This window comes from Rheinheimera sp. (genome assembly GCF_037442345.1).
GTDB lineage: Bacteria > Pseudomonadota > Gammaproteobacteria > Enterobacterales > Alteromonadaceae > Pararheinheimera.
The window spans coordinates 1-114344 of sequence record NZ_JBBIQL010000001.1; the positions used below are offsets into that span (position 1 = coordinate 1).

At 52.9% G+C, this 114344-nt stretch carries 109 protein-coding genes and 1 pseudogene (1 of these 110 running past the window's edge); 65 read left to right on the plus strand and 45 right to left on the minus strand.

From position 1 onward, the window contains the following. Positions 1 to 78: pseudogene (gene rpsB, locus WKJ04_RS00005) on the minus strand (30S ribosomal protein S2); the annotation flags it as partial. A gap of 239 nt (positions 79 to 317) precedes the next feature. On the opposite strand from rpsB, the gene map reads away from it, so the two are divergent. From map to dapD, 3 genes are read left to right on the plus strand one after another with little or no spacing between them, the layout of a single operon-like run. Further along, positions 318 to 1109, plus strand: coding sequence for a type I methionyl aminopeptidase (gene map / locus WKJ04_RS00010; RefSeq protein WP_337878540.1), 792 nt, complete (start codon positions 318 to 320; stop codon positions 1107 to 1109). Positions 1110 to 1138: 29 nt separating this feature from the next. Then, a complete protein-coding gene (glnD, locus tag WKJ04_RS00015; protein WP_337878541.1) occupies positions 1139 to 3763 on the plus strand; it encodes a [protein-PII] uridylyltransferase in 2625 nt (874 codons plus the stop codon). A 4-nt stretch (positions 3764 to 3767) separates the two neighbouring features. After that, positions 3768 to 4592 carry a 2,3,4,5-tetrahydropyridine-2,6-dicarboxylate N-succinyltransferase gene (gene dapD, locus WKJ04_RS00020; RefSeq protein WP_337840672.1) on the plus strand — a complete coding sequence of 275 codons (825 nt, stop codon included), beginning with the start codon at positions 3768 to 3770 and terminating at the stop codon, positions 4590 to 4592. A 66-nt stretch (positions 4593 to 4658) separates the two neighbouring features. Here the strand turns inward: dapD and WKJ04_RS00025 are convergent, their stop codons facing one another. Beyond that, on the minus strand, positions 4659 to 6422 hold the full coding sequence (locus tag WKJ04_RS00025) for a M61 family peptidase (protein ID WP_337878542.1): 1764 nt from the start codon (positions 6420 to 6422) through the stop codon (positions 4659 to 4661). Positions 6423 to 6839: 417 nt separating this feature from the next. Between WKJ04_RS00025 and WKJ04_RS00030 the strand changes: the two genes are divergently transcribed. The 7 genes from WKJ04_RS00030 to WKJ04_RS00060 all read left to right on the plus strand — a co-directional run bounded on the left by WKJ04_RS00030 (position 6840) and on the right by WKJ04_RS00060 (position 14620). Further along, positions 6840 to 8390 carry a diguanylate cyclase gene (locus WKJ04_RS00030; RefSeq protein WP_337878543.1) on the plus strand — a complete coding sequence of 517 codons (1551 nt, stop codon included), beginning with the start codon at positions 6840 to 6842 and terminating at the stop codon, positions 8388 to 8390. Between the two features lie 72 nt (positions 8391 to 8462). After that, the gene (gene ppnN, locus WKJ04_RS00035; protein ID WP_337878544.1) at positions 8463 to 9818 is read left to right on the plus strand and encodes a nucleotide 5'-monophosphate nucleosidase PpnN; all 1356 of its coding nucleotides are present in this window, start codon (positions 8463 to 8465) and stop codon (positions 9816 to 9818) included. Between the two features lies 1 nt (position 9819). Next, positions 9820 to 10632 (plus strand): flap endonuclease Xni, encoded by an 813-nt coding sequence (xni, locus tag WKJ04_RS00040; RefSeq protein WP_337878545.1) that lies wholly within the window; start codon positions 9820 to 9822, stop codon positions 10630 to 10632. After that, complete coding sequence (locus WKJ04_RS00045) at positions 10632 to 11015, plus strand: DUF3192 domain-containing protein (protein ID WP_337878546.1); 384 nt, start codon at positions 10632 to 10634, stop codon at positions 11013 to 11015. Before xni ends, WKJ04_RS00045 begins: the two co-directional genes overlap by 1 nt. Beyond that, on the plus strand, positions 10984 to 12705 hold the full coding sequence (locus tag WKJ04_RS00050) for a hypothetical protein (protein WP_337878547.1): 1722 nt from the start codon (positions 10984 to 10986) through the stop codon (positions 12703 to 12705). The genes WKJ04_RS00045 and WKJ04_RS00050 overlap by 32 nt, the downstream gene beginning before the upstream one ends. Positions 12706 to 12826: 121 nt before the next feature. Then, entirely contained in the window at positions 12827 to 13834 is a 1008-nt protein-coding gene (locus tag WKJ04_RS00055) for an isocitrate dehydrogenase (RefSeq protein WP_337840679.1), read from the plus strand. 141 nt (positions 13835 to 13975) lie between these two features. Then, on the plus strand, positions 13976 to 14620 hold the full coding sequence (locus WKJ04_RS00060) for a glutathione S-transferase family protein (RefSeq protein WP_337878548.1): 645 nt from the start codon (positions 13976 to 13978) through the stop codon (positions 14618 to 14620). Here the strand turns inward: WKJ04_RS00060 and WKJ04_RS00065 are convergent. Then, positions 14612 to 15184, minus strand: coding sequence for a HutD family protein (locus WKJ04_RS00065; protein WP_337878549.1), 573 nt, complete (start codon positions 15182 to 15184; stop codon positions 14612 to 14614). The genes WKJ04_RS00060 and WKJ04_RS00065 overlap by 9 nt on opposite strands. A 99-nt stretch (positions 15185 to 15283) precedes the next feature. Then, a complete protein-coding gene (wrbA, locus tag WKJ04_RS00070; protein ID WP_337878550.1) occupies positions 15284 to 15883 on the minus strand; it encodes an NAD(P)H:quinone oxidoreductase in 600 nt (199 codons plus the stop codon). 238 nt (positions 15884 to 16121) lie between these two features. On the opposite strand from wrbA, the gene WKJ04_RS00075 reads away from it, so the two are divergent. The 6 genes from WKJ04_RS00075 (at position 16122) to WKJ04_RS00100 (ending at position 21779) form a co-directional block, all read left to right on the plus strand. Further along, positions 16122 to 16733 carry a response regulator transcription factor gene (locus WKJ04_RS00075; protein ID WP_337878551.1) on the plus strand — a complete coding sequence of 204 codons (612 nt, stop codon included), beginning with the start codon at positions 16122 to 16124 and terminating at the stop codon, positions 16731 to 16733. 141 nt (positions 16734 to 16874) lie between these two features. Next, positions 16875 to 17594 (plus strand): hydrolase, encoded by a 720-nt coding sequence (locus WKJ04_RS00080; protein ID WP_337878552.1) that lies wholly within the window; start codon positions 16875 to 16877, stop codon positions 17592 to 17594. Between the two features lie 54 nt (positions 17595 to 17648). Beyond that, complete coding sequence (locus WKJ04_RS00085) at positions 17649 to 17990, plus strand: c-type cytochrome (RefSeq protein ID WP_337878553.1); 342 nt, start codon at positions 17649 to 17651, stop codon at positions 17988 to 17990. After that, positions 17987 to 19738: an amidohydrolase gene (locus WKJ04_RS00090; protein ID WP_337878554.1), complete on the plus strand. Its 1752-nt coding sequence runs from the start codon at positions 17987 to 17989 to the stop codon at positions 19736 to 19738. Before WKJ04_RS00085 ends, WKJ04_RS00090 begins: the two co-directional genes overlap by 4 nt. Positions 19739 to 19830: 92 nt before the next feature. After that, positions 19831 to 20961: an alginate export family protein gene (locus tag WKJ04_RS00095; RefSeq protein ID WP_337878555.1), complete on the plus strand. Its 1131-nt coding sequence runs from the start codon at positions 19831 to 19833 to the stop codon at positions 20959 to 20961. Positions 20962 to 21101: 140 nt separating this feature from the next. Beyond that, on the plus strand, positions 21102 to 21779 hold the full coding sequence (locus WKJ04_RS00100; protein WP_337878556.1) for a type 1 glutamine amidotransferase domain-containing protein: 678 nt from the start codon (positions 21102 to 21104) through the stop codon (positions 21777 to 21779). Here WKJ04_RS00100 and WKJ04_RS00105 read toward each other — a convergent pair. The 8 genes from WKJ04_RS00105 to mutY form a co-directional block, all read right to left on the minus strand. Continuing rightward, positions 21776 to 24556, minus strand: a complete 2781-nt coding sequence (locus tag WKJ04_RS00105) for a winged helix-turn-helix domain-containing protein (protein WP_337878557.1) — start codon at positions 24554 to 24556, stop codon at positions 21776 to 21778. The two genes, WKJ04_RS00100 and WKJ04_RS00105, sit on opposite strands and share 4 nt — an antisense overlap. Positions 24557 to 24715: 159 nt before the next feature. Continuing rightward, positions 24716 to 25666: a GlxA family transcriptional regulator gene (locus WKJ04_RS00110; RefSeq protein WP_337878558.1), complete on the minus strand. Its 951-nt coding sequence runs from the start codon at positions 25664 to 25666 to the stop codon at positions 24716 to 24718. Positions 25667 to 25838: 172 nt separating this feature from the next. Continuing rightward, positions 25839 to 26909, minus strand: a complete 1071-nt coding sequence (rlmM, locus tag WKJ04_RS00115) for a 23S rRNA (cytidine(2498)-2'-O)-methyltransferase RlmM (RefSeq protein ID WP_337878559.1) — start codon at positions 26907 to 26909, stop codon at positions 25839 to 25841. Position 26910: 1 nt separating this feature from the next. Continuing rightward, positions 26911 to 27297, minus strand: a complete 387-nt coding sequence (locus WKJ04_RS00120) for a hypothetical protein (RefSeq protein WP_337878560.1) — start codon at positions 27295 to 27297, stop codon at positions 26911 to 26913. Next, complete coding sequence (locus WKJ04_RS00125; RefSeq protein WP_337878561.1) at positions 27275 to 27910, minus strand: alpha/beta family hydrolase; 636 nt, start codon at positions 27908 to 27910, stop codon at positions 27275 to 27277. The genes WKJ04_RS00120 and WKJ04_RS00125 overlap by 23 nt, the downstream gene beginning before the upstream one ends. Positions 27911 to 27917: 7 nt before the next feature. Then, positions 27918 to 28850, minus strand: coding sequence for a transcriptional regulator GcvA (locus WKJ04_RS00130; RefSeq protein WP_337878562.1), 933 nt, complete (start codon positions 28848 to 28850; stop codon positions 27918 to 27920). Positions 28851 to 28949: 99 nt separating this feature from the next. After that, complete coding sequence (locus tag WKJ04_RS00135) at positions 28950 to 29219, minus strand: oxidative damage protection protein (protein WP_337878563.1); 270 nt, start codon at positions 29217 to 29219, stop codon at positions 28950 to 28952. A gap of 60 nt (positions 29220 to 29279) precedes the next feature. Further along, the gene (gene mutY, locus WKJ04_RS00140; protein WP_337878564.1) at positions 29280 to 30284 is read right to left on the minus strand and encodes an A/G-specific adenine glycosylase; all 1005 of its coding nucleotides are present in this window, start codon (positions 30282 to 30284) and stop codon (positions 29280 to 29282) included. A gap of 129 nt (positions 30285 to 30413) precedes the next feature. On the opposite strand from mutY, the gene trmB reads away from it, so the two are divergent. The 3 genes from trmB to WKJ04_RS00155 are packed head-to-tail and all read left to right on the plus strand — an operon-like array spanning position 30414 to position 32463. After that, positions 30414 to 31142 carry a tRNA (guanosine(46)-N7)-methyltransferase TrmB gene (gene trmB, locus WKJ04_RS00145; RefSeq protein ID WP_337878565.1) on the plus strand — a complete coding sequence of 243 codons (729 nt, stop codon included), beginning with the start codon at positions 30414 to 30416 and terminating at the stop codon, positions 31140 to 31142. Between the two features lies 1 nt (position 31143). Then, on the plus strand, positions 31144 to 32148 hold the full coding sequence (locus tag WKJ04_RS00150; RefSeq protein ID WP_337878566.1) for a class I SAM-dependent methyltransferase: 1005 nt from the start codon (positions 31144 to 31146) through the stop codon (positions 32146 to 32148). A gap of 21 nt (positions 32149 to 32169) precedes the next feature. After that, positions 32170 to 32463: a hypothetical protein gene (locus WKJ04_RS00155; protein WP_337840700.1), complete on the plus strand. Its 294-nt coding sequence runs from the start codon at positions 32170 to 32172 to the stop codon at positions 32461 to 32463. Here the strand turns inward: WKJ04_RS00155 and WKJ04_RS00160 are convergent, their stop codons facing one another. Next, positions 32464 to 32862: a DUF3293 domain-containing protein gene (locus WKJ04_RS00160; protein WP_337840701.1), complete on the minus strand. Its 399-nt coding sequence runs from the start codon at positions 32860 to 32862 to the stop codon at positions 32464 to 32466. It lies immediately after the preceding gene. 137 nt (positions 32863 to 32999) lie between these two features. Here WKJ04_RS00160 and WKJ04_RS00165 point away from each other — a divergent pair, with 137 nt between their 5' ends. Both WKJ04_RS00165 and arcA read left to right on the plus strand, forming a co-directional pair. Continuing rightward, a complete protein-coding gene (locus WKJ04_RS00165) occupies positions 33000 to 34613 on the plus strand; it encodes an ATP-binding protein (protein WP_337878567.1) in 1614 nt (537 codons plus the stop codon). Between the two features lie 171 nt (positions 34614 to 34784). After that, positions 34785 to 35492, plus strand: coding sequence for a two-component system response regulator ArcA (gene arcA, locus WKJ04_RS00170; protein ID WP_337840703.1), 708 nt, complete (start codon positions 34785 to 34787; stop codon positions 35490 to 35492). Position 35493: 1 nt separating this feature from the next. Here arcA and WKJ04_RS00175 read toward each other — a convergent pair whose 3' ends face one another. Next, positions 35494 to 37782 carry an ATP-binding protein gene (locus WKJ04_RS00175; protein ID WP_337878568.1) on the minus strand — a complete coding sequence of 763 codons (2289 nt, stop codon included), beginning with the start codon at positions 37780 to 37782 and terminating at the stop codon, positions 35494 to 35496. A 311-nt stretch (positions 37783 to 38093) separates the two neighbouring features. Between WKJ04_RS00175 and folE2 the strand changes: the two genes are divergently transcribed. From folE2 to WKJ04_RS00210, 7 genes are all read left to right on the plus strand, one after another. Beyond that, positions 38094 to 39020, plus strand: a complete 927-nt coding sequence (folE2, locus tag WKJ04_RS00180; protein ID WP_337878569.1) for a GTP cyclohydrolase FolE2 — start codon at positions 38094 to 38096, stop codon at positions 39018 to 39020. Between the two features lie 377 nt (positions 39021 to 39397). Then, positions 39398 to 43864: a glutamate synthase large subunit gene (gene gltB, locus WKJ04_RS00185; RefSeq protein WP_337878570.1), complete on the plus strand. Its 4467-nt coding sequence runs from the start codon at positions 39398 to 39400 to the stop codon at positions 43862 to 43864. Positions 43865 to 43876: 12 nt separating this feature from the next. After that, the gene (locus WKJ04_RS00190; protein WP_337878571.1) at positions 43877 to 45289 is read left to right on the plus strand and encodes an FAD-dependent oxidoreductase; all 1413 of its coding nucleotides are present in this window, start codon (positions 43877 to 43879) and stop codon (positions 45287 to 45289) included. Between the two features lie 176 nt (positions 45290 to 45465). After that, a complete protein-coding gene (locus WKJ04_RS00195; RefSeq protein WP_337878572.1) occupies positions 45466 to 46053 on the plus strand; it encodes a hypothetical protein in 588 nt (195 codons plus the stop codon). Between the two features lie 121 nt (positions 46054 to 46174). After that, positions 46175 to 46558: a hypothetical protein gene (locus WKJ04_RS00200; RefSeq protein ID WP_337878573.1), complete on the plus strand. Its 384-nt coding sequence runs from the start codon at positions 46175 to 46177 to the stop codon at positions 46556 to 46558. 218 nt (positions 46559 to 46776) lie between these two features. Next, positions 46777 to 47652 carry a transporter substrate-binding domain-containing protein gene (locus WKJ04_RS00205; protein ID WP_337878574.1) on the plus strand — a complete coding sequence of 292 codons (876 nt, stop codon included), beginning with the start codon at positions 46777 to 46779 and terminating at the stop codon, positions 47650 to 47652. A 141-nt stretch (positions 47653 to 47793) separates the two neighbouring features. Next, positions 47794 to 48126, plus strand: coding sequence for a hypothetical protein (locus tag WKJ04_RS00210; RefSeq protein WP_337878575.1), 333 nt, complete (start codon positions 47794 to 47796; stop codon positions 48124 to 48126). A 15-nt stretch (positions 48127 to 48141) separates the two neighbouring features. On the opposite strand, the gene WKJ04_RS00215 is transcribed toward WKJ04_RS00210, so the two are convergent. The 5 genes from WKJ04_RS00215 to WKJ04_RS00235 all read right to left on the minus strand — a co-directional run bounded on the left by WKJ04_RS00215 (position 48142) and on the right by WKJ04_RS00235 (position 54206). Next, the gene (locus WKJ04_RS00215) at positions 48142 to 50199 is read right to left on the minus strand and encodes a diguanylate cyclase (protein ID WP_337878576.1); all 2058 of its coding nucleotides are present in this window, start codon (positions 50197 to 50199) and stop codon (positions 48142 to 48144) included. Positions 50200 to 50381: 182 nt separating this feature from the next. Continuing rightward, entirely contained in the window at positions 50382 to 51443 is a 1062-nt protein-coding gene (locus WKJ04_RS00220; RefSeq protein ID WP_337878577.1) for an acetylhydrolase, read from the minus strand. 209 nt (positions 51444 to 51652) lie between these two features. Beyond that, the gene (locus WKJ04_RS00225; protein ID WP_337878578.1) at positions 51653 to 52120 is read right to left on the minus strand and encodes a hypothetical protein; all 468 of its coding nucleotides are present in this window, start codon (positions 52118 to 52120) and stop codon (positions 51653 to 51655) included. Positions 52121 to 52132: 12 nt separating this feature from the next. Then, entirely contained in the window at positions 52133 to 53089 is a 957-nt protein-coding gene (locus WKJ04_RS00230; protein WP_337878579.1) for a stomatin-like protein, read from the minus strand. A 181-nt stretch (positions 53090 to 53270) separates the two neighbouring features. Continuing rightward, the gene (locus tag WKJ04_RS00235; protein ID WP_337878580.1) at positions 53271 to 54206 is read right to left on the minus strand and encodes an alpha/beta hydrolase-fold protein; all 936 of its coding nucleotides are present in this window, start codon (positions 54204 to 54206) and stop codon (positions 53271 to 53273) included. A 147-nt stretch (positions 54207 to 54353) separates the two neighbouring features. Here WKJ04_RS00235 and WKJ04_RS00240 point away from each other — a divergent pair, with 147 nt between their 5' ends. Genes WKJ04_RS00240 through WKJ04_RS00250 form a run of 3 tightly spaced genes read left to right on the plus strand, consistent with a single transcriptional unit; the run spans position 54354 to position 57708 of the window. After that, a complete protein-coding gene (locus WKJ04_RS00240; RefSeq protein WP_337878581.1) occupies positions 54354 to 55244 on the plus strand; it encodes a hypothetical protein in 891 nt (296 codons plus the stop codon). Then, a complete protein-coding gene (aceK, locus tag WKJ04_RS00245; RefSeq protein ID WP_337878582.1) occupies positions 55244 to 56983 on the plus strand; it encodes a bifunctional isocitrate dehydrogenase kinase/phosphatase in 1740 nt (579 codons plus the stop codon). The genes WKJ04_RS00240 and aceK overlap by 1 nt, the downstream gene beginning before the upstream one ends. A 50-nt stretch (positions 56984 to 57033) precedes the next feature. Continuing rightward, positions 57034 to 57708, plus strand: coding sequence for a tRNA-uridine aminocarboxypropyltransferase (locus tag WKJ04_RS00250; protein WP_337878583.1), 675 nt, complete (start codon positions 57034 to 57036; stop codon positions 57706 to 57708). On the opposite strand, the gene WKJ04_RS00255 is transcribed toward WKJ04_RS00250, so the two are convergent. Together WKJ04_RS00255 and WKJ04_RS00260 are read right to left on the minus strand one after the other, a co-directional pair. After that, a complete protein-coding gene (locus WKJ04_RS00255; RefSeq protein WP_337878584.1) occupies positions 57672 to 58445 on the minus strand; it encodes an alpha/beta fold hydrolase in 774 nt (257 codons plus the stop codon). The genes WKJ04_RS00250 and WKJ04_RS00255 overlap by 37 nt on opposite strands. Then, positions 58435 to 59454: a DUF2817 domain-containing protein gene (locus WKJ04_RS00260; protein WP_337878585.1), complete on the minus strand. Its 1020-nt coding sequence runs from the start codon at positions 59452 to 59454 to the stop codon at positions 58435 to 58437. The genes WKJ04_RS00255 and WKJ04_RS00260 overlap by 11 nt, the downstream gene beginning before the upstream one ends. Before the next feature lie 154 nt (positions 59455 to 59608). Between WKJ04_RS00260 and WKJ04_RS00265 the strand changes: the two genes are divergently transcribed. Continuing rightward, complete coding sequence (locus tag WKJ04_RS00265) at positions 59609 to 59812, plus strand: hypothetical protein (protein ID WP_337840721.1); 204 nt, start codon at positions 59609 to 59611, stop codon at positions 59810 to 59812. Between the two features lie 11 nt (positions 59813 to 59823). Here the strand turns inward: WKJ04_RS00265 and WKJ04_RS00270 are convergent, their stop codons facing one another. After that, positions 59824 to 60363: a GNAT family N-acetyltransferase gene (locus WKJ04_RS00270; RefSeq protein WP_337878586.1), complete on the minus strand. Its 540-nt coding sequence runs from the start codon at positions 60361 to 60363 to the stop codon at positions 59824 to 59826. Positions 60364 to 60413: 50 nt separating this feature from the next. Further along, the gene (locus WKJ04_RS00275; protein WP_337878587.1) at positions 60414 to 61919 is read right to left on the minus strand and encodes an alanine/glycine:cation symporter family protein; all 1506 of its coding nucleotides are present in this window, start codon (positions 61917 to 61919) and stop codon (positions 60414 to 60416) included. Between the two features lie 388 nt (positions 61920 to 62307). On the opposite strand from WKJ04_RS00275, the gene WKJ04_RS00280 reads away from it, so the two are divergent. The 3 genes from WKJ04_RS00280 to WKJ04_RS00290 are packed head-to-tail and all read left to right on the plus strand — an operon-like array spanning position 62308 to position 65148. Continuing rightward, positions 62308 to 63357, plus strand: coding sequence for a histidine kinase (locus WKJ04_RS00280; protein WP_337878733.1), 1050 nt, complete (start codon positions 62308 to 62310; stop codon positions 63355 to 63357). After that, a complete protein-coding gene (locus WKJ04_RS00285) occupies positions 63354 to 64433 on the plus strand; it encodes a histidine kinase (protein ID WP_337878588.1) in 1080 nt (359 codons plus the stop codon). Before WKJ04_RS00280 ends, WKJ04_RS00285 begins: the two co-directional genes overlap by 4 nt. Next, positions 64420 to 65148, plus strand: coding sequence for a LytTR family DNA-binding domain-containing protein (locus WKJ04_RS00290; protein WP_337840726.1), 729 nt, complete (start codon positions 64420 to 64422; stop codon positions 65146 to 65148). The genes WKJ04_RS00285 and WKJ04_RS00290 overlap by 14 nt, the downstream gene beginning before the upstream one ends. A 51-nt stretch (positions 65149 to 65199) precedes the next feature. On the opposite strand, the gene WKJ04_RS00295 is transcribed toward WKJ04_RS00290, so the two are convergent. Then, a complete protein-coding gene (locus tag WKJ04_RS00295) occupies positions 65200 to 65916 on the minus strand; it encodes an SDR family NAD(P)-dependent oxidoreductase (protein WP_337878589.1) in 717 nt (238 codons plus the stop codon). Then, positions 65913 to 66890: an FAD-dependent oxidoreductase gene (locus WKJ04_RS00300; protein ID WP_337878590.1), complete on the minus strand. Its 978-nt coding sequence runs from the start codon at positions 66888 to 66890 to the stop codon at positions 65913 to 65915. Before WKJ04_RS00300 ends, WKJ04_RS00295 begins: the two co-directional genes overlap by 4 nt. Before the next feature lie 320 nt (positions 66891 to 67210). Between WKJ04_RS00300 and WKJ04_RS00305 the strand changes: the two genes are divergently transcribed. Then, positions 67211 to 67549 (plus strand): DUF3718 domain-containing protein, encoded by a 339-nt coding sequence (locus WKJ04_RS00305; RefSeq protein WP_337878591.1) that lies wholly within the window; start codon positions 67211 to 67213, stop codon positions 67547 to 67549. Positions 67550 to 67628: 79 nt separating this feature from the next. Here WKJ04_RS00305 and WKJ04_RS00310 read toward each other — a convergent pair whose 3' ends face one another. Continuing rightward, the gene (locus WKJ04_RS00310) at positions 67629 to 68162 is read right to left on the minus strand and encodes a DinB family protein (RefSeq protein WP_337878592.1); all 534 of its coding nucleotides are present in this window, start codon (positions 68160 to 68162) and stop codon (positions 67629 to 67631) included. A gap of 79 nt (positions 68163 to 68241) precedes the next feature. Between WKJ04_RS00310 and WKJ04_RS00315 the strand changes: the two genes are divergently transcribed. Both WKJ04_RS00315 and WKJ04_RS00320 read left to right on the plus strand, forming a co-directional pair. After that, positions 68242 to 68481, plus strand: a complete 240-nt coding sequence (locus tag WKJ04_RS00315; protein ID WP_337878593.1) for a hypothetical protein — start codon at positions 68242 to 68244, stop codon at positions 68479 to 68481. Positions 68482 to 68552: 71 nt separating this feature from the next. Then, positions 68553 to 68795 carry a type II toxin-antitoxin system ParD family antitoxin gene (locus WKJ04_RS00320; RefSeq protein WP_337878594.1) on the plus strand — a complete coding sequence of 81 codons (243 nt, stop codon included), beginning with the start codon at positions 68553 to 68555 and terminating at the stop codon, positions 68793 to 68795. Positions 68796 to 69420: 625 nt separating this feature from the next. Here the strand turns inward: WKJ04_RS00320 and WKJ04_RS00325 are convergent. Continuing rightward, entirely contained in the window at positions 69421 to 71016 is a 1596-nt protein-coding gene (locus tag WKJ04_RS00325; RefSeq protein WP_337878595.1) for an isocitrate lyase, read from the minus strand. Positions 71017 to 71164: 148 nt separating this feature from the next. Between WKJ04_RS00325 and WKJ04_RS00330 the strand changes: the two genes are divergently transcribed. Beyond that, a complete protein-coding gene (locus WKJ04_RS00330) occupies positions 71165 to 72100 on the plus strand; it encodes a LysR family transcriptional regulator (protein WP_337840735.1) in 936 nt (311 codons plus the stop codon). A 54-nt stretch (positions 72101 to 72154) separates the two neighbouring features. On the opposite strand, the gene aceB is transcribed toward WKJ04_RS00330, so the two are convergent. Continuing rightward, positions 72155 to 73747, minus strand: coding sequence for a malate synthase A (gene aceB, locus WKJ04_RS00335; RefSeq protein WP_337878596.1), 1593 nt, complete (start codon positions 73745 to 73747; stop codon positions 72155 to 72157). A 208-nt stretch (positions 73748 to 73955) separates the two neighbouring features. On the opposite strand from aceB, the gene WKJ04_RS00340 reads away from it, so the two are divergent. Together WKJ04_RS00340 and WKJ04_RS00345 are read left to right on the plus strand one after the other, a co-directional pair. Then, positions 73956 to 74570 (plus strand): DUF2726 domain-containing protein, encoded by a 615-nt coding sequence (locus tag WKJ04_RS00340; RefSeq protein WP_337840737.1) that lies wholly within the window; start codon positions 73956 to 73958, stop codon positions 74568 to 74570. 154 nt (positions 74571 to 74724) lie between these two features. Further along, complete coding sequence (locus tag WKJ04_RS00345; RefSeq protein WP_337840738.1) at positions 74725 to 74922, plus strand: hypothetical protein; 198 nt, start codon at positions 74725 to 74727, stop codon at positions 74920 to 74922. Positions 74923 to 74994: 72 nt separating this feature from the next. Here the strand turns inward: WKJ04_RS00345 and WKJ04_RS00350 are convergent, their stop codons facing one another. Beyond that, positions 74995 to 75960, minus strand: a complete 966-nt coding sequence (locus tag WKJ04_RS00350) for a carbohydrate kinase (protein ID WP_337878597.1) — start codon at positions 75958 to 75960, stop codon at positions 74995 to 74997. Between the two features lie 179 nt (positions 75961 to 76139). Here WKJ04_RS00350 and WKJ04_RS00355 point away from each other — a divergent pair, with 179 nt between their 5' ends. Further along, positions 76140 to 78071: an alpha-amylase family glycosyl hydrolase gene (locus tag WKJ04_RS00355; protein WP_337878598.1), complete on the plus strand. Its 1932-nt coding sequence runs from the start codon at positions 76140 to 76142 to the stop codon at positions 78069 to 78071. 5 nt (positions 78072 to 78076) lie between these two features. Here WKJ04_RS00355 and WKJ04_RS00360 read toward each other — a convergent pair whose 3' ends face one another. Next, complete coding sequence (locus WKJ04_RS00360) at positions 78077 to 79126, minus strand: prolyl oligopeptidase family serine peptidase (protein WP_337878599.1); 1050 nt, start codon at positions 79124 to 79126, stop codon at positions 78077 to 78079. Between the two features lie 192 nt (positions 79127 to 79318). Here WKJ04_RS00360 and WKJ04_RS00365 point away from each other — a divergent pair, with 192 nt between their 5' ends. Continuing rightward, positions 79319 to 80548, plus strand: coding sequence for an MFS transporter (locus tag WKJ04_RS00365; protein ID WP_337878600.1), 1230 nt, complete (start codon positions 79319 to 79321; stop codon positions 80546 to 80548). Positions 80549 to 80616: 68 nt separating this feature from the next. On the opposite strand, the gene WKJ04_RS00370 is transcribed toward WKJ04_RS00365, so the two are convergent. Further along, positions 80617 to 82239 (minus strand): methyl-accepting chemotaxis protein, encoded by a 1623-nt coding sequence (locus WKJ04_RS00370; protein ID WP_337878601.1) that lies wholly within the window; start codon positions 82237 to 82239, stop codon positions 80617 to 80619. Between the two features lie 201 nt (positions 82240 to 82440). After that, entirely contained in the window at positions 82441 to 83190 is a 750-nt protein-coding gene (locus tag WKJ04_RS00375) for a glutathione S-transferase family protein (RefSeq protein ID WP_337878602.1), read from the minus strand. Between the two features lie 96 nt (positions 83191 to 83286). On the opposite strand from WKJ04_RS00375, the gene WKJ04_RS00380 reads away from it, so the two are divergent. The 4 genes from WKJ04_RS00380 to WKJ04_RS00395 are packed head-to-tail and all read left to right on the plus strand — an operon-like array spanning position 83287 to position 85115. Beyond that, entirely contained in the window at positions 83287 to 83646 is a 360-nt protein-coding gene (locus WKJ04_RS00380) for a helix-turn-helix transcriptional regulator (RefSeq protein ID WP_337878603.1), read from the plus strand. After that, positions 83643 to 84155: an SRPBCC domain-containing protein gene (locus WKJ04_RS00385; RefSeq protein ID WP_337878604.1), complete on the plus strand. Its 513-nt coding sequence runs from the start codon at positions 83643 to 83645 to the stop codon at positions 84153 to 84155. Before WKJ04_RS00380 ends, WKJ04_RS00385 begins: the two co-directional genes overlap by 4 nt. A gap of 11 nt (positions 84156 to 84166) precedes the next feature. Then, positions 84167 to 84730 (plus strand): DUF4287 domain-containing protein, encoded by a 564-nt coding sequence (locus WKJ04_RS00390; protein WP_337878605.1) that lies wholly within the window; start codon positions 84167 to 84169, stop codon positions 84728 to 84730. 13 nt (positions 84731 to 84743) lie between these two features. Further along, entirely contained in the window at positions 84744 to 85115 is a 372-nt protein-coding gene (locus WKJ04_RS00395; protein WP_337878606.1) for a VOC family protein, read from the plus strand. Positions 85116 to 85276: 161 nt separating this feature from the next. Here the strand turns inward: WKJ04_RS00395 and WKJ04_RS00400 are convergent, their stop codons facing one another. Further along, on the minus strand, positions 85277 to 87508 hold the full coding sequence (locus WKJ04_RS00400; protein WP_337878607.1) for a S46 family peptidase: 2232 nt from the start codon (positions 87506 to 87508) through the stop codon (positions 85277 to 85279). Positions 87509 to 87672: 164 nt separating this feature from the next. On the opposite strand from WKJ04_RS00400, the gene WKJ04_RS00405 reads away from it, so the two are divergent. Then, positions 87673 to 88608 carry a hypothetical protein gene (locus tag WKJ04_RS00405; protein ID WP_337878608.1) on the plus strand — a complete coding sequence of 312 codons (936 nt, stop codon included), beginning with the start codon at positions 87673 to 87675 and terminating at the stop codon, positions 88606 to 88608. Positions 88609 to 88652: 44 nt separating this feature from the next. Here WKJ04_RS00405 and WKJ04_RS00410 read toward each other — a convergent pair whose 3' ends face one another. After that, positions 88653 to 90245 carry a peptide MFS transporter gene (locus WKJ04_RS00410; protein ID WP_337878609.1) on the minus strand — a complete coding sequence of 531 codons (1593 nt, stop codon included), beginning with the start codon at positions 90243 to 90245 and terminating at the stop codon, positions 88653 to 88655. A 261-nt stretch (positions 90246 to 90506) separates the two neighbouring features. Between WKJ04_RS00410 and WKJ04_RS00415 the strand changes: the two genes are divergently transcribed. Both WKJ04_RS00415 and WKJ04_RS00420 read left to right on the plus strand, forming a co-directional pair. Further along, entirely contained in the window at positions 90507 to 90917 is a 411-nt protein-coding gene (locus WKJ04_RS00415) for a YccF domain-containing protein (RefSeq protein WP_337878610.1), read from the plus strand. 70 nt (positions 90918 to 90987) lie between these two features. Beyond that, entirely contained in the window at positions 90988 to 91839 is an 852-nt protein-coding gene (locus WKJ04_RS00420; RefSeq protein ID WP_337878611.1) for a DUF417 family protein, read from the plus strand. Here the strand turns inward: WKJ04_RS00420 and WKJ04_RS00425 are convergent. Further along, positions 91818 to 91991 carry an oxidoreductase-like domain-containing protein gene (locus WKJ04_RS00425; RefSeq protein WP_337878612.1) on the minus strand — a complete coding sequence of 58 codons (174 nt, stop codon included), beginning with the start codon at positions 91989 to 91991 and terminating at the stop codon, positions 91818 to 91820. The genes WKJ04_RS00420 and WKJ04_RS00425 overlap by 22 nt on opposite strands. A gap of 70 nt (positions 91992 to 92061) precedes the next feature. Between WKJ04_RS00425 and WKJ04_RS00430 the strand changes: the two genes are divergently transcribed. Further along, complete coding sequence (locus WKJ04_RS00430) at positions 92062 to 92397, plus strand: MGMT family protein (protein WP_337840755.1); 336 nt, start codon at positions 92062 to 92064, stop codon at positions 92395 to 92397. Here the strand turns inward: WKJ04_RS00430 and WKJ04_RS00435 are convergent. Further along, positions 92394 to 93275 (minus strand): DMT family transporter, encoded by an 882-nt coding sequence (locus WKJ04_RS00435; protein WP_337878613.1) that lies wholly within the window; start codon positions 93273 to 93275, stop codon positions 92394 to 92396. The two genes, WKJ04_RS00430 and WKJ04_RS00435, sit on opposite strands and share 4 nt — an antisense overlap. Positions 93276 to 93305: 30 nt before the next feature. Continuing rightward, positions 93306 to 94508 carry an MFS transporter gene (locus WKJ04_RS00440; protein WP_337878614.1) on the minus strand — a complete coding sequence of 401 codons (1203 nt, stop codon included), beginning with the start codon at positions 94506 to 94508 and terminating at the stop codon, positions 93306 to 93308. Positions 94509 to 94607: 99 nt separating this feature from the next. Here WKJ04_RS00440 and WKJ04_RS00445 point away from each other — a divergent pair, with 99 nt between their 5' ends. From WKJ04_RS00445 to WKJ04_RS00470, 6 genes are all read left to right on the plus strand, one after another. After that, positions 94608 to 95318, plus strand: a complete 711-nt coding sequence (locus WKJ04_RS00445; protein WP_337878615.1) for a recombinase RecA — start codon at positions 94608 to 94610, stop codon at positions 95316 to 95318. Positions 95319 to 95320: 2 nt separating this feature from the next. After that, positions 95321 to 96796: a DNA polymerase Y family protein gene (locus tag WKJ04_RS00450; RefSeq protein WP_337878616.1), complete on the plus strand. Its 1476-nt coding sequence runs from the start codon at positions 95321 to 95323 to the stop codon at positions 96794 to 96796. Further along, a complete protein-coding gene (locus WKJ04_RS00455; protein WP_337878734.1) occupies positions 96796 to 99879 on the plus strand; it encodes an error-prone DNA polymerase in 3084 nt (1027 codons plus the stop codon). Before WKJ04_RS00450 ends, WKJ04_RS00455 begins: the two co-directional genes overlap by 1 nt. Then, positions 99879 to 100088 (plus strand): hypothetical protein, encoded by a 210-nt coding sequence (locus WKJ04_RS00460; protein ID WP_337878617.1) that lies wholly within the window; start codon positions 99879 to 99881, stop codon positions 100086 to 100088. The genes WKJ04_RS00455 and WKJ04_RS00460 overlap by 1 nt, the downstream gene beginning before the upstream one ends. A gap of 32 nt (positions 100089 to 100120) precedes the next feature. After that, entirely contained in the window at positions 100121 to 100243 is a 123-nt protein-coding gene (locus WKJ04_RS00465; protein WP_337878618.1) for a hypothetical protein, read from the plus strand. 118 nt (positions 100244 to 100361) lie between these two features. Continuing rightward, positions 100362 to 101156, plus strand: coding sequence for an ion transporter (locus tag WKJ04_RS00470; RefSeq protein WP_337878619.1), 795 nt, complete (start codon positions 100362 to 100364; stop codon positions 101154 to 101156). Positions 101157 to 101163: 7 nt separating this feature from the next. Here the strand turns inward: WKJ04_RS00470 and WKJ04_RS00475 are convergent, their stop codons facing one another. The 3 genes from WKJ04_RS00475 to WKJ04_RS00485 form a co-directional block, all read right to left on the minus strand. Then, positions 101164 to 101727: an HAD-IA family hydrolase gene (locus WKJ04_RS00475; RefSeq protein ID WP_337878620.1), complete on the minus strand. Its 564-nt coding sequence runs from the start codon at positions 101725 to 101727 to the stop codon at positions 101164 to 101166. A gap of 19 nt (positions 101728 to 101746) precedes the next feature. Continuing rightward, positions 101747 to 103225, minus strand: coding sequence for a sodium:solute symporter family protein (locus WKJ04_RS00480; protein ID WP_337878621.1), 1479 nt, complete (start codon positions 103223 to 103225; stop codon positions 101747 to 101749). Positions 103226 to 103315: 90 nt separating this feature from the next. After that, complete coding sequence (locus tag WKJ04_RS00485) at positions 103316 to 104236, minus strand: LysR family transcriptional regulator (RefSeq protein ID WP_337878622.1); 921 nt, start codon at positions 104234 to 104236, stop codon at positions 103316 to 103318. A 157-nt stretch (positions 104237 to 104393) separates the two neighbouring features. Between WKJ04_RS00485 and WKJ04_RS00490 the strand changes: the two genes are divergently transcribed. Together WKJ04_RS00490 and WKJ04_RS00495 are read left to right on the plus strand one after the other, a co-directional pair. Continuing rightward, positions 104394 to 104843 (plus strand): DoxX family protein, encoded by a 450-nt coding sequence (locus WKJ04_RS00490; RefSeq protein WP_337878623.1) that lies wholly within the window; start codon positions 104394 to 104396, stop codon positions 104841 to 104843. Positions 104844 to 104889: 46 nt separating this feature from the next. Then, on the plus strand, positions 104890 to 105582 hold the full coding sequence (locus WKJ04_RS00495) for a pirin family protein (RefSeq protein WP_337878624.1): 693 nt from the start codon (positions 104890 to 104892) through the stop codon (positions 105580 to 105582). Positions 105583 to 105592: 10 nt separating this feature from the next. Here the strand turns inward: WKJ04_RS00495 and WKJ04_RS00500 are convergent, their stop codons facing one another. Next, positions 105593 to 106426 carry an alpha/beta hydrolase-fold protein gene (locus WKJ04_RS00500; protein WP_337878625.1) on the minus strand — a complete coding sequence of 278 codons (834 nt, stop codon included), beginning with the start codon at positions 106424 to 106426 and terminating at the stop codon, positions 105593 to 105595. A 138-nt stretch (positions 106427 to 106564) separates the two neighbouring features. Between WKJ04_RS00500 and WKJ04_RS00505 the strand changes: the two genes are divergently transcribed. After that, positions 106565 to 107452 carry an EamA family transporter gene (locus WKJ04_RS00505; protein ID WP_337878626.1) on the plus strand — a complete coding sequence of 296 codons (888 nt, stop codon included), beginning with the start codon at positions 106565 to 106567 and terminating at the stop codon, positions 107450 to 107452. Here WKJ04_RS00505 and WKJ04_RS00510 read toward each other — a convergent pair. Continuing rightward, a complete protein-coding gene (locus WKJ04_RS00510) occupies positions 107443 to 107844 on the minus strand; it encodes a hypothetical protein (protein WP_337878627.1) in 402 nt (133 codons plus the stop codon). The two genes, WKJ04_RS00505 and WKJ04_RS00510, sit on opposite strands and share 10 nt — an antisense overlap. Beyond that, a complete protein-coding gene (locus WKJ04_RS00515) occupies positions 107841 to 108449 on the minus strand; it encodes a DUF2799 domain-containing protein (protein ID WP_337878628.1) in 609 nt (202 codons plus the stop codon). Before WKJ04_RS00515 ends, WKJ04_RS00510 begins: the two co-directional genes overlap by 4 nt. A 138-nt stretch (positions 108450 to 108587) precedes the next feature. Between WKJ04_RS00515 and WKJ04_RS00520 the strand changes: the two genes are divergently transcribed. Continuing rightward, positions 108588 to 109235, plus strand: a complete 648-nt coding sequence (locus tag WKJ04_RS00520; protein ID WP_337878629.1) for an ACP phosphodiesterase — start codon at positions 108588 to 108590, stop codon at positions 109233 to 109235. Here WKJ04_RS00520 and WKJ04_RS00525 read toward each other — a convergent pair. Both WKJ04_RS00525 and WKJ04_RS00530 read right to left on the minus strand, forming a co-directional pair. After that, positions 109193 to 109666: a histidine phosphatase family protein gene (locus tag WKJ04_RS00525; RefSeq protein ID WP_337878630.1), complete on the minus strand. Its 474-nt coding sequence runs from the start codon at positions 109664 to 109666 to the stop codon at positions 109193 to 109195. The genes WKJ04_RS00520 and WKJ04_RS00525 overlap by 43 nt on opposite strands. After that, positions 109663 to 110220 carry a hypothetical protein gene (locus tag WKJ04_RS00530; RefSeq protein ID WP_337878631.1) on the minus strand — a complete coding sequence of 186 codons (558 nt, stop codon included), beginning with the start codon at positions 110218 to 110220 and terminating at the stop codon, positions 109663 to 109665. Before WKJ04_RS00530 ends, WKJ04_RS00525 begins: the two co-directional genes overlap by 4 nt. A gap of 151 nt (positions 110221 to 110371) precedes the next feature. On the opposite strand from WKJ04_RS00530, the gene WKJ04_RS00535 reads away from it, so the two are divergent. From WKJ04_RS00535 to WKJ04_RS00550, 4 genes are all read left to right on the plus strand, one after another. Next, complete coding sequence (locus tag WKJ04_RS00535) at positions 110372 to 110767, plus strand: ribonuclease E inhibitor RraB (protein WP_337878632.1); 396 nt, start codon at positions 110372 to 110374, stop codon at positions 110765 to 110767. A 26-nt stretch (positions 110768 to 110793) separates the two neighbouring features. Continuing rightward, positions 110794 to 111498, plus strand: a complete 705-nt coding sequence (locus WKJ04_RS00540) for a YebC/PmpR family DNA-binding transcriptional regulator (protein WP_337878633.1) — start codon at positions 110794 to 110796, stop codon at positions 111496 to 111498. A 220-nt stretch (positions 111499 to 111718) separates the two neighbouring features. Beyond that, on the plus strand, positions 111719 to 114109 hold the full coding sequence (locus WKJ04_RS00545) for a TonB-dependent receptor (protein WP_337878634.1): 2391 nt from the start codon (positions 111719 to 111721) through the stop codon (positions 114107 to 114109). Positions 114110 to 114228: 119 nt separating this feature from the next. Continuing rightward, a protein-coding gene (locus WKJ04_RS00550) for a sulfotransferase (RefSeq protein WP_337878635.1) crosses the window boundary here: on the plus strand, positions 114229 to 114344 show its beginning. Its footprint extends 1468 nt past the window's final position; only the first 116 of its 1584 coding nucleotides appear in the window; the start codon lies at positions 114229 to 114231; its stop codon lies beyond the right edge, outside the window.

Genomic DNA, 114344 nt, shown 5'->3' on the forward strand with positions numbered 1-114344 from the left:
TTTTGGGTTCCAGTAACGGGTTTGGTGACCGAAGTGTACGCCCGCCTGGAGCATATCGCGCATAGAAACTTTTGCCATTTAGAATAGTCCTCTAATGGGGTTGGGCCTCCATACATCCCATAGAGCCGACCGTTACGCTTGGCGTATTGGCACCCCGGCTTATGTGTCGATGTATGTGTGTTATGTAATTCGCGGCGACTTGACCGCAGTTAAGCAACTGACTCACCGAATCCGATTTGCCAAATTGCGGCGCGCTTTATACCATATGTCCCCTTGAAACACAATGCATTGTGTAATTTTGCAGCAGAGAGAACCCCATGGCCGCCACCATCAAAACCCCGGATCAAATTGAAAAAATGCGTGTCGCTGGTCGTCTGGCCGCCGAAGTGCTGGAGATGATTGAGCCTCATGTGGTGGCTGGCGTCACCACAGAAGAGCTGAACCGGATTTGCCACGACTATATTGTCAATGTGCAACAGGCCATCCCTGCCCCGCTGAACTACCATGGATTTCCAAAATCGATTTGTACCTCAGTCAACCATGTAATTTGTCACGGCATTCCGTCCGACGATAAAAAACTGAAAGACGGCGACATTATCAATATTGATATCACGGTCATTAAAGACGGTTACCACGGTGATACCTCCAAAATGTTTGTGGTTGGCAAAGCAAGCATCCTGGCAGAGCGTTTAATTAAAGTGACGCAGGAATGCCTGTACCTGGGTCTGAAGAAAGTGAAAGATGGCGCCCGTTTGGGCGATATTGGCCATGTGATCCAGCAACACGCCGAAAAACACAGCTACTCAGTGGTGCGCGAATACTGCGGCCACGGCATTGGCGCCACCTTTCATGAAGACCCGCAGGTGCTGCACTACGGCCGTCCTGGCACAGGTGAAGTATTAAAAGCTGGCATGACCATTACCATAGAGCCGATGATTAACGCGGGTCAACGCCACAGCAAATTGATGAAAGACGGCTGGACGGTTATCACCAAAGATCGTAGTTTATCTGCGCAGTTTGAACACACCATTCTGGTCACTGAAACCGGCTGCGAAATTCTGACCTTACGTCAGGACGACACCATTGAACGGATCCTGACCGCCAGCTGACCGTCTGGCGGCAATGATGAGGTAAAGCGATGAATATGGCATTGGCATTCAACAAGTCTTTACCTGCCAGCTGCAGCCTGGACAGCTACAAAAAGCATTTTGCCGACTTTAACGACTGGCTGAAAGTGGCCTTTGAGCACCAGACCATCGCCAGTCTGGTGAAAGCCCGTGCCCGGTTTGTCGACGACGCCTTATGCGCACTCTGGCAACATTTTGGTCTGTCCAAACACAAACACTATGCGCTGATTGCCGTCGGCGGTTATGGCCGTGGCGAGCTGCACCCCTGCTCAGACATCGACTTATTGCTGCTGACTGAAAGCCGGCCCAACGCGCAGCAGCAAGAGCAAATCAGTCAGTTTATTACCCTGCTGTGGGACTTACGGCTGGAGGTCGGCCACAGCGTACGCACGGTGAAAGAAACCGTCAGTCTGGGTAAAGATGACATCACCATAGCCACCAACCTGATGGAAATGCGCCTGCTGACCGGCAGTAAAGAGCTGTTTGCTGAGTTGCAACAACAGATCAGCAAAGACAGTTTCTGGAGCTCACAAAAGTTCTTTCAGGCCAAACGCGATGAGCAGCAGCAGCGCCATGCGCAGTACCATGGCACGGCCTATAACCTGGAACCCAATTTAAAAGCCAACCCGGGAGGCCTGCGCGATATCCAGACCATTGGCTGGGTGGCGAAAAAACACTTTAATACCCGCACCATGCGGGAGCTGGTGGCTTATCAGTACCTGACTGAAGATGAATACCAGGAACTGATGGAGTGTGAGGCCTATTTATGGCAAATGCGTTTTGCGCTGCATGTTGAATCGGGCCGCAATGAAAACCGCATTTTGTTTGATTACCAGCCGGCGGTCGCGCAGCGGCTGGGCTTTGGTGATGATGGCAAAGCGTCGGTTGAACGCATGATGAAGCGTTTCTTTCAGACGGTGCAGCGTGTCACTGAGCTGAACGACATGCTGCTGCAGCATTTTGAAATCAGTATTCTGAACAGCCACGCCAAGTTTAAGCAATTGAAACTGGACGATTATTTTGAACTGGTCGGCCCGCTTATCCGCGCGACCGACAACGCCGTCTTTGCCCGGCGCGAAAACATTCTGCGGCTGTTCTGGCATATTGCCAATAACTCCAATATTACCGGCATTCATTCGGATACGATCCGTTTGTTACGCCTGGTGCGTCGCCGTCTGATGGGCGATTTGCAGGATTATGAAGCCTGCAGACAGTTATTTCTGACCATCATAAGGCACCCGCGTGGTATGGACAGAGCCATTACCCTGATGCACCGTCACGGCATTCTGGCGGCTTACCTGCCGGCCTGGCGCAATATCGTTGGCCAGATGCAGTTTGATTTGTTCCACGCCTATACAGTGGATGAACACACCCACCGGGTGCTGAAAAACCTGTACCGCTACAGCCAGGCGGGTTTTGAAAACGAATTTCCGCTTTGCACTGAAATTGTCAAACGGATGGAAAAACCCGAGCTGTTGTACCTGGCCGGTATATTCCATGACATCGCCAAAGGCCGCGGCGGTGACCACTCAGAGCTGGGTTCTCTGGACGCCCGGGAATTTGGCAAGTTGCACAAATTAAGTGACTTTGACAGCAAGCTGCTGGCCTGGCTGGTGGAAAGCCACTTGCTGATGTCGGTCACTGCGCAGCGTCGCGACATTCATGACCCTGCGGTGATTGCCGAGTTTGCTGAAAAGGTGCGTGACGAGACGCGGCTGAACTACCTTTATTGTCTGACACTGGCTGATATCCGCGCCACCAACGACAACCTGTGGAACGACTGGAAAGGCTCCTTATTACGCGAGTTGTTCCTTGGCACTCAAAAGGCTTTGCGCCGTGGTCTGGAAAAACCGATAGACCTGCGTGATTTAATCCGCGAAAATCAGGCCGAGGCAATGAAGCTGCTGCAAAAACAAGGCTTTACCGAACATGAAGTGCTGAACCAGTGGAGCCGTGTCAAAGCCGACTACTTTGCCCGCTACAGTCCGAAACAAATTGTCTGGCATTCTGAACATATTCTGCGCCACAAAGACCCGAAAGAGCCTTTGGTGCTGGTGGATAAAACGCCCTACCGTGGCAGCACCCAGGTCTTTGTTTACACGCCGGATCAGGAAGGCTTGTTTGCCCGCTTGGTGGCAGCGCTCGACAGCAAAAAGGTCACCATTTACGACGCCCAGATCATGACCAGCAAAGATGGTTATGCCATGGACACCTTTGTGGTGCTGGAGCAAAACGGCGAACCTGTCACCTCGCCTTCCCGTCTGCAAAGTTTAAAACGGGCGCTGGAAACTTTTATTCAGGGCAAAGGCACCACCAGCCATGGCAAACAACGTCTGTCGCGCCAGATGCGCTCTTTTACAGTGCCACCGAAAGTGGTGTTCTTACCGGCTCAGAACAAACACCGCACCATGCTGGAAATTACCGCTTTGGATATGCCAGGCCTGTTGGCCAATCTGAGTGCCGTATTTCAACAATGTGAGGTCAGCATTCATGCAGCCAAAATCACCACCATTGGGGAAAAAGCTGAAGACTTTTTTATGATTTCTACCCGTCAGGATCAGGCGCTGGATGCCGAGCAACAAGCCCGGCTGCGTCAGGTGCTGGTCGAGCAATTAACTCCACAGACTGAGGACTGATATTTTGACAGAGTTAAAAAGCATCATTGAAACCGCCTTTGACAACCGTATGGCCATTACGCCAGCAACAGTCACGGCAGAAGTGAAAAACGCCGTGATGCAGGCCATTGAGTTACTGGACAGCGGCAAAGCCCGGGTGGCTGAAAAAATCGCCGGTGAATGGGTTACCCATCAGTGGCTGAAAAAAGCCGTGTTGTTGTCGTTTCGTATCAATGACAACCAGGTAATGGATGGGGCTGAAAACCGTTTCTTCGACAAAGTACCAATGAAATTTGCCGATTATAGCCATGAACGTTTTGTCGCCGAAGGCATGCGTGTGGTGCCACCGGCCGCAGTGCGTAAAGGCAGCTTTATCGACAAAAACGTAGTGCTGATGCCATCTTACGTCAATATCGGCGCTTATGTTGGCGAAGGCACTATGGTGGACACCTGGGCCACTGTCGGTTCTTGTGCTCAAATCGGTAAAAACGTCCATCTGTCTGGTGGTGTAGGTATTGGTGGCGTGTTAGAGCCGCTGCAGGCCAACCCGACCATTATTGAAGACAACTGCTTTATCGGCGCCCGCTCTGAAGTGGTGGAAGGCGTGATAGTGGAAGAAGGCGCCGTCTTGTCTATGGGGGTCTATATCAGCCAGTCCACCCGTATTTATGACCGGGAAACCGGCGAAATCAGCTACGGCCGGGTGCCTGCGGGTGCCGTGGTGGTGCCTGGTTCTATCCCGTCCAAGGACGGTTCACACAGTCTGTATGCCGCTATTATTGTGAAAAAAGTGGACGCACAGACCCGCGCTAAAGTAGGCATTAATGCCCTGTTGCGCAGTGTCGAATAACAGCCTGAGCCGTTGACAAAAAAGCCAGCTATTGATGCTGGCTTTTTTGTCGCTGCCGGAACCGATTTATAAAGCCACACCCAACCAGGCCTGGTGCATGGCTTTTTGTGCCCGGCTTGGTTTGGCCACAGGTACCACCTGGCCTGGGCCTTTGGCTTTTTGTTGCAGCACCAGTTCGGTTTGCTGCAGCCGGCCCTGTCGGAAGAAGTTCAGCTGCACTTTGTCGCCTGCCTTAAAGTCTTTCAGCCGCTCCGCCAGCCCCTTTTTCAGTTGCAGGTCATTCACCGCCACCACCAGATCCTCCGCTGTCAGACCGGCGTTCCAGGCTGCAGAGCCACGCTCGACAGTTTTCAGCAACGAAAAGCCCATGTGCTCAGCGCTGCTGACACCGGTATAAATCTCCTGCTCTTTGCCTGGCTGCCACTCTAAACCAAAGGCTTTCAACAGCTCGGCAGGCTGGAAGTTTAAAGGTTGCTCGACCTGAGTCGCCCAAAATGGCTGCAACGACGAGCCTGTTAAATCCAACGCAATTTTTTGTACATCCTCTGCCGTAAAGGCGGTGGTTTTGCCAAAACGCTGATACAGCTGGTTATGCAGCGCGCGGTAGCTGGCCTCACGGTCTGAATGCTCGAGCAGCCACAAGTCCAGCAACCAGCTGGCAAGGTAACCTTCACTGTAAATATTCACACTGAAGTTCAGCGCATGGTCACCACCCAAAGCTATCCAGTTATCAAAACTGCTTTCGGCGACTGACTGCAGTTCGCGCCCCGGCGTCTGCAGGAAACGCTGCAAACGTTTGGCAATATCAGCGTAAAACTCGGTTTTGCTCATCAGGCCGGCACGCAGCAGCAACTGGTTCTGGAAGTAACTGGTGCTGCCTTCGGAGATCCACAACAACCTGCTGTAATTCGGGTTCAGGTAGTCGTAGGGCACCAGTTCGGCAGGCCGGTACGCTTTAACGTTCCAGGTATGCACCAGCTCATGGGACGCCGTGCTTAAAAACTCCAGGTAATCCGTACGGCTGGCAAAACTAAAACGGTCACGTTGGATCACCGTGGAATTTAAGTGCTCTGTGGCGCCACGTACCCCGTCCGTTGCATGCACAATAAACAGGTAATTCTGGTAAGGGTAACCAGACCAGATGCTGTCGGCCTGCGCCACCAGCTTACTCAAATCGGTCTGCATTTGGTCGGGGTTGTAGTTGCCTTCCCCCCACAACACCAGCTCGTACTTTCTGCCATCGACAGTGAAACTGCGGTACTGGCTTACACCAGTTTCAATCGGTGAATCGGCGACCACGTCATAGTTGGCGGCGATAAAGCTGTGGTCTGCTGCACCACGCTGCATCCCGGAGTACGATTTCCAGCCTTGCGGCACCTGCAGTTCAACCTGCAACGGCAGTGCTTTGGTGTGCTCCGAGTACATCAGGTAAGCACTGGCATTGATATAGGCATGGGTTTCATCAATATGGCGTGTACGCCCCCCCAGCTGATTGGCATAAATCTGGTAGCTGACCACCAGTTCCCCGGCCTGTGGCACCTGCAGCCGCCAGCTGCTTTTTTCTGTTTTTACAAAAGGAACTGCAGTGCCATCTGCCATCCTGGCGTTAAACAGGCTGACTCCATTGGCCAGGTCCATAATCTGGTATTTCCCGCTGCGCCAGGCGGGTAAATGCAGCGTGACGGCTCCGGCTGTGGGCTGTTCAAAACGCATTTGGACCTGAGCCAGATGGTGCTCTGGCTGCTCTATACGGATTTGATACTGCACCTGCGCCCAGCAACTCATCGACAGCAAACTGATCAACACACACAAAACTTTCAGAAACTTCAAACGACACCTCCAGAACGAATACAGCAAAGATACCATAAATCCAATAACTTACCCTTTTCCGGCGGCAGGAAGCTGGCTTGAAGCGATCAAAAAAATGTAACCCATCATGAAAACTTTCAAATTAACTTTTACTTTTGTTCCGTACTCTGGTTTAATACGCTAGGTCCAACCGGACAAATAAAAGCAGATTTAAAGAGAACACTATGAACTATCTGACCTCTGCCGAAGAACAAAACTGGTTACCCTACTATTTAACCAAAAAGTAACCGGTCAAACATACCCTACAATTGCTGATGAAACGGACCCTTGTGGTCCGTTTTTTTCATTTTTTTCAATTGACTACTGTCGCTTTTAAAGTCAATCCGGATATACTTAGGCCAGAATAAGCCGTATTTCTGTGCGCGGAGAGTAATACGAGTGGCCGAACAACCAAACGACCTGAAACTGCAGTTGGCGAGTGCTCTGAAGGCGCGCAAGCAATTAGAAGACACCTACGAATCCCAGTTTAAAATTCTGTCCCAGTTTGTAGCCCGTCTGTCGTTGACCTGCAAAGGTATTGATATAGAGCTGGATAACAAGCTGGCCAAACTACGCCAGGAGTTTAACCGCAGCACCGATCTGGAAAAAATTCTGCCGCTGGTCGAATCCACGTCCGAATCGTTGAAATTGCTGGAAACCAAACAGCAGCAAGACCTGAAAAAAGCGCAAAACACTCTGTCAGAAGCAGGTAAATTGCTGCAAAAACAACGGGGATTGCCGGATCAACTAAGGCGTGATTTACGGGAATTGTTAAACCGGGTCGATGAGCCTTCAGCCACAGTGCATGCGTTTTTACCTCATATTACCGCGCTGACCGAGCTGTACCAGACTGCTTTGGGCACCAAGCAACAGCAAGAAGCCGGCCTGACCGACGAGCACAGATACCAGCATGTTTGCCGTCAGATCTCCGTGGAGCTGACCAATCTGCTCAGTGAACTGGCATTTGAGGCCAAATATGCCGCCGATGTCGAAAAAATCCGTCTGACCCTGCTGTCTGATATCAACATTGAGGTGCTGCTGGAATGCTGCCTGCGTACCATTGAAATTATCATTGCCTCGGTTACTGACGAGCGACAGTCTGCCCAACATTTTCTGCTGAAACTGAATGATGCGCTGAACACAGTGCAAAAGAACCTGTTGTCGTCGCTGAGCGGCAGCCAGAATTTCCGCGACAAACTGACGCAACTGAACCAGCAGATAGAACAACAAATTGATGCCCTGTCCGCTGAAAGTAAAAACGCGACGTCACTGGAACAATTGCAGCAGTTAGTCAGCCACAAGCTCGGCGCTATCAGTCTCTCACTGAAAGAGAAAGAAGCGCTGGAAAAAGATGAGCGTGAGCTGATCCTGAGCACCTTAAAAAGCATGGAACAACGGCTGGCAGAACTTGAAGACGAAGCCCGCCAGTTTAAAAAACGCCTGTCCGAACAAAAGTTCCGCAGCCTGCAGGACGCTCTGACTGAACTGCCTAACCGCGCTGCTTTTGACGAACGTTTTGAACTGGAGATCCGCCGCTGGCAGCGTTATGGTAAGCCTTTAACCATCGCCCTGGCTGACGTCGATTTCTTTAAACAGATCAATGACAACTACGGGCATAGCGCTGGAGATAAAACCTTAAAAGTCATAGCCCAGGCCTTAAAACAAAGCCTGCGCGACACCGACTTTATCGCCCGCTATGGCGGAGAAGAATTTATTATTCTGTTTCCGGAAACCAGCCTGGGGGAATTAAACCTGCCACTGAATCATCTGCGGGAACGTATTAAAAAAATTCCGTTTAAGTTTAAAGACAAAAACGTCCCAATCTCGATTTCTTTTGGTGCCACTGAACTCAAAGCCTCGGATACCAACAGAGCGGCTTTTGACCGGGCTGATGAAGCTTTATATGAAGCCAAGCGCGCCGGACGGGACAGAGTGGTGCTAAAACCTTAGTGCGAGCCAAGGTTTCAGGCCAGCTCCTGAAATCGTGCCGCCCTACTCAGCCAAAGCATAAGGATGTCATCTATGCACGTACAGTTAAACCCCCTGGGGGCCATGTCGTTATTGTCTCAACTGGAAGTTGACCGCCTTAAATCCAACACCAGTGCTGACGCTTTTCAGTTATTTCGCAACTGCTGTCTGGCCGTCTTGAATGTGGGCAGTCATACCGACAGTTCCGCCGAAATATACCAGCAGTTTAAAGATTTTGACGTCAATCTGATTGCGCGTGAACGAGGGATCAAAATTGAGTTGTTTAACCCTCCGCAGTCGGCTTTTGTGGATGGTCAGATCATCCGTGGTATTCATGAGCATTTATTTGCCGTGCTGCGCGACATCTTGTTTTACCATACCCAATTAACCCACGCGAACCGGCTGGATTTAAGCAACACTGACCATATCACCCATTCGGTTTACGATATTCTGCGTAATGCCAGGGTGATTGATGCCAGTATTGAACCCAGCATGATCGTCTGCTGGGGCGGGCACTCGATCAACGAAGTGGAATACAAATACACCAAAGAGGTGGGTTATCAGCTGGGTTTACGTGGCCTGAATATCTGTACAGGTTGTGGTCCCGGAGCCATGAAGGGCCCCATGAAAGGCGCCACTATAGGTCACGCCAAGCAGCGCAATCCCCATGGCCGCTATCTGGGGCTGACGGAGCCAAGCATCATTGCCGCAGAACCACCCAATCCTATAGTGAATGAATTGGTGATTCTGCCGGATATTGAAAAACGGCTGGAAGCTTTTATCCGTGTGGCCCACGGTATCATTATTTTCCCTGGTGGTGCCGGCACCGCAGAAGAACTGTTGTATTTGCTTGGCATTATGCTGCATGAAAAAAACAAAGAGCAGCGCTTACCTGTGATCCTGACGGGCCCGCAGCGCAGTGCCGCTTATTTTGCTGAACTGGCCAGTTTTATTGAACAAACTCTGGGTAAAGAGGCGCTCAGCCTGATTGAGATTGTGATTGACGACCCGGTCGCCGTTGCACAGAAATTAAAACAGGGTTGTGCAGAAGTTCGACAGTACCGTAAAACAACCAGCGACGCTTACCACTTTAACTGGACCTTGCATATAGATCCAGACTTCCAGCATCCGTTTGCACCAACCCACCAGAATATGGCTGCACTGGACCTGCATCTGGAACAAGATAAGGCCCGTCTGGCCGCCAATCTGCGCCGGGCTTTTTCCGGCATAGTGGCAGGCAATGTCAAAGATGAAGGCATTAAAGCGATCAGCCAGCATGGCCCCTTTACATTATCAGGCGAACCCAAACTGATGGCCCTGATGGACAAACTGCTTCAGGCTTTTGTTGAACAGGGCCGGATGAAATTACCTGGCAGCAAGTACGAGCCCTGTTATCAAATACTGAAATGACATGGCGCATTTGTTACTGATTGATGGCCTGAACCTGGTGCGGCGGCTTTATGCCGCACAGGAAAGGCCTTTTCTGCATTCGGCAACCCCCTACTCTGCCGCCACAGGCGAGCAGCTGCTGTTTAATACCAGTGAACAGGCGCTGCTGGTGTTAAAGAAACTGGTGCGTCAGTTTGAACCCAGCCATCTGGCGCTGGTATTTGAACAACCACACCTGAACTGGCGTGCCCGCTTGTACCCACCTTACAAAGCAGACCGGCACCCTATGCCGGAGCATTTGCAGCTGGCGCTGCCAGCGCTGCAGCAACGCCTGCAGGACAACGGCTTCAGCTCTGTGCAATTGCCTGAGCAGGAAGCCGATGATCTGATAGCCAGCCTGGCCATGCAAATGCGCCAGCATCAGCAACAGGCCACCATAGTCTCCACTGACAAAGGTTATCTGCAGTTGCTGCCCTCAGGCGTACAGTTGTATGACCACTTCAACAGGGTTCAGCACAATGCCACGACAGTGCTGCAGAAATTTGGCGTGTTGCCGGAGCAGTTAGTCCGATATTGGAGCCTGGTGGGGGATAAAACGAATAATATTAGCGGTATTGCGGGTATAGGCCCTAAAACAGCCGCAGAATTGCTGCAGCTGGGAGCTGATATCAAAACGGCGCTGAGTCATCCGGACTGCCCGGAAAAGCTGAAGCAGAAAATTCTTGCCGCCAAAGCAGAATTGATGATTTTTATGCAGATCCTTAGCCTGAAAACGGATCTGCGCCTGGGGCTGAACCTGCAACAATTCCGTTATTCGCCACAAAGGGCAGATTGATGAGTAAAAAAGTCTGGTTACTGCTTGGAAGCGGCATATTGTTGTATCTGGCCCTGACAATTTTGGTGCTGCTGTTTTATAAAGATGAGCCGGATCAAATGGACTGGCAGGACAGAGAAGCCTTTAACACCAAGCTGATTTACAAGATGGATATGAAGCAGCCCATAAGCCGGACTGAAGTGATTGCAGCGCTTGGCGGGCCCGACATTACCGAAGCCATTCTGGTGTCAGAACAAATTTACCAGATGATGTATTACCGGACGCACAGAACCAAAAGCGACGGTATTACCACCAAAGATGAATGCACAGCGCTGTTGTTTAAAAACAATCAACTGATCGCTATAGGCGAAAATGCAATTGAACAGTACAACCAGCTCAGATAAAAGGCTGAACCTGCTGGCCGGGCTCTATCAGCAGGCTGAGGCATTGTATGCTTCGACGCCTGTCAGCGCCGGTCAGGTGCAACAGCTGGCAGCGGCTTTACTGGCCCTGAGCCAGACCCATCCGGCATTGCTGCTCAGTCAGTTATCTCTGACACCACAACAACAGTCCATTTTGGCCTTACTGGCCGTCAAACAAACAGCCTTGCTCTGTTTATTGCAACGCAACCTGAAACTGCCGGACAGCTGGTGTCTGTTGATACTGCATGCCTTGTTGGTGCAACCACTGGCCTTGGCTGGTGACAGTGCAGAACTCAGTGCCTCCCAGCAGCGTTACCCGGCGCTGCTGAGCCTGAAACAACAACCAGAGCTTTGTCAGCAACTGAACCTGAACGCTGTTTTTAAACTAACAGATTACAAAGCCAAAAACCGTCCCTTCTGGCAAAGCAGCAGCACAGCTCAGATCGTGAGTTTTTGCTGGCAAGTAGCCCGGCTGATGGTGCCGGGCTCTGGCCGTTACCCAGGCCTTGAGCAGATCAGTGCGGCGTTGCTGCCTCAGGCGGATCAGACAGAACTGTTGTTATGGCAAGCAATCAGCCAGGACTCACTCTGGCTGACAGGCCGGTTTTTACAGGATGAAGAACAGCAATTGCTGATGCTGTTAAACCCGGTGCCTCATCAGGGGCTGCTGCGATTGGTCTGCTTTAACAAACAGCAAAAAGAGTTCGGCCAGGTGGTTGAATTAGCTGACGATGGCCTGAGCCTGCTACAGCCAAGAACTTTTACCGACTGGTTTTATTGCAGTTTCTGGCAGGAAAGCGACGTGCAGCTGGCAGCACCGGACAAGTTGCCAAACCTGAATTGGCTGCAACAGCTCAGCGCCGCTCAAACTGTCAGTCAACAAAGCAGGATGTTACAACAACAGCCTCAGCTTGCCGCACTGGTGAAACAGCAGGCGTCCGCATTAAGCCGCCATCAGCTGGAGCTGGAGTCAGAAAAACATGCGATCGCCCTGATAGGCCAGCAGAACCTGCCGGCCGTATTGCAGCAAAGCTGGCTGACTCAACATTGCCTGCTGCAGGCTCACCCCTGGCATCATCAGTTGCTGCAGTTCCGCCTGGTGCTGCAACAGGCACTGCTGCAACTCGACCAGGAACTGAACTTTTTTGGTCTGAACAGCTTCAGTGCCAATACGCTGGCCTGGTGTTGTGTCTGGCCTTTGTGGCAACAAAATGATGCCAGGTTTTACCCTCTCGTCAGCCCGCAGGGGCGCAGCTATCTGGAACTGTATTTAAAGCAGCAGTTGTGGAAGCAGGCGCAGTACCAGCAGCTGTTGAACAAAGTACTGGTCCATCTGCACTGCCCGGTCGATTGGCTGATCGCGGCAAAACACTACAGGGCCTTGCCTCAGCACGCCCAGACATCACCTCAGGCACTGCTGCTTGCCGCCGCCATGGAACTGGCAATCAGCCTGTTTGCGGTGTCTGACGATGAGCCTGCCCGACTCGAACAAAGCCTGCGTTTTTTGCAGCAAAGCAGTCAGCGCCAGTTGAAACCGGCCAGCCACTACCAGCAGCTTCTGGTAGCGGCAACTCAGCCTTCAACAGAGCTGTCACCTCTTTGTAATTTAATTTCAGCATTAGGCAACGAAACCCGGCAAAATCAGCCTGTTTCCCAGCAAATAAGCGCATAAAGTGGAAACTAACCACCAAAAATGCTATATTCGCGCCGTTTTTTCTGGCCGGCACTCTGGGTAAACCCAAGACTTCAAGCAATAACGGTGCTGGCATCAACCTGTCTACGTAAGGATTATTATGAGTTCTCAAACTATTACCGTGATCAAAGGTGACGGCATTGGTCCAAGCATTGTTGAAGCTGCTATTCAGGTTCTGGATAAAGTAGGTTGTAACTTCAGTTACGAGTATGTGGACGCAGGGTTAACCGCGCTGGAAAAAACCGGCGAATTGTTACCTCAAGCCACTCTGGATGCGATTGCCCGGAATAAAATCACCTTAAAAGGCCCGCTGACTACACCTGTTGGTGAAGGGTTCACCTCAATCAACGTGACCTTGCGCAAGAAATTTAACCTGTACTCCAACGTACGGCCGGTAATTTCATTTAAAGGCACCAAAGCCCGTTACGAGAATATCGACATCATCACCATCCGTGAAAACACTGAAGGTATGTATTCAGGCGCTGGCCAAATCGTCAAAGAAGAAGGCACAGTGGCGGAAGCCATGAGCATTGTGACGAAAAAAGGCTCAGAGCAGATTGTTGAGTTTGCCTTTGAAACTGCCCGTCGTGAAAAGCGCAAAAAAGTGACTGCAGTGCACAAAGCCAATATCCTGAAATCGACCTCAGGTTTGTTCCTGAAGACAGCGCGTGAAGTGGCGGCCCGTTACCCGGATATCGAATTCAGCGAAATGATCGTCGACAACGCCTGTATGCAGCTGGTGATGAACCCGCAGCAGTTTGATGTGATTGTCACCACTAACCTGTTTGGCGATATTTTGTCTGACCTCTGTGCCGGTTTAGTCGGTGGTTTGGGTATGGCCCCGGGTGCCAACATTGGTAAAGACTGCGCGGTGTTTGAAGCAGTGCACGGCAGTGCGCCGGATATCGCCGGTAAAAACCTGGCCAATCCAAGTTCAGTGATCCTGGCCTCTATTCAGATGCTGGAATACCTCGGCATGAAAGACAAAGCCGAAAAAATTCTGGCTGCGTTAAAAGATGTGATCGCTTCGGGCGACCGCACCACCCGCGATTTAGGCGGTACCCACGGTACCACAGACTTTACCGCCGCAGTGCTGGAACGCCTTTAACCGAACAAGCCGCTGTTAAGCGGCTTTTTTATTGCTGAAACTCAGTGTTTCCTTATCTCCGTCAACCTTGTTTTGAATAGGCCCGGCAAATTTTGTAAATTGCCAAGGCGGCCTTTCCACTTAAAACAGAAGGAATTTACGATGTATCAGTTGTACTACTCACCCTCTACCGCCAGCATGGCGCCGCATATTCTGCTGGAAGAGCTGCAACAGCCTTTTGAACTGGTGCTGACCGACACGGCCACCGCCAGCCATAAAACAGCAGAGTACCTGAAGCTTAACCCCAATGGGTTAATCCCTACTCTGGTGGATGGGGATTTGGTGTTATTTGAAACCGCAGCTATTTGCCTGCATCTCTGTGATCAACATGCGGAAAAAGGCTTCATGCCTGCAGTTGGTACAGCACAACGCGGCGAGGCTTATAAATGGCTGTTCTGGCTGTCAGCTACCTTACAAAGCAGCTTGATTCTGTATTTTTACCCGGAGCGTTGGGTGACTGCCGCCCAAAGCGCTGCCGAGATAAAAGCCCAGGCACAGGCCAAAGTACTTAGCCTGCTGGAGCAACTGGAACAACAGATGGCGAGCCATTGCGGCCATTGGTTTTTAGGCGACGAATTTTCACTGCTGGATATTTACGCCATGATGTTATGTCGCTGGACCCGCAATTTCTCAGGCAAAAAAGCCCGCGATTTCCCCTTTATTGCCCTCTGGCTGCAACGTATGCTGGCCCGTCCTGCGGTGCAAAAAGTCTATGCCAGAGAAAATATTCAGCCGCCCTTAGTCTGAGCAGATACGGATAATAAAGACCACGGCATCTTGGCTGCCGGTCAGGTTCAACTCCTGTACCGGCTGTTGCTGCCAGCATAAATCCAGTTCGGTCAGCTCAATACACTGCTGTGCACTTTGCAGTACTGCACTGCCCTTCGCCAGAAAAACCCCAAGACCACAGAGCTCTGTGGCAAGATCCACACAGTGCGGCAGTTGGTGCACGTCCAGACTGGCCCGCACAGCGCCACGTCTGCTCATCAGATTAAAATCGAGGACAGCACCGTCCGTCAGATAACACTGCACTGCGGTTTCACCTGCAAATTCAAACGCAGTATATGGCGTTGCCAGCTCAACAGTGTCAGCTGGCAGCTGCAGGCGAACCCCCTTGCCCTGCAGCAGCAAAATAATGCGGTCAATACCAGGAAAAGCGGAGAAAGGGCCATCGCTGGCCACTTCTGCAATGGACATACGCCATAACAAGCCCTGCTCATCATCCTGGCGCAACAGCTGATGGGTGATACCACCGCCATTTTGCCAGGCTTGAGTCAGCCAATGTTCTGGCTTAATGAGTTGAATGCGCATAAGTTGTTGCCGTAAATAAACAGGCGCTATTACAGCAAAAAACCGCCTTGCCGAACAGCGCCCAGTGCCAGCAACACAGGGCAACAACTGCAGGTCGTATCAGTTACCCATACGCAAACAGAGTTCAGCAACATGCTTCCCCTGAAAACGGGCCATCGCCAGCTCTTTTGCTGAAGCCGGACGCGAGCCATCCGCACCGGCAATACAGGCCGCGCCCAATGGAGAACCACCTTTGACTTCAGTGATATCTGCCAGTTCGGGGCAACTGTAGGGCAACCCCACCACCAACATCCCGTGGTGAAACAAGGTGGTATGCAGCGACTGCAAGGTGGTTTCATTGCCACCGCCAGTCCCTGTTGAGGTAAAGGCACTGCCAATTTTGCCAATCAGCTTGCCCTGAGCCCACAAACCACCTGTCTGATCAAGAAAATTGCGCATTTGCGCTGCCATATTGCCAAAACGGGTCGGCACACCAAAGAGTATGGCGTCGTAATCAGCCAATTCGGCCGGTCTTGCCAGCTCCGCTGTCTGATTCAGTACAAAACCTGACTTTTCTGCCAGCTCCTGCGGCACCAGCTCAGGCACCCGTTTTAATGTCAGCTCAACGCCAGCAACCGCACTTACGCCTTCACAGACTGCTTTAGCCATCTGCTCAACGTGCCCATAACTTGAGTAATACAACACCAGTATTTTTTTCATCGTTGACTCCGTTGACGTTTGATTCAGGTTTTATTGACGCATTGAAATACAAAGCGCCCGACGGAGCATCACACTAAGGAGCGATTTCACCATCGGATACGGAGCTGCAGCGCGATTTCACCAGGTTTTACAGGAATTCACGACGCTGAATACCACAGGTGCGGCTTTGCAAGGCTTAACTTGGCGCAATGTTGTCCGGCTTTTACTCTGCACTGAGTTATGTTTCAGGAGAGTAACTATGAGCAGACAGTTTCAGTTGATGCAGATAGACCCCTGTCCACTGGTGTTGTGGGCAGTTCACCAACTGGCGGAACAGCAGTCGGACCTCACACTGGTGGCCCAAAGCAGGGATGCCACCCGGCTCTGGCCTTTATGGCAACAATGGCAACCTGAACTGACAATTCTGCATCTTTGCCAGACCAGCCCAACCGACTTCGCTACTCTCAGACGCATCTGCCATGCCAGCGGCAAACTACTGGTGCTGTCCAATCGCCCGGACCGATCAGAGCAGCAGTTATTTCTCGACACAGGGGTTTGTGGTTATCTGTCCAAAAACACCGAACCGAATCAATTGTTATTGGCTGTCAGGGCCATCCAGTCCGGCAAAAAGGTGCTGGAGTTTTGCACTGAGCACAATACAAAAAATTCGGACCACCTGACCCACAGGGAAGTCGAAGTGCTGAAACGGGTGTCCCGAGGCGAAGCCAATAAATCCATCGCCAGCAACCTGTGTATTTCAGAGTGGACAGTCAAATCCCATATGAAAAACATTCTGAGTAAATTGAACGCAATAAGCAGAACTGAGGCTGTATCCATCGGTGTGCAGCGCGGGTTGATCCATTTCTTATAAATGCCGCAAAACCCCACTTAGGAGCGATGCCAAACAAGTATAAAAACCACAACATCAATTCAGGCTTGGGTGTGCAACCTCGCAGTGCAGGAACGGCACATCAGCCTGATTTTTCAGGAAACTTAAACGTTGGAGACAGTTATGATTCAGTTTACAAATCAGATTAAACAGAGCCTGGCCATCGCAGCCTTGAGCCTGTCATTTATCGGCAGTGCAGTGGCCGGTGAGCCTGCCAAAAGCCTGCTGACCCCAGACAATCACGTATTGTTATTGATAGACCATCAGCCACAAATGGCTTTTGCCACCCATTCGCACGAAGTGGTGGATATCCGTAACAATGTGACCGCCCTGGCCAAATCTGCCAAGGTGTTTAAGGTCCCGACCATTCTGACCACTGTGGCTGAAAAGTCCTTCAGCGGGCCACTATTCCCGGAGTTACAGGCGGTATTTCCGGAGCAAAAACCTATTGACCGCACCACCATGAATACCTGGGAAGACAACAGGGTGACGGACAAAATCAAAACCTTTAAGAAAAAACGCGTTGTGATCGCGGCACTCTGGACCGAGGTGTGTGGTGTAGGACCCGCCCTGTCGGCCATCGAAGAAGGTTATGACGTTTATTTCGTCACCGATGCATCTGGGGGGGTAACCAAAGAAGCCCATGACATGGCCGTGCTTCGTATGATTCAGGCCGGAGCAAAACCCATTACCTGGCTGCAATACATGCTGGAGCTGCAACGTGACTGGGCCCGCACCGGCACTTATGTACCTGTGACCTCCATTGCCAAAGAACATGCGGGCGGTTATGGCCTGGGTATTATCTACGCAGCAGAAATGTTTGGTGCCAAAGAAGGCCATTAATCAATGACCAGAACCCCTGCACAAGCAGGGGTTCTTCTTTTTTTGGAGTCAGTAATGAAATTTTTTTGTTTACTGCTGTGCCTGCTGTGCACAACAGCCATGGCGCAAGGTAATGCAGCCAAGGGAAAAGAGCTGTCAGGTCAGTGCTGGGGCTGCCATGGCGAAACCGGTATTTCGCCAATAGCGGGCAACCCAAACCTGGCGGCACAGAATGCCGCCTACCTGGAATATGCGCTGAAAGCTTACCGCAGCCGCGAACGCAAAGGCGGCCTGGCGGAGATTATGTACGTCAATGCCGCGCCGCTATCTGATCAGGACATTCTTGATTTGGTCGCTTATTTTTCCACTCAGGCTGGTGCCAACAGCCACCAGACGCCAACGAAGGAGACTCCATGAGAACAGGTATCCTGCTACTGGCGCTGTTGCCTTCTTTGCCGTTGGCCGCAGCTCCGGATCTTATTGTCTATAACGCTAAAGTGGCTTCGTTTAACCAACAAGGCGTGACCGCTTTTGCGGTAAAAGAGGGCCGCTTTACCGAACTCAGCTCTTCTGCCCAAAACCTGTTAAGCCAGAAAGACAGCGCCACCCAGCTTATTGACGCCGGTGGCCGGCTGGTGATCCCTGGCTTAAACGACTCCCACCTGCATGTGGTCCGGGGCGGCCGCTTTTATAACCTGGAAACACGCTGGGAAGGCATCAACAGCCTGAAACAGGCGCTGTCACTGGTCGCTCAGCAAGCCAAACGGACTCCGAAAGGCCACTGGGTGCGGGTGGTAGGCGGCTGGACTCCCGAACAATTTGCGGAAAAGCGCCTGCCAACTCTGGCTGAGCTGGATCAGGCTGCACCCAATACACCCGTGTTTATTCTGCATCTGTATTCAGGCGCCATACTGAACAGCGCAGGTTTGGCAGCACTTGGCATTACCAGTCAAAGCCAGGCCCCCAAAGGCAGTTATTATGAAAAAGATGCCAAAGGACAACTGACAGGCCAGCTGGTGGCGGATCCGAATCCGCAGCTGCTGTATCAGAGTATTGCAGCACTGCCAGGTCTGAGCCCCGAGCAGCAACTGAACTCCTCACTGCAGTTTTTTCAGGCCCTGCTTGGTTATGGCGTCACCAGCGTGGTGGATGCCGGAGGTGGCGGCCACCAGTTTCCCCAGCAATATCAGGCCAGTACCCGGCTGGCGGTCGAAGGTAAACTACCTGTTCGGATCGCCAACTACCTGTTCCCGCAACAACCCGGTGACGAGCTGAATCAGTTTGCCCGCTGGATGGCAAATTATCAGCAGGACCAGAATCTGGACGCCCGTCATCCCAGAGGTTACACCATTGCCGGCGGCGGTGAGCTGCTGGCCTGGTCAGCGTCCGACTATGAGAACTTCCGCTCACCACGGCCAGAACTGAAACCTGGTTTTGAGCTGGAGCTGCAAAATATAGTGCGTATGCACCTGCTGATGCGCTGGCCGTTTCGGATCCATGCGACTTATGACGAAACCATCGACAAAATGCTGGACGTGCTGGAAAAAATCAATAAAGACCAGCCGCTGAACAAAGTCCGCTGGGCTTTTGATCATGCCGAAACAGTGTCGGACCGCAATCTTGAGCGGATCCAGCGCCTGGGCGGCGGTATTGCTGTGCAGGCCCGGCTGGCTTTTGCCGGTGAAGATTTTCTGGCCCGCTATGGCAAAACGAAAACCCAAACCACAGCGCCGGTGAAAAAAATGCTTGAGCTGGGTATCCCTGTGGGTTTAGGCACAGATGGTACCAGAGTGGCCAGTTTTAACCCCTGGGTCACTTACTACTGGCTGGTCAGCGGAAAAACCCTGGGAGGTACACAGCTGACTGCTGAGGAACAACGGTTAGACCGGCTCACCGCATTAAAGCTTTTTACCCTGGGGTCCGCCTGGTTTTCCGGTGATGAGCAGCAAAAAGGGGCCATAGCGCCCGGCATGCTGGCTGATTTCAGTATCCTGAATCAGGACATTTTTCAGGTGGAAGAACAGCAGCTATTGCAGACCCGCAGTGAGCTGACAGTGGTCGATGGCCGGACTGAATACGCCAGCAAAGCCTTCCCGGCGTTCGCTAAGCCAAGGTTAAAAGCTGAACCGCTTTGGTCCCCTGTTAACTTTGTTCCATCCGAATGAGGCAGTCCCCGCACTACCCGGCAGTCTTTGCTGCCGGTTTGATTCTGCTGCCTGGCGTTGCCCCGGCAGCAGAGTCCTTTTCATCCTTTGGAATGGAGATAAGACAAAAACTGCAAAGTGTACAAAATGCCGACTTCAGTGCTGAGCATCAGACGCTTTGGCTGCAGCGGTGGTTACCCTCGCTCGAGCTCAGTCTGCTCCAGTCAAGCTCTTTGCTGCTGGAACCTGTTGTGGCCTTTGACAGCCCTCACAACGCGGGCACATCACCGCTGGAACAAACTGCACCAGAGCTGCACCGGCTGATACTGCAGACAAACTACGATTCATGGCAACTGCAGTTGGGACGGCAGGTCTGGGCTTTTGGCAACCAGCGTCAACTGGGCAAACGTGAAGGAACCAATGTCCGCCGTCGTTTCGATGGTTTGCTGCTGACCAGCCAGCGGGAAGCCTCACAATTCAGCCTGTACCATGGTCAGCATGTCATTGCTGAGCCTGGCAGCTGGAATGATCAAAGCTCAGACAACTGGCGTGTAAGCGGCATGCTGCTGCAGACAGAATGGACACCTGAGCAGCAGCTGCGCCTGCATTATCTGCGTTATCTGGACCACAGAGACAGCAAAGACGAATTCCGGCACTCCATGGAGTTCAGCCTCAGGCTAGAGGGAAATCATCACGACGTAGCGCTGGAGCATATTTATCAATGGGGCGACCAACAACAGTATTCTATTGACGCTCATTGGTTTTTTGTCCGCTACCAACAAAGCCTGAACCAAAGCTTCAGCTGGTCAGCCGCCCTCAGTCTGGCCAGTGGAGACAACAATCCTCTTAACCAGAAACTGTCTACTTTTCAGCCGCTTTTCGCCAAGGCGCCTTTTTATTCTGAAGCCGGTAGTATTGCCACCAGCAACATCAAAAATCTGCAACTTGGGCTGCATTCTCAAACACCGTCAGGCCTGCGCCTTGAACTGGAGTATCAATGGCTGGCGCGGCTCACGGCAGATGACGCCATTTATGCTCAGGGTCGTTCTGTGTTGCTGAGTGCTCAAACCAAAGGCAACAGTAAACTGGCCGATGTGTTCACTGTCAGACTCAGTCAGAAATTCAGTCCGTCGCTTGAGTTTGAACTTTTGCTGAGCCACCTGAACGCTACGGCCACTCTGGCGCAGGCCACAGCCAGGCAGCACAGTCTGTTTTTTGAAGCAGGTTTTACCCTGCAGTACTGACCGCCGTCTATGGTGAACAATTCACAACAATTCACAGCATTTGATTCGCCTGACCAGCACTTTGTATCGACAATGGAAAAAGCAGAACAGGAACTCAGGGCTCTGGTATCTGAAGCCAGGGCACAAAAATGGATAGCGCCATGGCAAATGTTTTAATTGTGGTGACCTCAGACGGCAGCTGCGGACATGAAAAATCTGGCTTGTGGCTGGCTCAACTGGCTATTCCTTATTACCTGTTACTCCATGCAGGCCATACGCTGACTCTTGCATCACCAAAAGGAGGTTCAGCCCCAATTGATCCGGACAGTTTGCGGCAGGAACTACAAACGCCGGAATCTCAGCGTTTTCTGACAGACAGAAACGCCCGCAGCGCGCTGGCAGATACGCTAAAGCTACAACAGCTTTACCCTTCAGACTTCCAGGGGGTGTTTTATGCTGGCGGACTGGGTCTGTTAAAAGACCTGATCCAGGCCCCTTGTTCTATCCGGTTGCTGAAAGAAACCTTTGCCTTAAACCGCCCTGTTGCGCTGATTGGACACGCCGCAGCCGTCTTATTGTGGCTGGCTGACGACAAGCATAAGCCGCTGGTTGAAGGGAGAAAAATAACCATGCTGAGTCAGCAGGAGCGGCAGCTGCTGCACCCCGACTGTGTATTACCACTGGACCCGGCCAACGAGTTAATACAACGCGGCGCTCTGTTAAGTACAGGACCGGCGCATCAGCCTTACGTAGTGCAGGATGGAACCTTATTCACAGGTCAGAATACGGCATCGGCTGTCCCATTGACGCAACAGTTTTTAGCCGCCCTGCCCTCTTAGCAGCAGGGTTCGAGTAACAGGCAGGCTTCCTTCCAGTCCTTTGTTTGCTGATTTTTCGGAAACAGAGCCATAGTCTGCTGCAACAGTTGCTCCGCTCCTGACCAGCCCAAAGTTTTCAGACTCATCGCGGCCCTCAGTTGCCAGGACAATGCGCCCTGACGCCTGGCCAACTGGTAAGCCTCGTAGCAAGACTGCTGAGTCTCAGCTTTGGACCCACCATGATGGTTCACCGCCATTGCCCGCGCTCTGATCATTTCAGCTTCACACCAGGCTGAAACCGGCCAGTCCTGGTGGGTCCCGACAAATTCTGGCAGAAAGCGGTAATCAAGAGTAGCAAGCAAGTTGCCGTAAAACCTGTTCAGTTGTCCCCCCAAACCGGCATCCGGTGACCCGTGGTCCGTTAAAATGTTCAGCGCCTCGCTGAACACCTGACCGCCGGCTTTCCAGATTTGCGCCGGCATACCGCTATTCAGCCGTAACAACATGTCTATGCCGTAGCGGGCCAACTGGGTATCGCCTTGCCACAGCGCCACAGGACATAAACCACAGACCAAAAAATAGCCCAGCGCATAAGGCTGCCGTATGCTCTTAGCTCTGTCCAGCATGCGGATAATCAAACGTATCGCTTCATTGGTCTGGCCTGCAATCCATAAAGAGCGGGCATGATAAGCACTGGCCGCCACTAAATGATCGTAACAATACACATGGGCAGGAATAGTCAGAGGTTGCCTGACTTCAAGCTGCATGGCCTCTTCCCCAAAAACCAGCGCTGCCGTGTAGTGTCCCCTCGTATGCTGGTTGATCATCTGGATCCGCGAGCGGGTGGCAGCAATTTGTGGCAGGCTGTTGTTTGAGGTAAGACTCAGATAAGCACGGCTCCAATAATCCAGTGAGGCGTCATCGGCGCCAAGAACTGAATGAGCGTATAAAGACCAGGTCAGCTGAATTTGCAATACCTGATCCTGCGCTACAGCTGCATACTGCAAACCCAACTGGAATAACTCAGCCACCTGAGCCGAAGCGCCATAGTGATGAAAACGCACATGCCCAAGCGCGAGGCCCAGTTTGGCAATTAAATCCGCCGGAAGCAGCCCTAAACGGCTGCTGGCGAAATGCCAGGCCTGTTCCAGGTAAAGTTGAATTTCGGACAGCTGTAATGAGCGAAACCACAAAGGAGCGGATTCAGTCACCAGCCTGATCGCCAGTTCATGTTTATCAGGTTCAGCAAAGGCCCAGTGCAACGCCAGCTTGATATCTGCCACATCCTGTTTTCGAACCTGCAGCCAATTGGCCGGGGTGTCAGCATGCCATTCATCCAAGGGCTGCTGCGTCTGCTTCAGACAATACAGGGCATGCCGGTGGCGGATTGGTTCCAGTTCGCCATGCTGCTGCAGTAAATCCAACGCAAAGTAACGCATCGACTCAAGCAATGCAAAACTCACCCGGCCATCCAGATCCATCACCCGCACTAAGGACTTTGCAACCAAACTGTCCATCAAATCAAGAATATTTGCCTCACTGAAATCCGGGTTAACGGCCAGTACCGCATCCAAATCGAAACGTCCGGCGAAGACCGCCAGACTGCGCCACACACCAGCCTCATCGGCCGTCAGGCTGTCGTAACTCCAGTCGATCACAGCCTTAAGTGTCTGATGCCGGGCCAGTGCTGTACGTCGGCCCTTAGTGAGAAAACTGAATCTGTTATCCAGCCGCCGCTCCAGTTCAGCAAAGCCAAATACAGGCACCCTGACAGCAGCCAGCTCCAGCGCAAGAGGTAAGCCATCCAAGCGCCTGCAAATGCGACCAACGGCATCCACCTGTTCAGCCGACAGCTGTAAGTCGGGCAATAACGCCTGCACTCTGCTCATAAACAGCTGTACCCCGGGGTAGTCCATCAACTGTCCGGCGGTGAATAACCGCTCAGATTCAGGGCAACCCAAAGGTTCCAATGGAAACACCTGCTCACCTTCAGAGCGTAAAGGTTCACGACTGGTGATTAACAGGTGTGCCTGAGGCAGTTGCCGCAACAATTGCTCAGCCAGTTCACCGATGCGCTGCACCAGATGCTCACAGTTATCCAGCACCAACAGCACCGGAGTTTGTGCCAATGAATGAATAATTTCCTGCAACGGATTGCTGTCAACACAGACCAAATCCAGCGCCATAGCCAGAAAATTCTCTACCAGCCTGCTGTCGGTATGAAGCGAAAAATCGATAAAGTAGCTCTTGCATGGGAACTCAGCCTGCCATTGCTCAGCCACCGTCAACGCAAGAATAGTTTTACCCATACCGCCGGGGCCGGTAATAGTGACACAACGTCGGTCGAGCAGAAGCCGGCGAATTTCAGCCAGTTCTCTGTCCCGTCCCAGCACAGGCACTAAAGAACGTACAGCAGATGTCTGCATAGTTCCGGTCACAGAGGACGACAAGGCCGACGCCGTGCTGATGGGGGTTATTTCTGCGATAAAACAATAACCACGGCCCGGAATATTCTCGATATAACGTATACCTTGCTGCTCTTCCTGCAACGCCTTACGTAAGGCTGAAATATGCACCCGCAGATTACTTTCTTCCACTACTGTATGAGGCCAGGCGGCAGCAACCAGCGTATCATTGTCGATGACCCGGCCAGCATGGCGCAGTAAGACTGATAAAATATCAAAAGCCCGGCTGCCAATAGCTACGGGCTGCTGGTCCCGCACCAGCTCCCGTCTGTGCTCATGGTATAAAAAAGGCCCGAACCGCAACGAAGAGGTCAGCATTTCTGTATCAGGCATCACGCACTCCCTGGTGTGATGGCGCCATCAAGCTGTACAGCTGGAGCTTAACTGAGCCAGCGTTGTGAATGGTGCATTAATAGTTATTCAGAGCGCATCAAGCTTCAATGCTGGTAAAAGGAAGGATTCTGCCAAAATGATGTCAGGAAAGGCCAATACTTACCCAAACTGCTGCCGGTATTGGCCAGGGGTTAAGCCCAGTTTGGTCTGAAACAGATTACTCATTTGCCGCACACAGCCAAAACCACAATCAAATGCCACAGTTTTCATCGGCAGGTTGCTGTTTTCCAGCAACTTTCTTGCCTGGTCTACCCGGGCATGCTGCACAAAAGTCATTGGGGTCAGCTGAGTTTCCTGCTGAAAAAGCCTGGAGAAGTTACGCACACTCATATTCGCCAGCTCAGCCATGCGTTCTACGGTGAATTTTTCATGCAGGTGCGCCAACACAAACTGTTGCACCTGTGACACCGCCGAACTGTCACGCGCCACTTCGGCTAACAGCGGACTGAACTGCACCTGACCGCCCTGACGCCGCATCACCACCAACAACACTTTAGCGACATTCACCGCCAGAGCCCTGCCGTGATGGCGCTCGAGGATACTCAATGCCAAATCTATACCCGTGGTGATACCACCTGAAGTGACAAGCGAAGAATCCTGCACCACCACCTGATCTGTTTCCACCAGCACCTGCGGAAACTCCGCCGCCAGACGCTTGGTGTAATTCCAGTGCGTAGTGACCTTACGCTCGTTGAGCAAGCCTGCTTTTGCCAGAATAAAAGCACCAGTGCAAACCGAGCCATACAAGCCCGCTTTACAAACAGAAGCAGTTAACCATTGGTATAACTCAGGGTGGTGCTGGTTATAGGCTCCTGGACCACCAGGTACCAGCAGCACATCATAACTGCCCTGAAACTGATCAAAGCTGGAATCTGGAACTACACGGACCCCATTGGACGAGCTTACTGCGTTTGTGCTGGCAGCCAGAGTGACCACTTTGTAACGCTCAGGGTCGGGCAAAAACCTGTTAGCCAACGCAAAAACCTCAGCTGGACCGGCAAAATCCAGCAACATAAAGTTTTCAAACAAAGGCATTATCACGTTTTTCATACTGGTAACTGGTTTGTCCCTTTCCTGCCAGGCTGGTATGCGTCTGTCAGCCAAAACCAATGTTAAGTTTTGTTTATTTAGGTAAGCAAAGTTTAGTTACACCCTGAGACACTAAACAAGTGATTTATTTTTAACCTCATACTACCAGGGCTAAAATTCCCCGCTTTGTTTATCAGGCTTTGCAGACATGCACCGTCACTTCTTCGCGGTCATGATACAGGTGTTTGGCCTGGAAACGCACCCGAAGTCCGGCGTCTTTCAGTTTGTGTTGCATCATCTCCAGCACTTCAGCCACAGTCTCATAACGTTTTTTCATCGGCAGTTTCAGGTTAAAAATACTTTCCTGGCACCAGCCGTTGATCAGCCAGTCGCAAACCAGTTCGCCCACTCGTTGTGGTTTTTCAATCATGTCACAAACCAGCCAGTACACGTTTTTCTTATCCGGTGTGTATTTAAAGCCATCGACCTGCAAATGCCGCACCTGACCTGTTTCCATCAGGCTGTCGGCCATCATGCCGTTATCAATGGCCACCACCATCATGCTGCGTTTCACCAGCTGATAAGTCCAGCCGCCCGGGCAGGCGCCTAAATCCACCGCGTTCATGCCGGACGCCAGCCGGGTTTCCCATTCATCCTTAGGGATAAACTGAATAAAAGCTTCCTCCAGCTTCAGTGTGCTGCGGCTTGGCGCTTCAGACGGAAACTTCAGCCGCATAATGCCGTTTTCCAGCGGGCTGTTGTTCTCGGGGTACGACATGCCCAAATAAGCTTCTTTACCCGACAACATAAAGAGGTGCAGTACCGGAGCCCTGTGGTTTTCTTTTTGCAGCAAGACACCACACTGGCGCAACGCCTGGCGCAGTGGCACTGTAAATTTGCGGGCCAGAGTCGACAGGGTTTTGCCGTCATTGGTTTCAGGGTATTCCACCCTGAGTTCGCCTAAATTACGCAGTTCAGCGCCCAGTGCAGCCTGTACTATGGCAGAAACCCGGTCAGCCGGGTCCAGCTCCAGTTTTTCGTCCACCAATAAACACCACTGGCGGGCAAAAATCAGCTTGTTAAAGTCGTAGTCCCGGTAAAAGGTAGCCAGACTGTCGCCGTCATAAGCTTCAAAAATGACAAAGGCACTGTTGTTGCTCAGCTTGCAAAACCCAGCCACTCCTTGCTGGCCTGCTTTGTCCTGGATTTCCGCCGCACATTCTTTTTCAAAACCGGCGCGGCAATAAAGTAATAGTTGTCTCATGTTATTTCCTGATCCAGGGGCTGAAAGCCAGCAACAGCCAGCTGATAATTAATAGTTGTCCGGACAGAGGCGCCAGCTGGCCCCAATGCAGGCTCCAGCTAAACACGCCACCGACTAAAGTAAACACAAAACCGCAGCAGCCTAAATGCAAGGCTATTGCAACAATACAGCTTAACCAGGGGCTTTGTTGCTGTAGCTTTTCGGCAGCACCAAGCGCCAATAAAGCCAGGCAATGCAAGGCCAGAATAAAACCAGCGCTGATCAGCACAGCGAGCTGGCCGCCCTGTAAAGTGGATTGCCACAGATGCATTAAGGCAGCGGCTCCCCCTACACAAAGGGCACCATATAAAGCCGCCAGGCTGGTATTAAGTTTCCAGAATAACGTCACTGATAAATCTCCTGCTGTGCTGTGCCGCTTGCTGCAGTAATAACTCTTGAGTCAGGCCACTGGATTTCAGCGGTTTAAAATCATGATCTGCACTTGGCAACCATTGCAGCTGTACTTGGGGCCAGTGCAACTCAGTCAGTTCAGCCAGAGTGCCAAAAGGGTCCCGTTCACCCTGCAGTACCAACACAGGCCGCTGCAACTTATCAAAATGTTCGGTGCGCCAGCTGTGCTTTTTCGGCGGATGAAAAGGATAGCCATAACAACAAACCGCTTTCACCTGTGCCGGCACCTCACCGGCACTGCCCGCACACAGCATAGTCACCACACGCCCGCCCATGGATTTACCCGCCAGCAGCAGAGGTAAATCTGTCGCCATAGCCGCCAGTTGCTGCTGCAGCTCCGCAATCAGCACCGGCATTTTCGGTGGCGGCCGCCTTTGCCCGGCCAGGCATTGCTGCATATAAGCAAAATTAAAGCCCCAAACCTCTATGCCCAGCAACGCCAGTTGCGCTGCCAGTTGCTGACAAAAGTCCGACTGCACCGGAGCACCGGCGCCATGACAAAGCAAGAGCCGGGCCTTGGGGTTTTCTGCGGCAGTTAAGAGTTGTGGCATCGGGCTGTCAGTCCGGCGTACTGTTATTAAAGTAGTGCTCGGCAAAATCCTGCTGGTCCAGCTCGACCTGTTTCGCTATCCACTGGCGGAAGGCGACGATTTTGCCAAGTTCAGTCTGGCTTTCGCGACACACCAGGTAATGTGAGTCTTTGCTGAGCAGCACATGGTTAAAAGGCACTATAAGCCGGCCTGAGTTAATATCCGGCCTGGCCATCACGTTATGTGCCAGCGCCACGCCCTGCCCGTGAATAGCCGCCTGCAACACCATAGCGGTATGGGAAAATATCGGTCCCTGGTTCACATTAAAGTTTTTTATGCCTTGCCCGACAAACCAGTCTTTCCAGGCCTGACGTGAACCGTCGTGCAACAAGGTATGAAACTTCAGATCCAACACCTCTTTTAATGGCTTGCCACTGGTCAGCAGCAAAGGCGAACAGACCGGCAACAGATACTCTGTATGCAGCTTGTCCGCATGCAAACCACGCCAGCTGCCACGGCCATAATAAATAGCGACGTCCACATCGTCGGTCAGCGAGCCTTCGTCCGAATCGACGGCTTTGATCCGCACATCAATATCGCTGTGCGCTTCGCTGAATTTACTTAAGCGTGGCACCAACCACTGTATGGCAAAACTCGGTTGCAGGCTGACAGTCAATGAGCCTTTGGCCCCACGGGCTAACAGCTTTTCGGTGGCTTCATGCAACTGGGAGAAAATTTCTTTGATGTCGAGGAAAAAGCTCTGGCCTTCTTCAGTCAGCAATAAAGAGCGGTTTTTTCGCATAAACAGCTTCAGTCCCAAATGGTCTTCTAAAGCTTTGATCTGATGACTGATAGCAGCCTGAGTGACAAACATTTCCTCTGCGGCTTTGGTAAAACTCAAATGCCGTGCCGCAGTTTCAAAAGCTTTCAGTGCATTCAAAGGAGGTAAGCGCCTTGCCATGGCTGGAGTCCTGAAGATTTTAATAAGTTTTTCTAATGGCAGTATAAATCAGAGCTGACAGGCTTCACCAGCTCTGTTTCAGAAAGGCAACACAGAGTCTCAGGTTTTTGGCACGTAGCCTTCAATATGCACGTCTGCACCTTCAAATAAAAACTGCTGCATCTGCTCTTCCAGCAATTTGCGGTGCTCCAGATTCATCATATTGAGCTTTTTTTCGTTAATCAGCATCACCTGCTTGGCTTGCCATAAAGCCCAGGCTTCTTTGCTGATATGGTCAAAAATCTTTTTGCCAAGCTCACCCGGATACAATTGAAAATCCAGCCCTGGCGCTTCTTTTTTCAGATAAACACAATAAACCTGACGTGACATGCTTCACCTCGCCTTAAAAATTTGCGCTAGTTTAAACCAGTGTGGGTGAAGCCCCAAGCGTTAATCAGCTTCGACCTGCAGCTTCTTGTCAATCCAGCTGCGAATAGGCGCTGGCAAACCAATAAGCTCCAGCTGCTTTTTGCTGTACCAGCTTTGTTCAGGTTTGGCTTCTGTGACGTCCAGCAGCCAGACTTTCGCTTCCAGCTTGTAATGTGAAAACACATGGTTAAATTCGCCCTGTAACACAGCTTCTGGTGCGTCATCAACCTGAGGCAGAGCCCACAAATCAGCCCAAATGCCGCTGGAAGGACGCTTTTCCAGCAGCAACAAACCTTGTTGTTCTACCCAAAGAAAATGCCCCTGTTTGACGGGCGTGACTTTTTTCGGTTTCGCTGTTGGCAATTCAGCCACCCGGTTTTGCTGATAAGCCAGGCATCCGGCCTGCAACGGACAGGCATGGCATGAGGGCTGACGGGGCTTACAGACAGTTGCCCCTAAGTCCAGCAAAGCCTGCGCAAAGCGGCGGTTGTGTTTCACTGGCGTTAACTGCTCCGCCAAAGCCCAGAGCTTTTTGTCAACGGCTGAACTGGTAGGCACACCTTCAATAGCAAACAAGCGACAAAATAGGCGCCGCACATTGCCATCCACTATCGGACCCCAGCTGTCGTAAGCAAAAGAGCGGATGGCGCCTGCTGTATAACGGCCTATGCCGGGAATTTGCAATAAATCAGCCAGTTCAAATGGAAAATCACCAAGCGCAGCTATAGTTTTGGCCGCCTTATGTAAATTGCGGGCTCTGGCGTAATACCCCAGCCCTTGCCACAAGGCCATCACCTGGTCGGTTTCCGCCTTGGCTAAATCTGTGACATCGGGAAATGCTGCCATCCAGCGTTCAAAATAAGGGATGACAGTGCTGACCTGGGTTTGCTGCAGCATCATTTCACTGACCAGCACCCGGTAAGGCGTGGGGTTTTGTTGCCAGGGCAATGTATGCCTTCCCTGGCTGGCCTGCCAGCTGATCATTTTTTCAGCCAATAAAGAAGGGGATTGTAAATACAGCGACACTCTTAGTTACCCATCAAATAAAACGCCGCCATTCTAACCGTAAAAGAGCTGCAGATGCGCGTGGTATTAGTTGAGCTGCCTGCACAGAATAAGGATAATACGCGGCCAATTTATAGCGGAGAGCCTTTGATGAGCGAACAGCAGCACCCAACCGACCAGCCTGAACAACCACAGGAAGAAAAATTCCTGCGTAAAATCAGAAGTTTTGTGCTGCGCGAAGGCCGGCTGACCAAAGGCCAGCAACGGAGTCTGGACCTGTTCTGGCCTACTATGGGCCTGCAGTATCAGACTGAGGCCTATAATTTTGAGCAAATTTTTGGCCGTCAGGCCCCTCTGGTGCTGGAAATCGGCTTTGGTATGGGCAAATCTTTGGTGCAAATGGCCAAAGAAGCGCCGGAAAAAGACTTTATCGGTATTGAAGTCCACAAGCCAGGTGTGGGTGCCTGCCTGGGTGAAGCCGAAACTCATGGTGTAAAAAATCTGCGTTTATTTGAGCATGACGCGGTAGAAATTCTTGAGCACTGTGTTGCAGACAATACACTGGACACAGTGCAGCTGTTTTTCCCGGATCCCTGGCATAAAAAGCGTCACCACAAACGCCGCATAGTGCAGCCTGAATTTGTTCAGTTACTGCGCCGCAAGTTAAAACCGGGCGGAGTCTTTCATATGGCCACCGACTGGGAAAATTATGCCGAACATATGCTGGAAGTGATGAGTAGCGCTGAAGGTTACCAGAACCAGTCAGCAACCAATGACTATGTGCCCCGCCCTGACCACAGACCTCTGACTAAATTTGAAAACCGCGGCGTGAACCTGGGCCACGGTGTCTGGGACCTGATGTTTAAAAAGGTGAACTGAGATGCTTGATAACAGCAGCCAGATGGTATTGCGCAACAGTGCTGATTTGAAAGGTACTGTACTGGTCATTGAGCCCCCAGCAGACCGTCTGGTCACTGAACTGGCCGCTTTGGGTATTCAGGCCCGCTGTTTTACCACCAATGCTGCTGTAGCTCATAACTGGCAAAGCCTGAGTGCTGACGCTGTGTATTTGGGCAAACTGCCAGATCAACACTTTGATTCGCTGCTGATTTTTCACCCCAAAAGCAAAGAACAGCTGCCAGCTTTGCTGCAGCAGCTGAAAGCTGTGGCCAAAGCTGACAGTCTGTGTTTTTTAGTTGGCGACAATAAAGGTGGTATCAAAAGCCTGCCGGCTTTAGCCGATAAAATCGGCGTAAAAGTGTACAAGCTGGATAACGCCAAACATTGCCTGTGGTTTGAACTGGATCATCTGTCTGAACTGCAGCCTGTCCCTACTGGTTTTTTGCAGTTTCAGCTAAAAAGCGGCAACACCGAATTTGTGGTGTGTTCCCAACCGGGCGTTTTTAACCACGGCAAACTGGATTTAGGCACCAGGCTTCTACTGGAGCATCTTGGTCATGTGCAAAAAGGCAAGGTGCTGGATTTTGGCTGTGGCGCAGGTATTGTCGGTGCTTACCTGAAGAAAAATCACAGCGCCATTGAGCTGGTGGCCAGCGACATCAGCACTCTGGCCGTGGAGTCCACAGAGGCGACACTGGCCGCCAATCAGTTGTCTGGTACTGTGCTTTGCGCCGATGGTTTTCCCGGCAAAACAGGCCTGTTCGACCATATAGTCAGTAATCCGCCTTTTCACACAGGGCTGAAAACGGATTACCAGATCAGTGAGCAGTTTTTCCAGAATGCCAGACAGCAACTGAAACCTGGCGGTAGCCTGACCTTGGTTGCCAATGTACATCTGCCTTATGCCGAACAACTGAAAAGCCTGTTTAATCAGGTAAAAGAACTTGGTCGGCGCGATGGTTTTGTGGTTTATTATTGTCAGTAACACCCAAAGCGGAAAGCACTGATGCGTTTCATTACCGCCTTACTGCTGTTGTTAAGTACCCAAAGCCTTGCCGCTGAATGTATTCAGGCGCCAAACCGTACTGAAGCCTGCCCCAATATGTTGTACCGCCTTGGTCAATTGCCGGGTATGGAAAAACCCGCAGTGCTTTGTATTTGTGCCACAGACTTTAAAAAATTTCTGACGGTTCCGGCAGATAAAGCCGATGCCCAGTTATTGCAGCTGAAAAAAATGCAGCTGGAAAGCGAGCTGGGCCAGCCGATAGACCCGATACTCGCGGTACTGAAAAGCCACTGACTATTCTGCCAGCACTATTTGTCTCGGATGAAAAGCGCCAAGGTATTCTTCCGGATGCTGCAAAAGCGCAGGGACCAGAAAGAGTTTTCCCGCCTCCACCCAATAAATAGCATTTTGTTTAAATCGTATTGCCAGGTCCACTGCTTTGGTTTTTTCACAGAGCACAGCCCAGCTTTTCTCCTGAAAAGACAGATCTGGCGAACAACCAATAATGGCGCGGTAAGGCAGGTTTAACTGATCAAGAAAATCGGCGAAGTGTTTGTCGAAAACTAAATTTTGGGAGGGGTTGTGCAGATCACCTGCGGGGTTCTGAGCGCTGATAATAGCAAAACTGATGTCCTGCCCCAGTCTCTGATGGCATAAAAACACACTACTTTTGTACTGATCCCATAAGTCCATGCGTTCACTCCTGTATCAGGCTGCAGTTACTATAAACTGCTTTTATTTTTTTGTCAGGGCTGGTAATCAGTTAGTTGCAATTGAGTGTAACTTCAATACTATAAAGCAAGGACGTACTGAAAATCGCGGATGGATCAATGAGTTCAGCGTTAAAAGCAACATCAATGAAAGGCGCGCTGATATGGGTGGTGATGTTAATTTGCAGCATTACCTTATGTGTGTCCCTGACCATCGCCACCTTGCAGGACATCAAAGCCGAAAAGAAAAATCTGTCCGAACAGCTGCATGCCTATGCCGCCATTATTGCCTTTAACGCTGTGGGTTCGTTGGAAATAGATGACCCAGAAGTGGAGGACAAACGCCTGGCCTCTTTCAGCGCCGAACCCCGTCTGAACAATATTCATATCTACAAACTACAGGACAATGGCGAGCTGACTTTTTTTGCCAGTTATAACAAAAGTGATATAGGCCCTTACCCCACCCAATTTGCCAAAGTAGAACAGTTGAAAAACACCTTACTAAGTGAAGGCGTGATGGAACTCAGTCAGGTGATTGAAAGTGACGGTAAACGACTGGGCTATGTTTACTTACGCGCCAGTCTGGATGAACTGAGCAATTATGTGCAAAACCGCGTACTGTTCGACATTCTGATCGCACTTTGCTCACTGATTGGCGCTTTTATTCTGGCTATCCGGTTACAAAACCGCTTTACCCAACCCATATACAGTTTATTGTCGCTGGTGCAGAAAGTGTCCAAAGACAAGGATTATCATGTACGGGCACCCGCCATGGAGATTATCGAATTTCATAACCTGGGCCGGGCCGTGAATACCATGCTGGATCGCACCGAGCAACAAATTAACAAACTGCAGGGGGCTGAATCGGAAATACGTCAGTTGAACCAGGATCTGGAGCATAAAATCAACGAACGTACTCTGGCACTGAAAAGTTCTAATCAGGACCTGCTGAACACTTTGTCTACGCTTCACCAGTACCAGAATCAAATTGTTGAGACCGAAAAAATGGCCAGTCTGGGTCAGATGGTGGCCGGGGTTGCCCATGAAGTAAATACCCCTATTGGTCTGGGTGTCACAGCTTCCACCCTGATGCAGGACAAACTGCAGGAAATCCAGCGCGCCTTTGATGATAAAAAACTGACATCCAGCCAGCTGGCGAAATTTTTATCCGACAGTAACGAAAATCTTGGCATTATTTACCGTAATCTGGAACGCGCCGCGAACCTCATTCGTAGTTTTAAACAAGTGGCTGTAGACCAGTCCAATGACAACAGACGTGTCTTCAATATGTCGCAGCTATTAAACGAAGTACTGTTGTCACTGCGGCCCAACCTGAAAAAAACGCAACATCAGGTACAGATCGAATGTGATGAACACCTGGAGTTTGAAAGCAAACCCGGCCCCATCAGCCAGATCTTAATTAACCTGATTATGAACAGCCTGATCCACGCCTTTGAGCAAACAGAACAAGGGCAAATTTCTGTCAGTGTCACTCTGGCCAACAGCCGCTGCTATCTGCATTACAAAGACAATGGTTGCGGTGTACCTGAGAATATCAAAAAACGTATTTTTGACCCCTTCGTCACCACCAAACGCGGCGAAGGTGGCAGCGGTTTAGGTATGCACCTGGTCTATAACCTGGTGACTCAGGCTCTCAATGGTAAAATTCAGCTCGACAGCACTTTGGGTCAAGGTATTGATATTCACATAGATTTTCCAGTTATACCCAAATAGCAAAAAAGTATTTCCTTTTCCAGAATGGAAGACCAGGCGATTTGTTAACAAATTAACTTGTTAACAAATGTAGCGCTCTATATAATTGCGCAGACATTTGTTATGGGTAGACACCCAGTAATTTATTTTAAATTCAAAAACTTAAATACAATTTAATAAGGTTTTAGCACAATGCAGACTCCTGTGATTCTGATCGTTGAAGACGAGGAAGTAACTCGCCTGAATCTGGTAAGCCTGTTTCAGGGCGAAGGCTATCAAGTGCTGGAAGCAATCAACGGCGAAGAAATGAACCAGCAACTGTCAGAACAGAAAGTGGATCTGATCGTGATGGACATTAACCTGCCAGGCAAAAACGGTTTAATTCTGGCACGTGAATTACGTCAGAAAGAGAACCTTGGCCTGATCTTTCTGACCGGCCGGGACAGTGAAGTCGATCGCATTTTGGGTCTGGAAATTGGTGCAGACGATTACCTGACCAAACCTTTTAATCCGCGTGAACTGACCATTCGTGCCCGCAATTTATTAAACCGCACCGTAAATCAACCGGTCGCTGAAGAACATAAAAGCGTGGTACGTTTTAACGGTTGGGTCATGGATGAAAACAGCCGTAACCTGACTTCACCTACCGGCGAATCCCGTCGTTTGCCAAAGGGTGAATACCGCGCTTTGCGTCTGATGCTGGACAGCCCAGGCAAAATTTTTACCCGGGAACAACTGATCCGTCATATGACAGGCCGTGAACTGCGCCCAAACGACCGCACAGTGGATGTAACTATCCGCCGTATTCGTAAGCATTTTGAATCAGAGCAGGATTGCCCGGAGCTGATCAGCACCATTCACGGTGAAGGTTACCGCTTTGTCGGTAAGCTGGAAAAATAATTCAGCCAGCGTGCAGATACTCTTCCAGAGCGGCCAGGTGCCGCTCTATTGTTAAGTGAAAGTCCACCAGCTGCTTTTCCATCCCCTGCCACTGCACATTGTCGTCAGTTTCAAGCTGTTTAGCCTGCTGCTGCACCCACAGCAACCCGACAGAGGAGGCAGCACCTTTGAGTTTATGTGCCGCATCCCGAAACTCCTGTTCCTGCTTCTGCACCGCAGCTTCAATCATCTTATTGATATAACCCGGCATCAGTTGGGCAAACAGCTGCACACTGCGTTGCATCGTTTGCACCCCTAATGACTGCAGGTAATCATCCAGCGTTGCCAGGTCAAGAATGTCTGAACTTCGTGGGGGTTTTAGCTGAGCACTGCTGCCAGTGCCGGAGCCAAATAACTCGTTAAGCAGCTGATCCAGCTTATTGGTATTAATAGGTTTAGCCAGGGAGCCTTCAATGCGGATGCCACTTAGTTGCTCCTGAGCTTTGCGCACATTGGCACTGAGTATCACAACAGGCAACTCAGCCAGCTGAGGTTCTGAGCGGATATAGCGGGCTATTTCATCGCCGGTCATATCCGGCAATTGCATATCCAGCAGCACTAAATCCAAATCGTCTTCGGTGTCCAGCAGCGCCATCGCATCTTCACCGGTTTCGGCCAGCACCACCTGATGACCACGTTGCTCCAACAGATTGATGGCAATCTCAGCGTTCAGCGGCACATCTTCGACCAGCAGTACTGTCAGTGCCGGATGCAAAGGCAAACTTTCAGGTTGAGGTGGCGCCAACAATTGCGTGGGCAGCCTGACAGTAAAGCAACTGCCCGCGCCGGTTTGGCTTTGCAGGCTGATGCTGCCGTCCATCGCTTCCACCAATGAACGGGACACCGACAATCCAATACCTGACCCCACCATACTTAAGCGACGGCCGTCGCTGGATTTATAGTACATATCAAAGATGCGTTGCTGCTCGGCTTCAGCCACACCAATACCGGTATCCCGCACATGGAACACCAGTTCAGAATTTTGCTCTGCCACAAACTCAACTTCCAGCTTCACCTGCCCCCTGGCAGTGAATTTCACGGCATTATTCAACAGGTTCCACAGCACCTGCCGCACCCGCGTAGGATCGAGTTTGACGTAACAGTCGGCAGAAAACTCGTCAGGTCCAATAAACTCCAGCTCCTTTTGCTGACAGATCAGGCTGGCAAAGTTACAGATATCACGGACAAAAGCCCCCAGCTGCACGCTTTGATACAAAATATCCAGGTCCTGCCGGTCAATTTTGTCCAGGTCGATAATGTCATTGAATATATTGCCGAGTGTCTCAGCACTGCTGAAGATGGTATTGCTCCAGCTGCGTTGCTCATTGCTTAACTGAGTTTCCAGCAGGCGCCGGCTTAAACCGACAATGCCGTTTAACGGTGTGCGCAACTCGTGGCTTAAGGTGGCAATAAATTTGCCTTTGTCCTGATAAGCTTTTTCCAGCGCCTGCTCGGCCAGCTTACGTGAAGTAATATCACGGCCAAAGCCCAGTAACCCTATATAACGGCTTTGTTTATCGAAAAAAGGAACTTTGCGCATTTCAAACCACATCAGCCGGCCATCCGGGGTTTTGTATTCCACGTCCAGTGTCATCGCCGTACGGCTCATGGTGAGCTCCTGATCGGTCAGGATGGCGCTTGGCATAGTGTCGGCGTCAAACAATTCGGCCGGATAATGGCCTATCAGCTCTTTTGCCGATTTGCCCATCAGCACTTCAAACATTTTATTGCAACTGACAATACGCCCGGTTTCGTCGCGGTAATAAAACAAATCCGGCGAGCTGTCGACAATAGAGCGCATCAGTAAACTCTGCTCTTCCAGCTCTTGCTGGGTTTTTCGGCGCCAGGCGATTTCACGGCGCAGCTCGTCAACGGCTCGGCGTTTAGCCTGGAAGGCTTTTTTCCGCTCTTCAATTTCGAAGTTCAGTTGCCGGATGGTTTCCTGCATATTCTGATTCAACAAGCGCTCCTGTCGAATGGAGTCCTGCAGGTAAAACAAGGCTTCGTCCAGGTGATGCACCAGATAAAAACAGATCAGAATAAATACCGGCGAGCTGGTCAGCGAAAATAACAAAGCCCCCAGCACCAGAGGCCAGAGTACGACTTCATACAGCAGCAGGCTGTAGGCACCCGCCAGAACCCCGGTAACCGCCTGTAATAAAATGAAGCAAAGGAAAAAACACTGCACCCAGCCCCACTGCTTCAGGTAACTGGCCAATTTCCGGATCACAGGATGAACACTGTGTTGCATGCGAGCCTTTTGGGTTGCAGAAAAACATCGTCAGTCTGCCAAAAACAGATCTGCTTGTCGCCATCATTTTGGGCCAGCAGGCCGAAAGTTCCGCCAATAACTTGAATTCAGTACTGGCGAGCCCAATCTAGCGAATAACTGAGCAAAACACTCAGGTATTCGTTTTTTTCGTTTAAGCCATTCGAAAAAAATCAGCCTAGGCCGCACAAGTTTTATACAGGCCCATACAGAAAAATATGGTATAAAGTGCGCCAATTTTTAAGGCAGCCCGTATAGCACAGGGTTGTATAAAAACGGACATTGGAGTTTTCATGCCGAGCATAATGCCAGACGTAGCCAACCATGCCTCTGCCAGTTACGAAAGTACACTGGATTGGGTTGGGATGAGCCAGATTGAACTGCCCCTGATGTTCGCCGTCGCCGGCGAAGCACCACGTCAGGTCAGCAGCAAAGTAGAAGCTTTTGTGAACCTGAAGGATCCAAAAGCCAAAGGCATTCATATGTCACGGCTTTATCTGTTATTGGATCAGTTGTCCAATGAATCCAGTCTGAGTTTTCACACCTTAAGCCAGTTGCTGAGCGATTTTATCAGCAGCCATGAAGAGCTGAGCACTCATGCGTTTGTGAAGTTCGACTTTGACCTGCATCTGCGCCGAAAAGCCTTAATCACAGAAAAACAGGGCTGGAAAGCTTACCCTGTGACTATTGTTGGTCAACGCAAAGACGGTAAGGTATCAGTGGAGCTGAAGGTCAATGTGCCTTATTCATCCACTTGTCCCTGTTCAGCCGCTCTGGCCCGTCAGTTAATTCAGGAAGCTTTTGTCAGCAAGTTTGCCGGCCATAAAGAAGTCAGTATGGAACTGGTCAAAGACTGGCTGGGCACCACTCAGGGTATAGTGGCCACACCACACAGCCAGCGCTCCGTTGCCGAAGTCAAAGTGAAACTGAACCACAGAGTGACCGACTTCCCGGTCATTGCGCTGATTGATGCCATTGAAGATGCATTGCAAACACCGGTTCAGGCTGCAGTTAAACGCGCTGATGAACAGGAATTTGCCCGCCTAAACGGACAGAACCTGATGTTCTGTGAAGATGCAGCCCGTCGTTTAAAACAGGCACTGAACACCCTGACCGAATTTGACGATTTCTGGTTGCGGGTGAATCACTATGAATCTCTGCATGCCCATGATGCTGTTGCAGTCACAGTGAAAGGTGTGGCGTCAGGTTACGTCGCATAAGTTCCGCATAAAAAATATCTCTTCAGTTACAAAAAAGGCCGGTCTTGCCGGCCTTTTTTCTGTCTTTTCTGGCAATTCCGGCCAAAAAAACTAAATTTCATGTAATTAAATTACAAAAAACCCTTTGTCGATCCTGCGGTCTAATGGCCTGGGCAGTGCGGCAAATCTGTCTTGCAATTTGCAGGAAATCTCGGTATATCTAAAAGGCATTTTTATGGATAGACGTCTAAACGGCATAAAAATGCAGCCCAAAGGTCAGCAAACTGCATGAAAGCATAAATGTTGTTTTCTTTCAGTGATAAAAACGCCACACATAAGAATAATAATTCACTATTTATAAATTTATATTTACTTTTGGACAGGTTGGAGGAAGGGTCATGGCGTTGTATCACCACAGTCAGGCGAGAGAGAACTGTGGCTTTGGTCTGATCGCCCATTTAGAAGGCGTCGCCAGCCACCGTATTGTGAGAACTGCGATCAGCGGCTTAGACCGGATGCAGCACAGAGGTGGAATTTCAGCGGATGGGAAAACAGGTGATGGTTGTGGCCTGTTAATGCAAAAGCCAGACAGCTTTTTCCGCGCTATTGCGGACGAACAAGGCTGGAGTTTAGGCACTAAATATGGGGTGGGTATTATTTTCTTCAGCCAGGACCCGGTGAAAGCCGAACTGGCACGGGCCATTATTGAGCAGGAAATTACCCGTGAAACCCTGACCTTAGTCGGCTGGCGTGAGATGCCGGTTGATGCATCGGTGTTAGGTGAGCTGGCCCTTGACTCCATGCCACAGATTAAACAGGTCTTTGTCAGCGCCCAGCCAGGCTGGGGCGACCACGACTTAGAGCGCCGCCTTTATATGGTTCGCCGTCGGATCGAAAAACAACTGACCGACGACAAAGACTTTTATATTCCCAGTTTCTCTTCATTGGTCACTGTATTTAAAGGCCTGATGATGCCGGCTGATTTGCCGCGTTTTTATCTGGATCTGGCCGATGTGCGGATGGAAACCTCTATTTGTGTGTTCCACCAGCGCTTTTCCACCAACACCATGCCACGCTGGGCTCTGGCGCAGCCTTTCCGTTTCCTGGCACACAATGGTGAAATCAATACCATTACCGGCAACCGGCAGTGGGCGCGTGCCCGGCAGTATAAATTCGCCTCGCCATTGCTGCCTGACTTACAGACAGCCGCACCTTTTGTCAGTCAAAGCGGCTCGGATTCCAGCTCATTGGATAATATGCTGGAGCTGTTGCTGGCCGGTGGCATGGATTTATTCCGAGCCATGCGTTTATTGGTTCCGCCAGCCTGGCAAGGCCATAAGGTGATGGACGATAACCTCAAAGCCTTCTACGAATTTAACTCCATGCATATGGAGCCCTGGGACGGGCCGGCCGGTATCGTGATGACCAATGGTAAACATGTCGCCTGTAACCTGGACCGCAACGGCCTGCGTCCGGCCCGCTTTGTGATTACCAAAGATAAACTGATCACGCTGGCTTCTGAAGTTGGCATTTGGGATTACACACCAGATGAAGTGCAGGAAAAAGGCCGTGTTGGCCCGGGCGAGATGCTGGCAGTGGACACGTCAACAGGCAAAATCTGGCGCTCTGAAGAAATCGACGCCGACCTGATGCACCGCCATCCGTACCGTAAGTGGTTGTCTGCCAACGTGCAGCGCCTGGTGCCGTACGAGCAGTTTGACAGTGACCTGATTGGCAAACGTGTGTTCAGCGACGACGAAATGCTGGTGTACCACAAGCTGTTTAACTACAGCTATGAAGAAATTGAGCAGGTGATCAGTGTGTTGGCCAAAGACGGCCAGGAAGCTGTGGGTTCTATGGGCGACGACACGCCAATGGCCGTGCTGTCGCAGAAAACCCGCACCTTTTACGATTATTTCCGCCAGCAATTTGCTCAGGTCACCAACCCGCCTATAGATCCGCTGCGCGAAGCCCATGTGATGTCACTGGCGACCAGTATTGGCCGCGAGCACAATGTGTTCAGCGAAACAGCAGGTTACGCCCGCCGTATTCAGTTTGAATCGCCGGTGATGATGTACAGCGATTTAAAACAGCTGAAAACTGCCGACGAAAAATACTACAAGCACCATATTATTTCGCTGAACTTTGACCCCAGCGAAGAAAGCCTGGAACAGGCCACCCGTCGCATTTGCCATGAGGCGGTGCGGGTGGTGCGTGACGACAAAATTGTGCTGGTGATCCTGACCGATCGTCGCATCGCTCAGGGCTTAATCCCTATTCCGGCGGCGATGGCGGTGGGTGCTGTGCATCATGCGCTGGTGGATAACCAGCTGCGCTGTGACTCCAACATTATTATCGAAACAGCGTCGGCCCGTGACCCGCACCACTTTGCCGTGCTGGTGGGGTTAGGCGCGACTGGCATTTACCCCTTTATGGTGTACGAGACCATTGAACAGCTGGTGGAAAAAGGCAGCTTAGCCCTGACGGCCCGTCAGGCGGTGCTGAACTACCGCAAAGGCATCAATAAAGGTCTGTACAAAATTATGTCGAAAATGGGGATTTCGACTGTGGCCAGCTACCGCTGCTCTAACCTGTTTGAAGCGGTCGGTATTAATAAAAACGTGATGCAGCTGTGCTTCCCTGATATGCCATCCCGTATTCAGGGGGCCGATTTCGCAGACTTCCAGCAGGATTTGCAAAACCGTGCCAACAGCGCCTGGCTGAAACGCAAACCACTGACCCACGGTGGTTTACTGAAATATGTGCACGACGGTGAATACCACGCCTATAACCCGGATGTGGTGCAAAGCCTGCAAAAAGCCGTGCGCTCTGGTAAATACGCCGATTACAAAGTCTATTCCGACTTCGTCAATCAGCGTCCGGTGGCGCATTTACGTGATTTGTTTGAGCTCAATACCAGCGGAGTTACCCCTGTTGCAGTGGAGCAAGTGGAAGCGCCAGAACAGATGTACCCCCGTTTTGACAGTGCGGCCATGTCGATTGGCGCCTTAAGCCCGGAAGCACATGAGGCCCTGGCTATTGCGATGAACCGCCTGGGCGGGCGCTCGAACTCAGGTGAAGGTGGTGAAGACCCTCGCCGCTTTGGTACTGAGAAAAACAGCAAAATCAAACAGGTCGCCTCTGGCCGTTTTGGTGTCACCCCCCATTATCTGGTCAATGCTGAAGTGATTCAGATCAAAGTTGCGCAAGGCGCCAAGCCAGGCGAAGGCGGTCAGCTGCCCGGTGAAAAAGTCACCGCAGAAATTGCCCGGCTGCGTTATTCAGTGCCAGGTGTCACGCTGATATCGCCACCGCCACACCATGATATTTATTCCATTGAAGATTTGGCCCAGCTGATTTTCGATTTAAAACAGGTGAACCCGGACGCTCTGGTGTCAGTGAAACTGGTATCTGAACCTGGTGTAGGTACTATTGCCACCGGGGTCGCCAAAGCTTATGCCGACTTAATTACCGTGTCCGGTTACGACGGCGGCACGGGCGCCAGCCCGCTCACCTCAGTTAAATACGCCGGTTCGCCCTGGGAGTTAGGTTTGGCTGAAGTGCATCAGGCCTTAGTCGACAACGGCCTGCGTGACAGAGTGCGGCTGCAGGTGGACGGTGGTCTGAAAACTGGCCTGGATGTGGTCAAAGCCGCCATTTTAGGTGCGGAAAGCTTTGGTTTTGGCACTGGCCCTATGGTGGCTTTAGGCTGTAAGTTCCTGCGCATCTGTCATCTGAATAACTGCGCCACGGGCGTCGCAACTCAGGATGCGACACTGCGCCGTGACCACTTTAACGGCTTGCCGGAAATGGTGATGAACTACTTTAAGTTCTTATCACAGGAAGTGCGCGAGCTGATGGCTGAGCTGGGCGTGACCCAACTGACTGATCTGATTGGCCGCACTGACTTATTGTCCGTGCGTGAAGGACAAACCCAGAAACAGCTGAAACTGGATTTAAGCCCTATTCTGCAGTCTTCTGGCGTGCGTTCAGACAAACCGCTCTACTGTGTGCAGAACAATACGCCATTCGACCCGGGTGCTTTGAACCAGTTGTTGGTTGAGCGCTGCAAAGACATGGTGTTGCATAAAACCGGTGGCCGCTTAAACCTGGCCATCCGTAATACGGACCGCTCTGTCGGTGCTGCGTTGTCGGGTTTAATTGCCCGTCATCATGGCAACCAGGGCATGGCGACCGACCCTATCCAAGTGCAGTTTAACGGCACTGCCGGCCAAAGCTTTGGTGTCTGGAACGCCGGTGGTTTGCATTTGTCCCTGCAAGGCGATGCGAACGACTATGTCGGTAAAGGCATGACAGGCGGCCAGCTGGCGATTTACCCGCCCAAAGGCGTCAGCTACTCAAAAGACGACGCCACCATAGCCGGCAATACCTGTTTATATGGCGCCACAGGTGGCCGTCTGTATTTGGCAGGCCGCGCCGGTGAGCGTTTTGGCGTGCGTAACTCCGGTGCCATTGCCGTGGTGGAAGGCACAGGCGATAACTGCTGTGAATACATGACAGGCGGCGTGGTGCTGGTATTGGGCCAGACCGGCGTGAACTTCGGGGCCGGTATGACAGGTGGTTTTGCGTATTTATTAGATGAACAGGACGATTTGTGTCTGAGGGTAAACCCTGAACTGGTGGAAACGCTGGATGTCAGCATGCCTATTCTGCAGGAACACCTGCGCAGCCTGCTGCACCAGCATGTGGAAGCCACAGGCAGTGAGAAAGCGCACCGCATCCTCACTGAGTTCAGTCACTATTTACCTAAATTCAAGCTGGTGAAACCAAAAACCAGCGATGTAAACACCTTGCTGGGTCACCGTGCGCGCTCGTCTGACGAGTTGCGGGTGCAGGCGATGTAAGGAGCACTCATCATGGCACAAAACGTATACCAGTTTATCGACGTGAAGCGGGTGGACCCGCCAAAGCGCTCGCACCGCGAGCGCACTATTGAATTCGTTGAGATTTACCAGCCAATGACAGAAACCCAGGCCGCAGGTCAGGCCGACCGTTGCCTGGATTGTGGCAACCCGTACTGCGAATGGAAATGCCCGGTGCATAACTACATTCCGCAGTGGCTGAAGCTGGCCAACGACGGCAAAATTATTGAAGCGGCTGAGCTGTCGCATAAAACCAACAGCCTGCCGGAAGTGTGCGGCCGGGTTTGCCCACAAGACCGCTTGTGTGAAGGCGCCTGTACCCTGAATGAAGGCTTTGGTGCAGTCACTATAGGCTCTATTGAAAAGTACATCACCGACAAAGCCTTTCAGATGGGCTGGCGGCCGGACTTATCGGCTGTGGTCAAAACCGACAAACGGGTTGCGGTGATTGGTGCAGGCCCGGCAGGTCTCGCCTGTGCCGACGTGTTGATCCGCAACGGCGTCACCCCTGTGGTGTTTGACCGTTACCCGGAAATTGGGGGCCTGCTGACCTTCGGTATTCCGCCCTTTAAACTGGAAAAAGATGTGCTGAAGCTGCGCCGCGAAATCTTCAGCGAAATGGGCATTGAGTTTCGCCTGAACACCAATGTGGGTGTAGATGTCAGTTTCGACAGCTTGCTGGCTGAATACGACGCCGTGTTTTTAGCGCTGGGGACTTACACACCAATGCAAGGTGGCCTGGTGAATGAAGATGCACCGGGTGTCTACGAAGCCCTGCCCTTCCTGATTGGTAATATCAACAACCTGATGGGCTGGCAGACTGAGCACCCCTTCGTCGATATGGCCGGTAAAAAAGTCGTGGTGTTAGGCGGTGGTGACACCGCCATGGACTGCGTACGCACCTCCATTCGTCAGGGTGCCAGCCAGGTGATTTGTGCGTACCGGCGCGATGAAGCCAATATGCCGGGCTCCCGCCGTGAAGTGCAAAATGCCCGCGAAGAAGGGGTGGAGTTTCTGTTTAACCTGCAGCCTTTGGGCATTGAAGTGGACGAAAGCGGCAACACCATTGGCGTCAAAGTGGTCACCACCCAAATGGGTGCACCAGACGCCAAAGGCCGCCGTAACGCCGAAGTGGTGCCGGGCTCTGAGCAGGTGCTGGCCGCCGACGCCGTGATTGTCGCCTTCGGTTTTCAGCCAAGCCCACCGCAGTGGCTGAAGGATATGGGTGTGGCGCTGGACGACAAAGGCCGCGTGGTGGCCAGTGAAACCAGCCCTTACCCGCTGCAAACCAACCAGCAAAAAATCTTCGCCGGTGGCGATATGGTGCGCGGCTCCGACCTGGTCGTCACCGCCATAGCCCAGGGCCGCAAAGCCGCTGAAGGTATTCTGGATTATTTGCAGGTTTAAGTTCTCAACACAAAATGTAAGGGCGCACCTTGGTGCGCCCTTTTTATTCAAACCCTTTTTAGGAACTAAGCATCAATACGTAGTTCAGATTCTTCTATTATTAATTTGAGCAATAACTCACTTTAAGCTTAATGTCATAAGCTAGTCCACGAAGCCAAAATGCCATAGGAATTAGGATGCATATAACCCAAAAGGAATTTGGTAGGAAAATCGATTTCATATTCCATAAAGACTACATAAATATGATTCTTAAGGATAAGTCTGGCACTACAGACATTGATTTTTTCTACGCAGAAATCCCATTTAAAAAGCAAGAATCTGTCGAGCAGAATGACTGGTCCTTATGTATGGCCGTTATGTGGATCGTGATCTGGATAGTCAATGTGTCCCGTATATTGCTTACGGGAAAGCCAATGGACGGAAGCTGGATTTTATTAGTCATTTCTGCTCCATTCTTTCTTCACTACTTAGCTAGCAGAGTAAAATATACGGTTCTTTTTACTAAATCTGGGAATCTATTCATCATTCAGGATAAAAAACATGATCAGATCTACTCCGAGATAATGAACCGACGAAAAATAGAGCTACTCAGAATGTATGGAAATGTGAACTCTCACAGCGACTATGAAACTGAGCTTGAAAAGTTTGGCTGGTTGCATCGCCATGGCGTTATAGATTCAATTGAGCTCGATGAAAAAATAAACGAAATATTAACTATCTACCCTCAGGAGCAACCTGCTATTAATCCATTTGAATTTCATTAAAGATGAATGCCAAGCATGCACAATCATAGACTACTGTTTTCTACATCAATGATTGAACCCCTTTGAAATTCAAGGTAAAACAACCAGATAGAGTCCCAGTCGATTAAACGCCGGAGTTTTAGTGAGGCTTTTTCAAATCACAGCACTGCTGTTAACCATAACGGCTCTGCCTGGCTGCACCACAGGCCAGTTGAGCTACGTTACGCCAGGCGGCGAGCATAAAACCGCCTGTCACACGGAATACAGTTGGCAACCCAGCATAGATAAATATGCAGTGGAATATATTCTGAGTTATTGCGCGACTGAGGCCACCAAACAAGGCCATACAGTCTCAGAACAGCACCTGCTGGACATCAACCGTACTCTGCCCGCGGCGCCTGCGGGCAAAAGCTGGTCGCACGAACTTGCCAGACAGCTGCATCAGGCCGGTCAGCTAAGCGACAAAGAGTACGGCTATTTAATCGCCGCGATGGATTTGGGGCATATTGAAGGTAAAACCGAATAAATAAAGATCCTGGCCTGTTCGTGGTGCTTGCTGAGGGTGTCAGTCTTGACCTGCTCCACCTGTCCACTATTCCTCTTAAGATCCGGCCGGACACGACAGTGCTGTTTTCGACTTCCCCCCAGATGCGGCCCAAAGAAAAAGCTGACTGGCAACCTGATGTACTGAGTCATTTCGGGCTGCTTCTCCCCTTGTAAATCAATAAGCTGCATCTATTCTTAATGCTGGTTTCTCTTCAAATTGGTTTTGCCATGTCATTGATGGTCAGTGGTTTGATCTTCTGTGTGCTAATGCTGTTCCCCGCAGAGTTCAGAGCCGAAGAGGTGATTCATATCCGGCATTATCATTTACAACCCCGTCATGGTTTTGCCTTAAAACTACTGGAGCTGGTGCTGGAAAAAAACGGCGTTCCTTATCGTATTGAAGCTGTGCAATCACCTGAGGTTTTAACAGAAGGCCGGGTAGAAAAGATGGTGGTGAATGGAGAGCTGGATATGCTGTTTATCTCCACCTCTGCAGAGCGTGAGCGCACTATGATCCCGATTAAAGTCCCCATTTACCGCGGCCTGCTTGGACTCAGGCTGCTGTTAATCACACCGGAAAACAATGAAAAGTTTAAAAATATAACCTCACTGAAACAGCTTAAACCCTATGTGGCCGGCCACAATCCACATTGGAGTGACTTTGGCATTTTTAAGACGAATGGTTTAAGAGTAGTGAGCTCTACCAATTATGAAGCTCTGTTTGAAATGCTGAAACATGGCCGGTTTGACTACTTTTCCAGAGGTGTGAATGAGGTATGGGGCGAGTTAGCCTTGCATTCAGACGACCTGATCATTGCTGACAATATCATGTTGTTTTATCAGCACCCTGTGTATTTTTTTGTCAGTAAACACAGGCCCGATCTGGCTGCTGTGCTGGAACAAGGTCTGGCAAAGGCCACAGAGGACGGCTCTTATCGCGCTTTGTTTGACCGTTATTATGCCGACACACTGAAGAAGGCCAACTTAAACAACAGAACCATGATTTTTCTGAACAATACGGCAGTGCCCGCAGGCACAGCACCAATAGATACCAGTTGGTGGTTAACCCCCTGAATCCATGTGTATTATATGACTTCACTGTCAGCCTGTCCGCCGACGCCAACCTCAGCATGGCGACAAAGATGGTCTTGCGTAGTGGCAAGGACGATAGCAATTTTGCAGCGATGGACTTGGGTCAGCCTGAAGGGATACACAATGAATAAAGCGCTGAGTCTATTGGCTGTATTGATGACTGGCCTCTGTGTTTATCTGCTGAGTCAGGCTTTTGCTACGACGGGCTCTGATAGCACACTGAACGGGCTGCCAAGTTCTGGCGAGCAGATGGCATCCCCATCAAACACCAATGAACCAAGGCCGACTCAGACTGAGTTAACACCTGCTGCAGAGTTGCAAGCGGATGACACAAGCCCGCCAGAAACTCTTCCCACTATGCAGGTTCAAACAAGACCCAGCTGGCGGCTCGATGCTGCTCTGGCGGAACAATGGATCCTACGCATTAAAAACAACGGCACCTTCTACCAGCCTTAGCTGCTTGCTTTTCAGTCAACCCTGCCATTTTAGTTGCGCAAAACTGTGCTGCACCTGCAATTTCCCTTCAGCATGCCAGAGCTGCAGCTGGCCGGGAGCAATAATGCCCGACAATAACCCTGTGTCGGCCTTGATTGTTTCCAGCCCCACCCAGCCATTGCGGCCACTGTATTTAGCAGCATAGAGGCAAAGATCCGCCAGTTTCAGCAGGTGTTCCCAGTGCAAAGGGGATTCACCCAGTGGCAACGGATAACAGGCATAACCGACAGAGCAACTGACAGCAACTGGCGGCGCCTCGCTCAGCGGAAACAACTCTTGCTGCACAGTGTCAACCAGTCGTTGTGCCAAAGGAGCGGCTTCTGCTCTGTTAATACTGCGGGCAATCACCACAAACTCTTCGCCGCCCCAACGTACCAGGTAATCGGACTGGCGAAATACCTGCTGCAGTTTCAGCCGGAAGTGTTGCAATACCTCGTCACCCGCCTGGTGGCCATAGCTGTCGTTCAGTGCTTTAAAGTGGTCTAAATCAATTAAAAACACCGCGAGTTCAGCGCGTTCAGGCTGGCTGGTTTTGCCACTTTGCCAGTCCTGCCAGCTGCGCCTGCATTGTTCCAGTTCAGTTTCGATATGGCTCTCCAGAAAATGCCTGTTGTGGAGCCCGGTCAATTTGTCGGTCAGGCTGATCACTTCCAGCTGCTGATAAGCCTGCTGCAACTCGGCATTTTTTTGCTCCAGCTCGATGGTACGGGCTTTTACTTCCTGTTCCAGACTGCGGTTTTGTTGGCTTTGCAGATAACGGCGGTATAAAGAAATCATCAATACAAATACCGCCACCAACCCGAAGATCCAGAAATTACGGGTCAGCCGGCTCTGCTCCAGCCTGGCCTGCTGCAGAATTTGTTCGTTTTGCAGCAACGAAATTTGGTACTGCTGACGGGTGTATTCGGTCTGAGCCTGAATGGCCGCAATAGTGGCCGCTTTTTTATTGCTGAATATCTCGTCTTCCAATTGCTTTTGCGCTTGCAGTGCATTTAGTGCTTCACGCACTGCGTCCTGCCGAATATAGGCGTCCACCCGCATTTGCTGCAACTGGGCTTCATCGGCGCGCTCCTGAGTTTGCCGCGCCAGCGCAATACCAGGCTCAATATAAGCGAGAGCCGCCTGCACCTTGTCTTGTCGCAATGACAGCTCCGCCGCCATCTTATAAGTGTCTATCAGCAAACTTTTGTAGCTGTGCTGCAACGCCCGTTTTATCACAGCATCCAGCAGTTGCTGAGCACCGGCATAGTCGCCCTGTTCCATTGCCAGCTTGGCCAGCCCGGTTCGGGCCCAATCAGTATCACGTTTCGCGCCAATCTGCTGAAACAACGCCAACGCCTGGTTGGCGTGAAAATGGGCTTTGTCGAATTCCTTCAGCCCGCTGTACAAAAAGCCCAGCTTGTTATGGCTGTAAGCGATATTGCGTTTATTACCACTGGCAATATCCATTTCCAGTGCCTGCCGGAAATACGTTAACGCCTGGTCATTGTCGCCCAGGCTGCGGTGTAAATCGGCAAGGTTAAAAATGGTACTGGCAATGCTTTCGCTGTCTTTCAACTGATAACTCAGCTCCAGGCTTTGTTGGTGGGCGTGCAAAGCTTCTTCAAACTGCCCCATTTTCTCCAACACAGTGCCTATATTGTTGTAGCCGGACGCGATGGATTCTAAATCTTCCAGGTCACGATAGATCTGCATCGCCTGATACATGTATTTCAGGGCACTGGCATAGTCACTCTGGTAGCGGTAGGTCATGCCTAATCTGTCGAGTGCATCCGCCAGCGCCTTGCTTTGCCCCAAAGGTTGCAGCAAAGCGACGGCTTGCTCCAGTTCAGGCTTAGCCACCTGGTAATTGTTGCGCTCCATCGCGTTTCGGCCCAACTGAAAATGCGCCAGACCAAGCTGCAGCGGATCATTCACTCTGACGGCTAAAGCCAGATAGTCGCTGGCAAGCTGGTCCGCTTTCACCAAATTGCCTTGTTGACGGGCTTCTTTCAGTTGTTCCCGCAGCTCAGAAAAATCCTGAGCTGCAGCCACAGCTGTCAGACTTTGACAGAACAGAGAAAGTATCAGAACAGCAGGAAAAAACCGCATCAGGAAACACAATCAACCAGGCGAAAAACTGCACAGAAGCTAGCACAAGTTAATTAGCAACATCAAATAGAATGCACAGCGGCTTGCGACAACTGCAGCTGAATGCTGCATTGCCAACCAGGCAACTAACGCAGCGCCAGCATATCACTACGGATAAAATCGGCCAGCACAGCTTTGTGTTGTTGCTCCCACTGCTGCAGCGCGCTGCCGTCACCTTTGACCACCTGCTCGATAAATGCGGCGGATAAGGCCTGAGTGGCGGCTTTAATGACCTTATTCTGGTTGGCCGTTTCGTCATTGCGGCGCCAGCCGGAGAAGATGTTATGGCTACCGCCATTAAATACCGCCATCACTTTGTACGGGCTGGCCATGGCATAAAACAACTCCAGCCTGTCCGCCGGTGAGGAGTAATAGCCCGGTACTTTTATTTCATCTTCTGTGGTGGTGATATGCAAAGTCGGAATGGTCACATCGGCCAGCACCTGAGCAAGTGGCTGGTCGTTATAAAAAGGTGGGGCTGAAATCAGAATAGCGGCCTTAATGCGTGGGTCTTTTAAGCTGACCAACCGGCCCTGCTGTTCGACCTGGGCACCAGAGAGCAGCATGGAGGTATTGGCACCATAAGAATGGCCGGCCATCAGGATCTGGTGCTGATCCACCGCCTTGGCAACGTCTGACGCTAAAAACTGGTCCAGTGCAAAACGTACATCCTGCACCCGGGCCAAAGCTTCGGCTTCATCCGCCGCATCCATTAACCGGAAAGGCAATAACAAACGACTGCCTTGCCAGACTTTACGGTCACTGCCCTCATGTTGCAGGTGCAAACTGTAATAGCCCTGGCTGGCCCAATACTGGCCTAAATAGGCATAACGTTCTTTCGAGCCACCTAAACCGTGCGAAAACACCAGCAGTGCTGCTTTGCCTTTTGCCTGCTTCGGGCTGAACAGCAGCGCAGGCACTGCACGCTGCCTGCTTTCGTCAAACCAGTGAAATTCGGTTTCTTCCACTTGCTCAGTCAGGACCAAAGCCAGCTGCTCTGCCTGTTGCACTGAAGGTAAATTCAGCTGTTGCTGCCAGACCAAAGGGCTTAACCCCGTGGCTTTAGCAGAGCAACCACTCAGGCCTGCAGCCAACGCCAGGGTTGCAGTCAGGGCCATCAGGCCTGTCCAGACTCGTTGTGGTTTCATCGCAATACTCCGGTGTCAGACTGCAGCTTAACCAAACGGCCTGAGTTGTCCGGTCGTCTGTGGTCAGTGGCTTGGGTTACGGGATAAGGGCAGTTTACGGATTTACAGACCAGAAAAAAGCGGGAAATTCTGCATAGGGTGTTCAAAAAAATTCATCAATCAAAAAGCTGTTGTAGTGGCGGGGGTTCCCCCGCCAGCAAAGACCAGCCTTAACCATTGATTTTTTTTACCAACAACAGCCCGACCTGAGCCGAACTGATAACCACCTGCTCACCAGCGACAAGCTCAGTGTCACTGCTGTCTGGGTCCAGTTTTACCTGCCAGTGCACACCGCTGAACAGCAGTTCACTGGCCTGGGTTTTACTGGTGTGGCCTGCCAGCACCAGTTGGGTGCCAACAAAATCAGAAATGCCTTTGTCTTCCTGCAACCGCTCACCGCTATGCTGCAAACGCCGTAACGGCTTCCACAGCAATAAAGTGGTGATCACCGCCAGCACCGCCAGACTCAGCAGGCTCAGCCACAACTGATCCGGCAACCAACCCAGATAAAGAGCCCCCGCCACCAGCAAGGCAGACACCGCCAGCGACAACAGCACTTCCAGCAAACCCGGCACCGCAAAAGGTAATAACGCCAGGCAGACCAGGCCCAAAATCATCAGGACGGAGAATAAATCCATCGACGGATCTCCTTATTTAGTTAAGGTGCCGGATTGCTGAATAGCGGCCACGACCCCCAAGGCTTCAGCCACAGTATGGCCTGCCGAGGACTTGTCGTTATCCATCAGCACCACAGTCGATTCACGGGCTATGGCCTTTTTCGCCGCAATGGCTTCGGTGGCTAAATCCAGTTGCACTGCCGCCTGGCCTTCTGCCGTGGCTGCCGCCTGACCTATCATGGTCAGCGCTTTGGCTTTGGCTTCGGCCACCAGTTCAATAGAACGGGCTTCGCCTTCAGCTTTTAATACCTGCTGTTCCCGCTCAGCTTCGGCCGCCAGCACAGTGGCCTGCTTTTCCCCTTCGGCCAGGTTGATAGCCGCCTGACGCTTGCCTTCAGAATCCAGAATAGCCGCGCGTTTTTCCCGCTCAGCACGCATCTGTTTTTCCATCGCGTCCAGCACTGAACTGGGCGGGTTAATGTCTTTAATTTCGTAACGCATTACCTGCACACCCCAGGCGGCGGATGCCTGGTTGATGGCGTCAATAATTTTGGCGTTTAAGCTGTCACGCTCTTCAAAGGTTTTATCCAGATCCAGCTTACCAATTTCAGAACGCATTGACGTCTGCGCCAGCTGGATCACGGCATACACATAGTTATCGATACCATACGAAGCTTTGTACGGCTCCATCACCTTGATATAAAGCACACCGTCAATGGTCAGGCTGATATTGTCTTTGGTAATGGCTGACTGGCTGGGAATGTCGATGGCGTTTTCTTTCAGCGACACCCGGTAGGCAATACGGTCGATAAAAGGAATAATAAACTGCAGGCCGGCCGTCTGGGTTTCGTGGTATTTACCCAGGCGTTCAATGATATAGGCCATATTCTGCGGCAGTATCACTATGGCTTTGCCAATAATAATCAGCACCGCAACCACCAGCACCAGAGGTACCAGCAACTGGCTGTCAAAAAACATACTTTGGTCCATCACTTATCCTTATGATTCAATTAGCTTCCCTGCTAATTTAACGGATTTTTTACCAAAACCAAACCCTGCAGTTCAAGCCTGTGAACCGTTCGGAATTAACCTTTGTTCGCCCTGGTGATGCGTTGAACACAAAACCGGCAGCGAAGTCGGGTCAATCTGCATCAGCGACAAGGGCCACAGCTCAGGGAGTCGCCCGGCCAAATAAAAACAGCAGCGGCTGATCCAGCCGGGCTGCCCAGGCCGATTCGGTATGAGCCGCCCCTGGAAAAAACCGGCTCTGCCACTGCGTCTCGCTGTAGCCTTTGTGTTGCATGATCGCGTCGATTTTTTGCTGCAACGGCGGGTACCAGGCATCCAGCGTCTGGTCACCATAATCAAAATACAGCCGCACTTTGCCGGGCGCCGGGAGTTTTTGGCTCAGATAGGCCTGAAACTGAGCAGGCACCGGGTTATGGTCCTGACTGAAAGCACCGGGCCAGTGGGTGGACAGACAGGCGGCGGCACCAAACACATCAGGGTACTGCAGCAGGCCATACATGGAGATCAGCCCGCCCATGCTGGAGCCCATCAGCGCGGTCGACTGAGCATCGGTAGCCACCCGGTACTTTTTGTCGATATAAGGTTTCAGCTCTGTCACCAGAAATTTCAGATACTGGTCTGAATACACCGGCTGACTGAAAAGTTTTATACCGGGGCTGCGCTCAGCCTGATACAGCAACTCTTGCTGAGCCTGGGTCAGCGCTGCAAAAGGCTGCTGCGGAAAATATTCAGCATGGCGGTTTTGTTCACCGTTATGCACGGCCACCACAATAAAAGGCCGTGCTTTGCCTTGCGTCTGTAAAGCCGAAGCCACTTCATCCACCTGCCATTCCTGCTTATTCCAGGTGGTATTGGCATCAAACAGCATCTGGCCGTCGTGCATATAAAGCACGGCATAAGGCGCGGCTTTTGGATACCCAGGCGGCAGCCAGATATCCACAGTCCGGGCTGGCACATGGACAGAACTGAAACTGCTGACCCGCTCCAGCGTGCCACTGCTGACCTGCGGCAGGAGCGCTTCTGCCCCCTGCACAGCCGTTGCTGCCATAAAAACTGCAGCCACCATCCATCTCAACATCTTTCTGCCCTCCGTTGTTTTTGATTTTTATGCTGGCCCGCCATCCGGCAAACTGCAAGCTGAATACGAATGCCCTTAATTTGCCGCCAGCTCTTTTCGCCCCTGCGGCCAGAGGTTAGACTGGCAAGAAAATCCAGAGGCTACAGCATGAAGTGGGGCATTTTGTCAGTTCTGTATCTGAGCCTGGCTTTGCATGCGCAGGAACTGCCACAGCTGCTGATCCCCAAACCCCGCTCCGAATACGATATCAACCATCAGTACTATGTCAGCCTGCTGGACAAGGCACTGCGCAAAGCAGCTAAAGGCCGCCCTGTCCCCAGGCTGGTCGCCAGCTACCAGATGGAACAAGGGCGTGCCTTGCGTGAGCTGGCCAAAGGTGAAGTGCTGGACGTGTTCTGGGTAGGCACTGACCAGGAAAAAGAACACCAATTCCGTGCTATCCGTATTCCGCTTGAACGTGGCCTGATGGGTTTTCGCAAGATGACTCTGCATAAAGACAAGCAGGCATTATTTGACACTATTCACAGCCTGCAGGGCCTGCAACGCCTGACCGCCTGCCAGGGAGCCTACTGGCCCGACGTCAGCATTATGCGTGCGGCCGGGTTAAAGGTGCTGGAGGCTCCGGTCTATGAAAACATTTTTAAGCAAACCAATGCCGGGCGCTGCGACTACTTTCCACGGGGTTTGCATGAAGGTCTGGTCGAACTGCAGCAACGCCACAGCCTGTACCCGAACTTAGTGCGTTACCCGGATCTGATGCTGCATTACCCTTTTACCGTGTACTTTTTCACTCAAAAGCAGCATGAAGCACTGGCGCAGTGGATAGAACAGGGGCTGGAAGCCATGATCGATGACGGCGAACTGCTGGCCCATATGCAACAAAGTGAACTGACCCGCCAAATGTTTCCGCTGAGCCAACAGGCCGCCAGCCGCTGGCTGCTGCTGAAAAACCCGTTACTCAGCCCTGACACCGACTATCAAAACCCCAGGTACTGGTTTGTACCGGCCGATTTTGGCTATTTGCAGGAGCAGCCCTGATGTTGCAGGCTAAAGACATCGCTGATTTAATTTTGAAAGGCTTTCGCCGTCATTTTGTCTTGTTCCAGCGTATTACCGCTCAGTCGAAAAACCGTTTCAGCTACCAGAACTGGCAAGGGCTGCAGCAGGATAATTCTGAACGTATTTCTTATTACGACAGCCGGGTCAGTGAGACCCTGACCCAACTGCAACATTTATTGCCAGCCGCACAACTGAATGAAGGACTGTGGCAGCAGGTGCGCCAGCACTACCAGTATTACCTGATGTTTCACCCTCAGGCGGAGCTGGCTGAAACCTTTTACAACTCAGTGTTCTGCCGTTTGTATGAACGTAAGTATTTTCATAACCAGAATATTTTTGTGGAGTCCAGCTTAAACAAACAGCAATTGCCAGCGCCGGTCGCCTCTGTGTATGAAAGTTATTTTCCGTCGCAGTATGGCCTGAAACAAAGCATCCGCGCCATTATGGCCAGTTTTAAACTGGATGTGCCTTTTGTGGATCCCGAACGCGATATCCGCTTGTTGGTACGCACTTTTACCGAGCAATCCAGCCATGGCCGCCACCCGGTACAACTGGTGCGTTTTGATATTTTAAAATCGCTGTTCTTCCGTAATAAAGCCGCCTACATCGTTGGCCGGGTGGTCACTCCGGACGGTCAGCAGCCTTTTATTATTCCACTGTTGCACCAGGGCCATGATGGCATTTACGTAGACAGCCTGATCACCGACGCGCAGCAGATGAGTATTATTTTTGGCTTCTCACGCGCCTATTTTATGGTGGAGATGACGGTGCCTTCAGCCCTGGTGCATTTCTTACGTGAACTGCTGCCGCACAAAACGCTCGCAGAGCTGTATTCATCTGTGGGGTTGCATAAACAGGGCAAAACCGAGTTTTACCGCGAACTGTTGCAACATCTGACCAAGTCCAACGATCCCTTTGTGGCCGCGCCAGGTATTCGCGGTATGGTGATGATGGTGTTTACCCTGCCGTCTTTTCCTTATGTGTTTAAGGTGATCCGCGACCGTTTTGCCGAAACCAAACAATTTGACCGTGCTACCGTCAAGGCCCGTTATTTACTGGTAAAAAAACACGACAGAGTGGGCCGGATGGCCGACACCATGGAGTTCTCCGACGTTGCACTGCCACTCAGCCGCTTCAGTGCGGAACTGCTGCAGGAACTCAGGGACAGCATAGGCAGCTCGATGCGGATTGAAGATGGCCTGGTGATCATCCGCCATATGTATATTGAACGGCGGATGATCCCGCTGAATATTTACCTGGAGCAGGCGAGCCCGGCATTGAAACGCCATGCGATGGACGATTATGGTCAGGCGCTGAAAGACATGATTGCCGCCAATATTTTCCCCGGCGACATGCTGCTGAAAAACTTTGGGGTAACCCGGCATGGCCGGGTGGTGTTTTACGACTTTGACGAAGTGCAGTACCTGCTGGACGTGAATTTCCGCACCATTCCGCACACTGACAATTACGACGATATGCTCTGCAGCGACCCCTGGTATTCCGTGGCACCGGGTGATGTGTTTCCGGAGCAAATCACCACTTATGTCACAGCGCAGCCGGATATTCGCCAGATGTTGCTCGAGCAGCACCCGGAACTGGCCGACGCCCGCTACTGGCAACAGAAACAGCAGGCCATTCGTGACGGTGTGGTCGAAGACATTTTCCCTTACCCGCAGTCTCAACGTTTTTGTCAGCTGTACCCGGATGAATTCACGTAGCCAAGCCAGGGCTGCTTGCGTACAATGCGCCGCCTGAACCGGAGCCTGTTGTGACCCATATTAATTCTGTGCTGGCGCTGCGTGCGCGTGAACTGCAAAAAACCACCCGCATCTTTCGCGCCCGCGGCAGTAAAGTCGTGCGCTGTGAACAGTGTTTATTGCCGGTGCCGGATTGTATCTGTGCGCTTAAACCTTCCGCCTCTGCCCGCTCGGCTTTTTTGTTTTTAATGTACACAGGTGAAGCTTATAAGCCGAGCAATACGGGCCGGCTGATTGCCGACATAGCTGAGCGCAACTTTGCGTTTGTCTGGGACCGTACCCAGCCGGATCCAGCGCTGCTGGCGTTGCTCAAACAGCCCTGCTATCAGCCCATTATTGTGTTTCCTCAGCAATATGCCGCACCAGAGCGCTGTATTGATTCGGTTGAAACCGGCGATAAAATTCCGCTTTTTGTGATGCTGGACGGCACCTGGCGCGAAGCCAAAAAGATGTTCAGAAGCAGCCCTTATCTGGACGGCTTTCCGGTGCTGGGCATTCAGCCGGAGCAGGCGTCCAGTTATCAGCTGCGCGAAGCGGCCCATGAGCATCAGCTGTGCACAGCTGAAGTGGCGGTAGAGGTGTTAAAGCTGGCGGGCGATACCCAGGCCAGCCAGGACCTGGCGCTGTATTTTCAGCACTTTCGCCGCAACTATATAGCAGGTAAACCGCATTTAACCTTCGAATAAAACAGCTTTAACTGCGCCAGCAGCCAGTGTGGATCATCCAACGGAAGGTCGTGCCCGGCTTCGCTGTGCAGCCGCACTTCTGCATTCAGCCACCTCGCCAGCCGTTCACTGCATTGCCAGTCCACCAGCCGGTCTGCCTGGCTTGCCAGCACTAACACTGGGCATTGGGCTTTGGTTACAGGCCTGAATCTCGCTGCCGCCCAAAGCTGACGCGCCGCATTGGCAGCGGATACCGGGCTTTCACAGGCTATGTGCACCCACTGTTGAATCACCTCAGGCTGCAATGGCTGGTTGCTGGTTAATTGCCAAATCAGCGCTTCCCGTTGTTCTGGCTGGCGACTGAGCATGCAGCGCAGCAAAGTGAAATACTGTGCCGGCCGCAGCCGGTGCCAGAACGGGCTCAGCGCACTGCTGCTGTTAATCAGCACCAAAGACGCCACCTGTGCTGGCGCGGCCACAGCCCAGTCGAGCGCCAGCATACCGCCCATCGAAATAGCACACAGATGCAACCGGGCGTGCCGGTGTTGTGGAAATTGCAGGCCAAACTGCTGCTGCAGCTGTTGGCGCATTTGCTGAATACTAAGCGGACTTGGCTGCTGGCAGAGTGCGCCACAGCCCGGCACATCCAGGGTCAGTACAGGTACATTCAGTTGCTGCGCCACTTGCGAAGGAAAATTCAGCCAGTGACGCTTTTCGCGCACCAGACCACGCAGTAACAACACAACTTCAGCGGCCATACCAGAGCTCCAGAGCCTGCTGGCGATGCATACGCGGATACAGACTTTGCCGCCATTGTTGTTGCGACGCTGTGGCAGAGATCAGAAAATGCAGCAGGGTCAGATGGGTACGCAGCACCCTTTTCACCCGGTGCGGTTTGACCGGATGAAACATGCCCAGGAGATCCAGCAGCTGCCAGGGATTTTTCCGTACCCAGTTCCACGAGCCCATTTCCAGCGTCAGGGGTAAAAACAAGGTGGAGCTTCGCAGCGATTCGTCATACAGCTGGTCCCATAAATCGCCATGACACAGGTAATGTTGAGACTGAGGCTCAAACTGATAAGGCTGGTAAGGGTAACTGTCAAACAGCAGTTGGCGCAGCCGGAATAACTCGGCCAGATGCGGCACAGGTTCGCGGCTTTTGGCGTAAGGAAACCACAATCTGTCCATCACACCAAAACCCGAGTGGCAGTCCAGCACTAAACTGAAAGGCCCCTGAAACAGCTTTTCCCGCACCAGCCGCAGCAACGCGGCAGTTTCAGCTTCCGGCTGCAACGGGTTGCCACGGTACCAGGGCAAACGGTTAGACAGCAACTGGCCGCCCACCAGAAAAGCCGCTTTGCCTTCGCAGCGCACCTGACCATTGCGCATCAGGTCCACGCCATGGCCGTTGCTGCGGGTTTTCAGCGCCATGCCCACAGGATTGACCATAGGTAATAAATACAGATTCAACTGACTGAGTGTTTCGGCTAAGGTGTGGTCCCAGCTCAACCGGGCCAGCAGGCTTTCCAGAAAAGCAATCAGCACCGCACTGCCAATACGCTCCAGACCATGCACACCACCCACCAGCAATAAATTTGGTTTGGCCGGGTCATGCGCCCCTAATTCCACCAGATAACTGGGCAGGGTAAGACCGGCAAATTCAAATTCAGCCCAGCACTGGGCCGTTACCGCTGCGGGCGCCCTGTCCAGCAAGGCTTCCAGCCGGATCAGCTCCGGCAATAAATGTCGTACCCGGGCTGAACGCACCCAGCTCTCCCCATCATGTTCTATCGGTGTTTTTCTTCAGCATAAAAGTAAAAAGCCCAAGTTAAAGTGAACTTTTCATGACAGCAGCAGACTATGAATAGCTGGAGTTTCAGCGACTTAGGCGGCATACTGAAAAAAATACGGAGGAGTCATCATGCGATTGTTAGTTCTGCTGCTGGTGCTGGCCCAAACAGGTTGTGCATACAGCCAGCGTGGCTCAGATGAATGGTGGTATGACAGAACTCAACGGGACACCAGAGCCCACTGCAACAGCCTGCCCGCTGAAGTGAAAGCTCAGTGCCTGCAGCAGGCTCAACAAAGTTATGAAGAGTTTAAAAAGCAGCAACAGCAGCACTGAGCCGAACTGAGTTACAGTATCAGCTGGTAAGCGTCCACCCATTCGTTTTTGTCCGGCACCAGCACTGGCGCTATCGGCAACATGCCGACTTTCTCCAGCAGTTTTTTCGACGCCAGATTTTGTGGCGACACAATGGCCTGCAGCTCTGTCAGCTGTAACGTCCGTGCATGGGCCACAACAGCCTGTGCCGCTTCCAGCGCATACCCCTGACCGGTAAACTGCGGAAAATAGGCGTAGCCTAAGTCCGGCACCGGCAGAAAATCACGTTGGATCAGGCCACAAAGCCCAATCGCAGTGCCGTCCTGCAACACCACTTTGTACATACCAAAACCAAATCTCTGGTAGCTGGCCAAAGCGCCCTGCTCCAGGTTGCTGCGGGCGTCCGCTAAGGTGCGGACGCCCTTGTCGCCAATGTAGTGCAAAAAACTTGGCTCGTTATACAAGGCCAGGGCAAAAGCGGCGTCATCCAGCGTCAGAGGCCGAATGATTAAACGTTCCGTGGTTAACATCAATTTCTCCATCACCGAAATATGCGGCTGCCAGTTCCGCATACTCTAATCCAGTGCATAGAAAAACCGGAGCCTGGGCTCCGGTTTTTTTGTTATTGCTCAGACTGCGCCTGTTGCTTTTTCGCTTTTTCTTCCCAGAAAGTGGCATTTTTAATGCCCAACTTCACCGGGTCAAAACGAATAGGGCCACCGGCCTGTTTCTGCGCTTCGTAATCACGCAGGCAACGAATGGTCGGCCTGTGCATAAAGAAAATCAGCAAAATACCCAGCACGTTAATCCAGGCCATCAAGCCCACACCAATGTCCCCTATGGTCCAGATGTACCCTGCACTGTTCACCGCACCATAAGCCACCATAAACATCAGCGCCAGTTTAAACAGCACCAGCGGCAGCTTGTTACCAAACACTGAGTTTAAGTAAGCCACATTGGTTTCGGTGATGTAGTAATACGCCAGAATGGTGGTAAAGGCGAAGAAGAACAGCGCCAGGCCGACAAACACAGAACCAAAGTCGCCAAACACCTGCAACAGTGCCAGTTGGGTAAAGGCCGGTGAGCTGATCTCCGTATTCGCTGCCACATTCTGCACTATCAGGCTGCCGTCCGTTAAGGTGCCCGCCACATTGTATTGCTGAGTGATCAGAATCATCAGGGCTGTTGCGGTACAGACAAACAGGGTGTCGACATAAACAGAAAAAGCCTGCACCAGGCCTTGTTGCGCCGGGTGGTCTACTTCCGCTGCCGCAGCAGCATGAGGACCAGTGCCCTGACCCGCTTCGTTGGAATAAATACCACGTTTCACCCCCCAGCCAATAGCCGCACCTAAACCGGCCTGAGCCGTGAATGCGTCACTGATGATCAGGCTAAACACGCCGGGTAATTTATCCAGATTCAGAAACACCACCACCAGCGCCATAATGATGTAACCCAGCGCCATAAATGGCACCACAATTTGGGTGAAATTAGCGATACGGCGAATACCACCGAAAATAATAAAACCCAGGATCATCAGGATCACCGCCAGCGTGATCAGCTTATTGGTACCAACCAGGCCAAAAGCCGTGTCGACCATAGCACCGTTGCCGAAGATCCGTACCGCCGCATCACCGACCGCATTGGCCTGCACGCCCGGTAAAAACAAGCCACAACCAATAATGGCGGAAACAGCAAACAATACACCCAAAGGCTTCCAGCCCAGGCAACGTTCAAAGTAATAGGCCGGACCACCACGGTACTGGCCGTTCTGTTCGACTTTATACAACTGACCTAAAGTCGACTCAACATAAGCGGTGCTGGCGCCCAAAAAGGCCACCACCCACATCCAGAACACAGCGCCGGGGCCACCAAAGCCTATGGCCGCAGCCACACCGGCAATGTTACCTACCCCAACCCGGCCCGATAACGAAACGGCTAACGCCTGAAAAGACGATATGCCTTTGTCTGAACTGGAATTATTCAGCAGAAGTTTCAGCATTTCTTTGAAATGACGCAGCTGCGCAAAGCGGGTCATTACGGAGAAAAACAAGCCTGCCCCAAGGCAAAGGTAAATCAGGGCTGGGCTCCAGATAACGCCATTAATGGCATTGACTAACTCATTCATTTACATGTTCCCCACGGCATTGGATGGCAATACAACTTGTCTATCCCCGTCGTACCTGAAGCTGCGGCTTTGTTGGCTGCACCATCTCGCCCCAGTCACATAGGTCCACTATGCTCCAGGGGCCGCACTGGCTTGCCGCCTCCCCACAACTGCAAGTTACTTGGATATACCTGCCTTTGTTTTTGGATAAAACAACGGCCGGAATCGCTGCCCGGCCGTTATGCACTAACAAGATACCGCAAGCACGCCGCTACGCCTATTGTTATTTGTGAGTCCGGTACCTCTGGTCCCATCTTTGCCTCCTGTGGTGTTGTGCCGCCATCGCTTTTCAAAAGCGCTTGGTTATACTGCTTCTGACCTATTGATGCAGGACTTTGCAGTGCTTACCATGCCCACCTCCGCCGTTATGCGTTATCACAGTTGGTTCTGGCTGCTGATCTTTGTGATTAGCCTGTTCAGCTGGGGCCTGGATTATCTGATCTGGCAAAAACCGGAAAGCCTGCTGTATCTGGGGCTGGCCTTTATCAGCGACGCGGGTGCCTTTGTATTAACTGGCGCCGTGTTGCTGTGGTCACAACAGCAAATTCAGCAGAAGCATTTTTCCGTCTGGCAATTTGTACTGGCCGCAGTGGCTGCCACGCTGGTCTATATTCCGCTCGACAATGTTCTGTGGCTGCTGCCGATGAAAAGTGAAGCATTCGATTTACGCCTGCTGCTGAGCAACCTTGACAGCAGCACTCTGGCTTTTTTTGTCTGGACCAGCCTGTACCTGGCCTATGTGCTGCACCAGCAACGCAATTTCCGGCTACAGGAGTCCAGCCGTCTCAGCCAGAAAATTCAGCAGCTGGAGCTGCAGGCGCTGCGCCACCAGTTGAACCCTCACTTTACCTTTAATGCACTCAATTCGGTTTGCGCCCTGATTGAAGCTGAACGTTACGACGATGCCGAACTGATGTCGGAACAACTGGCATCTTTTTTACGTTATTCATTAAGCCATTCACCGGAGCAACTGGTGCAGCTGGCCGACGAACTGGCGGCCATTAATGCCTATTTATCACTGCAGAAAACCCGTTTTGGCAATAAGCTGCGGGTAGACTGGCAAATTGAGCCTGCAGCCACTGCCCACCTGATCCCACCGCTGCTGCTGCAGCCTCTGGTGGAAAACGCCATTAAATACGCCGTCGCCAGCCGCCAGCAAGGCGCCACTATCACCATCAGCGGCGAATGCAAAAACAACGAACTCTGGCTGAAAATACAGGACGACGGCCCGGGTGAAGCCGCCACTGCGCTGGCCGGTCAAAGTGCCGGTGTAGGCCTGAGCAACATCCGCAACAGGTTAAAACAGCACTTCGGCCAGACCGCCCGTCTGATGGTGGAAGCAGGTCAGCAGGGCTTTGCTGTACTGATCCAGCTGCCGTTGCAGCGGAGTGCCCTATGAGCGCAGTTCAGCCATCCTTGGGCCGCTTTTGGTACTGGCACCTGCTGTACTGGCTCTGTTATCTGCTGGTCAAATTCATCCATCTGGCGGTGTTGGTGCCGCTGGATGGCCGCGCCGTGTTTCCGTATCTGATGATTTATCTGCTGCTCAGCTGTATTGCTTTTGTGGTGACAGGCCTGCTCGGACAACGTGAGCTGCGCGCTTCTCATAACCTGAGGCAACAGGCCATCATTTTGCTGTGTTGGCTGATCCCGCTCTGGATGGCGCTGGTGCCACTGCGTCAGTACCTGATGATGAACTACGCCATGCTGAACTATGAAAACGACGTGAGCCCGCTGCATTATTTATTGGCCTTTAATCTGGTGCTGATGCCCATAGCCGGCTGGGGGGCGCTTTTTATGGTCTACAAAGCCAATGTGCTGGACCGGCTTGAATTTGGCCACCAGCAGGAGCTGGCACGGCAAGCCCGGATGACCCGGCTGAAAGTGCTGCGCTACCAGGTGAACCCACATTTTATGTTTAACACCCTCAATGCACTGAATTCACTGATAGTGCAGCACAAAGGCCTGGATGCAGAAAACCTGATCCTGCAGCTGTCGGCCTTTTTACGCCACTCACTGAAAAACCATACCGAACACCTGATCCCACTCAAAGAAGAACTGGACGCACTGGCAGCTTACCTGGCCATTCAGCAGGTGCGTTTTGGCGAGCGGCTAACCTTGTGCTGGCAATTGGATGACAAAGCGCTGAACTACAAAATACCGCCACTACTGCTGCAGCCCTTGGCGGAAAACGCCATTAAATATGCAGTGTCCGAAATGAAAGGCGAAGCTCAAATTCGCATTACAGTCAGCCTGACCGACCATTTTATCAAGCTGTCTTTGTCGGATAACGGCCCGGGCGCAGAACTGGCCGCCGGTTGGCCCCGTCAGGCCAGCAGCGGCAGTTTACAAAACCTGGCTGAACGGTTAAGCCTGCTGTTTGGCGCTAAAGCCAGCCTGGCCTTTCATCAGCAGGCACAGCTTTTTACCGGTGAAATCTCGTTACCTCTGGAGTCTCTGGATGCAATTGATTAGAACCCTTATTGCCGACGACGAACCTTTAGCTGTCAGCAACCTGAAAGCCAAACTGGCTGCTTACCCCAATATAGTGGTGGAACAAAGTTTTGATAACGGCGACGACACCCTGGCCTATTTGCAGCAGCATCAGCTGGATTTAGTCTTTCTGGATATTCAGATGCCCGGGCTCAAAGGCATTGAAGTGCTGAAGCAACTGTCCAAATCCTCAGCAATGGCCGCCCCGCTGATTATTCTGGTGACGGCCTACGACAATTATGCGTTTTCCGCTTATGAGCATTTTGCTTTTGATTACCTGTTAAAACCCGTGTCACGCCAACGCCTGGCGCAGACCTTACTCGATGCCAAAACAGCACTGGATAAACAGCAGCAGCTGGTGCCTGCGCCTGTGGCGCAAAAGCTGACCTTTAAAACCGGTGCCTCTACTTTATTGCTGGATGATGTAGACGTATTGATGATTGAAGCGGCCGGCAACTATATGTGCATTCACACCTTAAGCGAGAACCTGATTATCCGCGAAACCATGAAAGACTTATTGCAGCGGCTGCCGCCGCAGTTTGTACAGGTGCACCGCTCATCCATCGTCAACCTGCATCATGTGCACAAAGTGCAACCGCATAACAACGACTACCAGTTGCAACTGTCCAACGGCAAACAGGTGGTGGCGTCCCGGCGTTTTAAAGCCGACTGGTCGCCCAAATTGCAGCAGCTTTAACTGGGCTGCTGCGTTGTTGTGTGCTCTGTACAGGTTTAAGTTTTACGGGACTTACCAGGGCAATACCCTCCCATCCCAGTTCAGTAACTGGCCGCTTTGGCCGGCACTGAGCCCGGCGGCCACGCTGGCCAAACGTCTGGCCGTAGCCGCCGCGCTTTGCAGCTGACCGGCTGGCAGATTCTGCTGAAAAGGGGCCGACAACTGCGTATCGGTGGTCCCTGGGTGAATACCGACGATGGCGGCTGTTTTATTCAGCCGCCCCACTTCAATACTGAGGTTTTTTATCAACATATTCAGCGCCGCTTTGCTGATACGGTAGCTGTACCAGCCGCCAAGCGCGTTGTCACCAATACTGCCAACTTTGGCACTGAGGGCCAGCAGTTTAACTGCCGGCTGTTTGCATATATACGCAAAAAGTAGTTTCAGATACAGAGCAGGCACCTGCACATTGGTGGCAAAACGCTGGGCAAGCACTCCGATATCCAGTTGGCGTATGGTTTTTTCCGGCATGGCCTGGCTGTCATGCAGCACACCGTTGCAGATAAAAATGATATCCGGCTGGTACGTCAGCGCCTTGGCGACCATCTCTGCACTGAAAGGCTCTGAGGTTAACGGGTCCTGCAGCCAGTTGAGATCCGGCAGCTGAGGGGACGACTGGCGGCTAATCACAGTAACAGCCGCTTTTGCTCCGGCATAGTGCTGTGCCAGCGCCATCCCGATACCGCTGCTGCCACCAATCACCAATACAGACAACACCGATTGCGTCATCGCAGTAACTCCCGCGCCAGTTGCATGCCACTGAGCCAGGCATGTTCTACCCGGCCCCCATAAAGCCAGTCCCCGGCCAGCCCCAAAGCCAGTGCTGGCCGGTACCACATGCCATAAAGCGGGTAGGCCGGGTTTTGCCGGGCATAACGCCAGCGATGGCAATGAGTGACATCCGCAGAGAGCGGCTGATCAACCAACTGCTGCAACGCCGTCAACGCATAACCTGCTATTTCACTGCTGTCGGATTCGAGATGCTGCAAAGAAAAAGCGGTGCTGAAGTGCAACAGCCAGTGCTCACCCTGGCTACGGCCCGGTTTGCTGCTTTGCCGCGCCAGCCAGCTGAACTGACTGCCGGCGTTGCCAAAAATACCGTCATAGGGCCAGGGGCTGTGCGACAGCTGCACATTCACCGCCCAACAAGGCAGCAACGCCGGTGTGCTAAACACAGTGCTGAGTTCAGCATCCACCACACCAGCCGCACGCAGCAAGGGCTCAGCCTGTTGTTGCGGTATGGCCAGCACCAGCTGCTCAAAACAACCCAGACTGGCACCGGCACTGAACAGCTGCCAGCGGTTGCCGTCAAACGCCAGCCGCTCAACCTGACGGCCGGTATACAGTGCCAGGCCCTGCAGCAGAGCCGCAACCGGTACCTGCATGGAAGGCACACCGATAAAACGCACCTCCTCGTCTGGTGAAGCAACAACAGCCCCGCTTTCAAGCTGTGCCAGCCGGCCCTGCCAGTGCGTAATGCTGCCGGCACGCAACCAGTGTTGGCACTGAGCCAGAAAAGCGGTATCACGGGCGGTAAAATACTGTGCCCCCAGGTCGAGGTACCCCTGCTCAGTACGTTTGCTGCTCATGCGGCCACCCACACTGCGGCCTTTATCAAACAGGCTGACCTGCCAGCCCTGTTGTATCAATTGACTGGCGCAGGCCGCTCCGGCCATACCGGCCCCAATAATGGCGATGGTCACAGTGGTTTTCCTGAAGTGAATAACAACGGCTCCTCTGCAGTTACGCAGCGCTGACCGGATCCGATCATCAGGCCCTTTGAGTTGCAGCCGAGCCGCCTGAGCTACACCTCAGGCCAATGCGGCCCGGGCCCCTTAATTCTGCCTGTTGTTTTGTCAGTTTTCTGTCATAGAACCCGCAAAAATATTGCCCAATGTTGCTAAATATTTCAGCGCCCCCTGCTGTCACAGCGGGCTTGCCTGTGGCCCCATTTGCGCAGAAAACCAGCAAAAGCTCCGCCAGAATTCAGGCATGGCTCGGTGCCATAGCGGAGGATACCCCAATGAAAGTTTTAGCTTCTATTGCCATTCTGGCTGCAGTAATCTCTGGCTCAACCCAGGCCAGCGACACCTCATACATCATGGACCCAAGCATTGAGCAGTTGCTGGTGAAGGTCTGCACACAAAGCCAGGACGATGACAAATTTGGTTTAAACAAAACCCTGAAAACCAACCGGCTGAGCAAACAAAACGCCGTGGATAAAGTGGTGTGCAACGGCCAGCCTTTAGTGACCTTTGCCCGCACTTATGAAGCACACAAAGTGGTGAAAATGCTGGAACGTTACGAGCAACGCGGCAAAGGCAAAGTGTCTATTTCTGATGTAGTAGCAGCGCCGAATTAATGGCCCCGGATTTCATGTTCAGAATGCCAGTCGGCTCAGCTGACTGGCATTTTCTTTTAGCTTAGGTGCAGACCGGTGTTCAGCCCTGCACGTAAGCAACATAGTCCGTCACTCCAGGGTCAAGCCCCAGCTGGTACATCAGGGTAGTCACCTGCCCTCTGTGATGGGTCTGATGATTGAACATATGGGCGGTAGCCACCCACACCGGATGCTCACGCAGCTGGCCCTTTGAATTGCTGTAACGCATGCTCTGCCCAAGCAACTCATCCGTTAACTCCCCGGCCCAGTCGGTAATCACCTGATCTGTCGCCTGCCGCTCACGAAACAAGGTGCTGAAGTCGCTACATAATTCCAGCCGCAATGAGTCAAATTCATACACCAGGTCTGCCGAGCTCAGCGCCCTGATGCCGGGCAGTGCTTTGGCAAAGCGACCCAGCCAGATCCGGTCGGCCAGCAAAATATGGTTCAAGGTACTGTGGATGGAGCCAAAAAAAGCCCCCAGGTCCCGCTTGCGCTCATGGTCAGTTACCCTCGCCAGTTGGTTAAACAGCGACAGGTTAAACTCGCGGTTATAGCGGGCAAAGCCACAAAGCTGATCTCTATGTGCTCCCATTGAGTCTCCTTAAAGCAGGTGAACAGCCCGCGCCTGCGCGCGAACCTGTAAGTCTTAAGGGCCGAAGGGAAGGCCCCGAATGACACAGATTGTCAGTGTTTCCCAGCATAAACGCACGAAGCTGCCGCTCCTCTCGCATAACATAGAAAACGAGAGCCCTGTGTTCATCCTCACGATAAAAAATGTGACAGGCTGGCACCACAAGCTCCCTGTATACCGGATCTGGCAGCTCTGGAGCAAGGCCTCCGGATTGGGCCAGTTGATTAGCTTCAATCGCAAGCATACAAAATCGGGGCTGGCATTTTCTTTGTTGTTATAAAGTAAAACCTTGCCCGTCCGCTCAGCAAATACCATAATCTGGTATTTATTGGTATTAACAGAGGCAAGCTGATGGCCAAGAATACAAGTATCATACTGGGTGAGCACTTTGAAGGCTTTATTGCCAGCCAGGTCCAAAGCGGCAGGTACGGCTCTGCCAGCGAAGTCATTCGCTCTGCACTGCGTTTACTGGAAAACCAGGAAACCAAATTAGAATCACTGCGCCAACTCTTAGTGGAAGGCGAACAAAGTGGTGACGCTGATTATGACCTGGCGAGCTTTATGGCTGAACTAGACACTGAAAACAGCCAATGAGGCAACAAACTGTCTAAGAAAGTCTGGTCGATTCACCATTTTTATCTTCGACCGTTATATCAGGCTTGTAACCTTGAGACACCGTCGTTCCTCTTGAGGCAATTACGAGGTTTCCGACTGGATGAGCAATCCTCTTGAATTCAGAGTCCTTCATGATTCCCCCCAAACTTTCCATGGGCTCTAACATATTAATCAAATACACGGCGCACTCTTTAAATCGCACAACATCCCCATTTTCGAAACATTTCTTCTGTATTTCTCGCCGTTAACTCAACTGACTTCAGTGACTTAAAGCGGACAGTCCCGAACACTGGCACGAGAAATTAGGTTATAACCCGAATAAAAGGCTTAAACAACCAGCTGGCACTGAGACGACACAGCTTTATTTTCGGTCAGACAAAGCAGTTCGCTTTTGGCGTAAACCCGGCCATCAGCAAAACAGACGCGGGTAACTGCGTAGTGAGCGATATAAAAGTGAGCGCGCCAGAAGCGAACGGGCGAACGCAGTAGTTACCGGTGGCTGGGTTGCTTGCCACCACGGCCAGAAGTAAAAAAGGGCAGCCGAAGCTGCCCAAACTGTCAGTGTTTACCGACCACGTTATCAACGCTGTAGATGCCAGTCCGTTTAGAACTGGTTCATCGTGTTGTCTTTACCTGCCGCTTTTAAGGCAGCGTCGCCTGAGAAGTACTCTTTATGGTCGTCACCCATATCCGAGCCCGACATATTCTGGTGTTTTACGCAGGCAATGCCCTGGCGGATCTCTTTGCGCTGCACCCCTTCCACATAACCCAGCATACCTGCGGCACCAAAGTACTCTTTGGCCAGATTGTCGGTCGACAAGGCCGCCGTGTGGTAAGTCGGCAAGGTGATCAGGTGGTGGAAAATACCTGCCTCCCGTGCCGCATCGGCCTGGAAAGTACGGATACGGTTATCCGCTTCCAACGCCAGCTCAGTGGTGTCGTACTCCACCGCCATCAGCTTGGCGCGATCGTAGGCCGACACATCTTTGCCTTCAGCCTGCCAGGCATCGAACACCTGCTGACGGAAGTTTAAGGTCCAGTTAAAGGATGGGCTGTTGTTGTACACCAGCTTGGCGTTTGGCACCGCCTCGCGAATACGGTTGACCATGTCGGCAATCTGGCCGATATGTGGTTTTTCGGTTTCAATCCACAATAAATCGGCGCCGTTTTGCAACGAGGTGATACAGTCCAGTACCACCCGGTCGACACCGGAGCCGGCCTTAAACTGGAACAAACCGCTGGCCAGACGCTTGGGCTTTAACAGCTTGCCATTGGCTTTCACCACCACATCGCCGTTTTGAATATCGTCCGCGCTTTGAATGTAATCGCCGTCCAGGAAACTGTTGTATTTGTCGCCCAAATCCCCCGGGGTTTTGGTCACGGCAATTTGTTTGGTCAAACCAGCCCCTAAGGAGTCGGTGCGGGCGACAATAATGCCGTTTTCAATACCCAGCTCTAAGAAGGCGTAACGCACCGCGTTAATTTTGGCCAGGAAGTCGGCGTGGGGCACAGTGACCTTACCGTCCTGGTGACCACATTGTTTTTCGTCCGACACCTGGTTTTCAATCTGAATGGCGCAGGCACCGGCTTCAATCATTTTCTTCGCCAGTAAATAGGTGGCTTCTTCGTTACCAAAACCGGCGTCAATGTCGGCAATAATAGGCACCACATGGGTTTCGAAGTTGTCGATTTTGGCTAAAGTGGCCGTTACTTTCGCCTGGTCGTCGGCCGCACGGGCTGCGTCCAGTTCACGGAACAGGCCACCTAGCTCACGGGCATCGGCCTGCTTTAAGAAGGTGTACAACTCTTCGATTAAGGCCGGCACCGCGGTTTTTTCATGCATCGACTGGTCTGGCAATGGGCCAAAGTCAGAACGCAGGGCGGCAATCATCCAACCCGACAAATACAGGTATTTTCTTTTGGTGTTGCCGAAATGTTTTTTAATAGAGATCAGTTTTTGCTGGCCTATAAAGCCATGCCAGCAGCCTAACGACTGAGTGTACTGGCTGCTGTCGGCGTCATAGGCCGCCATGTCCGCACGCATCAGATTGGCGGTGTACTGCGCAATCTCCAGCCCGGTCTTGAAGCGGTTTTGCAGCTGCATGCGCACCGCATATTCAGCACTGATTGCATTCCAGCCAGTACCCTGCCCTTTTACGCTCTGTTCCAGTTGCGCCACTGCATCTAAATAAGCTGACATCTTTATCCCCTGTGATTGCTGTTCTGTGGTTGCAGCGAAAGTGCTGTTGTTGCAATTCACTATAGGTTTCAGTTTTAGAATTCATGTAGTTGATTTTTATGATTCCCATCATTCATTATGTGAATAGAGACAGCCACAGGACCGGATGATGAATATCAGCAAAATTGACCTGAACTTATTGGTGTACCTGGACGTGTTGCTGCGGGAGAAAAACGTGACCCGCGCCGCTAACCAGCTGAACATTACCCAACCCGCCATGAGCAATGGTTTAAAGCGGCTGCGTGATTTATTAAACGACCCAATTCTGGTGCGCACCTCCGACGGCATGGTGCCGACCGAACGCGCCAAAGAGCTGGCGCCTGTAGTAAGGGGCATTTTGCTGACGCTGGAAGAAACCTTACAACCCAACAAAGAATTTGAGCCCGACCACAGCCACAGGGTGTTTCGTATTATGGCCAGCGATTACGCAGCCTCCACCCTGATCCCAGCACTGCTGAAAAAACTGCGCGCCCTGGCCCCGTCCACCTCGCTCGACATTATGACGCCCTCCGACGTGACCTTTCACGACGTGGAAAACGGCAAAGTGGATATGGCAATTAACCGCTTTGACCAGCTGCCGCAGTCCTTTCACCAGAAGACCATCTGGCGTGACAGCTTTGCCTGCCTGGTGAATAAACAAAACCCCATTGTCAGCCACTTTAACCTCGACAGTTATTTAAAAGGCCAGCATATCTGGGTCAGTAAAACAGGTTTTGGCGTGGGGGTGGGCATGGACCCGGCTGACGTGCAGAAACTGGGCTGGGTGGACGAAGCGCTGGCCAAGTTTGGTAAACAGCGCAATATCAGCGTCTTTACCCGCAACTACCATGTGGCCATGCATCTGGCGGTAGAAACCGACCTGATCGCCACCCTGCCATTGCGTGCGGCGCTCTTGTATCAGAATGACAGTACCATGCAGGTGCTGGACCCGCCTTTTCCAATACCCTCGATAGAACTGAAAATGATTTGGAGCCCCTTGTTGCACCAGGACGCCAGCCATATCTGGCTGCGCCGTTTAATTGGCGAAGTGGCCGAGGAGTTGTAAAACAAAGGGATTAATACAAAGGGGTCAGGTTCTGACCCCTATAAATTTAAGGAGTTACAGCAGATCGTAAGCTGGCAAGGTCAGAAAATCCACCAGCTCGTCGGCTGTGGTAATTTGCAGCAGCAACTGCTGTGCTTTGGCAAAATTCTGCGCCTGCCACTGCTCTTCACCCACTTCAGTGCGCACCACCTCAGACTCCTGCTGCAGCATCTGGGCAAACAAATCTTTAGTCACCAGTTGGCCGTTGCTTAAGGTTTTACCGTGTTTAATCCATTGCCAGATGGAGGTGCGGCAAATCTCCGCAGTGGCCGCGTCTTCCATCAGGCCATAAATTGGCACACAGCCTTTGCCACTCACCCAGGCCGCAATGTACTGCAAAGCCACCCGGATATTGGTGCGCATGCCGGCTTCGGTACGCTCACCGCTTGATGGCGCCAGCAACTCAGCCGCCGTCACAGGGGCATCTTCGCTGCGGCTGACATCCAGCTGGTTCAGCTTGCCGTTGGTCAGGTAGCGGTTAAACACCGCATTGGCCGTGGCAGCCAGGCCAGGGTGAGCCACCCAGGTGCCGTCGTGGCCGTTGCTGGCTTCACGCTCTTTGTCGGCTGTCACTTTGGCCAGAATGGCTTCGTTAGCAACAGGATCTTTGGCCGGAATAAAAGCGGCCATGCCGCCCATCGCCAGCGCGCCGCGTTTGTGACAGGTTTTAATCAGCAGCCTCGAATAAGCCGACAAAAACGGCTGGTCCATGGTCACTACCTGACGGTCTGGCAACACCCGGTCTGCATGGTTCTTTAAGGTTTTGATATAACTGAAGATGTAATCCCAGCGGCCGCAGTTCAGCGCCACAATATGCTCACGCAGCGCATACAGAATTTCATCCATTTCAAACACAGCAGGCAGGGTTTCAATCAGCACAGTAGCGCGGATGCTGCCCACCGGCTGGTTGAACTTCGCCTGGGTAAAACGGAACACGCTGTCCCACCAGGCCGCTTCTTTGTGGCTTTGCAGCTTTGGCAGGTAATAATAAACGCCTGAGCCATTGGCTAAGCGGGTTTGGTAGTTATGCAGGAAATACAAAGCGAAATCGACCAGCGAGCCCGGCACCTGCTCACCGTCCACCAACAGGTGTTTTTCCCATAAGTGCAGGCCACGCACCCGGGCAATCAACAAGGCCGGATTGTCCCGCAGCGCATATTGTTTGCCGGATTGCGGGTCGCTGTAACTGATAGTGCCCAGGTTGGCGTCGCGCAGGTTGATCTGGCCTTCAATAACCCCAGCCCAGCTTGGGGCCTGCGAGTCTTCAAAATCCGCCATAAACACTTTTACATCGGCATTTAAGGCGTTGATGATCATCTTACGATCCACCGGGCCGGTAATTTCCACCCGTCTGTCCTGCAAATCAGCCGGAATAGCAGCCACTGACCAGCTGCCCTCACGGATACTGGCGGTTTCTGGCAAAAAGTCTGGCAACGCACCAGCATCAAATTGCTGCTGCCTGCTTTGGCGTGCCGCCAGCAGAGCTTTCAGTTGTGGCCGGAACTCACGGGTCAGGTCCACCAGGAATTGTTGCGCCTCTGGGGTCAGTATCTGCTCGAAGCCGCTGTGCATAGCACCACGAATAGTTAAAGCTGAAATGGTGGTCATCTGTTGATCCTTGCCTTTCTCTTTGTAGGGTGAGCTTCACTATAAGTGAGCAAGCCTATTTCAGCCATTAATAGCAGCAATGCCAGACATTCACCTTGCTTATATATATTAGAGCAAAAACACTAATTCATTGGCACAGCCCCTGCATACCCCCCTGTATCAGACACAAAGCTGCGTCTGTTCAGTCAAATTTTTGTCGGAGGTCATTATGGAATTGGTTTTATTGTTACTGGTGGTATTGGTGGTCGCCGCTGCACTGTTGGCAAGCCGCTTTATGCAGCAGGGCAACCCCTTTCCGGTCAGCAGAAAAGCCACCTTATTTACTCAGGTCGAACGCAACTTCTTGGTGTTGCTGGAGCAAGCGGTCAATGGCGAATACAAAATTATGAACAGAGTCAAAATGCTGGACCTGCTCGATTTCAAACAAAACACCGACAGCAAATCACGCCGGGCGGCCATGCTGAAAATGAATGCCAAGTACCTGGACTTTGTGCTGTGCGATCCAAAAGACATGACCATTGTCGCGGTGATTGACCTGGTAAATAACAACAGCAAGGATGGCCACAAAGCGGCGCCAGACTGGTTTGTCAGCGGGGCTCTGGAAGCGGCGGGTTTACCTTATATCCGCATGAAAGTCCGCACCGATTACACAGTGGCTGATATTCAGGCCGGGCTGGCCGCCAAAATTGGCAAGAACCTGCCAAAGCCAGACCCGCTGCTCAAAGGCCATATGAAAAAAGGCCCAACCCGTCCGGTGCGCCCTTTAACTCCGGTGTTGTCGCCAAACCAGATCAAAGCGCAGTCCACAGCACTTATTCATTGATCATCAGTCAGTGACAGAAAAAGCCACCTGCGGGTGGCTTTTTTATTGATTGGCTATCGCCGTCTACATGCCCTAAATAAAAATTACAAATTTTTACTTCAGCTGCAGAACCGGCTGCCGATAGAGTTAAAGGATAAATGGCATGGGAGTAAACATGACAACATCCATAAGCGGAGCCCCTGGTTTAAGCGAAGGCTATGAAGTTCTGAGCGCCAGTCTGGCCAAAAAACAGCAAGTGGCAGAAGGCCGTGCGGCCCTTGAGCTCTTGCAAAGCGCAGCCATGCCTGTGGCACAGCTGCAAAGCCCATCTCCCGTGGGCAACCTGGGTCAGAATATTGACATCAGAGTGTAGGCTTTTGTCTGCAACCCAAGGGCTGACATTGTCAGCCCTTTTCTTTTGGCGAGATTCACAGACTCTGCTGCTTTAGCTGTTTTGCGCAGCCAGCCATTGTTGCCGGTCTGGCAAGGCGGCAAAAGCACCATAAGACATACAGGTGAATGAGCCCGCCTTTATTGCGCCTTGCACCAGTTGCTGCTGCCAGTGCAAAGAGACCAGACAGTTGTCCAACGCCTGGCCCTGCCGGATGGCTTCGGCCAGCTGATACAACCAGGCCCCGACAAAGGCATCACCGGCCGCTGTGCTGTCTTTCACCTGCACAGCTGTTACCTGCTGCACAAAGTGCCCGGCTCTGCTGTAGCTGCACACTTCGGCGGCCCCGGCCGTCACCAGTACCCAACGGGCCTGGCCTGCCAGTAACTGCCGAATCCAGTCGGTATCAGCCTGCTCATCCGCCAGATAACGCAGCTCATCCTCGCCCAGCTTGACCAGATCAGCCTGTTGCACCAACTGGCGCACCAAAACACGATCAGCCTGGCCGCAAGCCCACAGATTGTGCCGCAGGTTGGCATCCACAGAAATCAGCCAGCCATGTTGCCTGGCCTGTTGGATCAGGCTGAAACTGGTGGCCGCTATGTCAGGCGTGGTGAGGCTGTTCGAGCACAGATGCAAAATGCCGGGCTGCAGCCAGAATGCCGCAGGGCAATGCTCAGCCCGATACAATAAATCTGCCGACGGTGGCCGGTAAAACGAAAAGCTGCGGTCGCCGTCCTGATTTAACGCCACAAAAGCCAACGCCGTTTTGGCGTCGCTGGTAAAGCGGACCAGCTCACAGTTCACGCCGTAGCTGACTAATTGCTGATGCAAAAAATCACCAAAGAGATCCTGCCCCAACATGCCGAGAAAATGGCTTTGCCCCCCCAGCCGGGCCACCGCCACAGCCACATTGGCAGGCGCACCACCGGCATAACGGCGGAACAGATCAGGCTGAGCCGGGTCTTGCAGAAAGTCGATTAATGCTTCGCCAAAACAACAGACAGGGACAGTCGGCATCAGATGCACCTCGAATTGAACAAACTTAACTTAATCGTTTAAGGCAGATTAGTCTTTTCTGCGTATTCAGTAAATTCCTTGCAGAAATTTTTTTTGCTTTAGGCCGGAGAAAACCTTGCAAAAACGTTTCAGATCACGTTTTATTAGCAGCACTATTCGTGCTCAACCCGGATCTCCCCATGCAGGCCACCACAGCTCAGCTACTTAGTCAGCCAGGCTTATTACAACTGGAATGTCAGAGACTACTAAAACGTTTCAGCCAAACCCTGAAACCTCTGGCAAAACAACAATGGCCCGCGCTGCAATCCCGGCTGAATGCACAGCTGCCGGTATTACTCAGGCTGTACCTGCAGTTATATGCTGAACGTTATGACTGTTACTTCCATCTGGAGCAATTGCTGAAAAGCCTGGCGAAAAGCAGCGCCAGCCGCCCGGACTACCTGTGCCAGCTGGACGAACAGCCGCAGGACTGGCACCAGCACAGCGACCAGCTGGGGGCAGCCTGTTACGTTGATTTATTTGCCGGCGATTTCGAAGGGCTGAAACAACGTATCCCTTATTTAAAACAAACAGGTATTAATTACCTGCATCTGATGCCCTTGTTTAAAGCGCCGGAACCGAACAGCGATGGCGGTTATGCGGTGTCGGACTACCGCACGACCATGCCGGCGCTGGGCAGCATGCAACAATTGGCGGAGCTGATGGCCGAGCTGCACCGTGAGGGCATCCGTCCTGTGTTGGATTTTGTGTTTAACCACACGTCCGACGAACATAGCTGGGCGCTAAAAGCCAAAAAAGGCGACCCGGAGTACCGCGATTTTTATTTTTTCCTGACCGAAGCCGAGCGCGACCGCTATGCGCCTCACCTGCGCGAAATATTCCCGGAAATCCGTCGGGGCTGCTTTACCCAGGACCCGGCATCCGCCTTATGGGTCTGGACCACCTTTAACAGCTTTCAGTGGGATTTAAACTACGCCAACCCGGCCGTTTTTAATGCCATGGCCGCAGAAATGCTGTTTTTGGCCAATCAGGGCGCGGCGGTGCTGCGGCTGGATGCGCTGGCCTTTGTCTGGAAAGAAGCAGGCACGAACTGTGAAAACCTGCCCAAAGCCCATCTGCTGATCCAGGCCTTTAATGCGGTGGCCCGTATTGCGGCGCCTGCGCTGCAGTTTAAATCGGAAGCCATAGTGCATCCGGATGAAGTGGTGAAATACATAGCCCCCACTGAATGCCAGTTATCCTACAACCCCCTGTTGATGGCCCTGTTATGGAACAGTCTGGCCACCCGAAAGACCCGCTTGCTGACCGAATCCTTAAAACGCCGTTTTGCCATTGACCCGCATTGCAGCTGGGTGAATTACATTCGTTGCCATGACGATATTGGCTGGACCTTTGATGACAATGTGGCCTGGCAACTGGGCATTCACCCTGATCATCACCGGCATTTCCTCAACCAGTTTTACACCGGCCAGTTTGCCGGCAGCTTTGCCACCGGCGTGCCCTTCCAGCAAAACCCTGTGACCGGCGATTGCCGGGTCGCAGGCATGCTGGCGTCGCTGGCTGGTGTCGAACAGGCGCAGCTGCAGCACAATACACAGCACCTTGCACATGCACTGGCGCGGATTTATCTGCTCAATTCGGTGATCCTGAGCATAGGCGGCCTGCCGTTGCTCTATATGGGGGACGAATTAGGGCTGCTGAATGACTACAGTTTTGTGAACGACCCGGCGAAGAAAGACGACAGCCGGTGGGTCAACAGGGTGAAAGTCACGGCGGCGCAGCTGGCAAAGGCTAAAGACCCTGCGTCGTTATCAGGACAGATTTACCAGCAGTTGCAACAACTGCTGGTCGCCCGCCGCCGCCTCGCGGTATTGGGCCAGGGCAGTACCAGGATTCTGGATTGTGGCAATCCGCATCTGTTTTGTTATCAGCGCGAACTGGCAGGCGACAGGCTGTTGGCTCTGGTGAATTTTTCAGAGCAGCCACAGCAGCTGACGCTGCCCGCCACAGGCGCCTTTACCGATGAGCTGAGCGGCCAGCACTATCCGGCTGGCACTGCCCGGTTACAGCCCTACCAGGTGCTGTGGCTGACACCGGTAACGCCTGAATAATTCAATTACTTCAGCTGCTGTTTTAACCACTGGACCATATCTGCCCGGACTTGTTGCTGAACAGGGGCAAAGCTGTGGTTGGCCCCCGGATACAGCAGCAGCTGATAGGGCCACTGACGCTTTTCAAGCTCAGTGGCCAAGCGTTTGGATTGCTCCACTTCCACCCGCTCGTCTTGTTCACCATGTTGCAGCAAGAGCGGCACCCTGGGTAATTCGTCCAGCAAATACAACGCAGAGCGCGCACGTAACGCAGCTGTTTTGTGGTCGGCATAGCCGGGAATACGGTACTGATAAATTTTTTCCATCTCAGGCCTGAGGTTCAGATGGGATTCCAGATCGGCGACCCCAGCCCCTGCGACCAGGGCTTTGACTTCACCTGGCCACTGCGTCGCCGCCAGGTACGTCATCATGCCGCCTCTGCTGTGCCCCCAAATGGCCAGTTTGCTGGTATCGGCTTCAGGCAACTGGTCGGCAATGGCTTTTAATGCCAGTACATCGGCCACTTCAGCCCCACCAAACTCGTCGCGCAACAGGGTGGTCCCAAGCTTTTTTTCATCGGAGCGGTAGTTACTGGCCAGGATCACAAAGCCCTGCTCCGCCACCGGCATCAGTAACTGATACACCTGACCAAACACCAGTTGGCCAAAGTCGCCATTACCGCCGCGGTTAAAAATCAGCACGGGCAGTTTTTGCTTTGCCCCTTTGGGCGACAGGATATAACCCCGCACGGAAAGACCATCCACAGTGTAACGAATTTCCCTGCAGTCTAAATTGGCCTGATACCGGCCAAAATCTTCTGCTTTAAACTGCTGCTCCAGCATAACGCGACGCTGTTGCGGGTCCACTCCGGCTTTGCCGGGCTGAGCGCTGAGCCAGTCAAGAAAGTGTTGATGGCTGGCGGCGGGGCCTGAGAAACAGGAGCGCTGTTTTTCGATGTGGGGGGAGGCAAATCCGGCACTGGGGGTGGCCGCTGTTTTACTGGTGGCCGCCGATAAAGGCAAAGCAGACGTCAGGCAAGACAGAACCAGCACCGCCGACAACGCAGGGTATTTCATTCTTGTTACATCCTTGTATTAAAAGAGAAAACAAACTAACTGAGCCCAGAGTGGGCGGTCAAGCGGTCAAGTCTGTTTTTTTTCCGCTCCCGCTTTGGCTGGATAAGCTGCGCTTCTGGCCTGTCTGCCACTTGTCGCCTCGGGCGGATGCAGCGATAGTACAGTCCTCAGCAGAACCGAATGGAGCCCTTTATGTTTAATGCAGTGCGTCAACCCGGAGTGCAGGGCGTGGTGCTGGCCGCCGCTGGTATTTTGATGGTGACCATGGGCATACGCCAGTCTTTTGGTTTGTTCGTCAACCCAATCAACGCCGACACAGGCCTGGGCCTGGTGGCTATTAGTTTTGCTTTGGCGATAGCGCAGTTTTGCTGGGGCGCGGTGCAGCCTGTGGCCGGCATTCTGGCCGACAAGTATGGCCCCAAACCTGTGTTGTCTTATGGTTTATTGATCCTGGCGATTGGCTGCGCCCTGACGCCTTTTATCCAAAACAGTTTTGGCCTGATTTTTACGGTCGGCCTGCTGACCGCCATCGGCTCGGGTGCCAGCAGCTTTTCGGTGTTGATAGGTGCTGCGGCCCAGCGTTTACCGGCTGAAGTGCGCGGTTCTGCCTCCGGCATCATCAATGCCGGCGGTTCTTTGGGCCAGTTTGTGTTTGCCCCACTGGCACAAAAGCTGATCGCCGTCTTTGGCTGGATGGGTGCTTTATGGGCTTTGGCAGTGGCGGCGCTGGCTGCCTTGCCGCTGATAAATAAAGTGACAGGCCAAAGCAACAGTCCTCACAATGCCGCATCAGGGCAAAGCGGCACCGAAGCGAAACTCTGGCCCACCTTGCGCCGGGCTCTGAGCGATCGCAGTTACGCACTGATCCATCTGGGCTTTTTTACCTGTGGTTTTCATGTGGCCTTTCTGGTGACGCATCTGCCCGGTGAAGTCGAGCTCTGTGGCCTGCCGGCCAGTGTGGCCAGTTGGTCTCTGGCGCTGATTGGTCTGGCCAATATTGCCGGCAGCCTCTATGCCGGTGCGGCGGTGTCCCGCCACCGCAGCAAACATATTCTGGCGCTGATGTACGCTTCACGCGCACTGCTGATTGGCTGGTATTTGCTGATGCCAAAAACCGAGTGGACCTTCTACATTTTTGCGGTAGGCCTGGGCCTGACCTGGCTGGCCACTGTGCCCCCCACTGCGGCCATAGTCGGCAAACTCTTTGGCACCCGCTACCTGGCCACCTTATTTGGCCTGACGCTGTTTTCCCACCAGGTAGGCGGCTTTTTAGGTGCTTATCTTGGGGGCCTGGCGGTCACTGCTTTTGGTGATTTCAGTTGGATGTGGTACGCCGATATAGCACTGGCTTTACTGGCCGCCGCTGCGAATTTGCCTATAAGGGAAGCCAGAATAGAACGGATTCAGGCTCAGCCCGCCTGAACTCTGTTCAGTACGGACGAGAAAGCCGGAGCGAAATCCGGCTTTCTCGTCTTGCCTCCGTGTGAGAGTTACACCCGAAACTGTGTTACCAGCTGGTTCAGGTGTTCTGCCAGGCGGGCCAGCTCCGCGCTGGACGCCTGGGTTTCATGCGCCCCTTCAGAGGTCTGGGCTGACAAATCGCGAATATTCAGCAGGCCTCTGTCCACCTCGCGGGCCACAGTGGCTTGCTGTTCAGCAGCGCTGGCGACTGTCATGTTCTGATCATTAATTTGCTCCAGCGACACCGCAATGCCGGAAAATGCACTGCCAGCGGCGTCTGAAGCCTGGCGGGTTTCTGTCGCCACCCTGCTGCTGCGTTCAATGCTTTCCACTGTCTGCTGAGTTTCTGCCTGCACTGCCTGCATCATTTTCTCAATTTCTTTGGTCGATTCCTGAGTTCGATGTGCCAGCGCACGCACCTCATCAGCCACGACGGCAAAACCACGGCCACTTTCGCCGGCCCGGGCGGCCTCAATAGCCGCATTTAACGCCAGCAGGTTGGTCTGGTCAGCAATAGCGCGAATCACATCCAGCACAGAGCCTATGCTTTGCACCCGCTCCACCAGTTGCTCAATGCCCAGACGGGCCTGCTGCAAGTCTGTTTCCAGCAGCCGGATCGATTGCACCGCCAGGTCGACCCGTTGTTTGCCCTGTTTGGCTTCTTCATCGGCTTCAGTGGAGTTGCGTGAGGTTTCCAGTGCATTGCGCGCCACATCTTCAATTGCCGCCGTCAGCTCAGTCACCGCCGTCACCGCCATATCCAGCTCCATACTTTGCTGGTTCAGGGTGCGCGACGACTGTTCCGTCACCACACTCAGCTCTTCGGAAGTAGCGGCCAGCTGGGATGATGAGTGGCTGATATCATGAATAGTCTGACGCAGCTGTTGTTGCATTCTGGCCATAGCGCGGATCAGTTCCCCGGCTTCGTCAGGCTCCTCGTCAGCAAACTGCTGAGTGAGATCGCCAGACGCTATACGCTGGCTGATCAGCACCGCATTGTTCATTGGCACTGTCAGGCTGCGACTGAAGAAAAAGGCCAACAGGCCCCCCAACAGAATAGCCAGCCCAATCACAGTGATCATGCTGATATTGGCCAGCAGAATGCTGTGTTTGGCATTTTGAGATTGCTGATGAGCTGTCTGTTTCTGGTAGAGAGCTAAATCGGCCAGTGCCTGGGTCAACTGCGCTGACGCCTGATTAATACCCTGATTACGCATGGCCTGGGCTTCTGCAAATTTCCGCTCTTTCATTAAAGCCAGCATGTGCTGATGCAAGGTTGCATAACCCGCTCTGGCCTGCAGCACTTTGTCAAAAGCTGACTTGCCTGCGGCCGTTTTATGAAACTCTGCCGCCTGCGCAGAAAAATCTTCGTAATTTTTCATCACGCCAGCCAATGCCTGCCATTGTTGTTCACGCTCTTCTTCCGATTGCGCCAGCAGGATATTCACAGTGTGCAGGCGGATCAGCATAAATTCACGGTTCATCTCTGCCACCAGCATAGTGGCCGGTAAACGCCGGTCAGCAATATTGTCGATACTGGTCTGGGTTTCGGCAAAACGCAGCATAGCCACCATCCCGACAATCACACTGACCAGCACTAACACACCAAACGACAAAGCCAGTCGTTTCCCTACTTTTAATTTACGCAGCATCAGGTGTTACTCTCAACAGAAGAATGAATACAAAACAGTGGGCTAAAGCGACCCCCCCAGAGGTTTTCTTTAATTTTTTGTGACAACAAAAAAATCACCAGCCGTCAAAGGCTGGTGATTCTCGATACAGGTTAAAAAGGAAGACTGAGCGTTCAGCAGGTTTGGGTAATCGCTGAGGTTCTAAGGGCGTGTAACTATCCATCAACCGCTTATTCGGTGATCCGCCAGCAGTTTCCCCTGACCGAGCGCAGCCTGTTCATGCTCAGCCTCGCGATAAGGTTCGGCCAGTGCCTGCCGGTACCACAACTGCATTCCAGCTTGCTGCAGCAAAAAGCACGCATAGGTTGCAGCAGGCTCTGAAAGCGGCAAACCATAACTCTGACAACGAAACACCACAGGAGCAAAAAACGCATCCACGGCACTGAATGCGGAACCGGCCAGATAAGGGCCTCCGAACCAGCTTATCCCCTGCAGCCATAACTCAGAAATTCGCTGTAAGTCGGTCAGCACAGCGGCAGGTAAAGGCGTTTTATCGAAACGGCCAGCCGCATGGAAAGGGCAATACCCGCGCAAAGCGCTAAAACCTGAATGCATCTCCGCACTGGCCGAACGTGCCCAGCTGCGTGCTTTGGCATCAGCAGGCCAGACCCCCGGATGCCGCTCAGCCAGGTATTCAACAATAGCCAGCGAATCCCACACCACCCAGCCGTCGTCATGCAAACAAGGAACTTTGGCATTGGGCGCAAAACCTTTAAACAGTCCGGCATTGTCATTGCTCCGGAACAGCACCTGCTGCTCTTCAAAGGCAATGCCCAGTTCCGTCAGCAGCAACCAGGGCCGCAACGACCAGGACGAGTAATTTTTATTGGCAATAAATAGCTGATACATAAAGGTTCCTCTGTTGATCACTTCAGTGTAACGCCACTGTGCCACCGCAACAGAAGTAAACAAGCCAGCTTCGGCAAGAAACCAGCCTATCCACAACCACTGGTCCGATTTGACAGGGATGCCGTTATAGGTAACCTTTTAGTTACTTATGGAGCCCCTATGAATGAACAACAACTGGATCTGGTGTTTCTGGCGCTGGCCAACAGCAGCAGACGATTGCTGCTCGACCTGATTGCCGCCAGACCAGGCTGTACCCTCAGCCAATTGCAGGCCGAATTCAGCATCAGCCGTATTGGCCTGATGAAGCATCTGCAGGTGCTGCTGGATGCCGGTCTGGTGATGGCACAAAAACAAGGCCGGGAACGGCCACTGTATTTTAACCCTGTGCCTTTGCAGCAAATCCATCAGCGCTGGGGCGACCAATACCGGGATTTCTGGGCCAGCCAGCTGCTGCGGTTAAAAGCAGCAGTGGAACAGCCTGACCACACTACAACAGAACTGACTAAGGACCTGTTATGACCGAAACCAGCCGACTGGTGTCCAAAATTACGATCAACGGCAGTCTCGAAGCCATCTGGCGCGAGCTGACCAAAAACGACGAACCCCAGGCTGCGGTATTTAATGCCTGGTTACATGCCCAGGCGCTGGTGCCCGGTGCCAGCTTGCAGATGCGAACCGCAGACGGGCGCAATGTGCTGGTGATTGGCAAGGTGATGGCGTATGAACCGCCGTACCGTTTTGTTCACAGCTTTCGCTTTACCCAGTACGACGACCCGGAATGTGTTGTCTGCTACGAGCTGAAACAGCTGGAGCAAGGGGTGGAAGTGTCGCTGATTGTCGAGAACCTGCCAGTGGGCACCCGCACCGCCAAAGATATGGCCGGGGGCAGTCAGTTGATCCTGAACACCTTAAAGGCGGTGGTCGAAACCGGCAAACCGGCCTTTGGTACCCGCGTGATGTATTTCCTGTTCAGCAAACTGGGGTTTGTGTTACCCGCCAAAACCCGCGCTGAACACTGGCCTTTATAAGGAATAGAAGCATGACCGACGTGACAGCCGCCGAACAAAGCCAATGGCGTAACCTGGAACAAAGCACCGGCAAATCTCAGGCAGAGTGGCTGACTCTTGCCAATCAACAGAGCTTCAGCAAACACAGTGAAGTGGTGAACTGGCTGAAAAGCGAATTTGGCATAGGCCATGGCTACGCCAATCTGGTGGCGCACAGGGCCAAAGAAGCCGCCGCGGGCGGTCCTGCCTTAGAAGAAGATTTAGTGGCCGCTCAATACGCCGGTGCTAAAGCCGCCCTGAAGCCCTGGTATGACGAGCTGTTGCAGTATCTGCACAGCCTGGGCAGCGACATTGAAATCAGCCCGAAAAAAACTTATGTCAGCATCAGGCGCAACAAACAATTTGCGTTAATTCAGCCCTCCACCGCCAGCCGGCTGGACATAGGCCTGAATTTAAAAGGGGTAGAGCCACAGGGACTGCTGGAAGCGTCCGGCAGCTTTAGCGCCATGTGCAGCCATCGCATCCGGGTCAGTCAGGCGACCGATCTGAACGATGAACTGAAACACTGGCTAAAAGAAGCTTACTTAAAAGGTTAAAGGAGAGATTCGCATGGAATTAGGTGCATTTTCCGTCAGCTTAACGGTGAAGGATATTGAGGCGTCAAAGCAGTTTTACCAGAAACTGGGGTTTAGTGTCTTTGCCGGTGACCAAAGCCAGAACTGGTTAATCTTAAAAAATGGCGACACAGTACTGGGGTTGTTTCAGGGCATGTTTGAGAAAAACATCCTGACCTTTAACCCAGGCTGGAACCAGAATGCCGAACCTCTGACTGAGTTTACTGATATCCGGCAAATTCAGCAGCACCTGCTGGCACAAGGCATTCAGTTGCAGAAAAGCGCAGATGAAACCAGTTCAGGCCCAGCCCATATAGTGCTGGAAGACCCGGACGGGAATCAGATAATGCTGGACCAGCACCGCTAAGTTGCAGCCAGCAACGCTGTCTGATGCAGGTGGCCCTGTTCTTTTTTGGCTAATTTGAGTGAAGGTCTCCGGCCCTGTTTTCGCTAAAAATTGCCAGGGGCTATTCTCACGACACGCTATTCACAGAGTTGGCGCAGCAAGCTGCGCCATTACTGCAGCCCTTAGTGACGCACTATGCTCATTTCACTCAGCAGGTTATCGGCACCGTCCACATACTGCATCATCCACAGCATAAAGCGGATATCGACGTGAATAGCGCGGGTGATTTCCGGGTTGAAGTACCAGTCTTTGGTAATGGACTCATAAGTGGAATCAAAGTTTAATCCCACCAGTTCACCGCGGGCATTCATCACCGCAGAGCCTGAGTTGCCGCCCGTGGTGTCAGCGCTGGACAGGAAGTTCACCGGCACTGAGTTAAACGCCGTTTTCTTTGGCTCCGGGCAGCTAAAAATACCGCAGTACCAGGGGCTTTTTGTCTGCGCCGCTAAATCGGCATAAAAATAGCCATCGGTTTTGCCTTGGGTGTAAGCATCCACCAGCGCCTGCGGCACATGAAACGGATACGCCGCCTGACGTTTGGCTATCATACCTTTAACTGAGGTAAAGGGTGTTTTGTAAACACCATCTTTGGCCGGGTAGCCATCCACTGTGCCGTAAGTAATACGCAGCGTGCTGTTGGCGTCCGGGTACACCGGCTTACCCTGCTCTTTGTTGTAGGCAATAATGGCCTGCATATAAGCCGGGCGCACCACAGCAATCTGGCCTTTCAGGGTTTTGTCCTGCAGTTCCAGCGCTTTGTTTTTGCCGGCAATAGCCACAGCCAGACGAATAAAGGCATCGTCGCTTTGCTCGAAGGCCGCAGCTTTTTGCCCTAACCAGGCCAGCCGTCCTTCGGTCGTGGCCAGTTGGCTTTGTGCATACAGCTTTTGCAGCAAGGGTTTGATTTGCGCCTGCGTCATACCAGCGGTTAAACCCAAGGCCTGGTCCAGTTCAGCCACCCGCACCGCATCCGGCTGTGCCGCGTAGTCAGCCAGTTGCTCCGACCAAAGCTCAATATCCATGGCCTCGGCATAACTTTTTTCCAGCCGCGCCAGACGGGCTTTAATCATCGGCAAGTCGCGGTCCTGGTAACCCATTTCGCGTTCTGCATCGGGTTTCTGCTGCTCTTGCGCCAGACGGTACAAGGTGCTGGCAGCTGTTAATAAATCGCTGCGTTTGGCATTTTCAAAATAATAAGTCTGTTGGGTAAAGGCCTGCTCGGCATCCACCACTTTGGCAAGCTCTGCCATGGCCTGTTGGTAAGGCGCACGGGATGGGTCCGCCTGGATCCACTGGTTCAGCTGCTGTTCGCGCTCCAGCTTAATGGCGTGAATGTCGGTCACTTGAAAGCCGTCCAGCAAGCCCTGCAGTTTTTTCATACGGTTGTTATGGCTTTTTACCACTGAGGCGTATTTTACTTTCAGTTCAGCATCGGCGGCACCTAAACGGTCGATGCTGTTGATCATTTGCTGATAAGTTTTCACCATGGCCGGGTATTGCCAGTCGGCGGCAAAAGCAATTTCATCCGCCAGACGGTAACGGCTGGTCTGGCCTGGATAACCGGCCAATAAGATGCCGTCCCCTTCCCGTACCCCATTGGCATTTACTTTTAAGAAGCTCTTCGGCTGGTAAGGCACGTTCTCTTCAGCATAAGGCGCAGGTTTGCCGTCTTTGCCGACATAACCACGCAGGAAGGTGTAATCGCCGGTGTGGCGCGGGTATTCGAAGTTATCGATGTCGCCACCAAAATTGCCAACTGCTTCACTGGGTGCATACACCAGACGCACGTCCTGCAGCATCAGCTGTTTAATCTGAAAATACTGCATGCCATGGTGGAAACTGACCACTGAGCAGCGGTAGTTCGGGTCTGTTTCGCAGTCTTTAATCAGGTTCTTGCGCGCCGTTTCAATGGCTTCATAACGGGCAGCGCCGGTCAGACCGCTCAGGCTTGCTGTGACTTTGTCCGTCACATCCAGCACCTCTTCAGTAATATACAAACGCTCCTGCGGCCCGGCTGGCAGTTCTTCTTTTAAATTTTTCGCCAGAAAACCTTTTTCAATCAGGTTGTTGTCTTTGGTCGAGTTATTCTGAATGGCGTTGTAACCACAGTGGTGGTTGGTGACGACCAGGCCCTGCCCTGACACAAAAGACGCTGAGCAATAACCCAGGCTGACAATGGCATTCATCGGATACTGGCTTAAATCGGCCAGTTGTTTACCCGGAATTTCAATACCGGCTTTGCTGAGTTCTGTTTGCAATTCAGCCAACTGATGCGGTTGCCACTGGCCTTCATCGGCATAGGCAGATGAAGCCAAAACAGCAGCCAGGGCTGCAGTAAGTACTCTGTATTTCATAAGGACCTGTGATTGTATTTGTTGTGGTGCGCCGATTATCCACGCTTTGCCGTCCAGCGCAACCGCAAGGGGGTAAAGCGCATGGCACAGAAGATAATTTTACTCAGCGTAATTTACCCAATCAGATCAACATGCTAACAATAGGCGTCGTTCAAGGAGTGACCATGGTTGATCTGAGCAATTTCGTTGAAAAATTCCGTCTGTTGCACCTGGCACAGCGCTTCTATGTACTGGCGACCCTGAGCCTGCTGCTCTACCTGCTGAGCATGGCCAAAGCCAGCCTGCTGCTCCAGCTGTTTGCCGTGTTGTTGCTCGCCGCCACCGCGATAGAAATGTGGCAACGTTTTGCGCATTGGTGGCATAGCCTGCTGGGCAAAGCACTGATCCTGGTGTTTTATGCCATAGTGCTGAACTTCTCTTTTGCTTATGCCGAATCCATGGTGAATTCTGTGCTGGGTATCCGGCCTGATGTGGTGCCTTATACGGTCAACCTGGCCGCTTTATTGCTGGCCCCAGCCTGGGCCCTGATTGGCAGTATGCTGGTACTGCAGCTCTATACCACTTTGCATGTCAGTAAAGTCATGCTGTTGCTGATGCTACGCCCCTTTGGCTTGCGGGCCCGGCATATTTTGCCGGACGAGCCTTACCCTGGCTGGACCCTCTGTGCCCGCATTTTTTACCTGCCGGTGGTCAGCATGTTTTTGCTGATGGCGCTGGCCAGCTATTTCAGCGGTAAACCGGAAGAATTGTTCAGTGACGACAACACTGTGCTGGAAATGAACACGGACCAGCAGAGCGCAAAAACAGCCATAGCTCAGAGGCAGGAAATCAATGTGCTGGGCGACGAAGGCCCGCTCTTACCAACCATGTTGTGGCTGAATAAAACGCTGGCGACGTTCAATTACCAGATAGAAAGCTTAAGTGCATCCAGTTGCGCGCTGACAGCCCCCACCCATCTGGTGCATATCAATGACTTTGAAGTGCTGCGGATCACCCCGGATCCAAAGGCTGAGCTGGGCTACAGGTATGAAGTCGCGCTCTGCCAGTCACCGGCTTTTGGTCACAACAAATCCAATCCGAAAACCGCAGAATTGCCATAAAAAAAGCCAGCATCGCTGGCTTTTTCGTTAAAGGGGGGAATTCCTTAATGGCCCTGGGCCAGTTTAATCTGCCGGTTCAGTACCGGGGTGAGTACAAACATCAGTGCACCACAGGCCACACCTATCCAGCCTAAGGTGGCAAACACATCGGCATAAATACCCAGCGCCGCTTCTGTGCTGGTTCCGGCTGGCATCGACGCCAGAGTGCCAAAACGGCCAGCCAGCATTTCACCAAAGGCGGAGGCCAGGAACCAGACGCCCATCATCAGGCTGACCACCCGTGGCACCGATAAGCTGGTCACCGCAGACAAACCAATGGGAGACAGCGCCATTTCACCAATTTCCAGTACCAGATAAGCCAGAATAAACCACCAGAACCAGGCCAGGCCGTTCGCTTCCGGGTTCAGCGCGGCATACTGCAGAATAAAGTGGGCTAAACCTGCAAACAACAAACCAAAACCAAACTTGGCTGAAGCAGACGGGTTCCAGCCTTTACGGTCCAGCACAGGCCAGAGCCAGGCAAAAGGAATAGCCAAAGCGAAAATAAACAAAGCACCAACTGCGGTCAGCTGCGACGCATTGGGCGTAAACTCGGCCAGGCCCAAATTAAAGGTGTAGCTGTTCATCACCCGGTCGGAAAACGCCAGCCAGGTGCCATAGGTTTGTTCGTACAGGCCCCAGAACACCGCAGAGATCGCAATCAGCACCATCAACACCACCATATTGGCGCGTTCCACCCGGTTGCACTGCACAAAAATAAACTTAAACCACCAGACCAACAAACCGATACTCATCGCAATAGCCACTACTTCAGTGGCGGTAATTTCAGTGCCTTCGGCCAGCCCCAACAGAGCAGCCAAAGCGCCAAAATCAAAACGGGTTTGCAGAATTTGTTGCACCAGCACCACACCGGCCACAGCACCCAGATAAATCAGCCATTCCCGTTTCAGGCCAAAACGTTTTTCCTGCAGCAAATGCGGCTGGGCCGGTTCGGCCTGACCATGCAAATGCTGACTGTTCAGCACAAAAACCGCCAGCCCCAGCAATAAACCAATACCGGCTGAGCCAAAACCATATTCCCAGCCGTATTCAATGCCCACCCAGCCCACAAACAAACTGGAGATAAAAGCCCCCAGGTTAATGCCCATATAAAAAATGGTGAAAGCCGAATCACGGCGCGGGTCATCCTCTGCGTATAAACGGCCCACTATGGTCGAAATATTGGGTTTTAAAAAGCCGACGCCCACCGCCACCAGCGCCAGTGATAAATACATCACCTGCACGGCCACCTGATCAAACCCCATGTCAGGTGTAGCAGCATAACCCCGATAGGCCATGCCCAGCATACCCACGGCCATCAGAGCGCCACCAAAAGTCACGGCTTTGCGCATCCCCAGGTATTTGTCAGCCAGCAGCCCCCCGACCACAGGCAACGCATAGGCCAGACCAGCGTAAGTACCGAGCAGAATATAGCCGTCGTTATCGGAAAATAAATGGTGTTTGGTCAGATAGAGAAACAGCAGCGCTTTGAGGCCATAAAAGGCAAAACGCTCCCACATTTCGGTGAAAAAACAGATATAGAGCCCTAATGGGTGCCCAAACAGCTCACGCTGCCCGGCCAGATGTGTGGTTGTCATACAGTTCCGCTTTGTGTTGATCTTGTTATGTTGAAGTCTGTCTGTGCAGACCAGGTCCCGTATTAAACCCAATGCCCTGACCCGCAGCAAATAAATTTACCCTGTTGTTTTGCGGATCCAGTGGTCAAAACCACCAGCTATTAGTAAAAACCATCATTACGCACCGGCTCAATAACAAGACAAGTCATTGATTTAATTAAAATTAACAGTATGGCATTAAAGTTGATACCTTTTTAACAGAGACAAAAAAAGGAGAACTTTATGAGCCTGCTGCGACTGATTTTTAACCTGCTGTGGTTTGTGATGGGTGGTTTTGTGATGGGGCTGGCCTGGTGGCTGGTTGGCCTGCTGTGTTTTATCAGTATTGTGTTTATCCCCTTTGGCCGTGCCTGTTTTGTGATTGGTGAAATGGCGTTCTGGCCCTTTGGCAATGAGCATGTCAACCGGGAGCGGCTAAACCGGGTGGCTGATATTGGCACTGGCCCGCTGGGCCTGGTGGGCAATGTGATCTGGCTGGTGTTTGCCGGTTTCTGGCTGGCGCTGGGGCACCTGGTTCATGCCGTGGCCTGTTTTGTCAGTATTGTCGGCATCCCTTTTGGCCTGGCCCACTTAAAACTGGCCACCCTGACGCTGATGCCGATTGGCCGTACTGTGGTCAATAAAGCGTATTAGGCTGAACGTGTTTACCGCTGGCGCAGGTCTTCTTCGCATGCCATTTTAGTGGTAATACGGAGAAGACCTTGTGTTTAAAATTTCCCTTTCGGTGCCGAACCAACCCTGTTTATCCTTGCTGATCACCGCCTGTGTCAGCCTGAGTTTTGGGTTATTGGCGTTGTCCGGTGCTGCCGGTGTGGACGGAGCCCTGAGTAAAGTGCTGGGGTTTTATCAGCTGAATACCGAAGCCAATCTGGCACTGCTGCGTCCATTGACGCTGTTGCTGTTCAGCCTGTTGGCACTGCTGCCCTGGCTGGCCTTTTTTAAGCCCGGCTACTCTGGGGTACTGGCGCTGCTTCTGCTGATCACGGCCCTGCCCCCTTTAGTTTCTTTGGCCGGTTCCATCCATTGGATCGACAGTCTGGGAGGTTTTCCGGCTATTGGTTCAGGTCAGGGTATTATCAAATACGCCGCCTTAGTGGCGTTGGCCGGCTACTGGTTGCGCCCTTTCCACCAGTGGCAACACTGGCTGAACTATGCCCCTGTGGCACTGGTGTTGTTGTGGATAGGCGGCATGAAATTTACCGCTATTGAAGCGCAGGGTATTGAAGATCTGGTGCAAAGTTCGCCGCTGCTCAACTGGTTGTATCTGCTGTTTGACGTGCAGACCACGTCCAACCTGATTGGTGTTTATGATCTGGTGGCCCTGAGCTTATTGGGCATAGGCCTGAAATACAAACCGCTATTCTGGCCCGGCTGGCTGATGTGTCTGGCCGTCTTTCTGACCACACAGAGTTTTTTAGTCACTTTTGCCGGCGCATTTTCCGGGCCTGCAGTACTGACAGGTTCCGGGCAGTTTTTGATTAAAGACTTGTGGTTTATGGCCAATCTGCTGGTGTTGCTGCGCTGGCAGCTGCATCAGTCCGCCCGCCCGGCCTGAGCCTGTTGCCAGGCCTGTTGCTGGGCACGGTAATAGTCCCAGACACAAGGGCAGCAGCTGCCACTGCCACAACAGTCGCTGCTGTCCGGTGGCACCGGCTCTTCATCCGGCACTTTGACTTTAATCTCACCAATCTGAACGTACTGGTTCATGCAAAAACCTCTGGGCAAAAACGGCGCAGAGTGTAGCATAAGCGCCAGCAAAACTTGAAAACCCACTCCGATGAATGAAAAACAGCAACGCATTTGGCAAACCGTTTTACAGATTCCAGCCGGAAAAATTGCCAGTTATGGTCAGATAGCCGACTTAGCCGGCTTGCCTGGCCGGGCCCGACTGGTGGGGAAAGTGTTGGGGCAAGCCCCCGATACCATGCAATTGCCCTGGTACAGAGTGATGCGCAGTGGTGGCCAACTGGCCTTTGCCGCAGGCACACCCCATGCACTGACGCAGCAACAGCTGCTGTTGGCCGAAGGGGTTGTTGTCCGCAACGGCCGGGTGGCGAAAGAGTTCTGGTGGCAACCCGATTTAGCTGAATTGTTGTTTAAGCTGCAGTACTAATGGAAAGCTTTGGAGCGTAACAACCAGCGCAGCGGCAACTGCGATGCCAGCATGCCCAGCAGCATCAGGCCACAGCCCAGCAGTGCCCGGCCACCCAGTTCTTCCCCCAATAACAACACGCCGCCTATGGCCGCAAACACAGTTTCCAGGCTGAGGATAATGGCGGCATGGGCCGGGTGCGCATGTTTTTGCGCCAGTACCTGCAGCGTATAGGCAATGCCGACAGACACCACACCTGAAAATAATAAGGGCTGCCAGGCCGCCACCGCCTGAGCTGGGGTGGGCGTTTCGATACTCAGCGCAACAATGGCGCTCAGCAGGCCACAGACCACAAACTGCAGGCAAGCCAACAAAATAGGCGGCACTTTTTTGGTGTAATGGTCAATACAGAGCAAATGCGCTGCCCAGAATAAAGCGCCAATCAGCTGCAACAAGTCGCCCAGGTTCACCGTAAAATTGTCGCCGACACTTAACAGGTACAAACCACTGATGGCAATCCCAGCCCCCAGCCAGGTATTGGCACTGGTGCGTTGTCCCAATAACAAACCAAGCACAGGCACCAGCACCATATAGAGGCCGGTAATAAAACCTGCATTGGCAGCACTGGTGTAGAGCAAGCCGACCTGCTGCAGCGACGCTGCAATAAAGAGTACAGCCCCCACTGGCAATGCGGCCCACAGCAGGGCTTTTTTATCGTACGCACCCAAGCGGCCGGTGTTTTTATACCAATAAATCAGTGGCAGCAGGCTCAAAGCACCAATCAAAAAACGCAGTGCATTAAAAGCATAAGGCTCCAGGTAATCCATGCCCAGGCGCTGAGCGACAAAGCCCAGGCCCCAAATAGCAGCGGCCAGTAATAACATCAGATTGGCTTGCATAGTCTTCCCTCGCCTTTATGCAACAGGTCGCTAATTTACTGAGCTTTTAGTGGCAAAACAATCGGCATAAAAACGCGGGTTAAAACGGCTGCACAGGCCCAGCACCAACAGGCTGACCAACGCCAGCAGCAGCCAGCTCAGGTGAAAACTCTGGGTCAGGTCGCGGATAAGGCCAGCAAACAATGGTGAAAACGCCGCCAGCGTATACCCCACCGCCTGCACAAAAGCGGTCAGGCTGGCCGCTTGTTGGGCCTCGGTGCGATGGTCCATCGCCACAATCAGCGACAAGGGAAACAAACCGCCAATACCCAGCCCCAATAAACCAGCCCAAAGCCAACCGGCCGCCGGCCAGAGCAGCAGACCGGCAAAACCGGCCAGCATCAGCAGCGCCAGTACCACAAGCACGGGGCGGCGGTCATAAAGCCGGCTCGCCAGCATAGGGCTGACAATACCGGACAGCACTTCCATGCTGATCATAAAGCCCAATAACAACCCGGCTTCAGGTTCAGACCAGCCCAACTCCACATAATAAGCCGGCAACCAGGCCAGCACACAGGTAAAAGCACAGGTGACCAGACCAAAAAACCAGGCCAGAGTCCAGCCGCGGCGGAACTTCCGGTAGCCCAGCGGGTTTTGCCCTGCAGTGGGAGCAGCCAGTTGACTCAGCGAGGGCTTGAGTAAGTACCAGGCCAGCAGCGCCAGTACAGACAACAGCCCCCAGCTTCCCAGCGCCAGACGCCAGCTTTGCAACACTTCCGCCAGATAAGCACTGACGGAGGCCGCCAGCGCGGCGCCGGCAATAATGGCCGAAATATACCAGCCCATCACCAAAGCGGCATGGCTGGCAAAACGTTGTTTGATCACTGCAGGCAGCACCGCCTGCACCATCGCAATGCCAAGGCCCGACAGCACAGCGGTCAGAATCAGATCCCAGACGCTGTAAGTCCAGAACCGGGCCAGCGTTGCCAGACCAATAGCGGCCGCCGCCCAGAAGATCAGCCGGTAAGGCCCCAGTTTTTGTGCAAAAAAATGGGCAGATAAAATACCCAGCCCCATCGCCAGCACCGGCAACATGGTCAGCAAAGACGCCAGACTAAAGCTAAAAGGCAGCTCCTGCTGAATAAAAGGCAACACAGGGCCAATGGCCGCCATCGACGGCCTTAAGGTCAGCGCCAATAAGATCAACGCCAGGATCAAGCCCAGCTGGGGCGCAGAGCGCAACGACGAATTCATACCACCTCCGGCAATAAGGGCGCGCACTGTACCACAATTTTGCAACAGACTGACGGCTGTGCAGATCCGGCTTGCGATCTGATTTGGATCTTTTATACTGTGTTTATATACAGCTATTTTTACCCTATTATGCACCCTTTATTGCAGCAGTTACAGAATAAACAATGGCTCTGGCAGGGGGGCCAGACTCAGGCTCCTTTTGCGCAGTTGTGTGCATCTGGCTGGCCGGCGCTGGATTTATGGTTAGGCGGCGGCTGGCCGCAACAAGGCACTGTGTTAATGCATAGTGCTACTGGGGTGGGTGAATTGCAGCTGCTTGGCCGCTTGCTGGCGCCAGGCGCCCGTCTGCTGGTCTGCATTAACCCGCCAGCTCAGCTGGGTGCCGAAGCCTGGCAAAGTCAGCCGCTGTCGCAACTGTGGCAGCTGCAGGCGGGCAAAAGCGCCGACGCGCTCTGGGCCGCCGAACAATGCCTGCACAGCGGCAGCTGTCACGCCGTGTTGCTGTGGCAGCAGCAACTGGAATTACGTCAGCATAAACGTCTGCAGCTGGCGGCACAGCAGGGCCAGAGCCTGCTGCTGGTCGTGCAGGTGCCACAGCAGGGGCAATCGCCTTTGGCGCTGCCCTGGGATTTAAGCCTGCAACTGCAGGCTGATGCCGATGCTTTGCAGCTGCAGATGCTCAGGCGTAAGGGGTTTGCCCGTCCGGATCCTTTCAGGTTAAGTTGGGCTGAACTCTTCCCACAATTTTTTCCGGCGTATCGCTCTTCACAACAGCAGCTGCAGCCGGACTCATTTCCTGTGGCCAGCTGATCATGGCTGAACTCTGGTGTTACCTGCACTTTCCCAACCTGCTGCTGGACTTCCGGTTGCAGCAGCCCCGGCATCCCGGTGCCCAACAGCTGCTGGACCCGGCTTTGCCCTGTGCTTTGGTGGATGATCAGCATCAGTTGCTGCAGCTTAATTCACTGGCGCGTCAGGCCGGTTTACAACCTGGCACAGGCCTGGCCAGTGCCGCCGCTTTGTGCCACCAGCTGCAACTGCAACCCTATGACGCCTTAGCCGAAACAGAGTTGCTGCAACAGCTGGCTTTGCAGCTCTATCAGCATTGTGCTGACCTAGCGCCCGATCCGCCGCGGGGGCTCTGGCTCAGGCCTGGTCCTATGCTGGCACTGTATCAGGGGTTTACCCCCTGGTGGCAGCAAATGCAGCAGACCCTGCCCTCCTTTGCCCGGCAATGTGGTTTTGCCACAGCGGGCAGTGCGCTGGCGGCCCGTTTATTGGCTCGCCAGGGTTATAACCAATGTTCAGCCCAACCGGAATACAGCTGGGCAGCCTTACGCCAGCTGCCACTGGCGGCCGCAGAGCTGCCGGAGCAACAGGCCGAACCGCTGCAGCGGCTGGGTCTGAAACACTTAGGTCAATTGCTGGATTTACCCAGGGCTGAACTGAGCCGGCGTTTTGGCCCGGCCTTGTTGCATTACCTGCAGCAACTGCAGGGGGAACAGCCCTTGCCACTGCAGCCTTTGCAGCGGCCGGATGAGTTTTCAGCCAGGCTGGAGCTTTGGTATGAAGTGTCAGACAGTGCTTTATTGCTGGCGCCCGCCCACCGCTTATTACGCCAGTTGCAACAGTTTCTGACCGAACGCGACGCGCTGGCTTACCAGCTGCAACTAAGCCTGACCGACCGGGAAAAACAGCAACAACCCCTGCTGTTAAATTCAGCCGCAGGCGAACAACAGGCGCTCGCCTGGCAACAGTTGCTGGCCCTGAAACTGGAAAAGGTGCAACTGAAAGCCCCGGTTATTCAGCTGGATTTAGCCCTGCAGCAGGCCGGCCCACGCTATGCCGACCAAAACACGTTGTTTGACCGGCACCAGGCCCGTTACAGCCCGGCCGCACTGCTGTCGTTGCTGCGCGCCCGGCTCGGCGAGCAGGCGGTGCAACAGCCGGTGCTGGCCAACCATTTAGTGCCGGAGCAAGCCAACCAGTTAAGCCAGGTGCAACAGCCGTCACCACAGTACCAATCCAGCCAGCTGCTCAAGCCAGTGCCAGCCGCCAGCAGCACGCCCAGCAGCTGGCGTCCGCGTTTATTGCACAGCACAGCGCAGCAGGTGCATCACCCTGCCAGGCAACTGATAGGGCCGGAGCGGCTCAGCTGCAGCTGGTGGCAGGCCCAAAGTGTGCACCGGGATTATTACGTGGCGCAGCTGGCGAGCGGCCAGTGGGCCTGGTGGTACCAGGATTTACGCCAGCCCAGCTGCTGGTATCAACAAGGCTGGTTCTGTTGATGGAGCAGTTGCCTTATGCCGAACTCTGCTGTCAGAGCCATTTTTCTTTTTTGCAGGCAGCGTCCAGCCCGGCCGAGCTGGTTGATCAGGCGGCGGCTTTGGGCTATCAGGCGCTGGCGATCACCGATGAGTGTTCAGTGGCCGGTATAGTCCGGGCTTACCACCGCATTACGCAGAAACACTACCGGCTAAAGCTGATTACCGGCAGCCTGATGCAATGGCCAGACGGCCTGCGTCTGGTGCTTTTGTGCCCGGACAAGGCCGCCTACAGCGAATTGTGCCGTCTGATCACGGCGGCCCGGCGGCGCAGTGAAAAAGGCCAGTACCAGCTGACCTTATGGGATTTTCAGCGGTTGCAGCATTGTTTGTTGTTGTGGTTGCCTTGTGGGGAAACAGAGCAGGATCTGCACTGGGCCCAGCTGCTGCGGCAGTACCACCCGGGGCGTGTCTGGCTGGGTGCCAGCCGGCAGTTAACCGCGGCCGATCAGTTTTTTTTACCTTATTGCCAGCAGCTGGCAAAGCAATCTGAACTGCCCTGCTGCGCCGTCGGCACTGTGCTGATGCATCAGAGCAGCCGTTTGCCGCTGCAACAGGTGCTGAACGCCATCCGGCTGCACCAGAGCCTGAGCCAGAGCGAACGCCAGCTGCAGGTCAATGCCGAACGCAGCATGCGCCCGCTGCACCGGCTGGCGCAGTTGTTTCCGGCTGAGCTTCTGCAGCAAAGTGCACTGCTGGCACAGCGCTGCACCTTTGATTTAAGCAGCATCCGTTACCAGTACCCCAGTGAGCTGGTGCCTGAGGGGCTGAAGCCTGACACCTATTTACGCCAGTTGGTAGAGCAAGGGGCGGCCTGGCGTTTCCCGGACGGGGTGCCGGCGGACGTGCAGGCGCTGATCGACAAAGAACTGCAACTGATTGCAGAACTGAAGTACCCTTATTATTTTCTGACCATTTACGATCTGGTGCGTTTTGCCCGCGAGCAGCATATCCTGTTTCAGGGCCGGGGCTCGGCGGCCAATTCAGTGGTCTGTTATTGCCTGGGCATTACCAGTGTCGACCCCACCCAAATTCAGGTCTTGTTTGAACGTTTTCTCTCCAAAGAGCGCGACGAACCACCCGACATCGACGTGGATTTTGAGCACGAACGCCGCGAAGAAGTGATCCAGTACATTTACCGTAAATACGGCCGGGAACGGGCGGCTTTGGCCGCCACTGTGATTTGTTACCGCTTTAAAAGCGCCTTTCGGGATGTCGCCAAAGCACTGGGGCTGATGGAGGCGCAGGTGGAGTTTTTTCTGAAAAACCTGCACCGGCGAGACAAACATCAGCCCTGGACAACCCAGCTGGCGCAGCTGGGGCTGGACCCGGGCTCCCGCCTTGCCGTGCTGTTGGTCGATTTAACCAGGCAGCTGATTGGCACCCCCCGGCATTTATCCCAGCATGTCGGCGGTTTTGTTATTACCGCCGGGCCTTTGTACGACCTGGTGCCGGTGGAAAATGCCGCCATGGCAGAACGCACTGTGATCCAGTGGGATAAAGACGATCTGGAAAGTATGAAACTGCTGAAGGTCGACGTGCTGGCGCTTGGCATGTTAACAGCCATTCGCAAAGCCTTTGATTTAGTACGCCAGCACCAGCAGCAGGACTTGTCGCTGGCCGCCATTACCCGCCAGGGTGACGACCCGGCTGTGTATCAGCAAATTCAGGCAGCCGACACAGTCGGCGTCTTTCAGATTGAATCACGCGCCCAGATGTCCATGCTGCCGCGTTTGCGGCCGCGCTGTTTTTATGATCTGGTGATCCAGATTGCCATAGTGCGGCCCGGTCCCATTCAGGGCGATATGGTGCATCCCTATTTAAAACGCCGCCATGGTGAAGAAGCCGTGGACTACCCTTCCCCTGCGGTTGAAGGGGTGCTGAGCCGTACTTTAGGGGTGCCGATTTTTCAGGAGCAGGTGATTAAAATTGCCATGGTGGCGGCCGGTTTTACCGGCGGCGAAGCCGACCAATTGCGCCGCGCTATGGCCAGCTGGAAAAAAACCGGTGAGCTGCTGCAGTTTAAACACAAACTGATCGACGGCATGCAAAAACGCGGTTATCCGCTGGAGTTTGCCGAACGGATTTACCAGCAAATTTGTGGTTTTGGCGAATACGGTTTTCCCGAATCCCACTCCGCCAGCTTTGCCGTGCTGGCTTATGCATCGGCCTGGCTGAAGCATTATTACCCGGCTGCTTTTTACACTGCCCTGCTGAACAGTCAGCCGATGGGCTTTTATGCGCCCAGCCAGTTGGTGCAGGATGCCAGGCGGCATGGGCTTGTGGTTCTGCCGGTCTGCATCAATCACTCGCTTTGGGATCATCAGATGGTGCAACAGGGCAGCAAATGGGCGATCCGGCTGGGGCTGCGGCTGGTCAAAGGCCTGAGCCGGCAGGCGGCACTGCAGCTGGCGCAACAACGCCCGGTGGCCGGTTTTCGCAGCCTGGCCGAAGTGCAGGCCTGCATACTGAGCAGCAGCGACCTGGCCGCGTTGGCCAGTGCCAATGCATTGCAGCAGCTCAGCGGCAGTCGCTTTGCCAGCCGCTGGCAATTGCTGGATAACGAAAACCGCCTGCCGCTGCTGCACAACCTGCCTTACCAGACCCAAACCGAACTGCCTCTGGCTGAACCGTTACAGGACGTACTGGAAGATTACCAAAGCACAGGCCTGACACTGCGCCAGCACCCGGTGTTACTGCTGCGTCAGCAACAGCTGCTGGGGCCCTTTACTCTGGCCTCTGAGCTTGGCGGCTTGCCGCATAAAAGCCTGGTGACAGTGATTGGGCTGGTCAGCTCCCGCCAAATGCCGGGCACCGCCAGTGGTGTTACTTTTATCACGCTGGAAGATGGCACTGGCAATATAAATCTGCTGGTCTGGTCGGCCACAGCTTCGGCACAGCGCCAGCCGTATCTGAAAGCCAAATTGCTGAAAGTGCAGGGTATACTGGAAAAACAAGGCGAAGTCATTCATCTGATCGCCGGCAAACTGACCGACCTGACCGCTTTGCTTGGGCCTATCCGCAGTTACTCCAGGGAGTTTCATTAATGAGCCGCCGCACCAAACCAACCAAGCCTTACCGGGTGAAAAAAGCCGGCATTAAAGATGAAAACATCGACCGGCAGATTTTGGTGTTACACCAGGCCATAGCCGAAAAGCTATTGCGCCAGCCCGAACTGCTGCCTCAGGTGCAGCACAAGCTGGCCGAGCGGCTGGAACAAGGGCAAATAAGCTATGGAGCCTATATACCCAAGTAACTTCAAGATGCAGAATTCAGCCGGAGCAGTTTGTGCGGGGGATCACTGAAGACCGCCGTTATCTGCGTAAACTGCGCCGGGTCACCCCCTTCAGCGGCCTGCTGAACGAACAGGAAAGGCAACAGGTGCTGCAGGCCGAGGCCTCGGCACGCTGAGCCAGGTGCTGACAGGCCTGTAATTCAGCCGCACTATTGGTTATGCTGGGGACTGCGTCGTACCTCTGAGGTATCACTGACCCGGCAGCCAACCCCAACTGCCAGCGGAGTTTATTGGATGTCACACCCGCCATCGTTACGCCACCGTCTGGCGCAACAACTGGACCCCCAGCTGTACCCCCACCAGGGCTTATCGCTGATCAACCTGCTGATCGCCTGGGTGATCCTGTTTGGTATTGTGCTGGCCATACTGCAAACCGAACCCAGTATCCGGCAGGGCCATGAGCGCTGGTTCCGGCTGACTGAACTGGCGCTGGCTTCGATCTTTTTACTGGAATACCTGGCCAGAGCCTGGACCTGCGTTGAGAATGACGCCTACGCCCAGCGCTGGCGTTATCTGTTGTCATTTTTTGCGCTCGCCGATCTGCTGGCCATTGTGGTGGCATTTTCCGTGTATTTTGGCCATGGAGGTGTGCTGCTCAGGCTGTTACTGCTGATCCGCATTTTACGGCTGGCCCGGCTCGGGCGTTTTTCCACGGCACTGGACTGCATTGCCCAGGCCATTCGCAGCCGGGCTTATGAGCTGTTGATCAGCGCCATCTTTGCATTACTTATTCTGCTGATCTCCTCTACCCTGCTGTATCTGGTCGAAGGCCAGCTGCAACCCGAAGCTTTTGGCTCCATCCCAAGGGCAGCCTGGTGGGCAGTCGCCACCCTGACCACTGTAGGTTATGGCGACGTGTACCCTGTCACCGTGCTGGGCCGGGTGTTGGCTGGTTTTACCGCTATCGCCGGTATTTGTATTATTGCCATTCCTACCGGCATTCTGGCGTCGGCCTTCAGTGATGCCTTGCAGGAAGCCAAACAGCGCCAGCACAGTTTACCCAAACGAACCGATCTGCCTCCCCGTTAAGCCAGCCTTAGCGGGCGGGAAGCAGCTCAAGCAATTGCAGCAGATCATCGACCACATAGTCGGCCTGCCCGGCAAAACGCCCATTGTCACCGTACCGGAATAAACAGCTGCGGGCACCGGCATTGGCGGCAGTTTGCAAATCAAACAGATAATCGCCGACATACAGCAGTTCAGATACCGGCAGTTGCAAGGCATCAGCAATTTGCCATAAACCATCTGGCTGAGGTTTGGCCGGCGCATCGTCACGGGTGACCACCAACTCAATCGGGATCTGCAACTGCTGACAACAAAGGGTGGTGGCACTGCGCATATTGCGGGTCAGAATAGCGCGGGGAAACTGCCGCTGGGCCAGTTGCTCTAACAGCTGCTGTGCACCTGGCATCCAGCCGGCTTGTTTCGCCCCTGCCAGCTCAAAGTCTTCGATAATACGCTGAGCCTGCTGCTGTTGTTGCGGACACTCCAGGCTATGCAGCTGTTCCAGGATAGGGGTGCCTTTGGGCCAGCCAAGACGCTGGCACAACAGCACAAAATCCAGCCTGGAATCGACCAGGGTGCCATCCAGGTCGAACACCAGGGCGGCTATTTTCGGCTCAGGAATGGGACTGCTCCTCGCTCAAATGTGCCATTTCGCCGCGGTGCAGCCTGTCGTGCACCTGATGGTCATGCATCAGATACTGCGGCATTAAAGAGCCCAGCAACATGCCGACCAAACTGGCGATTAACCCCGCCAGATGCGCCGGCACCAGCGGGTCTTCGCCCCCCAGCCAGATAATGGCCTGCCAGGTTATCACACCAAAGGCAATGGACAACAAAGCGCCCTGATTGGTGGCTTTACGCCAGTACACGCCAAAAGCCAGCGGAATAAAGGCGGCCACCAGGGTTACCTGATAAGCATTTTCCACCATACCAAAAATGGTCGATTCACTATTCAGCGCATAGGCCAGGGTGCAGAACCCAAACACCAGAGTGACCAGCTGCATCAGGCGCAGCAGTTGTTTGTCGGTCATTTTCGGCAGCATCGGCTTTAAAATGTTTTCAGCAAAAGACACCGAAGGCGCCAGCAGGGTGGCCGACGCACAGCCTTTAATGGCCGACAGCAAGGCACCGAAAAACACCACCTGGGCAAGCAGCGGCATATGCTGCATCACCAGGCTTGGCAGGATCAGCTGCGTATCGGATGCCATCATTTGTTTGACCATATCCGGGGCAATCAGTGTGGCGGCATAACCGATAAACAGCGGGATCATGGCAAACAGCAAATACAGCACACCACCGGTAATGGAGCCCCAGACGGCAATTTTTTCCGATTTGGCCGACTGCACACGCTGAAACACGTCCTGCTGCGGAATAGAGCCCAGCATCAGCGTGATGGCCGCCGCAATAAAGGCCAGCACTTCTTTTAAATCGGCTTCAGGCCAGAAACCCAGCTTACCGGCCGCGGCGGCATGGTCCACCACCACAGCCACACCACCGACCATGTCGGACACTTCGCCGCCTATGTACATCAGGCCCAACACAATCACCACCATCTGCACCAGATCAGTGATAGCGACGGCCCACATACCACCAAACAGGGTGTAAATCAGGATGCTGCCAAAACCAATCCACATGCCGGCGGTCTGGCTGATGGCACCATCAGACACCACATGAAACACCAGCCCAAGCGCCATCAGCTGCGCACCGACCCAGCCGAGGTAAGACATCACAATGGCCAGGGTGGTCATCACTTCCACCGGCCGGCCATAACGCCTTTTGTAGAAATCGCCTATGGTCAGCAGTTTCATCCGGTACAAAGGGGCCGCAAAAAAGATACCGACAAAAATCAGACAAAGGGCAGCGCCAAAGGGGTCTGCCACTATCGACCCCAGATTGCCATCAATAAAAGTGGCAGGAATACCCAGCACAGCCTCACTGCCAAACCAGGTGGCAAAGACTGTGGCCGTCACCATATAAAACGGCAAATGACGTCCGGCGACAGCAAAGTCTTTGGTGTTTTTCACCCGAAGCGCAGCCCACAACCCCAAAGCCACTGAAAATACCCAGTACGCAATCACCAGACTCAATAACATAACAGGCCTTATTCCTAGTTTTTTTGCGCTACTCTAGCGAACACTTATGCACAAATACAGCGGATTTATGCAGGCAAGGCTGAGTTTTTTTCAATCGCTGCCGGTCACCCAAACCGACGGCCAGGGGTACTGACTGAATTGCTGACAAAACCACTGCAATGCCTTGCCCTGACTCTGCTTTTGCCAGGCCAGATACAAAGGCGCATTGTCACGCGGAATGCTGGTGTTTTTAGCAATCAACTCCCCTCTGGCCAGTTGGGCCTGGATCAGGTGTTTGGGTAAAAAGCCCACGCCAAGCCCCTGCACCTGAGCCGCAATTTTGGCCTGCATACTGTCCACCCGCAGCACCCGGCGGGTGGTAAACAAACCCGAACTGCGTTTGGGGGCATCCAGCGCCGAATCGGCCACTACAATGGCCGTTTGCTGCGCCACATCCTCCAGCGTAATCTGCCGGTTCAGTTCCGCCAGCTCATGCAAAGGCGACAAGGCAAACACAAATTCGGCCTCCCCAATAGGGACCAGCTCATAACGGCCTTTAGGCATTTCCGCCGACACCCCTACAGCCAACTGCGCCTGCCCGGTTTCCAGTGCTTCCCAGCTGCCGCCCAATACTTCTTCGCGAATACGGACTTCGGTCATTTTACCGAGCTGCATAAACTGCTGCACCAGCGCCAGCACCGGTTCATAAGGCACTATGCTGTCTTTGGCCAGCACCAGCTGAGTCTCCCAACCGGTATCCACCTGCTTAATCGCATCCTGCAAACGACTGGCGGCCTGCAACAATTCCCTGCCCTGCTCCAGCAGCAGCTGCCCTGCGGGTGTCAGCTGGGCTTTCTGTTTGCTGCGGTCAAACAGCTGCACTTCTAAATCAGCTTCCAGCTTGGCGATGGTGTAACTCAATGCCGAAGGTACTTTGTATAAATGCTCAGCTGCTGCGGCAAAGCTGCCTTTGCGCGCTATCGCGTCCACAGCCCGCAAAGCGTCCAGCGTCAGAATGGGGTGATTGGCCATCAACTTTCCTTATTCAAATTTTTTGAACACCCAAGTGATTTTATTCCGCTTTTCGTGCAGGGTAAAGCCAACTAAAGTACATACATCCAAGCACGACAGGCAGTAATTAACGGCGTTTGGAACCAACCAAAGGTCAACTAATTGAAGGTGAGTGAAAATGAATAAAGCAACTTTACAGCAAATTTTTTCCAGCAATGCAGGTTTTGGCGCTCTGGCGTTACGGGTACCGGTTGGGGTGATCTTCGCCGCTCACGGTGCACAAAAATTGTTCGGCTGGTTTGGTGGGTACGGCCTGGAAGGCACAGGCGGCTGGATGGACAGCATAGGTTTAAGCCCAGGTGTACTGATGGCCTTTCTGGCTGGTGCCGCTGAGTTTTTTGGTGGTCTGGCGCTGATTTTAGGCCTGCTGACCCGCCCTGCCGCTGCAGCGCTGAGTGTTGCCATGCTGGTGGCCATTTTTGCGGTGCATATTCAGAACGGCTTGTTTATGAGCAATAACGGTTACGAATTTGGCCTGGCCTTACTGGCCGCCTCTGTCTCGCTGTTGTTCAGCGGTGCCGGCAAAGCCTCCATCGACAGCCTGATTGCCCGCAAGTTAAACCAGTAATTCTATCGACCGACAGCGGCCCTCAAGGGCCGCAGGAGACTTCATCATGTTCGAACTCAGAGCTGCCCATCAGCGCGGCACGGCTAACTTCGGCTGGCTGAACAGCAAACACAGTTTTTCTTTTGGCCGCTACTACGACCCGACCCAAATGGGCTTTTCTGCCCTGCGGGTGATTAACGATGACGAAGTGGCCCCGGCCGCTGGGTTTGATACCCATGGTCATCAGGACATGGAAATTATCAGCTACGTGCTGCAGGGTGAAATTGCCCATAAAGACTCGGCCGGCAATATCAAAACCCTGCCGGCCGGTGAGTTCCAGCTGATGAGTGCAGGCAAAGGTATTTATCACAGCGAATTTAACGCCAGTGACAGCAATAACCTTAAATTTCTGCAGATCTGGATCCAACCGAATCAGTTTGGCGGCACACCTGGTTATCAGCAAAAGGCCTTTGAACGTCACAATGGGCTGAACCTGATTATTTCGCCTGACGGCCGCGACGGCAGTTTGCAGATGAAACAGGATGCGTATTTGCACCAGTTGCTGCTGGAGCAAGGCCAGCAACTGGCGTTACCAGTGCAGGCTGCTCGCCGCTATTACCTGCACCTGATCAGTGGTTCGCTGCAGTTAGGTGAACAGCGGCTTCAGCCGGGTGACGGCATGAAACTGGCGCAGTTAACCCAACTGAACGCAGAGGCCCTGCAAGGTCCGGTGGAAGCTTTATGGTTTGACCTGCCTTAACGAAGCCGTATCAGGGCAGCACCTTGCCCTGATACAACCAAAGCACGGCGCGGCTGAATTCAGCCGCCCAAGCGGCTTCATTATGATCCGCCCCTTCCACCAATCGATACTGAGCCTGCTGCGCCGTCATGCCTTTGCGGGCTAACTGCCGCACCACCTGCTCAATATCCGGCACCATGCTGCCACCTTCCTGCAAGCCCATATAAAAATACAACCGTTGTCCCGGCGCGGGTAACTGGTTGGAAAAGCGCTGAATTTGTGGGCCCACAGTCCAATAGGCCGGGGAAAACAGCCCATACAGACCAAAAACGTCCGGGTAGTTCAGTAAGGCATAGTGGCTGATCAGCCCGCCCATCGAGCTGCCCATGATGCCGGTATGCGCTGCATCGGCTTTAGTCCGGTACTGCTGGTCTATATAAGGCTTCACCACTGTGACAATAAACTGCAGGTACTGGTCACCCTGCGCTTCGCCTATTGGCGGGCCGGAAAATGGCAATAACTCCTGATTGCGAAATTCCCCCCCATTGTCAATGCCCACCACAATCAGTTTCAGGCCCTGTTGCGCCAGCAAGTTCAGCTGTTCATCCACCTGCCATTCGCCGGCATAAGAGGTGCGCGCATCAAACAGATTCTGTGCGTCGTGCATATAAAGCACAGGGTAATGTTCAGTGGATGCCTGATAATCCGCAGGTAAATACAAACGCACAGTGCGGCTACGTTCCAGCCCTGGCATCTCAAAACGCTGTTCCAGCACTGTGACATTGGCCGCTGCTGTGGAGCCAGTGGCCTGAACCTGCCCTGTCAAAGCCGCAACGACCACCACTGCCAACCACCCAAATTTCATTGCCACTCTTTTATTCCTCCGCTTTACCAAGCACCATGCAGTCTTGATTTTTCTGACAAATTCCATCATCACCGCCATACAGCAGATTGAAATTAACCACTCTGCTTTGTACATTACGCTTTTTTCCTGTGACTTCCTATGTGGCTTTCCCAAATGTACTACCCTGCACTGGCTATTGGCTCTGCCGCACTGATGGCCAGCATAGGCCCTATTGCCCGGCTCAGTCAGGTTGACGCCGCCAGCCTGACGTTCTACCGGCTGGCCTTTGGCGCTGTTGCGATTGGATTATTTTTGCTGTTTAGCCGTCAGACTCCGTTAATGCGGCAGGCTCCGCACTGGACAGTGGTCCTCAACGGAGTGCTGCTGGCCAGCTTTATTTTGTGTTTTTTGCAGGCCATTCAGACCTTGTCTTTAACAGTCGCCATCATGCTGGTGTACCTGGCACCCGCCTGTGCTGCGCTGATCGCACATTTCTGGTTTAAGGAGCGGCTGACCCCTTTTTCACTGGCGATGATCCTGCTGGCCTTTTTCGGTTTTGTGCTGTTGCAGGATCTCAGTGCAGACCAATCCGGCCTGTATTCCGCTGGGCTGTGGTATGCACTGGGTTCATTGCTGACTTACTGTGCTTTTTTATTAGTGAATAAAAAAGTGCCTGTATCAGAACACCGCCTGAACAGCACCTTTTATCAACTGCTGGTCGGTGCCTGTTGTGCTTTGCCTTTTATGCTGCAGCAAGATGCGCCGAGTGCAGCACAATGGCCCTGGCTGATTGCGGCAGGTCTGTTTCCCGGTGCTTTAGCACTGTGGTGTGCGGTACAGGCGCTGAGCCATTTGCCAGCCCGGGTGTACGGCACCCTGGCTTATACCGAACCTGTGGTGGTAGTGCTTTGTGCCTGGTGGTTTTTTGCAGAACCCTTGTCCCTGCGTCAGAGTATGGGCGTCAGCCTGATTATTCTTGCGGGCATTGCCCAGACTGCGGGTACTAAACCCGTACAGCCCAATGACAGAGCAGTACCTCAGGCCTGAGGCACATCCAGTATCAACCGGTTTCTCAGCTGCACTGTAACACCGGGGCTTGGAAAGGTGGCATTGTACAGCCGCAGTTGCACCCGCATCGCTGGCACCAGCCGCACGGGTTTGGGTAATTTATACAAGGTGGTACAGGGTAAACTCAGCAGCAGATCCTGCTGCAGCATAATTTCCAGCTTGCAGTTCACTCCGGCAGGCACATTGCCAGTGGCACCAAAAGCGACAATATCAGCCTGTTGTGCTGGCCATTTGGCGTCATAAGGGATCACCAGCTCAGCACCCGCAGTCAGGGTTTTCTCCACGTTCCAGACCAAATCCCGCGGGGCCGCCAGCGCCGCCCCAGGCACGAGCAGCAACAAGCCCAGCAGTTTGACCAGCCCCCCTGTCATAAACCCTCCTGCTTTTGCAGCAAGCTGAAATTCAGCTCTGCCTGCTGCAAATCCCGCTGCAACTGCCCCTGCGAACGCTGCAACTCCCCCAGCTGCTGACGCAGCGACTTATTCTCAGTACTGAGTTGTTGTTTTTGCTGTGCACTCTGAGCTGCACTTAAAGCATCGGTGTTGGCATCAATCCGCTGCTCCAGCTCCGCAATAGTCTCGGTATTTTGCGCAAACACCTGTTGCAGGTTTTCCAGCGCAACTTTGGCGCTGTACCAGCTGCGGCCGCGCTGGTAGCCCAGTTTAAACTCAGCTTCGAGCGCACCACTGCAGATGCTGTTGTAGCTTTTACCCTGCTGCCCCCACAACACGCCCTGATCGTACTGACAAAACTCAATAGCCCCTTCGGCATGCCCCTGCTGATAGGCCTGAAAATCCGAGTTGTGGCCATGTCTGGCGCATTCCTTCTGATAAGAACGGAACTGGCTGGCAGCAATACCTTGCTGCGCATCCGTTTTGCCTATAGCAAACCAGTCACCCAACTGACATTCCTGTTGACTGATACTGCTGCAAGCTCCCAGACTCAGCAGCGACACCATCAGTAGCAGCTGTTTCATGCACTATCCTCATTTCTGCCTTCTGGTTTTAATCTACCTGAATTGCTTTGCAGATTCCAAGCCGCATATTCCAAGCCGCATATTCCAAGCCAGAGCCACTTCGCGCACAATGGCCTTTTGGCGGCTGACGGCTGAACAATGAATTATCTGGCGCATTTATGGCTGGCCCAACACAACACCAATTCCAGAGTCGGCAATTTATTGGGCGACTTTTGTCGCGGCGTGGATTTAACACAGCAGCACCCTGCCGTGTTGGCTGGCTTATACAATCACAGGGCTGTGGACTGGTTTACCGATCAGGCCATTGACGTGCAGCAGGCCCGGCAACTCTTTAGTCCGTCAATGCGCCGTTTCGCCCCGGTGGCTTTGGATTTATTTTTTGATCATTTGTTGATCCGTCACTGGGCAGAATGGAACCAACAGCCATTTTTACCCTATAAAACGCAGCTTTACCTTCAGTTGCAGCTGGAATTGCCTCAGATGCCCACCGGCATGGCTGCGGTGATGCAAAACGTTGTGCAACAAGACTGGTTTGGCAGTTATGCCTCTGTGCAGGGTATTCAGCAGGCTGTGCGGGCCCTTGCGTTGCGTGGACAACGTACCGGGCTTTATGCCGCCATTGCCGACGAGCTACCGCAGTTGCAGCCACACATAGAACCGCTGTTTCTGCGCTTTATACCGCAACTACAGCAATTCGTTGAACAGGCCGCCATCGAGCAGAGCCCTGCCCAGGCCAAAGCGCGTTACATCAGCGCCACAGGCAAAGACCAGAGCAGGCAGGCCTGACGACCAGTCAGATCCAGCAGGCTGGCACTGGCTTTTTTGATCTGAAAACAGCTGGCTTCGGTGCCCAGGTAACAGGCCATCAAGGCGGAAATATCCGGCTCGTGGCCGACACAGACCAGAAGTTCAAGACCTTCTTGCTCTGTATAACGGGCAATGGCCTGCTGTTGCACAAATGCTTGTGTGTCAATATCCAGCCAGTCCACTGCCTGTGGCTGCGGCCAGCTTAAATGCTGGTGCAGTATCTGTGCTGTTTGTTTCGCCCGGCACAGCGTGCTGCACAACAACAAATCGGCATGCAGCCCGGCTCCGGCCAGAAAAGCAGCCAGCCGCCGGCTTTGCTGGCGGCCTTTGTCGGTTAGCTGACGACTGTGGTCTGCTAAACCCAGGCTGCGATCGTCAGCCGTGGCGTGGCGGATCAACAGCAGCTTCATGGCTGCACCACAAAGTCGGCGCTTTCCAGATACAGGGAGTGCGTTTTGCCCTGGTGCCAATACCAAATCTGATCACTGTCGCCTGGCCCCAAAATGGCGTTCACCAGCAGCTCGCCTTGCTGCAGCGGAACCCGATACAACACAGGCTCCGACTGCAGGCCCACGGCTTTATCCAGCAACAGCTGGTTGACCTTGACCTCGACCTGACCCAAGGCGGTGCCACCCCGCTCAAAATGGCCCAGCACCAGCTTGGCATTAAACCGGCTTAACTGGCCTTGCTGCAAATCAGCCAACGCAAAAGGTTCAGGCTCCAGTGTGATCAACTGCCGGGCTGCCAGTGCGTTTTTGGCCGCAACAGGCAACACCAGCTCAACCTGAAGCACAATCTGATGGGCATGTTTACCGGTAAGCAAGGGCAAATGGGAAGCTATCAGTTGTTCGCCGGCCCGCAGCAGCACCATGCCGTGTACGCCATGGCTGGCATGCGGATGGGGTTCAGCCTGCACAGTTCCGCACAGTCCAAACAGCACCAGGCATCGCAATAAAATTTTCATTCAAGCAGTTCCGCCTGTTATTGACTCTGCGCCAGAGTACAAAACCCCCAACCGCAGCGCCATACCCAAGGGCGGAAAAATCTTGTTATAATCGCCGCACTTTTGCCGGGCCAGACAAAGCGCCGGTCCCTTCAACTGCGGAGAACTGAAGATGCAATTTCCTGATGATGGCAATGGCGATATGCTCAAAGCGATGGCTGAATCCGGCATGGACCTGAACCAGGTGCTGGCTTTGGATTTTTATCTGGTGTTTGAAGACAAAACCAAAGCCGAACAGGCGCTGGCTGCCTTGGCTGCCAGTGAGATGGACGGTGAAGTGGAGCTGAACCTGAACGATCTGGATCAGTGGGAACTGATCGTTTGTCTGAACATGCTGCCGGAGCATGCAGCTATCACCGCCAAAGAAAAAGAGCTGGATAAATTCGCCAAAAAATTCGGCGGTTACAACGATGGGTGGGGTGTGATGCAACACCAGGACGGCGACGACGAATTTGCCGACGACGACCAGGATCACCACTGCGATGACCACTGTGGTCACTCTCATTAAAACTCAAAAAACAGCGAGAACGACTTATGGGCGCTCAATGGAAAGCCAAACATAAACAAGACGCTGCGGCCGCCAAAGGCCGTATTTTTACTAAATTAGCCAAAGAGATCATGGTGGCCGCCCGTAACGGCGCCGACCCGGATATGAACGCCAAACTGCGGGTGGCGATGGAAGCGGCGAAAAAAGCCTCCATGCCACGCGACACACTGGAACGCGCTATTAAAAAAGGCGCAGGCCTGCTGGATGGCCCGGTCAACTACGAAGCCGTCACTTACGAAGGTTTTGCGCCGCATCAGGTGCCGGTCATTGTTGAATGTCTGACCGACAATAAAAACCGTTCCGCTCAAAGTATCCGGGTGCTGTTCCGTAAAGGCCAGCTGGGTACTTCGGGTTCAGTCTCTTGGGACTTCAAATACTTGGGCGCCATTGAAGCGACGCCCACCAGCCCGGATGCCGACCCGGAACTGGCCGCCATTGAAGCCGGTGCTCAGGATTTTGAAGCGGGTGAAGAAGGTGAAACCCTGTTCCTGACTGAACCAACCGACCTGGACGCTGTATCCAAAGCGCTGCCAGACCACGGCTTTACCGTCACTTCGGCCAAGCTGGTGTACAGACCGAACAACCCGGTCAGCAACCTGACCGATGAACAACGGGCCGAAGTGGAAGCCTTCCTCGAGGCGATTGACGCCGACGACGACGTGCAAAACGTCTATGTTGGCCTGGCTGGTTAACCATTTTTACAGTGAATTAACTTGAATAGAAACCCGGGAAACCCGCCAGAGTTCCCGGGTTTTTTGCATAAAAAATCAAAATAAACGCAATAGATTGCAGAAAAAAACCAAAGTTTGGTTGAATTATATTCACTTATGCTAATGCAACCTTGAGCTAAATCCCGGCTTGTGTTCTTATCCGATGAAATCACAACTTTTCAGGATAACCGAGGCTCCTCTGATGCGTTTCCAACCCCATTTGTTAACCGTTGCGGTCTGTACCGCGCTGAGCACTCTGCCTGCAGTTCAGGCACAACAACAAAGCAGCGCCGAAGAGGCGCAGATTGAAAAAATCAGTATCACCGCCACCCGCCGGGCTGGCACAGTGCAGGATGCACCGCTGAATATCACTGCGTTGGATAACGACGTGATGGCGCAGCAAAATATGACGGAGCTGGCCGATGTGGCGCGTTGGGTGCCGGGCCTGACTATTCCTGATTTAGGGGGCCGTGACGGCACACCACTGATTGTACGTGGCCTGAACACCAATTCCTCTGGTCCGGATTCGGACGGTGGCACTGTCGCCACTTACCTTGGCGAAATGCCGGTGCAGATGGACTTACGTCTGGTCGACATTGAGCGGGTCGAAGTGCTGATTGGCCCCCAGGGCACACTGTACGGTGCCGGTACTTTAGGGGGCGCCATCCGTTATATCGCAAAAGAACCTGAGTTTGGCGTCACCAGCGGTTCAGTCTTTGGCGATATTTCACAAAATGCAGAAAGTGACAGCCAGGGTGCTGAAGGTGGTTTTATTCTGAACCTGCCCCTGTCTGGCGACACTGTGGCGCTGCGCACCTCACTGAATTACGTCAATGACCCGGGTTTTATTGATTACAACTACCTGGTGCGTCAGCCTGGTGTCAGCCTGACCGATCCGGACTGGAGCAATGCTGAGCAAGTGGATACGCACCTGCGCCGCAAAGCCGACGCCAACGGTGAAAAAATTCTGACCGGCCGTATTGCGCTGCGCTGGTCACCGAATGACGTTTTTGACTCCACCCTGAACTACTACTACCAGAGCCAGCAGGCCGAAGGCCGCTCGATCAGCCATTACCAGAGCCTGGGCGCCGATAACCCGCTGGCACCACAGATTGGCCAGTACGATTCCGCTTACCGTTATGAAGAGCCGAACGATCTGGACGACTCTTTGTTGAGCCTGGAAATGAAAGTGGACCTGGATTTTGCCGAACTGGTGTCCGCCACAGGTTTGGCCACCTCCAAAGAGCAAGGCCAGCGTGACCAGAGCGACCTGCTGATCCGGCTGGATTACGGCTACGAAGAATTCCCGGCTTTTTCCGCTTTTACCTTTGAAGACGAAAAAGATGAAACCTTTACCCAGGAGTTGCGCCTGGTGTCCAGCGGTGACGACGCTTTCAGCTGGATTGTCGGTGGCTACTACAGCAACAATGAATTCGACGGCCTGAGTAAAGAATTTACCCCTGGTTTTGCTGAATACGCCCTGACCGAATGGGAAACCGGCGGCAACCCGCGACCGGACGCTTTGGAATACATCTCGGTCGACCAGACCAAAGTGATTGAAAAAGCACTGTTTGGTGAGCTGAGTTACCAGGTCACTGACGCCTGGCAGGTCACACTGGGCACCCGCTTCTACCGTTACAGTGTCAATTCCGCCTCAGCCATTGATTTACCTCTGTATAACTCAGTCTTTGATGGCGCACCGTCAGACCAAATCATTCTGGACTTTGAAGGTACCAGTGCCAAAGACAATGGCAACCTGCTGAAATTTAACAGCAACTATAAACTGACCGAAGACCTGATGCTGTACATGACCGTTAGCGAAGGTTTCCGCATCGGTGGCTCCAACGGTGTGGCCCCTTGCCCGGATCCCTTGCCGGACGACCGTCAGATTGTTTGCGCTTTACCCAGCGAGCGCCTCTATGCCGCTGACACCACCACCAACTACGAGCTGGGGCTGAAATCCAGCTGGCTGAAGAACAAGCTGCATTTAAATGCCGCTTTATTCCGGGTGGACTGGGATGACGCGCAGGTGACAGGGGCCACCATCAATGGTCAGCAGCCTATTACCACAAACGCTGCCACCGCCAAAGCCCAGGGCCTGGAATTCTCCGGCCGTGCTGTACTGACCGGTGAGCTCAGCAGCTACCTGACCTACGCTTACACTCAGGCAGAACTGACCTCAGATGCACCTTTCCTCTTTGCCGTGGTGGATGACCAGGGCACAGAGCTGCAGGATTACTACGACGGTAAAGCCGGTGACCGCCTGCCAGGCTCCCCAGAACACAGCCTGTCGTTTGGCCTGAACTATCAGACTGAAGTGTTTGACGACAAAGCGCTGGACCTGAGTTATGGCGTCACTTATCAGAGCGATGTGTACACCAAAGTGGGGTTGCGTGCCGATGCTGAAGTGTTGCCGGGATATGCGGTGAATAACTTTTCGGCCAAACTGGCGGAAGAGGCCTGGTCTGTCACTTTCTATATCGATAACCTGTTTGATAAATACGCTTATACGGCCACCCGCCGTGACCGCGGTGATATTGGTCTGGCGCGTTTTGACGAGATGAACAGCGCAACTATGGCCATTACATTCTGACCCCCCGTACTCTGGGCCTGAAGTTTAACTATCAGTTTGAACTTTAAGCGGCAAAGCGGTATACCAGGTCACAGAGGATCAAAGCGCCTGCGGGCGCTTTGTTTTTTAAGCGGAACTTTATGTCAGATCCAACCCAAGAGGCGTTACTGCAGGCCAGACAGCTGATACAGCAACAACAGGGGCAAGCGGCCTATCAATTGCTCGCCACCCTGGTCCGGCAGCAGCCCGCTGTTGC

Bases quoted from the DNA above. Each gene is read 5' to 3' on its own strand.
- map (WP_337878540.1), top strand. From the start codon at position 318: ATGGCCGCCACCATCAAAACCCCGGATCAAATTGAAAAAATGCGTGTC.
- glnD (WP_337878541.1), top strand. From the start codon at position 1,139: ATGAATATGGCATTGGCATTCAACAAGTCTTTACCTGCCAGCTGCAGC.
- ppnN (WP_337878544.1), top strand. From the start codon at position 8,463: ATGCACGTACAGTTAAACCCCCTGGGGGCCATGTCGTTATTGTCTCAA.
- xni (WP_337878545.1), top strand. From the start codon at position 9,820: ATGGCGCATTTGTTACTGATTGATGGCCTGAACCTGGTGCGGCGGCTT.
- WKJ04_RS00045 (WP_337878546.1), top strand. From the start codon at position 10,632: ATGAGTAAAAAAGTCTGGTTACTGCTTGGAAGCGGCATATTGTTGTAT.
- WKJ04_RS00050 (WP_337878547.1), top strand. From the start codon at position 10,984: ATGCAATTGAACAGTACAACCAGCTCAGATAAAAGGCTGAACCTGCTG.
- WKJ04_RS00055 (WP_337840679.1), top strand. From the start codon at position 12,827: ATGAGTTCTCAAACTATTACCGTGATCAAAGGTGACGGCATTGGTCCA.
- WKJ04_RS00060 (WP_337878548.1), top strand. From the start codon at position 13,976: ATGTATCAGTTGTACTACTCACCCTCTACCGCCAGCATGGCGCCGCAT.
- WKJ04_RS00065 (WP_337878549.1), bottom strand. From the start codon at position 15,184: ATGCGCATTCAACTCATTAAGCCAGAACATTGGCTGACTCAAGCCTGG.
- wrbA (WP_337878550.1), bottom strand. From the start codon at position 15,883: ATGAAAAAAATACTGGTGTTGTATTACTCAAGTTATGGGCACGTTGAG.
- WKJ04_RS00075 (WP_337878551.1), top strand. From the start codon at position 16,122: ATGAGCAGACAGTTTCAGTTGATGCAGATAGACCCCTGTCCACTGGTG.
- WKJ04_RS00080 (WP_337878552.1), top strand. From the start codon at position 16,875: ATGATTCAGTTTACAAATCAGATTAAACAGAGCCTGGCCATCGCAGCC.
- WKJ04_RS00085 (WP_337878553.1), top strand. From the start codon at position 17,649: ATGAAATTTTTTTGTTTACTGCTGTGCCTGCTGTGCACAACAGCCATG.
- WKJ04_RS00090 (WP_337878554.1), top strand. From the start codon at position 17,987: ATGAGAACAGGTATCCTGCTACTGGCGCTGTTGCCTTCTTTGCCGTTG.
- WKJ04_RS00095 (WP_337878555.1), top strand. From the start codon at position 19,831: ATGGAGATAAGACAAAAACTGCAAAGTGTACAAAATGCCGACTTCAGT.
- WKJ04_RS00100 (WP_337878556.1), top strand. From the start codon at position 21,102: ATGGCAAATGTTTTAATTGTGGTGACCTCAGACGGCAGCTGCGGACAT.
- WKJ04_RS00105 (WP_337878557.1), bottom strand. From the start codon at position 24,556: ATGCCTGATACAGAAATGCTGACCTCTTCGTTGCGGTTCGGGCCTTTT.
- WKJ04_RS00110 (WP_337878558.1), bottom strand. From the start codon at position 25,666: ATGAAAAACGTGATAATGCCTTTGTTTGAAAACTTTATGTTGCTGGAT.
- rlmM (WP_337878559.1), bottom strand. From the start codon at position 26,909: ATGAGACAACTATTACTTTATTGCCGCGCCGGTTTTGAAAAAGAATGT.
- WKJ04_RS00125 (WP_337878561.1), bottom strand. From the start codon at position 27,910: ATGCCACAACTCTTAACTGCCGCAGAAAACCCCAAGGCCCGGCTCTTG.
- WKJ04_RS00130 (WP_337878562.1), bottom strand. From the start codon at position 28,850: ATGGCAAGGCGCTTACCTCCTTTGAATGCACTGAAAGCTTTTGAAACT.
- WKJ04_RS00135 (WP_337878563.1), bottom strand. From the start codon at position 29,219: ATGTCACGTCAGGTTTATTGTGTTTATCTGAAAAAAGAAGCGCCAGGG.
- trmB (WP_337878565.1), top strand. From the start codon at position 30,414: ATGAGCGAACAGCAGCACCCAACCGACCAGCCTGAACAACCACAGGAA.
- WKJ04_RS00150 (WP_337878566.1), top strand. From the start codon at position 31,144: ATGCTTGATAACAGCAGCCAGATGGTATTGCGCAACAGTGCTGATTTG.
- WKJ04_RS00155 (WP_337840700.1), top strand. From the start codon at position 32,170: ATGCGTTTCATTACCGCCTTACTGCTGTTGTTAAGTACCCAAAGCCTT.
- WKJ04_RS00160 (WP_337840701.1), bottom strand. From the start codon at position 32,862: ATGGACTTATGGGATCAGTACAAAAGTAGTGTGTTTTTATGCCATCAG.
- WKJ04_RS00165 (WP_337878567.1), top strand. From the start codon at position 33,000: ATGAGTTCAGCGTTAAAAGCAACATCAATGAAAGGCGCGCTGATATGG.
- arcA (WP_337840703.1), top strand. From the start codon at position 34,785: ATGCAGACTCCTGTGATTCTGATCGTTGAAGACGAGGAAGTAACTCGC.
- WKJ04_RS00175 (WP_337878568.1), bottom strand. From the start codon at position 37,782: ATGCAACACAGTGTTCATCCTGTGATCCGGAAATTGGCCAGTTACCTG.
- folE2 (WP_337878569.1), top strand. From the start codon at position 38,094: ATGCCGAGCATAATGCCAGACGTAGCCAACCATGCCTCTGCCAGTTAC.
- gltB (WP_337878570.1), top strand. From the start codon at position 39,398: ATGGCGTTGTATCACCACAGTCAGGCGAGAGAGAACTGTGGCTTTGGT.
- WKJ04_RS00190 (WP_337878571.1), top strand. From the start codon at position 43,877: ATGGCACAAAACGTATACCAGTTTATCGACGTGAAGCGGGTGGACCCG.
- WKJ04_RS00195 (WP_337878572.1), top strand. From the start codon at position 45,466: ATGCATATAACCCAAAAGGAATTTGGTAGGAAAATCGATTTCATATTC.
- WKJ04_RS00205 (WP_337878574.1), top strand. From the start codon at position 46,777: ATGCTGGTTTCTCTTCAAATTGGTTTTGCCATGTCATTGATGGTCAGT.
- WKJ04_RS00210 (WP_337878575.1), top strand. From the start codon at position 47,794: ATGAATAAAGCGCTGAGTCTATTGGCTGTATTGATGACTGGCCTCTGT.
- WKJ04_RS00220 (WP_337878577.1), bottom strand. From the start codon at position 51,443: ATGAAACCACAACGAGTCTGGACAGGCCTGATGGCCCTGACTGCAACC.
- WKJ04_RS00225 (WP_337878578.1), bottom strand. From the start codon at position 52,120: ATGGATTTATTCTCCGTCCTGATGATTTTGGGCCTGGTCTGCCTGGCG.
- WKJ04_RS00230 (WP_337878579.1), bottom strand. From the start codon at position 53,089: ATGGACCAAAGTATGTTTTTTGACAGCCAGTTGCTGGTACCTCTGGTG.
- WKJ04_RS00235 (WP_337878580.1), bottom strand. From the start codon at position 54,206: ATGTTGAGATGGATGGTGGCTGCAGTTTTTATGGCAGCAACGGCTGTG.
- WKJ04_RS00240 (WP_337878581.1), top strand. From the start codon at position 54,354: ATGAAGTGGGGCATTTTGTCAGTTCTGTATCTGAGCCTGGCTTTGCAT.
- aceK (WP_337878582.1), top strand. From the start codon at position 55,244: ATGTTGCAGGCTAAAGACATCGCTGATTTAATTTTGAAAGGCTTTCGC.
- WKJ04_RS00255 (WP_337878584.1), bottom strand. From the start codon at position 58,445: ATGGCCGCTGAAGTTGTGTTGTTACTGCGTGGTCTGGTGCGCGAAAAG.
- WKJ04_RS00265 (WP_337840721.1), top strand. From the start codon at position 59,609: ATGCGATTGTTAGTTCTGCTGCTGGTGCTGGCCCAAACAGGTTGTGCA.
- WKJ04_RS00270 (WP_337878586.1), bottom strand. From the start codon at position 60,363: ATGCGGAACTGGCAGCCGCATATTTCGGTGATGGAGAAATTGATGTTA.
- WKJ04_RS00275 (WP_337878587.1), bottom strand. From the start codon at position 61,919: ATGAATGAGTTAGTCAATGCCATTAATGGCGTTATCTGGAGCCCAGCC.
- WKJ04_RS00280 (WP_337878733.1), top strand. From the start codon at position 62,308: ATGCCCACCTCCGCCGTTATGCGTTATCACAGTTGGTTCTGGCTGCTG.
- WKJ04_RS00285 (WP_337878588.1), top strand. From the start codon at position 63,354: ATGAGCGCAGTTCAGCCATCCTTGGGCCGCTTTTGGTACTGGCACCTG.
- WKJ04_RS00290 (WP_337840726.1), top strand. From the start codon at position 64,420: ATGCAATTGATTAGAACCCTTATTGCCGACGACGAACCTTTAGCTGTC.
- WKJ04_RS00295 (WP_337878589.1), bottom strand. From the start codon at position 65,916: ATGACGCAATCGGTGTTGTCTGTATTGGTGATTGGTGGCAGCAGCGGT.
- WKJ04_RS00305 (WP_337878591.1), top strand. From the start codon at position 67,211: ATGAAAGTTTTAGCTTCTATTGCCATTCTGGCTGCAGTAATCTCTGGC.
- WKJ04_RS00310 (WP_337878592.1), bottom strand. From the start codon at position 68,162: ATGGGAGCACATAGAGATCAGCTTTGTGGCTTTGCCCGCTATAACCGC.
- WKJ04_RS00315 (WP_337878593.1), top strand. From the start codon at position 68,242: ATGACACAGATTGTCAGTGTTTCCCAGCATAAACGCACGAAGCTGCCG.
- WKJ04_RS00320 (WP_337878594.1), top strand. From the start codon at position 68,553: ATGGCCAAGAATACAAGTATCATACTGGGTGAGCACTTTGAAGGCTTT.
- WKJ04_RS00325 (WP_337878595.1), bottom strand. From the start codon at position 71,016: ATGTCAGCTTATTTAGATGCAGTGGCGCAACTGGAACAGAGCGTAAAA.
- WKJ04_RS00330 (WP_337840735.1), top strand. From the start codon at position 71,165: ATGAATATCAGCAAAATTGACCTGAACTTATTGGTGTACCTGGACGTG.
- aceB (WP_337878596.1), bottom strand. From the start codon at position 73,747: ATGACCACCATTTCAGCTTTAACTATTCGTGGTGCTATGCACAGCGGC.
- WKJ04_RS00340 (WP_337840737.1), top strand. From the start codon at position 73,956: ATGGAATTGGTTTTATTGTTACTGGTGGTATTGGTGGTCGCCGCTGCA.
- WKJ04_RS00345 (WP_337840738.1), top strand. From the start codon at position 74,725: ATGACAACATCCATAAGCGGAGCCCCTGGTTTAAGCGAAGGCTATGAA.
- WKJ04_RS00350 (WP_337878597.1), bottom strand. From the start codon at position 75,960: ATGCCGACTGTCCCTGTCTGTTGTTTTGGCGAAGCATTAATCGACTTT.
- WKJ04_RS00355 (WP_337878598.1), top strand. From the start codon at position 76,140: ATGCAGGCCACCACAGCTCAGCTACTTAGTCAGCCAGGCTTATTACAA.
- WKJ04_RS00360 (WP_337878599.1), bottom strand. From the start codon at position 79,126: ATGAAATACCCTGCGTTGTCGGCGGTGCTGGTTCTGTCTTGCCTGACG.
- WKJ04_RS00365 (WP_337878600.1), top strand. From the start codon at position 79,319: ATGTTTAATGCAGTGCGTCAACCCGGAGTGCAGGGCGTGGTGCTGGCC.
- WKJ04_RS00370 (WP_337878601.1), bottom strand. From the start codon at position 82,239: ATGCTGCGTAAATTAAAAGTAGGGAAACGACTGGCTTTGTCGTTTGGT.
- WKJ04_RS00380 (WP_337878603.1), top strand. From the start codon at position 83,287: ATGAATGAACAACAACTGGATCTGGTGTTTCTGGCGCTGGCCAACAGC.
- WKJ04_RS00385 (WP_337878604.1), top strand. From the start codon at position 83,643: ATGACCGAAACCAGCCGACTGGTGTCCAAAATTACGATCAACGGCAGT.
- WKJ04_RS00390 (WP_337878605.1), top strand. From the start codon at position 84,167: ATGACCGACGTGACAGCCGCCGAACAAAGCCAATGGCGTAACCTGGAA.
- WKJ04_RS00395 (WP_337878606.1), top strand. From the start codon at position 84,744: ATGGAATTAGGTGCATTTTCCGTCAGCTTAACGGTGAAGGATATTGAG.
- WKJ04_RS00400 (WP_337878607.1), bottom strand. From the start codon at position 87,508: ATGAAATACAGAGTACTTACTGCAGCCCTGGCTGCTGTTTTGGCTTCA.
- WKJ04_RS00405 (WP_337878608.1), top strand. From the start codon at position 87,673: ATGGTTGATCTGAGCAATTTCGTTGAAAAATTCCGTCTGTTGCACCTG.
- WKJ04_RS00410 (WP_337878609.1), bottom strand. From the start codon at position 90,245: ATGACAACCACACATCTGGCCGGGCAGCGTGAGCTGTTTGGGCACCCA.
- WKJ04_RS00415 (WP_337878610.1), top strand. From the start codon at position 90,507: ATGAGCCTGCTGCGACTGATTTTTAACCTGCTGTGGTTTGTGATGGGT.
- WKJ04_RS00425 (WP_337878612.1), bottom strand. From the start codon at position 91,991: ATGAACCAGTACGTTCAGATTGGTGAGATTAAAGTCAAAGTGCCGGAT.
- WKJ04_RS00430 (WP_337840755.1), top strand. From the start codon at position 92,062: ATGAATGAAAAACAGCAACGCATTTGGCAAACCGTTTTACAGATTCCA.
- WKJ04_RS00435 (WP_337878613.1), bottom strand. From the start codon at position 93,275: ATGCAAGCCAATCTGATGTTATTACTGGCCGCTGCTATTTGGGGCCTG.
- WKJ04_RS00440 (WP_337878614.1), bottom strand. From the start codon at position 94,508: ATGAATTCGTCGTTGCGCTCTGCGCCCCAGCTGGGCTTGATCCTGGCG.
- WKJ04_RS00450 (WP_337878616.1), top strand. From the start codon at position 95,321: ATGGCTGAACTCTGGTGTTACCTGCACTTTCCCAACCTGCTGCTGGAC.
- WKJ04_RS00455 (WP_337878734.1), top strand. From the start codon at position 96,796: ATGGAGCAGTTGCCTTATGCCGAACTCTGCTGTCAGAGCCATTTTTCT.
- WKJ04_RS00460 (WP_337878617.1), top strand. From the start codon at position 99,879: ATGAGCCGCCGCACCAAACCAACCAAGCCTTACCGGGTGAAAAAAGCC.
- WKJ04_RS00470 (WP_337878619.1), top strand. From the start codon at position 100,362: ATGTCACACCCGCCATCGTTACGCCACCGTCTGGCGCAACAACTGGAC.
- WKJ04_RS00480 (WP_337878621.1), bottom strand. From the start codon at position 103,225: ATGTTATTGAGTCTGGTGATTGCGTACTGGGTATTTTCAGTGGCTTTG.
- WKJ04_RS00485 (WP_337878622.1), bottom strand. From the start codon at position 104,236: ATGGCCAATCACCCCATTCTGACGCTGGACGCTTTGCGGGCTGTGGAC.
- WKJ04_RS00490 (WP_337878623.1), top strand. From the start codon at position 104,394: ATGAATAAAGCAACTTTACAGCAAATTTTTTCCAGCAATGCAGGTTTT.
- WKJ04_RS00495 (WP_337878624.1), top strand. From the start codon at position 104,890: ATGTTCGAACTCAGAGCTGCCCATCAGCGCGGCACGGCTAACTTCGGC.
- WKJ04_RS00500 (WP_337878625.1), bottom strand. From the start codon at position 106,426: ATGAAATTTGGGTGGTTGGCAGTGGTGGTCGTTGCGGCTTTGACAGGG.
- WKJ04_RS00505 (WP_337878626.1), top strand. From the start codon at position 106,565: ATGTGGCTTTCCCAAATGTACTACCCTGCACTGGCTATTGGCTCTGCC.
- WKJ04_RS00510 (WP_337878627.1), bottom strand. From the start codon at position 107,844: ATGACAGGGGGGCTGGTCAAACTGCTGGGCTTGTTGCTGCTCGTGCCT.
- WKJ04_RS00515 (WP_337878628.1), bottom strand. From the start codon at position 108,449: ATGAAACAGCTGCTACTGATGGTGTCGCTGCTGAGTCTGGGAGCTTGC.
- WKJ04_RS00520 (WP_337878629.1), top strand. From the start codon at position 108,588: ATGAATTATCTGGCGCATTTATGGCTGGCCCAACACAACACCAATTCC.
- WKJ04_RS00525 (WP_337878630.1), bottom strand. From the start codon at position 109,666: ATGAAGCTGCTGTTGATCCGCCACGCCACGGCTGACGATCGCAGCCTG.
- WKJ04_RS00530 (WP_337878631.1), bottom strand. From the start codon at position 110,220: ATGAAAATTTTATTGCGATGCCTGGTGCTGTTTGGACTGTGCGGAACT.
- WKJ04_RS00535 (WP_337878632.1), top strand. From the start codon at position 110,372: ATGCAATTTCCTGATGATGGCAATGGCGATATGCTCAAAGCGATGGCT.
- WKJ04_RS00540 (WP_337878633.1), top strand. From the start codon at position 110,794: ATGGGCGCTCAATGGAAAGCCAAACATAAACAAGACGCTGCGGCCGCC.
- WKJ04_RS00545 (WP_337878634.1), top strand. From the start codon at position 111,719: ATGCGTTTCCAACCCCATTTGTTAACCGTTGCGGTCTGTACCGCGCTG.